Source organism: Citrobacter sp. CK194 (assembly GCF_030333395.1).
Classification (GTDB): Bacteria; Pseudomonadota; Gammaproteobacteria; order Enterobacterales; family Enterobacteriaceae; genus Citrobacter_B; species Citrobacter_B koseri.
On the sequence record NZ_JAOWGA010000018.1, the window covers coordinates 813,829 to 927,802 of the forward strand.

112 protein-coding genes, 1 tRNA gene, 1 other RNA gene and 1 other annotated feature are annotated in these 113,974 nt (G+C 51.6%); of the genes, 57 read left to right on the plus strand and 57 right to left on the minus strand.

The window, feature by feature from the left end:
- From OGX80_RS15620 to luxS, 5 genes are all read left to right on the plus strand, one after another.
- Positions 1-77, plus strand: a tRNA-Arg gene (locus tag OGX80_RS15620).
- 250 nt (positions 78-327) lie between these two features.
- Positions 328-894 (plus strand): fructose-1-phosphate/6-phosphogluconate phosphatase, encoded by a 567-nt coding sequence (gene yqaB, locus OGX80_RS15625; protein ID WP_012134803.1) that lies wholly within the window; start codon positions 328-330, stop codon positions 892-894.
- Positions 891-1,319, plus strand: a complete 429-nt coding sequence (locus OGX80_RS15630) for a YqaA family protein (protein ID WP_012134802.1) — start codon at positions 891-893, stop codon at positions 1,317-1,319. Before yqaB ends, OGX80_RS15630 begins: the two co-directional genes overlap by 4 nt.
- Positions 1,320-1,392: 73 nt before the next feature.
- On the plus strand, positions 1,393-2,949 hold the full coding sequence (gene gshA, locus OGX80_RS15635) for a glutamate--cysteine ligase (protein WP_012134801.1): 1,557 nt from the start codon (positions 1,393-1,395) through the stop codon (positions 2,947-2,949).
- Positions 2,950-3,098: 149 nt separating this feature from the next.
- On the plus strand, positions 3,099-3,614 hold the full coding sequence (luxS, locus tag OGX80_RS15640; protein ID WP_012134800.1) for an S-ribosylhomocysteine lyase: 516 nt from the start codon (positions 3,099-3,101) through the stop codon (positions 3,612-3,614).
- A gap of 446 nt (positions 3,615-4,060) precedes the next feature.
- On the opposite strand, the gene emrB is transcribed toward luxS, so the two are convergent.
- From emrB to OGX80_RS15710, 14 genes are all read right to left on the minus strand, one after another.
- Positions 4,061-5,599, minus strand: a complete 1,539-nt coding sequence (gene emrB / locus OGX80_RS15645) for a multidrug efflux MFS transporter permease subunit EmrB (protein ID WP_012134799.1) — start codon at positions 5,597-5,599, stop codon at positions 4,061-4,063.
- Between the two features lie 16 nt (positions 5,600-5,615).
- Complete coding sequence (emrA, locus tag OGX80_RS15650) at positions 5,616-6,788, minus strand: multidrug efflux MFS transporter periplasmic adaptor subunit EmrA (RefSeq protein ID WP_024130884.1); 1,173 nt, start codon at positions 6,786-6,788, stop codon at positions 5,616-5,618.
- A 128-nt stretch (positions 6,789-6,916) separates the two neighbouring features.
- Positions 6,917-7,447: a transcriptional repressor MprA gene (gene mprA / locus OGX80_RS15655; protein WP_012134797.1), complete on the minus strand. Its 531-nt coding sequence runs from the start codon at positions 7,445-7,447 to the stop codon at positions 6,917-6,919.
- 90 nt (positions 7,448-7,537) lie between these two features.
- The gene (gene ygaH, locus OGX80_RS15660; protein WP_047461737.1) at positions 7,538-7,873 is read right to left on the minus strand and encodes an L-valine transporter subunit YgaH; all 336 of its coding nucleotides are present in this window, start codon (positions 7,871-7,873) and stop codon (positions 7,538-7,540) included.
- The gene (locus OGX80_RS15665) at positions 7,863-8,600 is read right to left on the minus strand and encodes an AzlC family ABC transporter permease (protein WP_012134795.1); all 738 of its coding nucleotides are present in this window, start codon (positions 8,598-8,600) and stop codon (positions 7,863-7,865) included. Before OGX80_RS15665 ends, ygaH begins: the two co-directional genes overlap by 11 nt.
- 124 nt (positions 8,601-8,724) lie before the next feature.
- Entirely contained in the window at positions 8,725-9,909 is a 1,185-nt protein-coding gene (locus OGX80_RS15670) for an MFS transporter (RefSeq protein WP_012134794.1), read from the minus strand.
- A gap of 191 nt (positions 9,910-10,100) precedes the next feature.
- Positions 10,101-11,096, minus strand: a complete 996-nt coding sequence (proX, locus tag OGX80_RS15675; RefSeq protein ID WP_012134793.1) for a glycine betaine/L-proline ABC transporter substrate-binding protein ProX — start codon at positions 11,094-11,096, stop codon at positions 10,101-10,103.
- A 189-nt stretch (positions 11,097-11,285) separates the two neighbouring features.
- Positions 11,286-12,350 (minus strand): glycine betaine/L-proline ABC transporter permease ProW, encoded by a 1,065-nt coding sequence (proW, locus tag OGX80_RS15680; RefSeq protein WP_115181240.1) that lies wholly within the window; start codon positions 12,348-12,350, stop codon positions 11,286-11,288.
- The gene (gene proV, locus OGX80_RS15685) at positions 12,343-13,545 is read right to left on the minus strand and encodes a glycine betaine/L-proline ABC transporter ATP-binding protein ProV (RefSeq protein ID WP_012134791.1); all 1,203 of its coding nucleotides are present in this window, start codon (positions 13,543-13,545) and stop codon (positions 12,343-12,345) included. The genes proW and proV overlap by 8 nt, the downstream gene beginning before the upstream one ends.
- 354 nt (positions 13,546-13,899) lie before the next feature.
- Entirely contained in the window at positions 13,900-14,859 is a 960-nt protein-coding gene (gene nrdF / locus OGX80_RS15690) for a class 1b ribonucleoside-diphosphate reductase subunit beta (RefSeq protein WP_012134789.1), read from the minus strand.
- Positions 14,860-14,869: 10 nt separating this feature from the next.
- The gene (nrdE, locus tag OGX80_RS15695) at positions 14,870-17,014 is read right to left on the minus strand and encodes a class 1b ribonucleoside-diphosphate reductase subunit alpha (RefSeq protein ID WP_110493910.1); all 2,145 of its coding nucleotides are present in this window, start codon (positions 17,012-17,014) and stop codon (positions 14,870-14,872) included.
- The gene (gene nrdI / locus OGX80_RS15700; protein WP_012134787.1) at positions 16,987-17,397 is read right to left on the minus strand and encodes a class Ib ribonucleoside-diphosphate reductase assembly flavoprotein NrdI; all 411 of its coding nucleotides are present in this window, start codon (positions 17,395-17,397) and stop codon (positions 16,987-16,989) included. Before nrdI ends, nrdE begins: the two co-directional genes overlap by 28 nt.
- The gene (gene nrdH, locus OGX80_RS15705; RefSeq protein ID WP_024130882.1) at positions 17,394-17,639 is read right to left on the minus strand and encodes a glutaredoxin-like protein NrdH; all 246 of its coding nucleotides are present in this window, start codon (positions 17,637-17,639) and stop codon (positions 17,394-17,396) included. Before nrdH ends, nrdI begins: the two co-directional genes overlap by 4 nt.
- Before the next feature lie 262 nt (positions 17,640-17,901).
- Positions 17,902-18,333 (minus strand): carboxymuconolactone decarboxylase family protein, encoded by a 432-nt coding sequence (locus OGX80_RS15710; RefSeq protein WP_024130881.1) that lies wholly within the window; start codon positions 18,331-18,333, stop codon positions 17,902-17,904.
- A 103-nt stretch (positions 18,334-18,436) separates the two neighbouring features.
- On the opposite strand from OGX80_RS15710, the gene pdxR reads away from it, so the two are divergent.
- A complete protein-coding gene (gene pdxR / locus OGX80_RS15715; RefSeq protein ID WP_115181242.1) occupies positions 18,437-19,789 on the plus strand; it encodes a MocR-like pyridoxine biosynthesis transcription factor PdxR in 1,353 nt (450 codons plus the stop codon).
- 33 nt (positions 19,790-19,822) lie between these two features.
- Here the strand turns inward: pdxR and OGX80_RS15720 are convergent, their stop codons facing one another.
- Positions 19,823-20,149: an ElaB/YgaM/YqjD family protein gene (locus OGX80_RS15720; protein ID WP_115181243.1), complete on the minus strand. Its 327-nt coding sequence runs from the start codon at positions 20,147-20,149 to the stop codon at positions 19,823-19,825.
- A 162-nt stretch (positions 20,150-20,311) separates the two neighbouring features.
- On the opposite strand from OGX80_RS15720, the gene OGX80_RS15725 reads away from it, so the two are divergent.
- Positions 20,312-20,668 (plus strand): DUF2002 family protein, encoded by a 357-nt coding sequence (locus OGX80_RS15725; RefSeq protein ID WP_012134782.1) that lies wholly within the window; start codon positions 20,312-20,314, stop codon positions 20,666-20,668.
- Between the two features lie 39 nt (positions 20,669-20,707).
- Here OGX80_RS15725 and alaE read toward each other — a convergent pair whose 3' ends face one another.
- Entirely contained in the window at positions 20,708-21,157 is a 450-nt protein-coding gene (alaE, locus tag OGX80_RS15730) for an L-alanine exporter AlaE (RefSeq protein ID WP_024130879.1), read from the minus strand.
- Between the two features lie 509 nt (positions 21,158-21,666).
- Between alaE and stpA the strand changes: the two genes are divergently transcribed.
- On the plus strand, positions 21,667-22,068 hold the full coding sequence (gene stpA, locus OGX80_RS15735; RefSeq protein WP_114848685.1) for a DNA-binding protein StpA: 402 nt from the start codon (positions 21,667-21,669) through the stop codon (positions 22,066-22,068).
- A gap of 107 nt (positions 22,069-22,175) precedes the next feature.
- Here the strand turns inward: stpA and OGX80_RS15740 are convergent, their stop codons facing one another.
- Positions 22,176-22,703, minus strand: coding sequence for a rhodanese family protein (locus tag OGX80_RS15740; protein WP_115181245.1), 528 nt, complete (start codon positions 22,701-22,703; stop codon positions 22,176-22,178).
- A 190-nt stretch (positions 22,704-22,893) separates the two neighbouring features.
- On the opposite strand from OGX80_RS15740, the gene lysM reads away from it, so the two are divergent.
- Positions 22,894-23,343, plus strand: a complete 450-nt coding sequence (lysM, locus tag OGX80_RS15745) for a peptidoglycan-binding protein LysM (protein ID WP_012134776.1) — start codon at positions 22,894-22,896, stop codon at positions 23,341-23,343.
- Between the two features lie 6 nt (positions 23,344-23,349).
- Here lysM and csiR read toward each other — a convergent pair whose 3' ends face one another.
- The 6 genes from csiR to glaH form a co-directional block, all read right to left on the minus strand.
- A complete protein-coding gene (csiR, locus tag OGX80_RS15750) occupies positions 23,350-24,042 on the minus strand; it encodes a DNA-binding transcriptional regulator CsiR (RefSeq protein WP_047461758.1) in 693 nt (230 codons plus the stop codon).
- Positions 24,043-24,098: 56 nt separating this feature from the next.
- Positions 24,099-25,499 carry a GABA permease gene (gabP, locus tag OGX80_RS15755; RefSeq protein ID WP_286471320.1) on the minus strand — a complete coding sequence of 467 codons (1,401 nt, stop codon included), beginning with the start codon at positions 25,497-25,499 and terminating at the stop codon, positions 24,099-24,101.
- Positions 25,500-25,628: 129 nt separating this feature from the next.
- Positions 25,629-26,912, minus strand: coding sequence for a 4-aminobutyrate--2-oxoglutarate transaminase (gene gabT, locus OGX80_RS15760; RefSeq protein WP_012134773.1), 1,284 nt, complete (start codon positions 26,910-26,912; stop codon positions 25,629-25,631).
- 24 nt (positions 26,913-26,936) lie between these two features.
- Entirely contained in the window at positions 26,937-28,385 is a 1,449-nt protein-coding gene (gene gabD, locus OGX80_RS15765; protein WP_058667994.1) for an NADP-dependent succinate-semialdehyde dehydrogenase, read from the minus strand.
- A 23-nt stretch (positions 28,386-28,408) separates the two neighbouring features.
- Positions 28,409-29,677, minus strand: coding sequence for an L-2-hydroxyglutarate dehydrogenase (lhgD, locus tag OGX80_RS15770; RefSeq protein ID WP_047461764.1), 1,269 nt, complete (start codon positions 29,675-29,677; stop codon positions 28,409-28,411).
- 27 nt (positions 29,678-29,704) lie between these two features.
- The gene (glaH, locus tag OGX80_RS15775; protein ID WP_115181247.1) at positions 29,705-30,682 is read right to left on the minus strand and encodes a glutarate dioxygenase GlaH; all 978 of its coding nucleotides are present in this window, start codon (positions 30,680-30,682) and stop codon (positions 29,705-29,707) included.
- Positions 30,683-30,936: 254 nt separating this feature from the next.
- Between glaH and OGX80_RS15780 the strand changes: the two genes are divergently transcribed.
- The gene (locus OGX80_RS15780; RefSeq protein WP_233644191.1) at positions 30,937-32,412 is read left to right on the plus strand and encodes an alpha/beta hydrolase; all 1,476 of its coding nucleotides are present in this window, start codon (positions 30,937-30,939) and stop codon (positions 32,410-32,412) included.
- A gap of 36 nt (positions 32,413-32,448) precedes the next feature.
- Here OGX80_RS15780 and OGX80_RS15785 read toward each other — a convergent pair whose 3' ends face one another.
- From OGX80_RS15785 to OGX80_RS15795, 3 genes are read right to left on the minus strand one after another with little or no spacing between them, the layout of a single operon-like run.
- Positions 32,449-33,963, minus strand: a complete 1,515-nt coding sequence (locus OGX80_RS15785; RefSeq protein WP_115181249.1) for a tripartite tricarboxylate transporter permease — start codon at positions 33,961-33,963, stop codon at positions 32,449-32,451.
- 10 nt (positions 33,964-33,973) lie between these two features.
- Positions 33,974-34,408, minus strand: coding sequence for a tripartite tricarboxylate transporter TctB family protein (locus OGX80_RS15790; protein WP_160880288.1), 435 nt, complete (start codon positions 34,406-34,408; stop codon positions 33,974-33,976).
- An 11-nt stretch (positions 34,409-34,419) separates the two neighbouring features.
- On the minus strand, positions 34,420-35,397 hold the full coding sequence (locus OGX80_RS15795; RefSeq protein WP_012134765.1) for a Bug family tripartite tricarboxylate transporter substrate binding protein: 978 nt from the start codon (positions 35,395-35,397) through the stop codon (positions 34,420-34,422).
- Positions 35,398-35,549: 152 nt separating this feature from the next.
- On the opposite strand from OGX80_RS15795, the gene tctD reads away from it, so the two are divergent.
- Both tctD and OGX80_RS15805 read left to right on the plus strand, forming a co-directional pair.
- Positions 35,550-36,224, plus strand: coding sequence for a transcriptional regulator TctD (tctD, locus tag OGX80_RS15800; RefSeq protein WP_012134764.1), 675 nt, complete (start codon positions 35,550-35,552; stop codon positions 36,222-36,224).
- Positions 36,211-37,623 (plus strand): sensor histidine kinase, encoded by a 1,413-nt coding sequence (locus tag OGX80_RS15805; RefSeq protein WP_047461775.1) that lies wholly within the window; start codon positions 36,211-36,213, stop codon positions 37,621-37,623. The genes tctD and OGX80_RS15805 overlap by 14 nt, the downstream gene beginning before the upstream one ends.
- A gap of 91 nt (positions 37,624-37,714) precedes the next feature.
- On the opposite strand, the gene OGX80_RS15810 is transcribed toward OGX80_RS15805, so the two are convergent.
- Positions 37,715-38,071: a KPN_00521 family repetitive protein gene (locus OGX80_RS15810; protein ID WP_012134762.1), complete on the minus strand. Its 357-nt coding sequence runs from the start codon at positions 38,069-38,071 to the stop codon at positions 37,715-37,717.
- A gap of 273 nt (positions 38,072-38,344) precedes the next feature.
- Between OGX80_RS15810 and OGX80_RS15815 the strand changes: the two genes are divergently transcribed.
- Entirely contained in the window at positions 38,345-39,646 is a 1,302-nt protein-coding gene (locus tag OGX80_RS15815) for an AAA family ATPase (protein ID WP_012134761.1), read from the plus strand.
- A gap of 15 nt (positions 39,647-39,661) precedes the next feature.
- Positions 39,662-40,348 (plus strand): RloB family protein, encoded by a 687-nt coding sequence (locus tag OGX80_RS15820; protein WP_058667989.1) that lies wholly within the window; start codon positions 39,662-39,664, stop codon positions 40,346-40,348.
- A gap of 127 nt (positions 40,349-40,475) precedes the next feature.
- On the opposite strand, the gene OGX80_RS15825 is transcribed toward OGX80_RS15820, so the two are convergent.
- Complete coding sequence (locus tag OGX80_RS15825) at positions 40,476-41,309, minus strand: MurR/RpiR family transcriptional regulator (protein ID WP_047463948.1); 834 nt, start codon at positions 41,307-41,309, stop codon at positions 40,476-40,478.
- A gap of 213 nt (positions 41,310-41,522) precedes the next feature.
- On the opposite strand from OGX80_RS15825, the gene OGX80_RS15830 reads away from it, so the two are divergent.
- The 10 genes from OGX80_RS15830 to iolB all read left to right on the plus strand — a co-directional run bounded on the left by OGX80_RS15830 (position 41,523) and on the right by iolB (position 54,670).
- Positions 41,523-43,028: a CoA-acylating methylmalonate-semialdehyde dehydrogenase gene (locus tag OGX80_RS15830; RefSeq protein WP_115181250.1), complete on the plus strand. Its 1,506-nt coding sequence runs from the start codon at positions 41,523-41,525 to the stop codon at positions 43,026-43,028.
- 11 nt (positions 43,029-43,039) lie between these two features.
- A complete protein-coding gene (gene iolD / locus OGX80_RS15835; RefSeq protein ID WP_115181251.1) occupies positions 43,040-44,965 on the plus strand; it encodes a 3D-(3,5/4)-trihydroxycyclohexane-1,2-dione acylhydrolase (decyclizing) in 1,926 nt (641 codons plus the stop codon).
- Between the two features lie 315 nt (positions 44,966-45,280).
- Entirely contained in the window at positions 45,281-46,267 is a 987-nt protein-coding gene (gene iolG, locus OGX80_RS15840) for an inositol 2-dehydrogenase (protein WP_115181252.1), read from the plus strand.
- Positions 46,268-46,306: 39 nt separating this feature from the next.
- Positions 46,307-47,236: a substrate-binding domain-containing protein gene (locus OGX80_RS15845; RefSeq protein ID WP_012134754.1), complete on the plus strand. Its 930-nt coding sequence runs from the start codon at positions 46,307-46,309 to the stop codon at positions 47,234-47,236.
- Positions 47,237-47,290: 54 nt separating this feature from the next.
- Entirely contained in the window at positions 47,291-48,838 is a 1,548-nt protein-coding gene (locus OGX80_RS15850; protein ID WP_115181253.1) for a sugar ABC transporter ATP-binding protein, read from the plus strand.
- Between the two features lie 11 nt (positions 48,839-48,849).
- Positions 48,850-49,878, plus strand: coding sequence for an ABC transporter permease (locus OGX80_RS15855; protein ID WP_012134752.1), 1,029 nt, complete (start codon positions 48,850-48,852; stop codon positions 49,876-49,878).
- A 10-nt stretch (positions 49,879-49,888) separates the two neighbouring features.
- Positions 49,889-51,022, plus strand: a complete 1,134-nt coding sequence (locus OGX80_RS15860; protein ID WP_115181254.1) for a Gfo/Idh/MocA family protein — start codon at positions 49,889-49,891, stop codon at positions 51,020-51,022.
- Positions 51,023-51,034: 12 nt separating this feature from the next.
- Positions 51,035-52,939, plus strand: a complete 1,905-nt coding sequence (locus OGX80_RS15865; RefSeq protein WP_115181255.1) for a bifunctional 5-dehydro-2-deoxygluconokinase/5-dehydro-2-deoxyphosphogluconate aldolase — start codon at positions 51,035-51,037, stop codon at positions 52,937-52,939.
- A gap of 15 nt (positions 52,940-52,954) precedes the next feature.
- Complete coding sequence (gene iolE / locus OGX80_RS15870; protein ID WP_115181256.1) at positions 52,955-53,845, plus strand: myo-inosose-2 dehydratase; 891 nt, start codon at positions 52,955-52,957, stop codon at positions 53,843-53,845.
- 9 nt (positions 53,846-53,854) lie between these two features.
- Positions 53,855-54,670 (plus strand): 5-deoxy-glucuronate isomerase, encoded by an 816-nt coding sequence (gene iolB, locus OGX80_RS15875; RefSeq protein ID WP_047461795.1) that lies wholly within the window; start codon positions 53,855-53,857, stop codon positions 54,668-54,670.
- Between the two features lie 57 nt (positions 54,671-54,727).
- On the opposite strand, the gene OGX80_RS15880 is transcribed toward iolB, so the two are convergent.
- Positions 54,728-56,269 (minus strand): methyl-accepting chemotaxis protein, encoded by a 1,542-nt coding sequence (locus OGX80_RS15880; RefSeq protein ID WP_115181257.1) that lies wholly within the window; start codon positions 56,267-56,269, stop codon positions 54,728-54,730.
- Between the two features lie 505 nt (positions 56,270-56,774).
- Here OGX80_RS15880 and OGX80_RS15885 point away from each other — a divergent pair.
- From OGX80_RS15885 to OGX80_RS15900, 4 genes are all read left to right on the plus strand, one after another.
- Positions 56,775-58,277: a sugar ABC transporter ATP-binding protein gene (locus OGX80_RS15885; RefSeq protein ID WP_024130870.1), complete on the plus strand. Its 1,503-nt coding sequence runs from the start codon at positions 56,775-56,777 to the stop codon at positions 58,275-58,277.
- Complete coding sequence (locus tag OGX80_RS15890) at positions 58,274-59,269, plus strand: ABC transporter permease (RefSeq protein ID WP_047461798.1); 996 nt, start codon at positions 58,274-58,276, stop codon at positions 59,267-59,269. Before OGX80_RS15885 ends, OGX80_RS15890 begins: the two co-directional genes overlap by 4 nt.
- Positions 59,270-59,289: 20 nt before the next feature.
- Positions 59,290-60,354: a sugar ABC transporter substrate-binding protein gene (locus OGX80_RS15895; protein ID WP_115181259.1), complete on the plus strand. Its 1,065-nt coding sequence runs from the start codon at positions 59,290-59,292 to the stop codon at positions 60,352-60,354.
- Between the two features lie 335 nt (positions 60,355-60,689).
- Positions 60,690-61,931, plus strand: a complete 1,242-nt coding sequence (locus OGX80_RS15900; RefSeq protein WP_115181260.1) for an LVIVD repeat-containing protein — start codon at positions 60,690-60,692, stop codon at positions 61,929-61,931.
- 90 nt (positions 61,932-62,021) lie between these two features.
- Here OGX80_RS15900 and mtnK read toward each other — a convergent pair whose 3' ends face one another.
- Entirely contained in the window at positions 62,022-63,221 is a 1,200-nt protein-coding gene (gene mtnK, locus OGX80_RS15905; protein ID WP_115625831.1) for an S-methyl-5-thioribose kinase, read from the minus strand.
- Positions 63,222-63,326: 105 nt separating this feature from the next.
- Between mtnK and mtnA the strand changes: the two genes are divergently transcribed.
- Positions 63,327-64,355, plus strand: coding sequence for an S-methyl-5-thioribose-1-phosphate isomerase (gene mtnA, locus OGX80_RS15910; RefSeq protein WP_012134738.1), 1,029 nt, complete (start codon positions 63,327-63,329; stop codon positions 64,353-64,355).
- A 44-nt stretch (positions 64,356-64,399) separates the two neighbouring features.
- Here the strand turns inward: mtnA and OGX80_RS15915 are convergent, their stop codons facing one another.
- The 5 genes from OGX80_RS15915 to OGX80_RS15935 form a co-directional block, all read right to left on the minus strand.
- Positions 64,400-64,942 carry a 1,2-dihydroxy-3-keto-5-methylthiopentene dioxygenase gene (locus OGX80_RS15915; protein ID WP_115181262.1) on the minus strand — a complete coding sequence of 181 codons (543 nt, stop codon included), beginning with the start codon at positions 64,940-64,942 and terminating at the stop codon, positions 64,400-64,402.
- Complete coding sequence (gene mtnC, locus OGX80_RS15920; protein WP_012134736.1) at positions 64,939-65,628, minus strand: acireductone synthase; 690 nt, start codon at positions 65,626-65,628, stop codon at positions 64,939-64,941. Before mtnC ends, OGX80_RS15915 begins: the two co-directional genes overlap by 4 nt.
- Positions 65,625-66,239, minus strand: coding sequence for a methylthioribulose 1-phosphate dehydratase (locus OGX80_RS15925; protein WP_115181263.1), 615 nt, complete (start codon positions 66,237-66,239; stop codon positions 65,625-65,627). Before OGX80_RS15925 ends, mtnC begins: the two co-directional genes overlap by 4 nt.
- 597 nt (positions 66,240-66,836) lie before the next feature.
- On the minus strand, positions 66,837-67,451 hold the full coding sequence (locus tag OGX80_RS15930) for a YagU family protein (protein ID WP_024130867.1): 615 nt from the start codon (positions 67,449-67,451) through the stop codon (positions 66,837-66,839).
- Between the two features lie 659 nt (positions 67,452-68,110).
- Positions 68,111-69,316: a DUF4236 domain-containing protein gene (locus OGX80_RS15935; protein ID WP_115181264.1), complete on the minus strand. Its 1,206-nt coding sequence runs from the start codon at positions 69,314-69,316 to the stop codon at positions 68,111-68,113.
- A gap of 581 nt (positions 69,317-69,897) precedes the next feature.
- On the opposite strand from OGX80_RS15935, the gene OGX80_RS15940 reads away from it, so the two are divergent.
- The 8 genes from OGX80_RS15940 to OGX80_RS15975 all read left to right on the plus strand — a co-directional run bounded on the left by OGX80_RS15940 (position 69,898) and on the right by OGX80_RS15975 (position 77,141).
- Entirely contained in the window at positions 69,898-70,743 is an 846-nt protein-coding gene (locus tag OGX80_RS15940; RefSeq protein ID WP_001067212.1) for a DUF6387 family protein, read from the plus strand.
- Between the two features lie 281 nt (positions 70,744-71,024).
- A complete protein-coding gene (locus OGX80_RS15945; protein ID WP_000795663.1) occupies positions 71,025-71,231 on the plus strand; it encodes a helix-turn-helix transcriptional regulator in 207 nt (68 codons plus the stop codon).
- A gap of 20 nt (positions 71,232-71,251) precedes the next feature.
- The gene (locus OGX80_RS15950) at positions 71,252-71,551 is read left to right on the plus strand and encodes a hypothetical protein (RefSeq protein WP_001019190.1); all 300 of its coding nucleotides are present in this window, start codon (positions 71,252-71,254) and stop codon (positions 71,549-71,551) included.
- 295 nt (positions 71,552-71,846) lie between these two features.
- On the plus strand, positions 71,847-73,049 hold the full coding sequence (locus OGX80_RS15955) for a tyrosine-type recombinase/integrase (RefSeq protein ID WP_022065652.1): 1,203 nt from the start codon (positions 71,847-71,849) through the stop codon (positions 73,047-73,049).
- The gene (locus tag OGX80_RS15960; protein WP_286471328.1) at positions 73,042-74,346 is read left to right on the plus strand and encodes a site-specific integrase; all 1,305 of its coding nucleotides are present in this window, start codon (positions 73,042-73,044) and stop codon (positions 74,344-74,346) included. The genes OGX80_RS15955 and OGX80_RS15960 overlap by 8 nt, the downstream gene beginning before the upstream one ends.
- A 3-nt stretch (positions 74,347-74,349) precedes the next feature.
- Positions 74,350-76,218, plus strand: coding sequence for a DNA-binding protein (locus OGX80_RS15965; RefSeq protein ID WP_286471338.1), 1,869 nt, complete (start codon positions 74,350-74,352; stop codon positions 76,216-76,218).
- 14 nt (positions 76,219-76,232) lie between these two features.
- Positions 76,233-76,619 (plus strand): hypothetical protein, encoded by a 387-nt coding sequence (locus OGX80_RS15970; protein WP_001625709.1) that lies wholly within the window; start codon positions 76,233-76,235, stop codon positions 76,617-76,619.
- Positions 76,620-76,715: 96 nt separating this feature from the next.
- Entirely contained in the window at positions 76,716-77,141 is a 426-nt protein-coding gene (locus OGX80_RS15975; protein ID WP_022065655.1) for a hypothetical protein, read from the plus strand.
- Positions 77,142-77,193: 52 nt separating this feature from the next.
- On the opposite strand, the gene OGX80_RS15980 is transcribed toward OGX80_RS15975, so the two are convergent.
- The 5 genes from OGX80_RS15980 to OGX80_RS16000 form a co-directional block, all read right to left on the minus strand.
- On the minus strand, positions 77,194-77,508 hold the full coding sequence (locus tag OGX80_RS15980; RefSeq protein ID WP_104672880.1) for a cell wall-binding protein: 315 nt from the start codon (positions 77,506-77,508) through the stop codon (positions 77,194-77,196).
- A gap of 18 nt (positions 77,509-77,526) precedes the next feature.
- Positions 77,527-77,913 carry an SEN1984 family lipoprotein gene (locus OGX80_RS15985; RefSeq protein ID WP_286471329.1) on the minus strand — a complete coding sequence of 129 codons (387 nt, stop codon included), beginning with the start codon at positions 77,911-77,913 and terminating at the stop codon, positions 77,527-77,529.
- Between the two features lie 41 nt (positions 77,914-77,954).
- Positions 77,955-78,227 carry a hypothetical protein gene (locus OGX80_RS15990; protein WP_000787429.1) on the minus strand — a complete coding sequence of 91 codons (273 nt, stop codon included), beginning with the start codon at positions 78,225-78,227 and terminating at the stop codon, positions 77,955-77,957.
- 223 nt (positions 78,228-78,450) lie between these two features.
- Positions 78,451-79,653: a relaxase/mobilization nuclease domain-containing protein gene (locus OGX80_RS15995; RefSeq protein ID WP_286471330.1), complete on the minus strand. Its 1,203-nt coding sequence runs from the start codon at positions 79,651-79,653 to the stop codon at positions 78,451-78,453.
- Positions 79,622-80,035, minus strand: coding sequence for a hypothetical protein (locus tag OGX80_RS16000; RefSeq protein ID WP_286471332.1), 414 nt, complete (start codon positions 80,033-80,035; stop codon positions 79,622-79,624). The genes OGX80_RS15995 and OGX80_RS16000 overlap by 32 nt, the downstream gene beginning before the upstream one ends.
- Before the next feature lie 145 nt (positions 80,036-80,180).
- Here OGX80_RS16000 and OGX80_RS16005 point away from each other — a divergent pair, with 145 nt between their 5' ends.
- The 5 genes from OGX80_RS16005 (at position 80,181) to OGX80_RS16025 (ending at position 85,765) form a co-directional block, all read left to right on the plus strand.
- Positions 80,181-80,753 (plus strand): KwaA family protein, encoded by a 573-nt coding sequence (locus OGX80_RS16005; RefSeq protein ID WP_022066190.1) that lies wholly within the window; start codon positions 80,181-80,183, stop codon positions 80,751-80,753.
- A 9-nt stretch (positions 80,754-80,762) separates the two neighbouring features.
- Positions 80,763-81,656 (plus strand): Kiwa anti-phage protein KwaB-like domain-containing protein, encoded by an 894-nt coding sequence (locus tag OGX80_RS16010; RefSeq protein ID WP_022066191.1) that lies wholly within the window; start codon positions 80,763-80,765, stop codon positions 81,654-81,656.
- A gap of 226 nt (positions 81,657-81,882) precedes the next feature.
- Positions 81,883-82,446: a hypothetical protein gene (locus tag OGX80_RS16015; protein WP_022066192.1), complete on the plus strand. Its 564-nt coding sequence runs from the start codon at positions 81,883-81,885 to the stop codon at positions 82,444-82,446.
- A 3-nt stretch (positions 82,447-82,449) separates the two neighbouring features.
- On the plus strand, positions 82,450-85,074 hold the full coding sequence (locus tag OGX80_RS16020; protein WP_104672882.1) for a TIR domain-containing protein: 2,625 nt from the start codon (positions 82,450-82,452) through the stop codon (positions 85,072-85,074).
- 241 nt (positions 85,075-85,315) lie between these two features.
- Complete coding sequence (locus OGX80_RS16025) at positions 85,316-85,765, plus strand: hypothetical protein (protein ID WP_022066195.1); 450 nt, start codon at positions 85,316-85,318, stop codon at positions 85,763-85,765.
- Here the strand turns inward: OGX80_RS16025 and OGX80_RS16030 are convergent.
- The 4 genes from OGX80_RS16030 to smpB form a co-directional block, all read right to left on the minus strand.
- Positions 85,749-85,937, minus strand: coding sequence for a hypothetical protein (locus OGX80_RS16030; RefSeq protein WP_022066196.1), 189 nt, complete (start codon positions 85,935-85,937; stop codon positions 85,749-85,751). The genes OGX80_RS16025 and OGX80_RS16030 overlap by 17 nt on opposite strands.
- 128 nt (positions 85,938-86,065) lie before the next feature.
- The gene (locus tag OGX80_RS16035; protein ID WP_022066197.1) at positions 86,066-87,295 is read right to left on the minus strand and encodes an integrase domain-containing protein; all 1,230 of its coding nucleotides are present in this window, start codon (positions 87,293-87,295) and stop codon (positions 86,066-86,068) included.
- Between the two features lie 165 nt (positions 87,296-87,460).
- Positions 87,461-87,823, minus strand: a transfer-messenger RNA (tmRNA) gene (gene ssrA / locus OGX80_RS16040).
- 145 nt (positions 87,824-87,968) lie between these two features.
- Positions 87,969-88,451 carry an SsrA-binding protein SmpB gene (gene smpB, locus OGX80_RS16045; protein WP_012134708.1) on the minus strand — a complete coding sequence of 161 codons (483 nt, stop codon included), beginning with the start codon at positions 88,449-88,451 and terminating at the stop codon, positions 87,969-87,971.
- Between the two features lie 169 nt (positions 88,452-88,620).
- On the opposite strand from smpB, the gene ratA reads away from it, so the two are divergent.
- Both ratA and OGX80_RS16055 read left to right on the plus strand, forming a co-directional pair.
- Complete coding sequence (gene ratA, locus OGX80_RS16050; RefSeq protein ID WP_024130854.1) at positions 88,621-89,058, plus strand: type II toxin-antitoxin system toxin RatA; 438 nt, start codon at positions 88,621-88,623, stop codon at positions 89,056-89,058.
- Entirely contained in the window at positions 89,048-89,338 is a 291-nt protein-coding gene (locus OGX80_RS16055) for an RnfH family protein (protein WP_012134706.1), read from the plus strand. The genes ratA and OGX80_RS16055 overlap by 11 nt, the downstream gene beginning before the upstream one ends.
- A 113-nt stretch (positions 89,339-89,451) precedes the next feature.
- Here the strand turns inward: OGX80_RS16055 and bamE are convergent, their stop codons facing one another.
- The 3 genes from bamE to nadK all read right to left on the minus strand — a co-directional run bounded on the left by bamE (position 89,452) and on the right by nadK (position 92,571).
- Positions 89,452-89,796 (minus strand): outer membrane protein assembly factor BamE, encoded by a 345-nt coding sequence (gene bamE, locus OGX80_RS16060; protein ID WP_012134705.1) that lies wholly within the window; start codon positions 89,794-89,796, stop codon positions 89,452-89,454.
- Positions 89,797-89,945: 149 nt separating this feature from the next.
- Positions 89,946-91,607, minus strand: a complete 1,662-nt coding sequence (gene recN / locus OGX80_RS16065) for a DNA repair protein RecN (RefSeq protein WP_111925728.1) — start codon at positions 91,605-91,607, stop codon at positions 89,946-89,948.
- Positions 91,608-91,692: 85 nt separating this feature from the next.
- Positions 91,693-92,571 carry an NAD(+) kinase gene (gene nadK / locus OGX80_RS16070; protein ID WP_024130853.1) on the minus strand — a complete coding sequence of 293 codons (879 nt, stop codon included), beginning with the start codon at positions 92,569-92,571 and terminating at the stop codon, positions 91,693-91,695.
- Between the two features lie 124 nt (positions 92,572-92,695).
- Here nadK and grpE point away from each other — a divergent pair, with 124 nt between their 5' ends.
- Complete coding sequence (grpE, locus tag OGX80_RS16075) at positions 92,696-93,289, plus strand: nucleotide exchange factor GrpE (protein WP_024130852.1); 594 nt, start codon at positions 92,696-92,698, stop codon at positions 93,287-93,289.
- Positions 93,290-93,341: 52 nt separating this feature from the next.
- Here the strand turns inward: grpE and OGX80_RS16080 are convergent, their stop codons facing one another.
- The gene (locus tag OGX80_RS16080; protein ID WP_047461874.1) at positions 93,342-94,628 is read right to left on the minus strand and encodes an HlyC/CorC family transporter; all 1,287 of its coding nucleotides are present in this window, start codon (positions 94,626-94,628) and stop codon (positions 93,342-93,344) included.
- 18 nt (positions 94,629-94,646) lie between these two features.
- Positions 94,647-95,438 (minus strand): cytochrome C assembly family protein, encoded by a 792-nt coding sequence (locus OGX80_RS16085; RefSeq protein ID WP_012134700.1) that lies wholly within the window; start codon positions 95,436-95,438, stop codon positions 94,647-94,649.
- A gap of 163 nt (positions 95,439-95,601) precedes the next feature.
- Here OGX80_RS16085 and ffh point away from each other — a divergent pair, with 163 nt between their 5' ends.
- From ffh to OGX80_RS16120, 7 genes are all read left to right on the plus strand, one after another.
- Complete coding sequence (ffh, locus tag OGX80_RS16090; RefSeq protein WP_012134699.1) at positions 95,602-96,963, plus strand: signal recognition particle protein; 1,362 nt, start codon at positions 95,602-95,604, stop codon at positions 96,961-96,963.
- A 249-nt stretch (positions 96,964-97,212) separates the two neighbouring features.
- On the plus strand, positions 97,213-97,461 hold the full coding sequence (gene rpsP, locus OGX80_RS16095; RefSeq protein WP_012134698.1) for a 30S ribosomal protein S16: 249 nt from the start codon (positions 97,213-97,215) through the stop codon (positions 97,459-97,461).
- Positions 97,462-97,479: 18 nt separating this feature from the next.
- Positions 97,480-98,028 carry a ribosome maturation factor RimM gene (gene rimM, locus OGX80_RS16100; protein ID WP_115181269.1) on the plus strand — a complete coding sequence of 183 codons (549 nt, stop codon included), beginning with the start codon at positions 97,480-97,482 and terminating at the stop codon, positions 98,026-98,028.
- A 44-nt stretch (positions 98,029-98,072) separates the two neighbouring features.
- A complete protein-coding gene (gene trmD / locus OGX80_RS16105; RefSeq protein WP_024130850.1) occupies positions 98,073-98,840 on the plus strand; it encodes a tRNA (guanosine(37)-N1)-methyltransferase TrmD in 768 nt (255 codons plus the stop codon).
- A 41-nt stretch (positions 98,841-98,881) separates the two neighbouring features.
- Entirely contained in the window at positions 98,882-99,229 is a 348-nt protein-coding gene (rplS, locus tag OGX80_RS16110; protein WP_012134695.1) for a 50S ribosomal protein L19, read from the plus strand.
- A 190-nt stretch (positions 99,230-99,419) separates the two neighbouring features.
- Entirely contained in the window at positions 99,420-99,773 is a 354-nt protein-coding gene (locus OGX80_RS16115; protein ID WP_115182313.1) for a DUF2946 domain-containing protein, read from the plus strand.
- A 63-nt stretch (positions 99,774-99,836) separates the two neighbouring features.
- Entirely contained in the window at positions 99,837-101,195 is a 1,359-nt protein-coding gene (locus OGX80_RS16120; protein ID WP_233644145.1) for a PepSY-associated TM helix domain-containing protein, read from the plus strand.
- A 2-nt stretch (positions 101,196-101,197) separates the two neighbouring features.
- Here the strand turns inward: OGX80_RS16120 and OGX80_RS16125 are convergent, their stop codons facing one another.
- The 4 genes from OGX80_RS16125 to OGX80_RS16140 form a co-directional block, all read right to left on the minus strand.
- A complete protein-coding gene (locus OGX80_RS16125) occupies positions 101,198-101,680 on the minus strand; it encodes an OmpA family protein (protein WP_047461881.1) in 483 nt (160 codons plus the stop codon).
- 13 nt (positions 101,681-101,693) lie between these two features.
- Positions 101,694-102,917: a diguanylate cyclase DgcN/YfiN gene (gene dgcN, locus OGX80_RS16130; protein WP_047461882.1), complete on the minus strand. Its 1,224-nt coding sequence runs from the start codon at positions 102,915-102,917 to the stop codon at positions 101,694-101,696.
- Positions 102,910-103,428, minus strand: a complete 519-nt coding sequence (gene yfiR, locus OGX80_RS16135; protein ID WP_047461885.1) for a regulatory sequestration protein YfiR — start codon at positions 103,426-103,428, stop codon at positions 102,910-102,912. Before yfiR ends, dgcN begins: the two co-directional genes overlap by 8 nt.
- 157 nt (positions 103,429-103,585) lie before the next feature.
- Positions 103,586-103,960 carry a DUF2799 domain-containing protein gene (locus tag OGX80_RS16140; RefSeq protein WP_115181271.1) on the minus strand — a complete coding sequence of 125 codons (375 nt, stop codon included), beginning with the start codon at positions 103,958-103,960 and terminating at the stop codon, positions 103,586-103,588.
- Between the two features lie 215 nt (positions 103,961-104,175).
- Between OGX80_RS16140 and aroF the strand changes: the two genes are divergently transcribed.
- Together aroF and tyrA are read left to right on the plus strand one after the other, a co-directional pair.
- Positions 104,176-105,246, plus strand: a complete 1,071-nt coding sequence (gene aroF / locus OGX80_RS16145; protein ID WP_047461890.1) for a 3-deoxy-7-phosphoheptulonate synthase AroF — start codon at positions 104,176-104,178, stop codon at positions 105,244-105,246.
- Between the two features lie 10 nt (positions 105,247-105,256).
- Complete coding sequence (gene tyrA / locus OGX80_RS16150) at positions 105,257-106,378, plus strand: bifunctional chorismate mutase/prephenate dehydrogenase (RefSeq protein WP_047461893.1); 1,122 nt, start codon at positions 105,257-105,259, stop codon at positions 106,376-106,378.
- Between the two features lie 101 nt (positions 106,379-106,479).
- Here tyrA and pheA read toward each other — a convergent pair whose 3' ends face one another.
- From pheA to bamD, 4 genes are all read right to left on the minus strand, one after another.
- Positions 106,480-107,640, minus strand: a complete 1,161-nt coding sequence (pheA, locus tag OGX80_RS16155) for a bifunctional chorismate mutase/prephenate dehydratase (protein WP_047461896.1) — start codon at positions 107,638-107,640, stop codon at positions 106,480-106,482.
- A gap of 22 nt (positions 107,641-107,662) precedes the next feature.
- Positions 107,663-107,787 (minus strand) — a sequence feature (Phe leader region).
- Entirely contained in the window at positions 107,739-107,786 is a 48-nt protein-coding gene (gene pheL, locus OGX80_RS16160) for a pheA operon leader peptide PheL (protein WP_101706155.1), read from the minus strand. It overlaps the preceding feature by 48 nt.
- Before the next feature lie 102 nt (positions 107,788-107,889).
- Positions 107,890-108,228 carry a ribosome-associated translation inhibitor RaiA gene (gene raiA, locus OGX80_RS16165; protein WP_024130845.1) on the minus strand — a complete coding sequence of 113 codons (339 nt, stop codon included), beginning with the start codon at positions 108,226-108,228 and terminating at the stop codon, positions 107,890-107,892.
- 270 nt (positions 108,229-108,498) lie between these two features.
- A complete protein-coding gene (gene bamD / locus OGX80_RS16170; RefSeq protein ID WP_012134683.1) occupies positions 108,499-109,236 on the minus strand; it encodes an outer membrane protein assembly factor BamD in 738 nt (245 codons plus the stop codon).
- Between the two features lie 131 nt (positions 109,237-109,367).
- Between bamD and rluD the strand changes: the two genes are divergently transcribed.
- The 3 genes from rluD (at position 109,368) to clpB (ending at position 113,779) form a co-directional block, all read left to right on the plus strand.
- Entirely contained in the window at positions 109,368-110,348 is a 981-nt protein-coding gene (gene rluD, locus OGX80_RS16175; RefSeq protein WP_049011862.1) for a 23S rRNA pseudouridine(1911/1915/1917) synthase RluD, read from the plus strand.
- Positions 110,345-111,076 carry a purine nucleoside phosphorylase YfiH gene (yfiH, locus tag OGX80_RS16180; protein WP_115181272.1) on the plus strand — a complete coding sequence of 244 codons (732 nt, stop codon included), beginning with the start codon at positions 110,345-110,347 and terminating at the stop codon, positions 111,074-111,076. The genes rluD and yfiH overlap by 4 nt, the downstream gene beginning before the upstream one ends.
- 129 nt (positions 111,077-111,205) lie before the next feature.
- Positions 111,206-113,779: an ATP-dependent chaperone ClpB gene (gene clpB, locus OGX80_RS16185; RefSeq protein WP_024130844.1), complete on the plus strand. Its 2,574-nt coding sequence runs from the start codon at positions 111,206-111,208 to the stop codon at positions 113,777-113,779.
- Positions 113,780-113,974 lie beyond the last annotated feature (195 nt).

Below are 113,974 nucleotides of genomic sequence, written 5' to 3' on the forward strand. Positions count from 1 at the left end.
GCATCCGTAGCTCAGCTGGATAGAGTACTCGGCTACGAACCGAGCGGTCGGAGGTTCGAATCCTCCCGGATGCACCATCTTCCCCGGTATAACAGTTACGCTGTTGTTTCATGGTCTGCGAAGCTATCGCAAGCACCAGGGAGGATAACGTTGCTTCAGCAACGGCCCGTAGGGCGAGGCGCAGCCGAGTAATCCTCCCGGATGCACCATCTTCTCCTGAATACCTCCATTACCTCTCTACCCTGAACAATCCTCATTTCTCTGTCAGCGACAAAATCAGTCAATTACGATAAAGTAACATCTGGTCATTTGGTTTGTGAGAACACGATGTACGAACGTTATGCGGGTTTGATTTTTGATATGGATGGCACCATCCTGGATACCGAGCCGACGCACCGTAAGGCGTGGGACGAGGTATTAGGGCGCTATGGTCTTCGCTTTGATCTGCAAGCGATGGTGGCGCTTAACGGTTCTCCAACCTGGCGTATCGCGCAGTCGATTATCGAACTGAATCACGCGGATCTTGACCCTCATGCGCTGGCGCAAGAAAAAACTGATGCAGTGAAAAGCATGTTGCTGGATAGCGTAGAGCCTCTGCCGCTGGTTGAGGTGGTTAAAGCCTGGTACGGCCGTCGACCTCTGTCGGTGGGAACGGGCAGCGAAAGCGCAATTGCCGAAGCGCTATTGACCCATCTGGGGCTGCGTCGTTATTTTGATGCAGTTGTCGCTGCGGATCATGTTCTGCACCACAAACCCGCACCGGACACGTTCCTGCTGTGTGCGGAGCGTATGGGCGTTGTGCCGACGCAATGCGTCGTGTTTGAGGATGCGGATTTCGGCTTGCAGGCAGCACGAGCGGCGGGAATGGATGCCGTGGACGTTCGACTATTGTGAGTGACGGGCTGTCGCTCCTGTCACTGTTTGCCAGCAGTTTTCTCAGCGCCACGCTGTTGCCCGGTAATTCCGAAGTTGTTTTAGTTGCCATGTTAGTCTCCGGGGTAAGTCATCCCTGGGTCTTAGTCTTAACAGCAACAATGGGTAATAGCCTTGGAGGGTTAACTAACGTTATCCTTGGGCGTTTTTTCCCGTTGCGCAAAACATCGCGCTGGCAGGAAAAAGCCACTGGCTGGCTTAAGCGCTACGGTGCAGTCACACTATTATTAAGCTGGGCGCCGGTTATCGGTGATTTGCTGTGCCTGTTAGCGGGATGGATGCGCATCTCGTGGGGGCCAGTGCTCTTTTTTTTATGCCTTGGTAAAGCGTTGCGTTACGTTATCGTCGCAGCCGCTACGGTTCAGGGCATTATGTGGTGGCACTAATTGTGGGATAGACATTTACCGTCACCATTACAATTATGCTAATTAAAACGATTTTGACAGGCGGGAGGTCAATTTGATCCCGGACGTATCACAGGCTCTGACCTGGCTGGAAAGGCATCCTCAGGCACTAAAGGGGATTCAACGCGGGCTGGAGCGCGAAACGCTGCGTGTTAACGCTGATGGCACGCTGGCAACCACGGGTCATCCTGACGCGTTAGGCTCGGCGCTGACGCACAAATGGGTCACGACAGATTTTGCTGAAGCCCTGCTGGAGTTTATTACCCCGGTAGACGGCGATATTCAGCATATGCTCACATTGATGCGCGATCTGCATCGCTATACGGCCAGAAATTTGGGTGATGAGCGAATGTGGCCGCTGAGTATGCCTTGCTATATTGCTGAAGGGCAGGATATTGAGCTGGCGCAGTACGGTACGTCAAATATTGGTCGTTTGAAAACGCTTTATCGGGAAGGGTTGAAAAACCGTTACGGCGCGTTGATGCAAACCATCTCCGGCGTACACTACAATTTTTCGCTGCCGATGGCATTCTGGCAGGCGAAGTGTGGCGTCGTGGACGGGGAAGATGCGAAAGAGAAAATTTCCGCAGGCTATTTCCGCCTGATCCGTAACTATTACCGTTTTGGGTGGGTCATTCCGTATCTGTTTGGCGCCTCTCCGGCTATTTGTTCCTCATTCTTGCAGGGCAAACCCACCACGCTGCCGTTTGAAAAAACGGACTGCGGTATGTACTACCTGCCGTATGCAACGTCGCTGCGTTTGAGCGACCTGGGTTATACCAATAAGTCGCAAAGCAATCTTGGAATTACGTTTAACGATCTGCATGAATATGTGGCAGGATTGAAGCGCGCGATCAAAACGCCGTCCACGGAGTATGCGGAGATCGGTCTGGAGAAGGACGGTAAACGCCTGCAAATCAACAGCAACGTGCTACAGATTGAGAACGAGCTGTATGCGCCGATCCGCCCTAAACGCGTGACGCGTAGCGGAGAAACGCCGTCAGATGCGCTTCTGCGCGGCGGGATTGAATATATCGAAGTGCGTTCGCTGGATATTAACCCGTTCTCGCCCATTGGCGTGGACGAGCAGCAGGTGCGTTTCCTGGATCTGTTTATGGTCTGGTGCGTACTGGCCGATGCGCCGGAAATGAGCAGCGACGAGCTGCTGTGTACGCGCACGAACTGGAATCGGGTGATTCTGGAAGGGCGTAAACCGGGGCTGACGTTAGGGATTGGCTGTGAAACCGCGCAGTTCCCGCTGCCGAAAGTGGGTAAAGATCTGTTCCGCGACCTGAAACGTGTGGCGCAAACGCTGGACAGCATCCACGGGGGAGAGGATTATCAGAAGGTATGTGATGAACTGGTTGCCTGTTTCGACAACCCGGAACTGACGTTCTCAGCGCGTATTCTGCGCTCGATGATTGATACCGGGATTGGCGGCACCGGCAAAGCGCTGGGCGAGGCTTATCGCAATCTGCTGCGCGAAGAACCGCTGGAGATTTTGCGTGAAGAGGACTTCATTGCTGAGCGTGAGGCGTCAACGCGTCGTCAGCTTGAGGTTGAAGCGGCGGATACCGAACCGTTTGATGCGTGGCTGGAAAAGCACGCCTGACAGAAAAGAAAAAGGCCACTCGTGAGTGGCCAAAATTTCATCTCTGAAAACAGGGATGATGATAACAAATGCGCGTCTTTCACATACTCAGACTCGCCCCGGAACGAAGAGTTCAGTTTATTTTAAAAAATATTATCGGAGGTGGCTAAATGCCGTTGTTAGATAGCTTCACAGTCGATCATACCCGGATGGAAGCACCAGCAGTCCGGGTCGCGAAAACGATGAACACCCCGCATGGCGATACCATTACCGTGTTTGACCTGCGTTTCTGCATCCCGAATAAAGAAGTGATGCCTGAGAAGGGTATCCATACGCTGGAGCACCTGTTCGCTGGCTTTATGCGTAATCATCTGAACGGCAACGGCGTTGAGATTATCGATATCTCCCCGATGGGCTGCCGTACCGGTTTCTACATGAGCCTGATCGGTACGCCTGACGAACAACGTGTGGCAGACGCCTGGAAAGCCGCGATGGCTGACGTGCTGAAAGTGAAGGAGCAGAATCAGATCCCGGAGCTGAACGTTTATCAGTGCGGTACGTATCAGATGCACTCTCTGAGCGAAGCGCAGGATATTGCACGTCATATTCTGGAACACGACGTTCGCATCAACAGCAACGAAGAGCTGGCCCTGCCGAAAGATAAATTGCAGGAACTGCATATCTAGTAGAATGCAATGCCCGGTGGCGCGATGCTTACCGGGCCTACAATGTGTACGTTCTGTAGGCCGGATAAGGCGCAGCCGCCATCCGGCATTATGCCCGGTGGCGCGATGCTTACCGGGCCTACAACGTGCGTGCTCTGTAGGCCGGATAAGGCGCAGCCGCCATCCGGCATTATGCCCGGTGGCGCGATGCTTACCGGGCCTACAATGTGCGCGTTCTGTAGGCCGGATAAGACGCAGCCGCCATCCGGCATTATGCCCGGTGGCGCGATGCTTACCGGGCCTACAACGTGTGTTCTGTAGGCCGGATAAGGCGCAGCCGCCATCCGGCGTTATGCCCGGTGGCGCAATGCTTACCGGGCCTACAATGTGCGCGTTCTGTAGGCCGGATAAGGCGCAGCCGCCATCCGGCAAAAAAAAAGCCAGTTCATCATGAACTGGCTTTTTTATTAATGCGCGCCTCCACCGCCGCCGCCCGCGCCGAAAGGTGGTTTGGCGAACCAGACCAGCCCAAGCAGCACGAGGAAGATCCCGGCCGACATCCAGAAGATCTCATTGGCGGAAATAATCAGCCCCTGATTGGTAATCTGCTGGGCGATCCAGCCTGACGCCTGCTGCTGAGTCATCCCCAGCCCCTGTAGCTGATCGTACATCGCCTGGGCATTGGGGTTGTACGGATTCACCGACTCGGTCAATTGCGAATGGTGCATCGCTTCACGGTTGGTCCACATGGTGGTGGTGATTGATGTACCAATTGACCCCGCCAGCGTTCGCGTAAAGTTAGACAGACTCGACGCCGCCGCCAGACGCTCAGGCGGCAAGCCGGAGAGCGTGATGGTGGTGAGCGGCATAAAGAAGCAGGCTACGGCGAAGCCCTGAATAAACTGCGGCCAGGCCGATGCGCCGAAATCCATACCCGGTTCAAACGTCCACGCACGCCAGTAAAAGCAGACGGCATACATGATAAAGCTGAACGTGACCAGCCTGCGCATATCCAGCTTGTGGGCGAAACGTCCGATAATCGGCGACAGGATCACCGGGATTACCCCGACCGGCGCTGAGGCCAGGCCGGCCCACGTCGCGGTATAGCCGTATACCTCCTGCAACAGCTGCGGTAACAACACAATCGCGCCGAAATAGAGCATATAGGCGAGACTGATACACAAACAGCCAATCGTAAAGTTACGCGACTTGAACAAGGAGAGGTCAACGATTGGGTTATCGTCGGTCAGCTCCCAGACAATCAGGAAACTGATGGCAATGACGGCGACCACGGTCAGGATGATAATCTCTTGCGAGGCGAACCAGTCCAGCTCTTTCCCGCGGTCAAGCATGATCTGTAGACTGCCGATACCAATCACCAGCAGCGCCAGGCCGATAGCGTCGATACGCCGCTGCTCGGTGCGAGTCTCGCGACCGCGCAGGGTTTGCAGCGTCATCAGCACGACCGCAACCCCAATCGGCACGTTGATGAAGAAAATCCAGCCCCAGTGATAGTTATCGCTGATGTAGCCGCCCAGTATCGGGCCGCAGATCGGCGCGACAATCACCGTCATCGACCATAGCGCCAGCGCGATAGAACGTTTTGCGGGAGGATAGTTATTCAGCAACAGGCTCTGTGAGAGCGGGATTAACGGCCCTGCGACGACACCCTGAACCACGCGGAAGAAGATCAGCATGTTCAGACTGTTGGAGACCCCGCACGCCCATGACGCAATGGCAAAGGCGACGGTTGACCACATGAACAGCTTCACTTCCCCGACGCGTTTCGCCAGCCAGCCGGTAATCGGGATGGAGATCGCGTTCGCCACCCCGAATGAGGTGATAACCCATGTCCCCTGGCTCAACGATGAGCCAAGGTTCCCGGCGATGGTGGGGATCGCCACGTTAGCAATGGTGGAGTCCAGCACCTGCATGAATGTCGCCAGCGACAGCGCAATCGTCATAATGACCAGCTGCGCGCCTTCCAGCGGTTTTTGCTGTTGCATTACACGCACCTCAGGATTATCCCGCGTTGGCCTGCACAATCTCTTCGATCAGCTTATTGACCGGAGCGAGATTAATTTCTCGTGCGTTACTCTCAGAAACCGGGGTACTACGAACCTGGCTTGCCAGCACCTGCCCGTCGCGGTTCGACGTATCCACGGTGACGAGGGTTGATAAGCCGATACGCAGCGGATGCTGCGCCAGTTGCTGCGCATCCAGTTCAATACGTACAGGCAAGCGCTGCACGACCTTGATCCAGTTGCCGGTCGCGTTTTGCGCCGGAAGCAGGGAGAAGGCGCTGCCTGTCCCCATATCCAGGCCGACAACCTTACCGGTGTATTTCACGTCATCGCCGTAAATATCGCTGATGACCGTTGCCGGTTGGCCGATACGCATATGGGCTAGCTGCGTCTCTTTGAAGTTCGCGTCCACCCACAGGTTGGTGGCAGGCACGACCGCCATCAGCGGCGTGGTCGGGCTAATCTGCGCGCCAGGCTGTACGGCGCGGCGGGAGACGTAGCCGGTCATCGGGCTGACGATTTTGGTACGCTCCAGCGCCAGCCAGGCGTTGCGCACTTCCGTGGCCGCCTGTTGCACGGCAGGCTGATCTTCCAGCTTGCTGCCGAGGATCATCGCCTGGTTTGCGTTATATTGCTGAATTGCCACATCCAGCTGCGCCTGCGCGCTGGCGACGGCATCACGCGCGTGTTGCAGTTCTTCGCGACCAATCAGGTTCGCATTGCCCAGCGGCACGCGACGATTAAAGTCGCTTTGCGCCTGTGCCAGTGCGGTTTTCTGCACTTCAATGCTGGCCTGGAGCTGCTTGCTATTGATCATCAACTGGTGCGTCTGGCGAACGCTGGAGGCCAGCGCCGTTTTCGCTTTTTCGAATGCCTGTCTGGCATCCGTCTGGTCGAGCGTGACCAGCACGTCGCCCTGTTTTACAAAGTCAGTGTTATCAGCCCAGACTTTCGTCACGCTGCCTGATACCTGCGCCATGATTTGAACCTGGTTCCCTGCCACGTACGCATCATCCGTCTCTTCGATATGACGCAGTACTAAAAACCAATAAATCCCATATGCCACGGCAATTGCGATAAAGAGCAAGGTTAAAAGGATTAGCGCGCTTTTACGTTTGCCATTCTTCTTAACCGGTTGCTGCGGGGTTTGAGTCTCCGCATTTGCGCTCATGTTGTTCTCCACGATCTTATTTTTCATATCGGCTGGGCCGACGTTTTTGTCAGAAAGGCCAGCAGTATGACGTGCTGGCCTGTCAGTTTTTTCTTTTATAAATCTGGATGATTGAGCGTGTCGACGCGTTAGCGTAGCGCCTCAAGAACGGCGCCATCCTGATCCATCTGATCGAGACGCGTCAGGAGCTTACGAGTGATGTGCTCAAGTTGATCTTTTTCGGCGGTGCTGAGAGAGGACCATAGCTGGTGCAGGCAGTGATGCTGAGGCGGTAACACCTCGCGCAAAAACGCGTGACCTTTCTCAGTCAGTTGCAGATGCAGGCAGCGACGGTCGTTATCGCTTTCACGACGTTCGATCCAGCCGCGTTTCTCTAACTCATCTGCGATACGTGTTGCGTTGGTACGGGACGAGCCCAGCGCGCAACTCAGTTCAGATGGCTGAATACTGTGGTTTTCCTGAGACTCCAGCGTAATCAACGCCATAAACAACGTCTCGTTAATCCCTTGAGCTTTCAGCATCTTATTGCGGTTTTCCAGCAGTTTGCCTTGCATATGCATGCAAAGGCGGGTCAGAAGGATCTCCTGGTAAGGAAACTCTTCGTGGCGGCTGGCGCGAAATTTTAGCATTTGTTCAATGGGCGTAAACGAACTATCCATTTGGGCATGACCTCATTAATTTCAGCCGATATAGTAACGACAGTGACAAATAAAGTAAATGTATTATTAATTTAAAATGATTCTTTTGGGTTATAAAATGACCCCTATCTTCCAGGCGAGTCCATAGCCCAGAGCGCTCAGTAGCGTTGGGATGATGATGCTGCGCGTCTTGTAGAAACTGACGCCCAGGACGGCAAACCCGACCAGCGTCGGAATGAACCGGCTGGCGTCGTGCATCACTTCGGGAGCCGTAGACACCACCAGCAGGGCGCAGATGGACGCGATGCCAATGGTGTCGAGCAACACGCCCGTTGCCCCGCGCCTGGCGGGGCGGGTGTTTCCCATTCGCAGACGAAGCGGTAAATAACGAAAACAATAATTGGCGCAGCCGACCAGCAGCCCCAGCAGCAAAACCTCATAACTCATCGGGCGCTCCTTGCCAGAACGACTGGATCAAGGCGGTCAGACACCCGCTGGCGATACCCGCCAGGATAGCCGCAGGAATGGAAAACAGCGTGACGCCTGCCAGCGCGCCGATTAACGCCGCCGTGACGCACAGCGTTTGTTTGCGTTGAAAAGAGGCGAGCAAAAAGCTCATAAACAGGGCTGGCAGCATAAAACCTAATGCCGCCTCAACGGCGGGGAAGCCTTTCAGCAATCCGCTCCCGGAAAATGCGCCAATGACCGTGCCGAGCACCCAGGAGGCCCAGGAGCAGAACGCGATGCCGATCATCCAGTTTTCACTCCAGCGACGGTTATCCCGCACCAGTTTGGCCGTGGCGGCAGCAAACACTTCATCGGTGAGGCCAAATGCCCACAGGGCGGTTTTAGGTTTACTGAGCCGTTGACTGATGCGACTACGCAGGGAAGGGCCGTACAGCACATGGCGCACGTCCATCGCCATTACGGTCAGCGCGGCGACCCATAATGTGCTGCCCGCCGCGAGCATGGTGGTGATGACGAACTGGCTGGCGCCTGCGTAAATAATGCAGGAGAAAAAAACGCTTTCGAGGGGAGTAAAGCCCAGACGGGTGGCGTTAAGGCCAAACGCAAACGCCACCGGAATATAACTTATGACTATCGGTAAACTGTCTTTGAATCCTTCCGTTAATGTTGCCGGACGGGGCTCAGACTGGGGTGCAGGGCTTTCCATAAGATTATCTGATTCGTCACCGATGTTAAAATAACCAGCATAAATGAATCATATAACCTTAACAGAGTGGGGGACGCCTTAACACCCTGGGGAGCTCAATCAAAGGTAAACGCTTGCCATCTGCTTAATTTGCGGCTTCTTGTCGGTGAAAACCTCGCCACCAGACCAGCAGATTGAGCGCGGCGACGGTGGTACCGGCCAGACAAACGCCGGCCCAGCCGGCATGCTGCCAGGCCGATGCCGAAATCAACGAACCGGCGGCGCCGCCGATAAAGTAGCTGGTCATATACCCGGCGGTGAGCCGGTTACGCGCATCCGGGTGGACGCGGTAAATCACCGTCTGATTGGTGATGTGTACGCCCTGCACGGTGAGATCCAGCACCAGGATGCCAATAATCAGCGCCAGCACCGAGCTGTGTCCGTACCAGATAGCCAGCCAGGAGAGCAACAGCAACAGCAGGCCGAAAGTCGTGGTGAGATGGGACTTCCCTTTATCGGCAAAACCGCCCGCCGGACGTGCGCCCAGCGCGCCAGCGGCTCCCGCCAGACCAAACAGCCCAATCATCCCTTCGGAATAGTTAAACGGCGGCGCGGCCAGTAAAAAGGCCATCGATGTCCAGAGAATGCTGAAGTTGGCGAACGTCAGGCAGCCTAACAACGCGCGGGTGCGCAGGAGGCCGTCGTGGATAAACAGGCTGAACACGGAACCCAATAGCTGCGGATAGTTAAGATGCGTTTCTGATTTCACCTTTGGTAAACCGCGCCACAGCGCGACGGCCATCAGCGCCATCAGCACAGAAGCGACCCAGAAGACGGTGCGCCAGCCGCCAAGATTCGCCAGCAATCCGGCAACGGTACGCGCCAGTAAAATCCCCAGCAGCAGGCCGCTCATGATGGTGCCGACCACTTTGCCGCGCTTATCCGGCGTGGCGAGCGTCGCCGCCAGCGGCACCAGGATTTGCGCCACGACGGAGAACAGCCCGGTGAGCGCCGTGCCGAGAATCATCATGCCGAGCGACTGACTGCTGGCGGTAATCAGCATGCCGCCTGCGGCCAGCAGCGTCATGGAGACGATGAGCGTCCGGCGCTCGAACATATCGCCCAGCGGCACCAGAAAGAGCAATCCGGCGGCATAGCCCAACTGAGCGGCGGTAACGATAAAGCCCGCCGAGCTGGCAGAAAGCGAGAAATTGTTTGCGATGGTGTCGAGCAGCGGCTGGGCGTAATAGTTACTGGCGACGGCCAGACCGGTTGCCACGGACATTAAAACAATCAGCGCCGGGCTAAGCCCGTGAGTGGATTTAGTCATTATTTTGAGTCAGATATGATTTCCTGGGGTATCAATCATAGCGGATGTTTATGAATGTGAGTGGTTTGTTGAGTGATGGATTGTGCGGTTGAGGTAGGGCGTATAGGCCGGATAAGGCGCATCGCGCCACCATCCGGCATTGGTGTGGTTACTGCGCCTGATGGCGCGCAGCTTTAAGGCCGACGAGTGGGTTATTTCTGCGCGGCCAGCGCTTCTTTTACCCAGCCGTCAAACTGCTGCTGGTGGGCTTTGATCCAGCCGTCAACGTGACCCTGAACATCGGCCTCGGACGATTTGCCTTCATGCATCATCGCGTTCTGCGCGTTGATATCCGCCAGCGGTACCTTCATGATGGCGAACAGCTTCGCCGCCGCCGGGTTTTTCTCTGCCCAGGCTTTGTTGGCGACAATGTGCATGGTGTTCACCGGGAAGCCATAGTTCGCGCCGTTCGGCAGTTTAGTATCAATGTCTTTCTGCTCGCCCGGCAGGGAAGAGAACGGCACCTGTAACCAGACAACATCTTTACCCGGCTTCATCACGTCGCTCACCCAGTACGGCGTCCAGGTGTAGTACAGAATCGGCTTGCCTTCTTTGAAGCGGGTGATGGTGTCGGCCATCATCGCGGCATAGTTACCGTGGCTGACGTCGACGGTTTTTTCCAGATCGAACGCTTTGTTCTGGTGGTTAATCACCGCTTCACAACCCCAGCCTGGCGAACAACCCATCATGTCAGCTTTACCGTCGCCGTTGGTATCAAAGATTTTGGCGATTTTCGGGTCTTTCAACTGGGCGAGGTTAGTGATCTTGTACTGCTCAGCGGTTTTCTTGTCGATCAGATAACCCTGCGCGGCGCCCGTCACGAATACCCCCTCGCGATAGAACTTTTTGTCTCCGCCCGCAGCGGCGTACATATCATCATGCAGCGGCTGCCAGTTCACGGCGGTAAAAGTTGCATCGCCAGAGGCAATGGAGGTGTAACCGACGTTGTAATCAACTTCGCTTGGCTTATTGACGGTATAACCCAGTTTCTCCAGCGCGCGGCTGACCAGCAGCGTCTGGAAGGTTTCTTCGGTGATGGTGCTCTGCACCGGCTGTACGGTAACGCCTTTGCCCGGCAGGTCGGCAGCGAATGCGCTGGTAGAGACAAGGGTGGCAAACGCTGTGGCAAATAGAATGTTATGTCGCATCGTTGTTCCTTATTACACTTCATCTTTCAAGCTGCCTCTTTGTTGGCTGCACTCATGCACCCCGGTCACGTACTGCGTGTACGCTCCTGGGGATACATTCGTTTGCCGCCGCGATGCAGCTTGAACGATTTTGTGTAAGCTAATGAATTGTAGGCCCGGTAAGCAATGCGCCACCGGGCAACGGGTGAATTACTTAACGAAAGGGCGAGTGATAAGCCCAACGGGACCGGTGGTATACCAGCGGCGGTTGCCACGGCTGCGCGAGTCGCGACCAACGGCCTGGGTCAGGCGGTCCAGAATGATAGCGAGGATCACAATACCGACCCCGCCGACGGTTGCCAGCCCCATGTCGAGGCGGCCAATACCACGCAGCACCATCTGACCAAGCCCGCCGACGGCAATCATAGAGGCGATCACTACCATGGAGAGGGCAAGCATGAGCGTCTGGTTAACACCCGCCATAATGGTGGGCATGGCCAGCGGTAGCTGTACTTTGAACAGCATCTGACGCGGACTGGCGCCAAATGAGCGTGAGGCTTCGATCAAATCTGCCGGAACCTGGTTAATCCCCAGAATGGTCAGACGCACAATCGGCGGCAGGGCAAAGATAATGGTCACTACCACCCCCGGCACGTTACCGATACCGAACAGCATCACGATTGGCACCAGATAGACGAACGCAGGCGTCGTTTGCATCGCATCCAGCAGCGGGCGGACAATCTTCGCCGCACGCGGACTGCGCGCCAGCCATATCCCCAGCGGCAAACCGATGACCACGCAGAACAGCAGGGCGGTCAGCACCAGCGCCAGGGTAATCATCGCCTGTGACCAGGCGCCAATCGCGCCGATGGCAATCAGGGACACCAGCGTGGCGGCCCCCATCCCCAGGCCGGAGATCTGCCAGGCGATCAGTGCGAAAATGATAATCGCCACCGGAGCTGGCATACCCAGCAACAACTGCTGGAAGCCATTGAGAATGTAATCCACCGGTACACGGATGCCCTGGAAAACGGGGCGGAAATGCGTAACGACCCAGTCGATCCCTTCAGTGACCCAGCTGTCCAGCGGGATCAGCGTCTTATGGAACGGGTCCATAATATTAAAATGTTCTGGCGCAGGCGCGGGAGCGCTGGTCAGCCAGTCTGCGCCGCCGCCATCGGCAGGCGCGCCCGAAGGCGCTCCCCAGGCGTCGGCGGATTGCGCGGCGCTATCCGCCGCTGGCGCGGTATCCCACGGATTAGTTTGTTCAGCCATTGTTTGCCCCCTCGCGATCTAAAGCCTGTAGCAGCATGCGTTTTGAAATAATGCCGACATACTGTTGTTCCTCGTCGACAACCGGCACCGCACAAGGCGCCTGGCCAACATGAGAGAGCAACTCGCTAAGAGGTGTTTGCGCATCCACCGCCAGTGACTCGTCAATAAGCGCTGCTTCAATACCTTGTGCCTGGCTTAATGCCGCTTTTAATGAGTCGATGGAAACAATGCCGACAAACTTATTACCGCGTTCAATCACATAACCAAATTCACGGTCTTCATCCTGCAATAATTTCAGTGCGGAACGCGGACCAAAACCTGGCGTTTTACGAATTAATCCCACCGGGCTGCGGCGGGCAATATCTTTGGCGCTGAACACCTGGCTAATATCGACCCCACGGAAGAAGGTGCGGACATAATCATTCGCCGGGTTATTCAGAATTTCATCTGGCGTTCCCACCTGAACGACTTCGCCGTTTTGCATAATGGCAATACGATCGCCAATACGCATCGCTTCATCGAGATCGTGGGAAATAAAAACGACGGTACGCTGATGTTTTGCCTGTAGTTTTACCAGCTCATCCTGCATCTCGGTACGAATTAAGGGATCGAGCGCCGAGAAGGCCTCATCCATTAACAGAATGTCAGGGTTGATCGCTAATGCGCGGGCCAGACCGACACGCTGACGCATACCGCCGGAGAGTTCATCCGGGTAGCCGTGCGCATAATTCTCCAGCCCCACCTGGCGTAAGGCATCCAGCGCTTTTTCACGGCGCTCTTCAGCGGCAACGCCGGCTAATTCCATGCCGAATGCCGTATTATCCAGTACGGTCATGTGCGGCATTAATGCAAATGACTGGAAAACCATCGCAATTTTCTTTCTGCGCACCTCGCGAAGTTCGGCGTCAGATATTTTTGCAATATCAACGCCGTCGATCAGCACTTGCCCGCGGGTGGGTTCAATCAGGCGATTGAGAAGGCGTACCATTGTGGATTTACCCGAACCGGATAATCCCATGATGACAAAAATCTCGCCTTCTTCAATGGCCAGACTGGCGTCTTTAACGCCAAGCGATAGCCCTGTTTTATCCAGAATTTGCTCTTTCGAAAGTCCTTTTTCAATATATTTGAAAGCTCGCTGCGGATGCTCACCAAATATCTTATAGAGATTCTTAACTTCTAATTTAATTGCCATGCAATAGAAAGATTCCTGTTATTTATTATGTCGATACGATACCTGATAGAAATAGTCACCTTTTTCTACCCTAACATACTGAGAATCTGAGACAACCCTGAATTTCCCTCAGACACAAATATTGCCGGAGGCCATTTGCCGGGATTTCCCATGATATAAGGGCTGAGGGGGAGTGGGGGGAGAGCGATATTTTTTGTAACGACCACCGAAAATGCGCCTGAATTGCTGAAATTCAGGCGAATAATGTGGCAGATATTGAGTGTAGATCACACAGAAATAATTGTGTGATAAAAACGTGATCCCGTTAAAATATTATCGCGGAAGTGTGATCGATATTTACCGCGATAATCGCCGTCAAAAATTCCAGTCTTCGTCTTCGGTTTCGATAGCTTTTCCCATCACATAGGAGGAGCCTGAACCGGAGAAGAAATCATGGTTTTCATCCGCATTCGGTGACAGCGCAGCAAGTATGGCAGGATTGACCTCCGCCATTTCTGCGGGGAATAACGCTTCGTAGCCCAGGTTCATCAACGCTTTATTGGCGTTGTAACAGAGAAAGGCGTTAACGTCTGCCACCCAACCGGTTTCGGCATACAGTTCTTCCGTATAGCGAGACTCGTTGTCATAAAGTTCCATCAGCAAATCAAGGGCGAAATGCTTCAATTCGTCGCGTTCGGATTCCGACAGTTTCTCCAGCCCTTTTTGGTATTTATAGCCGATGTAATACCCATGTACCGCTTCGTCACGAATAATCAGACGAATCAGGTCGGCGGTGTTGGTCAGCTTGCCCCGGCTGGAAAAATACATTGGCAGCCAGAAGCCGGAATAGAACAGGAAAGATTCCAGGAATACGCTGGCGATTTTCTTTTTCAGCGGATTGTCGGCGGTGTAATGTTGCAGGATAATCTGCGCCTTGCGTTGCAGCGGCGCATTTTCCTCACTCCAGGCATAGGCCGCGTCTACGTCTTTCGTCTGGCAAAGCGTAGAGAAAATCGAGCTGTACGAGCGGGCATGTACCGCTTCCATAAAGCTGATGTTTGACAGCACCGCCTCTTCATGCGGCGTCAGCGCGTCCTGCATCAACGCGGGGGCCCCGGCGATATTCTGAATGGTGTCGAGCAGCGTTAATCCGGTAAACACGCGGATGGTAAGCTGCTGCTCGGCGGCGCTCAGCGTCTGCCAGGCGGGGATATCATTGGAAAGCGGCACCTTTTCCGGCAGCCAGAAGTTGCTGGTCAGGCGGTTCCACACTTCCAGGTCTTTATCATCCTGAATCTTGTTCCAGTTGATGGCGCTCACGCGTGATAGTTTCATCCTGCTCTCCTTATAGCGCGCATGATACGCAGCCTTCTATTTCAGTACCTTCCAGCGCCAGCTGACGCAGACGGATGTAATACAGCGTTTTGATCCCTTTTCGCCACGCGTAAATCTGGGCTTTGTTGATATCGCGGGTTGTCGCGGTATCCGGGAAGAACAGCGTCAGCGACAGTCCCTGATCAACGTGGCGTGTGGCTTCGGCATAGGTATCAATGATTTTTTCCGGGCCGATTTCATAGGCGTCCTGGTACATGTCCAGGTTCTCATTGGTCATAAACGGGGCCGGGTAGTAAACGCGTCCGGTTTTTCCTTCTTTGCGGATCTCTATCTTCGACACGATCGGGTGAATGCTTGACGTCGCGTGGTTGATATAGGAAATGGAACCGGTCGGCGGCACCGCCTGTAAATTCTGGTTATAGATGCCGTAGCGCATCACCTCATCCCGCAACCGCGCCCACATTTCGCGGCCCGGAAGCGTAATGCCGCTACGGGCAAAGAGCGCACGAACCGTGTCGGTTTTCGGCTGCCAGTCGCCCTGCAAATATTGTTCGAAATACTCGCCGCTGGCATAGCGCGATTGTTTGAATCCGGCGAAGGTTTTACCGCGTTCACGCGCCATCATCATTGAGGTATTCAGCGCGTGCCAGGTCACGGTGTAGAAATAGAGGTTGGTGAAATCCAACGCCTCCGGGCTGCCGTAGGCAATGCCTTCTCGCGCCAGATAACCGTGCAGGTTCATCTGCCCCAGGCCAATCGCGTGTGACGCGGCGTTTCCGGCTTCAATTGACGGTACGCTGCGGATATGGCTCATATCCGACACCGCCGTCAGGCCGCGAATCGCCGTTTCCACCGTGCGGCCAAAATTCGGGGAGTCCATCGTATGGGCGATGTTCAGCGAACCGAGGTTGCAGGAGATATCATGCCCGGTCTGCGCGTAATCCAGATTTTCATCATAGGTGGAGGCGCTGTTGACCTGCAAAATCTCCGAGCACAGGTTGCTCATGTTGATGCGACCGGCAATCGGATTCGCGCGGTTTACCGTATCCTCGTACATGATGTAGGGATAGCCTGACTCAAACTGGATTTCCGCGAGCCGCTGGAAAAATTCGCGCGCGTTGATGTACTGCTTGCGTACGCGTTCGTCGGCGAGCAGCTCATCGTACCGTTCGCTAATGGCGATATCTCCGAACGGTTTGCCGTAAATGCGTTCGACATCGTAAGGCGAGAACAGCGCCATCTGCGCGTTTTCTTTCGCCAGACGGAACGTTACGTCCGGGATCACCACGCCCAGCGACAGCGTTTTAATGCGGATCTTTTCATCGGCGTTTTCGCGTTTCGTGTCGAGAAAACGCAGGATATCCGGGTGGTGCGCGTGCAGATACACGGCGCCCGCCCCCTGACGCGCCCCTAACTGATTGGCGTAAGAAAAGGCGTCTTCCAGCATCTTCATTACCGGGATCACGCCTGAGGACTGGTTCTCAATACGCTTGATCGGCGCGCCCGCTTCACGAAGATTCGAGAGCAAAAACGCCACGCCGCCGCCGCGCTTGGAAAGCTGTAACGCCGAGTTAACCGCCCGACCAATGGACTCCATATTGTCTTCAATGCGTAACAGGAAGCAGGAGACCAGCTCGCCGCGCTGTTGTTTGCCGCAGTTTAAGAAGGTCGGCGTGGCCGGCTGAAAGCGCCCGGAGAGGATTTCATCGGTAAGCTGCATCGCCAGCGCTTCATTGCCCTGCGCCAGCGTCAGCGCCACCATTGTCACCCGGTCTTCAAAGTCTTCAAGGTAGCGTTTGCCGTCGAACGTTTTCAGCGTATAGCTGGTGTAATATTTCCACGCGCCAAGGAATGTCTGGAAGCGAAAACCGCTGGCGTGGGCGTGAGCAAACAGCTTCACCACGAAAGCGCGATCGTAGCGGGTTAAAACGCTTTCGTCGTAATAGCCTTCGCGAAGCAGATACTCCAGGCGCTCGTCCTGGCTGGCAAAGGAGACGGAATTGGGGCGGACATGGGTGGCAAAGAACACCTCCACCGCCTGCCGATCCTTATCGAACTGAATATGGCCTGCTTTATCGTACAGATTCAGCATGGCATTCAGCGCGTGATAATCCATCGTTTCTTGCTTCACACGTTCTGCGGTTGTCGTTGCCAAAATTCGCTCACTCCTTTTCGGACGTTGTCGATGTCGCTTTGCGTTCCCATCAGTTCAAAGCGGTACAGCCAGGGGACGCCGCATTTTTGTGAAATGACCTCGCCAGCGCGACCGTAAGCCTCGCCAAAGTTACGGTTGCCGGAGGCGATCACGCCGCGAATTAACGCCCGGTTATGTTCATCATTTAAAAAGCGGATCACCTGTCGTGGAACCGCGCCTGCCGTACCGCCGCCGCCGTAAGAGGGGACGACCAGAATGTAAGGTTCGTCTACCCTGATTCGCTCGCGTTCATTAAGCGGAATGCGAATAGCGGGCAGCCCCAGACGCTGCATAAAGCGGTGCGTATTTTCGGAGCTGCTGGAAAAGTAGACGAGTTGGCTCATGCGCTGGCCACGCGCGCATCAGGATGCAGACGGTTGATCATATCCGGGCGGAAGCCTGACCAACTGGTATCGCCCGCGATGACCACCGGCAGCTGGCGAAAACCTTTTTCCCGCAGGGTATCTGCCGCGTCGGGAACCAGATCGACGTTCACCATCTCAAAGTCAAATCCACGGCTTTCCATCGCCCGTTTGGTGGCGTGGCACTGAACACAGTCGTTACGAGTGTAAATAGTAATGCGCATGATTCGTATTTCCATTTAAAATGAGAGAACGGCGCGATGATATGCGTCGGGTTGTGTGTGTCTTGATAGAGAGAATACTAGATGTAGATGAATAAAGTTTCAACCACACAAGATATGGGAAATATCGATTAATTTGCTTCTGCTGATTAGCTCAGCGGGAATGGGGGGGTATGGTTAAACGTCGCCCGATGGCGCTTACGCTAATCGGGCCTACGGTGTAGGCCGGATAAGGCGTTTACGCCGCCATCCGGCAATAGCGGGTTTACATCCGCATCCCAACGGCCAGTCGGTTGAAGCAGTTCATCAGACTGATAGCGAAGGTCAGATCGCTGATTTCACGGGCGCTGAAACTTTCGAGTAGCGGCAGATACGCGTCATCTTCGGCATGCGTTCTTGCGATATCCGTGACGGATTCCGCCCAGGCCAGCGCCGCACGCTCCTGTTCACTGAAGTGATGGCTTACCCGCCACCCGGCCAGCGCATCCAGTTTGCTTTGCGCCACGCCGGATTTACGCAGGGCTTTGCTGTGCATCTCCAGACAAAATGCGCAACCGTTGATCTGTGAGATACGCAGATAAATCAGTTCCATCAGCGTGGTGTCCAGCGCGCTGTTTTCCAACGCTTTTTTGGCCTGGCCCAGCGCACTATAGACTTCAGGGCTAAGTTCATAATAGGGCTGACGTAATGTCGTCATCATACTTCTCCTCGTTTAGACGTCAGCAATGTAGCACTATAATGGACTGCTAAAGAGAGCCATATTTTTATGAAAAAAGCAGACCATAAAGGATCGTTCACCTGTGCCACGCTACCAGCAAATCGCCCGTCAGTTAAAAAACGCCATTGAGCATGGCGAACTCAAGGCCGGGGCGCGTTTGCCGTCCAGCCGGACATGGTCGCAAGAGTTAGGCGTTTCACGCTCGACGGTCGAAAACGCGTACGGCGAGCTGGTGGCGCAAGGCTGGCTGGAGCGGCGCGGGCAGGCCGGTACGTTTGTCAGCGGGCATGTACGTCCAGAAAAAACGGTCGCTACGCCTGCCGTTTTCGCCGGAGAAAGCCAGACGCCCGATCCATTTCAAATGGGATTACCTGCGCTGGATCTTTTCCCGCGTGAGATTTGGGCGCGGGTGATGGGGCGTCGCCTGCGTACGCAGACCCGTTTTGATCTCGCGTTGGGCGATGTCTGCGGCGAAGCGGTTTTGCGCGAAGCTATTGTCGATTATCTGCGGGTGTCGCGCAGTATTGAATGCCTGCCGGAACAGGTGGTTATCACTTCCGGCTATGCGTCCTCAATGACCCTTATCCTGCGCGCACTGGCGAAACCTGGAGAAGGCATGTGGGTTGAAGATCCCGGGTTTCCCCTTATTCGCCCGGTGATTGCCCAGGAAAATGTCGGGCTGATGCCGGTTCCGGTCGATGATCATGGACTGAATGTGGCGGCAGGTATTCACGATTACCCGCAGGCGCGTTTTGTGTTGCTAACGCCGGCCCACCAAAGCCCGCTCGGCGTGGCGCTCTCTTTAACCCGTCGCCGCCAGTTACTTGAATGGGCGGCGAGCGCGCAGGCATGGATTATCGAAGACGATTATGACAGTGAATTTCGTTACCACGGCAAGCCGCTTCCGCCGCTGAAAAGCCTCGATGCGCCGCAGCGGGTGATCTATGCCGGAACGTTTAGCAAGTCGCTGTTTCCGGCGCTGCGTACCGCATGGCTGGTGGTTCCGCTTAATCAGGTGGCGCGTTTTCGTCAGCTGGCGGGGCTGATGGCCTGTAGCGTGCCGGTACTGTGGCAGCAGACGCTGGCGGATTTTATCCGCGATGGTCATTTCTGGCGGCATTTGAAAAAGATGCGCCAGCATTACGCCAGGCGACGGCTTTGGATGGAAGAGGCGCTGCGTGAGCAGGGATTCGCCGTTGTCCCGCAGGAAGGCGGCATTCAGCTGGTGGTTGCGGTGGATGCTGATGACCGGTTGCTGACGGCGAAAGCCAATCAGGCCGGATTAGCGGTGCAGGCATTGAGCCGCTGGCGGCTTCAGTCAGAAGGAAGGGGAGGACTGCTGCTGTCGTTTACCAACATCACTTCAGCGGAAATGGCAAAACAGGTCGCACGTCAGCTTCGGGAAGCCATAACCGACACGCCGTCGGCCGGATAAGACGCTCTGCGTCGCATCCGGCAAGATTCCCCGTTAACGGCGTAAACTTAACAGCGCCCCGACAACGATGCCGACAGCGGCGGCTGTCCCCATGCTGCACCAGGGTTTTTCTCGCACAAAGGTATCCGCACATCCTACGGCATCACGCGCCGCCTGTTCTACTCGCGTGCGGCCATGCATACGGGCACGGGTTTCTTTCAGCAATGCCTGCGCTTTGCGCCGCGCGGATTCCGCTTCATCTTTGGCATCGCTTCCCCATGATTTCAGCACGTCTTCAAGGGTATCGGCTAATTGACTGACATCGTTCTGAATATCCTGAACATTTTCATCGGCGTCTTTTCGGCTCGGTCGGTTAAGCATATGATCCTCCATTGATTTCGATGTGAACTTCAGTGTAGTCCATATTTTTTATCTTCTGAGGCGCGTCACGGTATATTCGCGAGTTTATGGATTTTTCTGAAAGCGTTGCTAATGCTGGATCGGGTAAGGTAAGCCCGCAGTAAAGGATAACGAGGATAAAATATGTATTTACGACCCGATGAGGTGGCGCGCGTACTTGAAAAAGTGGGTTTTACCGTAGATGTGGTAACACAGAAAGCATACGGTTATCGACGTGGCGAAAATTATGTGTACGTTAATCGTGAAGCGCGTATGGGGCGTACCGCATTAGTGATTCATCCGACGCTAAAAGAACGCAGTTCTTCACTGGCTGAACCCGCTTCGGAAATTAAAACCTGCGATCATTATCATCAGTTCCCGCTTTATTTAGGCGGAGAAATTCACGAACATTACGGCATACCGCACGGCTTTAGTTCACGGATTGCGCTTGAGCGCTATTTGCATGGACTGTTTGGTGAAGCAAAACCAAATTCAAACTAACGAAGCGACTGGCCTTGCCAGTCGCGAAGAAAGCGGGGCTCAGGCTTTAGCCTGGTGGTAGCTGCTGACTTTGAACAGGCGTCGGCAATAATCAAGGAAGTAGCCGTAAACCGCGCCCATCAGCATGGATATCACGATATTCGAACTGACTGCCGCTGTAATCTGGTGCCAGTCTGCGCCGACCGTCAACAAAATCGCGACATAAACTGGAGACTGGAAGGTGACGTAAGCCAGTACATCCGCCAGATTCTTCACCCAACTCGCCGGGCTCGCCTTACGCGCGACGCGCATAATCGCATCACGATACATTCCATAGGGCCACGCGATCAGAATATTGACCGGAATGGCGACCAGACGGGAAGACAGCGACTGTTCAAAGGTCATTCCAGAGAGGAATATCTCGATCAACATGTTCACGACAGAACAATAAACAACCATCGCGAACGTGTCTGCGACTGCATGACGCAAGCGTGACTGCGGTGAGAACATGTTAATGCTCCTTGTAAAAGGGTAAAAATCGCCATTGAACGTGTGGTTGTAGTGATTTAGCGTAGTGCTTTCGCTAATGCATAGCGTATATCTCTACATAATAACTAGCAACTAGTGTAAAATTTTTATTTATTGTTTTTTTGTCGATAAAATACTCTGCCGGTGTCTGTTTTTTGTTCGTTTCGGGATTTTCGTTGTCCGCCGTGACTAATGTTTTCCAAATCAATGGCTTAACTTTTATTGTTTTTTTCGGCGTTTTGCGCAAGCGAGGCGGGAGCGAAAGGGCATCGACGGCTGCTGTTGTGTACGCCGGGGAGGGGCCGCTTTTTTAATTTTGCAGGCGTGCGTTATTCAGGCTGAATATATAACGGCGAAGGCGAATAAATATAAGCGGCGGTGTGCAGGCCAAGATATTGCTGTATATCCCACTCTCTGGAAATATAATCAATAATCGAATATACTTTCTGGCGTAATACTTGTTTTCCCCTGCGTTAAAAGGTTTTATTGTTATGACTTTGATGTTACAGAATTTAAATAATATCCGTACACTGCGCGCAATGGCCCGCGAATTCTCCATTGACGTTCTTGAAGAAATGCTCGAAAAATTCAGGGTTGTCACTAAAGAAAGACGCGAAGAAGAAGAAGAGCAACAGCGTCTGCGCGCTGAACAGCAAGAGAAAATTAATACCTTTCTGGAGATGATGAAAGCCGACGGCATCAAGCCAGAAGACTTATTAAATATGGGGGCGGCAACGCCGCGTTCAGGTAAAAAACGTCAGCCGCGCCCGGCGAAATATCGTTTTACCGATTTTGATGGTGAGACGAAAACATGGACCGGTCAGGGGCGCACGCCTAAGCCGATTGCCCAGGCGCTGGCGGCGGGGAAATCTCTGGATGATTTTCTGATCTAATTTCGCGGTATTTTGCCGGATGAGACGGTGCTTATCCGGCTGATATCAACCTGGTCAGTACAAACCACCCGGCCCGCCGGGGGCTGCGGCGATTCTGGCGCTACCGCTTAATGCGTTCGCCGGTTCCAGGGCATCTTTTCGAGCAGTCGCGCCATGCCGCAGAAACCCGTGAATCCCGCCAGCATTAACCCGGCGCCAACAAAGCCGCTGATCAGGAAGAAACCGCTACTGACGGTGTAACCCAGCGCAACGCCCAGTAGAACCAGCCCTCCGGCGGCAATTTGCACCTGACGCATCAGCGGCAGCGGCTGAGACTTATCTTCCGCCACGGGCAGGCCCGCAGCTTTCCAGCCTTCGATTCCCCCCTCCAGCAGCCAGACTTCTGCGGGGGCGGCGACCGCCTGGAGCGTTGCGGCATTGCCGCTGGTACGCCTGCCTGACTGACAGTGAAAGATGACGCGTTCAGCCCGTAACGCCGCCGGAAAAGCGCCGTGCTCAAGCGTGGAGAGCGGCGCCAGCTGCGCGTCGGGAATATGTTCGCGCAGGTATTCATCGGCGTCACGGATATCAATCAGCGTTGCCCCTTGTACTATCAGCGCCTGTGCTTCGCGCGGGGAAATCGTCCCGGTTGTCATGGTTTCTCCTGGTGGACAATACGGTGTATTTAGCAGCGTAAATCAGCTTCCTGGCAGCGTAAAGGGTGTAAATGAGGAATGTCTTGTTCGCCTTACAGTTTGCGCCAGCAATATGTCATGCCGTTTCCCTGTTAAGCCGCTTCCCTCTGCTACACTCTCTGGGTGTCTATTGTGTACAACCGAGGTAAATATGGGTCTCTTCAATTTTGTGAAAGATGCGGGTGAAAAGCTCTGGGATGCCGTAACCGGAAATCATGATAAAGATGATCTGGCGAAAAAGGTGCAGGAACACTTAAACAAAACCGGTATTCCTGACGCCGATAAAGTCAATGTGCAGGTGACGGACGGTAAAGCGACGGTAACAGGCGACGGTTTAAGTCAGGAAGCGAAAGAAAAAATCCTCATTGCGATCGGGAATATTTCCGGGATCGGCAGTGTGGAAGATCAGGTTAAAACGTCAGCGCCTGCGGCGGAGAGTCAATTTTATACGGTGAAATCAGGCGACACGTTGAGCGCTATTTCAAAACAGGTTTACGGTAATGCCAATCTGTACAACAAAATCTTTGAAGCGAATAAGCCGATGCTGAAAAGCCCGGATAAAATATATCCCGGGCAGGTTTTACGTATCCCGGAAGAGTAACCGGACTCAGCTCTGTTCCTGCTGAAGTTTACCGGCCATCGCCTGTTGAATAATCGGAATTGGCGTCAGTAAATGCTGGCGCATTAATTCGCTGGCGCGTGCGGCATCGCGCGCCAGAATAGCCTCCATAAGCGCCCGATGCTGAATATGTTTATCTTCGAGCATTTCAACGGACAGAACCGTTTTGCGCAGCCAGATAAAACGGTAGCGTGCCGCCAGATCGAAAAGTCGCTCGCGCATTTGCAGCAGATAATGTGAGCCGCAACCGGCAACAATAGCCGTATGAAATGCCTGATGGCGCTGATCCCACTCGTCCAGCATACGTTCGCTGGCATCGCTCGATTCCAGTTTGTTGAGCATATGCGCCCTGGCGAGAATATCGGCTTCCCACTCATCGCCGCCACGCTCAATAGCCAGTTGCACCAGCATGGCTTCCATATTGGCGCGGGCATCGAAAATATCGAGCAGTTCCTGCTCCGACATTGACGCCACGCGATAGCCTTTCTGGTTCACCACCGTGACCAGCCGTTCCGCCACCAGTTGAGAAAGCGCCTCCCGCAACGGCCCCACGCCTAACTCATAGCGTGATGTTAACAGACTCATGCGCAGCTTCTCATCGGGCTGATAAACGCCGCGAATAATATCGTTTTTGAGCCATCGGTATCCATCTATGGCCGTCGGTTGGGCAGAGGCGGTCATGGTACAACTCCTGAATAGCATTGGGCTGATATCCCGGCGCGCGCCGGGACACAGGTCTAACGCGTATTTTGCAACGGCGTTTTTTGCCACAATACCAGTTTTTTCCAGCGGGACATAATCGGCACGGTACAAATGATCCCCAGTCCTAACAGCCCGGTAGAAATCACCTCCAGCTGTTGCGCCGGTCGGAATAGCATCACCACCAGCACAAAGCAGATAAAAGCGATAACCAGCCAGGTCAGCCACGGATAGAGCCACATTTTCAGCTTAATTTCACTCCCTTCCGCCAGCAGGATTTTCCGCATTCTGAGCTGGGAAACCGCAATCACCAGGTAGACGAGCAGGGCGATCGCGCCGGAGCTGTCGATCAGGAATTTAAACACTTTCGCCGGGGCGTAATAATTTACCACCACCGTGAGGAATGCCGCCCCCGTGGATAACAGCACCGCCACATACGGCGTCCTGCTGCGGTTGAGTTTGCCCATAACGGCGGGCGCATCGCCACGACGGCTGAGGGAGTAGAGCATTCTCGACGCCGTATACAGCGCGGAATTCAGGCAACTGGTGACCGACAATAAAATCACGCAGTCCATGATCGCTTTGGCATAAGGAATATTCAGCAATTCCAGTACCGAACGGTAGGAACCAATGTCTTTGAGTCCCGGCATGTTCCACGGGATGAGCGCGACCACCACGAAAATAGAGCACAGGTAGAAGATTGAAATACGCCAGATCACCGAGTTGGTGGCGCGCACGATATGCTTATCCGGCGTGTCGGACTCGGCGGCGGCAATCGTGACAATCTCTGCGCCCATAAATGAGAACATGGTGATCAGCATCGCGCTCAGTACCGCGCCGAAGCCATTGGGCATAAAGCCGCCATGATCCCACAGGCGTGAAACGCCGCTCACGTCTGCGTAGGGATAAAAGCCGCTAATTGCCGCCGCGCCCAGCGCGATAAACGCCAGAATGGCAATCACTTTGCACAGCGCCAGCCAGAATTCGAACTCGCCGTAATTTTTGACGCTCAGCAAATTACTGCCGGTTAATGCGATGGTTATCGCCAGAGAGAACAGCCAGATGGGGACGCCCGGTATCCATGAATGCAGGATGATGGCGGCAATATTGGCCTCCAGCGGGATAACCAGCACCCAGAACCACCAGTACAGCCAGCCGATGGTGTAGCCCGCCCAGGAGCCGATGGCTTTATCCGCATAGGTTGAGAAAGAGCCGGTATCCGGCGTGGCGACGGCCATTTCGGCCAGCATTCGCATAATCATAACGACCAGCAACCCGGCAAACAGGTAAGCCAGCAGTACCGCAGGCCCGGCTTGCGCAATTGCGACGCTGGAACCGACAAACAGACTGGCGCCAATGACGCCGGCGATAGACAGCATGGTGACGTGGCGGGATTTCAGTCCGCCACCTAAAGCATGTGATTCTGACAATTGCCCCATCTTCTTACCCCGTTATTGTTATTGAAGCTGTTGGCTGCTCTTGATGCGTAGGCCCGGTAAGCGGAACGCCACCGGGCATCACAACATTGCCGGATGGCAGCGCAAGCGCCTTATCCGGCCTACAACGACCTAACCTTGCTTCGCCTCATCAAAACACTGAGCGATGATGTCCAGCCCTTGCTGAATTTGCGCTTCTTCGATAGTCAGCGGCACCAGAATGCGCAGCACGTTGTAGTACGGCCCGCAGGAGAGCAGGATCAGCCCTTTATCACGGGCGCGGGCGACGATGTCGGCGGTCAGCTTCGCGTCCGGTTTGCTGCGATCGCCATTTTCAAACAGCTCAATGGCGATCATCGCTCCCGGGCCGCGCACGTCGCCAATCTCGCGGTGCGTTTCAGCAATATTCAGCAGCCCTTTACGCAGGGTTTGCCCCAGGTCTTTGGCTTTTTGCAGCAGGTTTTCCTGCTCGAAAATGTTCAGTACCGCCAGCGCGGCGGCGCAGGCGAGAGGATTACCGGCGTAGGTGCCGCCCAGACCGCCCGGCGGGATGGCGTCCATCACATCGGCGCGACCGGTCACTCCCGCCAGCGGAAAGCCGCCGGCAATCGATTTGGCGAAGGTGGTGAGGTCCGGGGCGACGCCCGTCTGTTCCATCGCAAAAAGCGTACCGGTACGCCCCGCGCCGCTTTGCACTTCATCGGCAATGAGCATGATCCCGTGTTCGTCGCAGAGTGCGCGCAGACGCTGCATAAAAGCGGGCGAGGCCGCATAAAAACCGCCTTCTCCCTGTACCGGTTCAATGATGATGGCGGCAATATCTTCCGGCGCGGCATCGTTTTTAAAGATGCGCTGGATGCTGGCAATCGCGTCATCATCACTGATGCCGTGCAGGGCGCAAGGGTAGAGCGCGCGATAAACGTGGCCTGGCATCAGCCCCATTCCGGCAGAGTAGGGATTGACTTTTCCGGTCAGCGACAGGGTGTAGTGGGTACGGCCATGATAAGCGCCGCTAAAAGCGATGGCGCCGCTACGCTTTGTCGCCGCTCGGGCGATTTTCACCGCGTTTTCCACCGCTTCGGAACCGGTAGTCACCAGCAAGGTTTTCTTCGCGAAATCGCCTGGCACCTTCTGGTTCATGAGTTCGCACAGCTCCAGATACGGCTCGTAGGCGAGCACCTGAAAACAGGTATGCGACAGCTTTTTCAGTTGTGCTTCGACCGCCGAGACGATCTCCGGGTGCAGGTGCCCGGTATTCAACACCGCAATACCGCCTGCAAAATCGAGATACTCGCGGCCTTCCACATCCCAGACTCGGCAGTTTTCCGCGCGATCGGCAAAAATAGGGTGGATCTGTCCTACGCCGCGAGGAACGGCGTTACTGCGGCGATGCATTAATTCTTTATTGCTGCTCATCAGGTGTTCTCCAGTATTGTTTTTTTAAAGACCGATACACATGTATTTGATTTCTAAATAATCTTCGATGCCGTACTTAGAACCTTCGCGGCCAAGACCGGAGGCTTTAATCCCGCCGAATGGCGCGACTTCGTTGGAGATAATGCCGGTGTTGATGCCGACAATGCCGTACTCCAGCGCTTCGCCGACGCGAAACACGCGGCTTAAATCGCGGGCGTAGAAATAGGCCGCCAGACCGAACTCGGTATCGTTCGCCTGCGCGATCGCGTCCGCTTCATCTTTAAAGCGGAATAGCGGGGCGAGGGGGCCGAACGTCTCTTCTTTAGCCACTTTCGCGTTATTGGGGACGTCCACCAGGATGGTGGGCTGGAAGAAGTTGCCGCCGAGCGCATGCGCCTTACCGCCGCAGAGCACTTTTGCGCCTTTCTCCAGCGCGTCGGCGATGTGCTCCTGCACTTTGGCTACCGCTTTTTCGTCAATCAGTGGCCCGGTGGTGACGTCCGCTTGCAGGCCATCGCCGAGATGCAGCTTGCTCACCGCCTGCTGGAGTTTTTCCGCAAAGCGGTCATACACGCCGTCCTGTACATACAGGCGGTTAGCGCAGACGCAGGTCTGCCCGGCATTGCGAAACTTAGAGGCCAGCGCGCCTTCTACGGCGTTATCCAGATCGGCGTCATCAAAGACGATGAACGGCGCGTTGCCGCCCAGCTCCAGCGACACCTTTTTGATGTCTTTCGCACACTGTTCCATCAGTTGACGGCCAATTTCGGTTGAGCCGGTAAACGACAGTTTGCGCACCAGCGGGTTGCTGGTCAGTTCATTGCCGACCGCTCCCGCAGAACCGGTGATGACGTTAAAGACGCCTGCGGGAACCCCGGCGCGGTTCGCCAGTTCAGCCAGCGCCAGGGCGGAAAACGGCGTCTGGCTGGCGGGTTTCAGAACCATCGTACAACCGGCCGCCAGCGCCGGGCCGGCTTTGCGGGTAATCATCGCCGAGGGGAAATTCCACGGCGTGATGGCGGCGGTGACGCCAATCGGCTGCTTGATAACGATCAGGCGCTTATCGGCCTGGTGGCCTGGAATCGTGTCGCCATAGATACGCTTACCCTCTTCGGCAAACCATTCAATAAAGGAGGCGGCATAGCTGATTTCTCCTTTTGCCTCCGCCAGCGGTTTCCCCTGTTCCAGCGTCATCAGGCGGGCGAGATCGTCCTGGTGCTCCATCATCAAATTGAACCAGCGACGCAGAATATTCGCCCGCGCTTTGGCGGTGAGCGCGCGCCAGGCGGGCAGCGCGCGGTTAGCGGCGTCAATGGCTTCGCGGGTCTCTTCTGCCCCCATTTTCGGTACGCTGCCTAACGGCTGACCGTTCGCTGGGTTGGTTACGGCGATCGTGTCGCCGCTTCTGGCGTCGCGCCATTGCCCCTCAATAAACGCCTGCTGGCGGAACAAGGTGGGATCGTTAAGTTGCATGATTGCTTCCTGTCTTAAAAGGGTTAACGGGTGAATGCGGCGTTTAATGAGTCCACGCGACGCGCCGCACGTAGCGTGCGTCCGGGATGACTCTGGCTTGCCAGCAGCGTCTGCACTTTGCTGACGATATGCGCCCCGATGGGAATGGCTGATGTGGCCGCCGGAGAGGGCGCATTGCAGGTGTGAATGGATCGTGGCGTGGTAACAAACAGGAAATCGTCGATCAGCTTGCCATCCGGGGACACCGCCTGCGCCCGCACGCCCGCAGGCCACGGCTGCAAATCTTTTAAGGTCAGGCTGGGGCAATATTTTTGCACCAGCCGCAGATAGCCGCTTTTGCACAGTGAGTTCTTCATCTCGCCAAGCCCTGAGCGCAAATTGTTTTGCAGCACGCGGCGGATGCCGGACGAACCGAAAATTTCCAGCGTATCGGATAATGAAAAATCGCCTTTCCGGTAGCCTTCTCGTTTAAAAGCCAGCACGGCGTTAGGCCCGACGGTAACGCTGCCGTCGATCATCCGGGTGAGGTGGACGCCCAAAAACGGCATCGCCGGATCGGGAATGGGATAGATCAAATGGTTAACGATTTGATTATGCTGCGACGCCAGACGGAAGTATTCGCCACGGAACGGGCAGATGATAAAACCGGGATCGACCCCCAGCATTTTAACCAGCCGGTCGGCCATCAGCCCGGAACAGCTAATCAGGGTTGAGGCTTCGTATATCTGCCCGCCCCGGGTTGTGATCACCACGCCCGCCGCATGTTCCTTCAGCGCGCTGACCTCCGCGTTGTAGACAATCTCACCGCCTTTGGCCTGGAAGATTTTCGCCATCGCCGCCGTCACGTCCCGGTAGCTGACAATCCCGCTGGAGGGGACAAAAATCCCGCCCAGACCGGTAATGTTCGGCTCCCGCTCCCGCAGTTCCGCCGCGCTTAACCACTCGCGTTCCAGGCCGTTTGCCGCCGTGCGATCCCACAGCGCCCGCATCCGCGTCATTTCCAGTTCGGATGTCGCCACCAGCATTTTTCCGCAGGTGTCGTAGCGAATGCCGTTTTGATCGCAAAAGGCTTTGGTGGCGCGATTTCCGGCGAGGCAAAACTGCGCTTTGAGGCTACCGGGAGTGTAGTAGACCCCGGCATGGATCACGCCGCTGTTGTGACCCGTCTGATGACAGGCCGGTTCGGACTCTTTTTCCAGCAGGGCGATGCTGGCGTCTGGATACACATCAATAAGCTGCATGGCGGTCGACATGCCGATAATGCCGCCGCCAATAATTACAAAATCATACATCCGCTCAATTCCTTCGTCTGACCGCGCTTATTGATGAGTCTGGTAGCAATGGGTGGAATAAGCGAAATAACCGCGCTGGCGCATCAGTTCACGGCGCAGATCCGGGTGTGGCGTAAAACGGTCGCGCCCGTGCAGCCAGAACAGGTTGTTAATCAACAGGAATTTACCGACCGGCACCGGAACAGAGAGGATGTTTTTGCTGGTTTCCAGCGCATCGGAGAGATCGCTGAGCCAGACGCCCTCTTCAAAATCTTTTGGCTGGACGAACTGGTCGATATAGCGCATGACCGGGCGCCCCTGCTGGTCAACGTCAAATACCGGATGATAAACATCGTGGCTGACGTTTTTGCTCGGCGGCGCGGCAAAACGCATGGAGCGACGTGCCAGCGGGTGGCTGAAAAAGCGATCCAGATGCTCCCAGTCATCAAGGTGTAGCAACAGTGAATTTCCGCCCGCCATATTTTGTTCGTCGATTTTCATCATCAGCACGTAGTCGGTAACTTCCTCAACGTAGGTGCCGTCGTTATGCAGCTCCATCACGCGGTGCGGTTGTCGCAGGTAGCTGTCTGAATTATCGACGTTCTTCACCACAAAGCGCGCGTAGTACTGGCTGCTCATCGCATCGTAATTAGAACGCCCGATAAGGTGCGCCACCGCCGTCGCCAGCTTGACCATCTCGTCAGCCTGTTCTACGTTGTCGATCCCTTCGGCGTTGATCAGCAGTGCGCCTTCGGCGCGGTTCAGCAGCGTTTTAATAAGCAGCGGCTGTAGCTGGTTGCCACATAAGGCGTCGAGGATCTGACCGACCTTAAAACGTAAAAAGGATTTGTATTCCAGCGCCTGTACCGGCCACTGTTCCACCTGCTGCAAAAATTGCGCCGTCGTTTTTGCGCTAAAGGTCAGTTCCAGCAGACGCGGCGACTGTACGGAAGGGGCGAAGGTAAATCCGGCGTCGCTGCGGGTGACACTATCAGCATTTGTTTTTACGGCGGTCAGTGCATTCATCAGAATCGATCCTCTCAGTAAATGGTCAGGGAGACATGGCGATGCTCATTTCGTAGCCATAAACTAAAAATATCTACATTTTTGATAAACGCATACAAAACTGACGATTTGTTTAATTTTTGTGATCAAAAACAACAAATATTTAACATTATAAATATCAGGGATTAAGAAATGAGACAGGATTTACATCCGCAGCCTAAACTGATTCTGTTTGTGAAATAGCAGATGAGCGGGAGACAGGGATTAAGCCATTGATAAAAAATCTATTCCGACGCCTTAAATGGATGAGTGCCGGACTGGCATCGCTCATCAGGCATGTGGCGTTGACGCTGCTTGTGGTTCTGATCGTTTTTCTTGGCGTGCGGGTTTACCAGACAGAAAGCGGGCCCGATCTTCATCTCTGGCATACCTGGACCGGTAGCGAAATGTCTGCCAACGCGCTGGATAAGGCCACTTTTTCGCAGTACCTGGCGCGGGAAGAAGCGCTGTTTAGCCATCTGAAAACCGGGGTGACGGATAAGCTGAAGCCGGATGAGCAGACGCCCATCAACCGTTTTTACCATAACAGCCGGGTCTGGCCGCCGCAGTTTTCGCCCAACGGCAACCGCTCGTACGTACTCATGCCGCAGGGTAAACCGCGTGGTGTCGCCGTGTTACTGCATGGCTTAACGGATTCGCCCTACAGCATGAAATACGTTGCTAAGGATTATCAGCAGCGTGGCTTTATCGCCGTTGTGCCGCGTCTGCCTGGGCACGGCACCGCGCCCGGCGCGTTAACGGCGGTGGAGTGGGAACAGTGGCTTGCCGCCTCGCGGCTGGCGGTTCGGGAAGCGACGCGGCTTGCGGGGCGAGATGTGCCGTTGCATCTGGTGGGCTACTCAAACGGTGGGGCGCTGGCGCTCAAGTACACGCTGGACGCGCTGGAAGACAACACGTTGCGGCGTCCTCAGCAGCTTATCCTGTTGTCGCCGATGATCGGCGTGACGGCATTCGCCCGTTTTGCCGGACTGGCGGGTTTGCCTGCGCTCTTTCCGCCGTTTGCCAAAGCGGCGTGGTTGAACGTCACGCCAGAATATAATCCGTTCAAATATAACTCGTTTCCGGTTAACGCCGCGCGTCAGTCTTATCTGTTGACAAAAGCATTACAACAGCAGATTTCGCGGGATGCGCGAAGCTCCCGCCTTAACGAACTGCCGCCGGTGTTGACCTTCCAGTCAATTATGGATTCCACGGTGAGTACCCGTGCGGTGGTGGATTCGTTTTATCGTTATCTTGGCAATAACGGCAGTGAGCTGGTGCTGTTCGATATCAATCAGGCCGCCAGCTTGCGTCCGCTGTTGCGCACCTCATCGTATACCGCCATTACTCAGTTGTTACCGCCTGCGCCGCGCAACTATCGCACAACCATCATCACGAATGCGACGCCGGAAACGCTGAACGTCGTGGCGCGCGATACCCCGGCCGGGGAGCATGTGGAGCAGGTTCAGCCGTTACCGTTGGCCTGGCCGCAGGAGATGTATTCGCTGTCGCATGTGGCGGTGCCGTTTCCGCTCAGTGATTCGCTGTATGGTCTGCAACCGGACGAACTGAACCGCTATGGAATCAGTATCGGGACTATCGCGCTGCGCGGGGAAACGTCCACGCTGGCGGTGGGGCTGGATACGCTGATGCGCGTGACGTCGAATCCTTTCTTCCCGTATATGCTACAGCGGATTGAGGCGCGACAGTGATGATTGCCGGATGGCGCAACACCATCCGGCAATCCGTTAGCCGATATCCACCTGTGGCTTGCTGTTGCGCTTGCGGAGCAGGCGCAGCAGCGGCGGGATGATAATCACCGCTATCGCCATTGTCAGCAGCGCTTTCGTCACACCGCTCTCCCACAAAATCGCCATATTGCCGTTGCTGATAGAGAGCGCGCGGCGCAGGTTCTGCTCCAGCATTTCGCCCAGCACAAAGCCGAGGATCAGCGGCGACATGGGGAAGTGCATTTTGCGCAGAATGTAGCCCAGTATGCCGAGCGCTACCATCAGCACCAGATCGAACGTGGTGCTGTGTACCGCGTACACGCCGACCGCAGACACGGCGGCAATCGCCGGGACAAGGAACCACAGCGGGATGGTCAGCATACGGGTGAACATGCCAATTAGCGGGATGTTCATGACCAGCAGCATCACGTTGGCGATCAGCAGCGCGGCGATCAGCCCCCAGACGATATCCGGCTGTTCGGTGAACATCGCAGGCCCTGGCGTGATGTTATACAGCGTCAGCGCTCCCATCATTACCGCCGTGGTGCCGGAACCCGGAACGCCGAGCGTCAGCATGGGGATGAATGAACCGCAGGCCGACGCGTTGTTAGCGGCTTCCGGTGCCGCCACGCCACGGATATCGCCTTTACCGAAGCTGTCGCTGTTGCCGCTGATCTTCTTCTCGGTCATGTAGGTGATGGCGCTGGCGATGGTGGCGCCTGCGCCCGGCAGCACGCCGACGAAGAAGCCAATCACCGATGAGCGTAACGTTGCGCCCACGCACTGCGCCCCTTCTTTGGCGTTAAACAACATGCGCCCGGTTTTGCGTACCAGTTTCTGGCCGCTGCTGGTATGTTCCAGCATTAATAGAATTTCTGAGACAGAGAACAAACCGATCACCACCACGATGAACTGCACACCGTCGGAGAGATGTACGCTGTCAAAAGTAAAGCGATAAACCCCGGTGTTGGCGTCTACGCCGACGGTCGCCAGACCCAGACCGATCAGCGCTGCCAGAAATGATTTCAGTGGATTTTGCGCCATCATGCTGCCGAGGCAGGCGATGGCAAAGACCATCAGCGCAAAGTATTCCGCCGGGCCAAACGCCAGCGACCATTGCGCCAGTAACGGCGCGAACAGGATGATCCCGCCGATGGCGATAAGCGATCCAAAAAATGAACTGACCGCCGAGATGGAAAGCGCGACGCCGCCGCGCCCCTGTTGCGCCATCGGATAACCGTCGAGCGCGGTCATGATCGCCGCCGCATCGCCAGGCACGTTGAGCAGAATCGACGAAATACGTCCGCCGTATTCACAGCCGATATAAACCGTAGCCAGCAGGATCAGCGCGGACTCCGCAGGCAGATGCAGGGCGAAAGCCAGCGGCAGTAAAATCGCCACGCCGTTAATCGGGCCAAGACCCGGCAGCAGGCCGACAATGGTGCCGACGAAGCAGCCGATCAGCGCGATCACCAGGTTTTCCGGCGTCATTGCCACCGCAAAACCCTGAGAAAGATATATCCAGGTATCCATCGTTTCTCCGTTAACTCAGCCAGGCGCCGAGAGGTAAGGTGACGTCAAGCAGACGGTCGAAGGCATACCACAGCAGGATGCCGAGAACCGCGCCGGAAATGCCCGCAGCCGGGATTGTTGCGCCGAACAGAATGCCGATGACCAGGGTGAGAATGGCGGTGGCAACCGGGAAGCCCAGCCACTCAAATCCCCAGGCGTACATCAGCAGGACAATCACCATCGTGAGCAGCTTTTGCAGCACATGGTGGTGAGGCCAGCTAACGGTATCGGGATGACGCAATAACAGCGCCAGCGCGCAGAGCGCCATCAGACCGATAATGCCCAGCGGAAACGGGCGAGGGCCGACCGGTTCGTAGCTGTATTCACTCTGAATCTGCCAGGCGATGAACAGCCCGGCAACGCAGAGCAACAGCCAGATACCTGCAAAAATACGATCGCTCATGATTGCCTCCAGGTTTATTTCGCGAGGCCGAAGGCTTTCGCCTGCTCGCGGTAATCGGCGACCTGCTTTTTGACGTAGTCGTCAAGCTGCTTGCCGGTCATGTCGAATGCAAACAGGCCGCGCAGCTCACGCTGCTTTTTAAACTCGTCGGTCTGCTGGAGCTTTTGGAAGGTCTCTACCCACCACTGGTAGTCGGCATCGCTGACTTTTGGCCCCACGTAGAAGCCGCGAATGATCGGCCAGACCAGGTCGTATCCTTGCTCTTTGGCGGTCGGGACGTTGGCTAACTGACCCGGCAGGCGTTCTTCAGAAAATACCGCCAGCACGCGAATTTTATCGCCGCTCAGGTAAGGCACCATTTCACTGAGATCGCCGGAAACCACCTGCACATGGTTGCCCATCAGCGCAGTGACCGGCTCGCCGCCGCCTTCAAACGCCACGTAGCGCATCTTGTGCGGATCGACATTGGCCTTTTGCGCCAGCAGCGCCGACTTCATCCAGTCCTGGCTGCCAATCGATGCGCCAGCGCCAATCACCACGCTGTCAGGATTTTTCTCCATCGCGGCGAGTAGATCTTTTAGCGACTTCCACGGGGAGTCGGCGCGCACGGCGATCATGCCGTAATCAGTACCGGCGCTCGCCAGCCAGCGCACGTCATCCACGCCGTAACGACCAAATTTCCCCTGCGACAGATTAAGCAGCGAGCCGCCGGAGAAGGCGACGACCGTCCCCGGTTCGCCAGGACGCTGGGCGACGATAGCGTTATAGGCGACCGCGCCGACGCCGCCCGGCATGTAGGTGACGCGCATCGGTTTTTCGATAGCGCCAGTTTCCATCATGCTCACCTGAATTAGCTTACAGGTGAGGTCAAACCCGCCGCCGGGTTTGGCCGGGGCGATACATTCAGTACGCGACGGCGCGTCCTGCGCCAGTACAGCGGTGCTCATCAGTAAAACGCTGGCAGTAAGGGCACGAAGTAATTGTTTTTTCATTGTTTATCCTCACGCGGACGTCCGAGTTTTCAGATACGGAAGAAGATTTTTGTGATTATGTGAGCCGACATGTAGCAGTTCGGTTGCGTGATTGTTAAAACAATAACCTTTCAATTCCCTTTCAATGCGGCAGAAACTTTACAGGATGTGATATGCGTCTCTTATTAGCGGAAGATAACCGTGAACTGGCTCACTGGCTGGAAAAAGCGCTGGTGCAGAACGGTTTTGCCGTGGACTGCGTATTCGATGGCCAGGCGGCCGATCATCTTCTGCACACTGAGACCTATGCGCTGGCGGTGCTCGACATCAACATGCCGGGGCTGGACGGACTGGAAGTGGTGCAGCGCCTGCGCAAGCGTGGACAAACGCTGCCGGTGCTGCTGCTGACGGCGCGCAGCGCGGTGGCGGATCGGGTGAAAGGGCTGAACGTCGGAGCGGATGACTATCTGCCAAAACCGTTTGAGATTGAAGAACTTGATGCGCGGCTGCGGGCATTACTGCGGCGCAGCGCGGGTCAGGTGCAGGAGTTGCAGCAGCTTGGCGATCTGGCGTTTCACGATGAAGGTTACTTTTTGCTTCAGGCGCAGCCGCTGGCGCTGACCCCGCGTGAGCAGGCGTTGCTGACGGTATTGATGTACCGCAGAACGCGACCGGTGTCGCGCCAGCAGCTGTTTGAACAGGTCTTCAGCCTGAGCGATGAGGTCAGCCCGGAGAGCATCGAACTCTATATCCATCGTCTGCGGAAAAAATTGCAGGGCAGTAACGTGCGGATCACCACCCTGCGTGGGCTGGGTTACGTGCTGGAGTGCGGCGATGAGGTGGGCTAAACCCCAGTCGCTGTACCTGCAACTGTTGCTGTTCCTCGGATTGCCGCTGGTGCTGCTGTGGGGGTTGTCGGCATTTAACAGCTACGTTAGCGCGCTACAGGCCGCGACGCAGGCCTACGACAGGACGCTGCTCTCTTCTGCGAGAACGGTGGCGGAACGGCTGGTGGTGCGCCACGACAAACTGGAGGTGAATGTCCCCTGGGTGGTGCTCGACAGCTTTGAACTCAACATGAACGATCGTCTCTATTACAAAGTCGTGGACCCGGGCGGCAAGGTGATCTCCGGTTATGACGATCTGCCCGCGATGCCGCCTTCCACCTCGCGAACCCGGCTCTACCCGGCGCTGGCGTGGTTTTATCACACCCAGTATCGCGGACAGGCGATCCGCGTGGCGCGTCTGCTCCAGCCGGTAAATGAAGGGGCGATATTCGGGATGGCGGAGATCTACGTTGCCGAGACGCTACAGTCCCGGCGCTATCTGGCCGGGCAACTGCTGTTCTCCTCATGGGTGTCGCAAGGGCTGCTGGTGCTGCTGACATTGATTCTCGTTGGCTGGCTGCTGCGACGCATTCTGAAGCCGATGCGCCAGCTCTCCTCGCTGATGGTGCGTCGTGAACCGGGCCTGCTGACGCCCTTGCCGGAACTGCTGCCCTGGTCAGAGACCCGGCTGCTGATCGTCGCCTTTAACCGCTACATTGATCGCCTGCGCGCGCTGATCTCCCGTCAGGAACGCTTTAGCGCCGATGCGTCCCATCAGTTAAAAACGCCGCTGGCCGTATTGAAAACGCAGGCAGCGGTGGCGTTAGCCAGTCAACAGCCGCAGCAGTGGCACGAAAGTTTACGGGCGATGAGCGCGACGCTGGATAGCACGATTTTGCTGACGGAGCGGCTGTTGCAACTGTCGGCGGTGAAACGTAAAGAGCAGGGGGAGCGACAGTTCTTGCCGGTTAATCTGTATGAGGTGGTGCAGATGAGCTGTTTTAGCCGTCTGGCGCAGGCGCGCAGCAAAGCTATCGATCTGGGGTATGAAGGTGAGCAAGAGGCGGTGTGGATTGAAGGGGATGACGTTTTGCTCGGCGAGCTGTGCGCGAATTTGCTGGATAATGCGCTGAAATATACGCCGTCGCAGGGAACGGTAACGGCACGGCTATTGCGGGATGGCGAGGCTGTTGTACTGGTGGTGGAAGACAATGGGCCAGGGATTGACGCTGAGCAGATCCCGCAGGCGCTGATGCCGTTTCATCGGCTTGCTAACGTGGGGAATGAGAGCGGGGCGGGGATCGGTCTGGCGCTGGTCAACGACATTGCCCGCCTGCACCGTACCCATCCGCAGCTGTCGCGCAGTGAAACGCTGGGCGGCCTGCGTGTGCGGGTGCGGTTTTTAACGACGGCGCAGTAAATAAAAACGTCATCACCGCAGGCCGGATAAAGGGTGGTTCGTGGGAATAAAAAAAGCCGCATTAGCGGCTTTTTTCTCATGTCAGGCAAAATTATTCGCTGACTTTTTTCTCAAGTTCTGCTGCGCCTTCTTTGGTTTTGTTCCAGCCTTTCTCAGCACCTTCTTTCGTGGCATTCCAGCCTTTTTCGGTGCCTTCTTTGGTCTTATTCCAGGCCTTCTGCGAGCCTTCACTCACTTTACTGCTCAGGTTGTCGCTTTTACCTTCAGCGGCATGTTCAGATTTCAGTTTCAGCTCTTCACCCTGATTCTGCGCCTGGTGCAGTTTCTCTTTGGCGGTATTTGCGCTTTCATGAGCGGCTGCAACGTCGTTATCGGTCGCGTGTGTGGTCGCAGCAAAAACAGGGGAAGCCAGCAGAAGTGCAGATAAGGCGATCATTGTTTTTTTCATAAGAACCTCGCTTAACGTTATCAGTTATATGCGTGGTTAAGCATGACACGGCAGAAAGGCGGTGGCTTTAGGAATAAACTGTAATTGAATCAATGAGGTCTGGATGTGGGAGCGACGGGGGCTCCGTAGGGGGTCGTGAATATTGTAGAAACTGCCGTGATAAGCGGTCATATGGGTTGACAATCAGACAACGTTGATCTGGCAATCGGGAAGGTTGCGTGATAGGCTTTAACCGGAAAATTTGTGATTTTTTCACAAAAAAAGGAGTTATAAATGCTTATTGAATTTTCAGTGCAGAATTTTAAAGTTTTTAGCCAAAAACAAACTTTATCGATGGCTGCTAAAAAATCTTATAAAGAGCATCCAGAGACGACGGCAACAGCTGAGCATTTTGATGATCTGCTGATTAATAAGGTCGCAGTAATTTATGGTGCTAACGGCGCGGGCAAAAGTAGTTTTGTTGAAGCTTTAGATTTTCTGCAATCCTATATCCTTAGAGGGTTTGCTGATAGTTCACAGAATGATTCAATAAGAACGCGGTTTATCGACAGAGAAATACCTAAATTTATTTTTGATGAGGAACAGTTAACCGCGCCTACTGATTTTGAGATCAGTTTTATCGGCACGACCGGTGAACGGTATCAGTATACGTTATCTATCGGTACAGACGCGATAGAAGCTGAAGGTTTATGGGTTTACTCAAAAAAAGGGGTAAGACCAAAGACGATTATCTCCAGAGTATATAATGCTGAAACCAATGAATTCGAATACTACTGCCCATCGTTGCAGATAGATAAAAAAACGTATGAAGTGGCGATAGAAAAAGCCAATAACAGCAAACGCTCGCCATTCGTATCCATTCTGCATGCTTATGATGTCTCACAACTGGATGAGTTTATTAACTGGTTCAGAGGCGATTTAATTGTATCCAGTAATCGCAATGATGATGTTTTCCGAATGGCATCCAGATACTCTTTTTTAGACGATCTGGCTGATGGCGATGAACAGAAAAAAAATAAAATACTTGAGTTTTTAAACAAGTTTGATCTTTCTATTTCTGATATTTCGGTAACGAAAAAGAACGTGACGTTACCTGATGAGATGCCAGAAGAAATGAAAAAAATGATATTGAGCGATGTCGGTTTTCAAATTGTTTTAGAACATACGACGTCCAGCGGTATCAAGAAAAACATCCCTTATGAAAGATTATCTTCGGGAACGAAGAAGTTATTCGATCTATCAGGCATTCTTTTACTGTGCTGTGAGGCCGGTGAAAAAAGCGTACTGGTTCTTGATGAGTTTGAATCATCGCTCCACCCTTATATCGTCAGAGCGATTTTTGAGTTAATGGTCAAACACTCTGAACGTCTTTTGCAGCTGATTCTCACAACGCATTCAAACGTTCTATTAGATACGGAAAAACTCGTCAGACGGGATCAAATATGGTTCCTGGAGAAAAATAGCGAGCTTGAAACCGTGCTTTATCCACTGAGCGATTTTGCCCCCAGGTTTGAGGACTCTATTATAAAAGGCTGGGATTTGGGTAAATTTGGTGGCGTTCCTTTTTTGGGGTGAATGATGGCCAGGAAAATGAAAGAGTTAATTTCTCCTTCTGCATTGAAAAAACGAGGCAGCGGTAAAGTTAAATCTGAGCGTAAGAAAACCCTGATCGTTTGCGAAGGTACGGAGACCGAACCAACCTATTTTAAGGATATGGTTAAAGACCTTAAAATAGCGAATACAGACGTTTATATTGAACCTGGGCGCCATTCAAACCCAAGTAGCGTTGTACGCACCGCCATTGATCTTTATGAGCAGGATCTTGAATTTGAGCTGATTTATTGCCTAATTGATACGGATGAGTTTGGGAAAGATATTGACCTGGCAGCCAGTATGTTAAAAGAACATACTTTTTCACGGCGTAAAAAGTCCCTTGGTGGCGACCGGTATCCTCAGGCGAAGATCCTGCGTTCTGATCCCTGCATCGAGGTCTGGTTTTTACTCCATTATGAAGTGTTAAGACGGCCATTTGTTAAAGCAAATAAAAGCGCGGCACAGAACTGCAAGGAATACCTTAAAAATACGCATTTGAAAGATTATAGCGAAAAGTATAGTGGACTCTATAGCCTAATAAAGAAAAATGGTCTTAAGGCGTGTGAGGAAAGCGCCAGGCTCAGAGCATGGCTTGAGAAGAACGATTGTATCAATCCGTTTACGCAGATTGATGAGTTATATCTGGATTTACATGAAAAAGTTTTCGCGCCAGCGAAAAGATAAATAAAGAGTAACACTACACACGAAAAAACGTTGCGTTTGTGCCCCTGTAAAGGGGCATTTTGAATTAACGCATGATCAAAAAATAACGCTATTTTAAGCAATATTATCTTCGTCCACGCCTTAACGATTATTTATGGCTGTTTCCCTGCCTGTAAGCCAGAGCGACAACCAATGACTGCACCAGACAAAGCGTCGCGGATTGTGAGCGAAAAGCGTCTACCTGCGCCTCTTTGACTACAAAGCAGAGATCGCTGAAGGTCGCCAGTGGGCTTATCTGACTGTCGGTAATGACAATTTGCTTTGCGCCGACGCTGGCTGCGGTTTCGCTGACCATGACCGTCTCTTCTGCGTAAGGGGAAAAGCTGATGGAGATAACGATATCGCGACTCTTGATTCGGCTGATTTGCTCTCGCAGCATCCCCCCCATGCCATCAAGCAGTATTGGGCGGCATTCAAGGTGGCTGAGCGCGTAAGTCAGATAGGCGGCCACGCTAAAGGAGCGCCGCAGGCCAGCGATATAAATCGTGTCGGCCTCCGCCAGTAATTGAACGGCGCGTTGCAGCATGTCGGGATCGGTACGCGACGCCAGCTGTTGCAGCGCCTGAGCATTCGAACGGGCAAATTCTTGCAGGATGTCTAACGGCGTTTCCGGTACGGATTCGCTCTCCATCTCTCTGAACAGCCGCGCGCGATCGCTGTAGCTGGCCGTTTCTTCCACCAGGTTCATACGAAACAGTTGTTTCATTTCGTTGAAACCGGTGAAGTCAAACGCGTTGGCGAAACGGATAAGCGTCGATGGCGGTACGTCCGCCCGCTCGGCTATGACGGCGACGGTATCGAACGCTACGCTGTTAGTGTTATCCAGCACATAGCGGGACACCTGCTGCAATCGTTTACTGAGACTATCGTAACGGTCGCGAATTTGCTGCTGTAGCTCGCTCAGACTGGATGCTGTCGTCATGTTATCCCCCATACTTAGTTTTCTGATTCTAAACGCAAAACCGTACATTTTAAATGTTAGCGATACATCCGGCCCGGCGATGCAGCCTGTTAACATAAAAATCCATTCCTGATCACAATAATCAATATTTATTTTATTTCAACTTAAAATAGAACGTTTGTTTCATATACAGTGTTCGGGTAACAGTCACGTATTAACAGCGAGAGGTTCAGGATGGAGACGGTAGCGAATTTTATTCACGGCGAATGTGTTACAGGCTCAGGCCAGCGCATTCAGGCGATCTTCAACCCCGCCACGGGCGAGCAAATTCGTCAGGTGGTGATGAGCACGGCGCAGGAAACGGAGCGAGCCATTGCCGCTGCGCAGCAGGCGTTTGCCGCCTGGTCAAGGCAGTCGCCGCTGAAACGCGCGCGAGTGCTGTTTCGTTTTAAAGCGCTGCTGGAGCAGAACATGGATTCGCTCGCCCGGCTGGTCAGTGAAGAACATGGCAAAGTGTATTCTGATGCGGTGGGCGAACTGACGCGCGGTCTGGAAGTGGTCGAGTTTGCCTGCGGCATTCCACACCTGCAAAAAGGCGAACATTCGGCGAATGTCGGCACCGGTGTTGACAGCCATTCACTGATGCAGCCTCTGGGCGTGTGCGCCGGGATCACCCCGTTCAACTTCCCGGCGATGGTGCCGATGTGGATGTTCCCCATCGCGCTGGCTACCGGCAATACCTTTGTGCTTAAGCCGTCGGAAAAAGATCCCTCGCTGCCGCTTGCGCTGGCAAAACTGCTGAAAGAGGCCGGTCTGCCGGATGGCGTTTTTAACGTTGTGCAGGGCGATAAAGAAGCGGTGGATGTTCTGCTGACCGATCCGCGCATTCAGGCCGTCAGTTTTGTCGGCTCGACGCCGATTGCAGAATATATTTATCAGACGGCGTCGGCGCACGGCAAACGCTGTCAGGCGTTGGGCGGGGCGAAAAACCACTGCATTCTGATGCCGGACGCCGACATGAATATGGCAACCAATGCGATTATGGGCGCGGCGTATGGTGCGGCGGGCGAGCGCTGTATGGCGCTCTCCGTGGTGCTGGCGGTGGGGGATAACACGGCGGACGAACTTTGCGCGCGGCTGGAAACGCAGATCGCCGCGTTACGCGTTGGGCCGGGGCTTGATCAAACGCCGGAAAATGAGATGGGGCCGCTGATCTCCGCCGCACATCGCAGTAAAGTGCTGGGCTATATCGACAGCGGCGAGGCGCAGGGCGCGCGGCTGCGGGTGGATGGTCGCGGCTTTAGCGTGAAGCGCCACGAGCAGGGCTTTTTCGTCGGGCCGACCTTGTTTGATAACGTCACGCCTGAGATGACGATTTACAAAGAAGAGATCTTTGGCCCGGTACTCTCCGTGGTGCGGGTGAAGGATTACGCCAGCGCGGTGGATCTGATTAATCGCCACGAATATGGCAACGGGACGGCGATCTTTACCCGCGATGGCGGCTGCGCGCGTCGTTTCTGTGAAGAGGTGCAGGCCGGGATGGTCGGCGTTAATGTGCCGATTCCGGTGCCGATGGCGTTCCACAGCTTCGGCGGCTGGAAACGGTCTATTTTTGGTCCGCTTAACGTTCATGGTAATGACGGCGTGCGTTTTTATACCCGCATGAAAACCGTTACCGCCCGCTGGCCGGAGATGCAGCAGGATAGCGGCGCCGCGTTCTCCATGCCAACGCTGGGCTGACGGAGGGACTTATGACAACCGTACGTATGACCATGGCGCAGGCGCTGGTCAAGTTTCTCAACCAACAGTACGTCGATGTAGACGGGCAGGAGATGCCGTTCATCGAAGGCGTGGCGACCATCTTCGGCCACGGCAACGTACTCGGCATCGGGCAGGCGCTGGAGCAGGACGCCGGGCACTTGCGGGTGCATCAGGGCTGTAATGAACAGGGAATGGCGCACATGGCGACAGGGTTCGCGAAACAGCACCGTCGCCAGCGCATTTACGCCGTCACCTCTTCGGTAGGACCCGGCGCGGCCAATATGGTGACGGCGGCGGCCACGGCGACGGCGAACCGTATTCCGCTGCTGCTGTTGCCGGGCGATATCTACGCCAGCCGCCAGCCGGACCCGGTATTACAGCAAATCGAGCAGTACCACGATCTCAGTATCAGCACCAACGACTGCTTTCGCCCGGTTTCGCGCTACTGGGATCGTATCAACCGCCCGGAACAGTTGATGAGCGCGATGCTTAACGCCATGCGCACCCTGACCGATCCGGCTGATACCGGCGCGGTGACGATCTGTTTACCGCAGGATGTGCAGGGCGAAGCCTGGGATTACCCGCAGAGTTTCTTTGCCCGTCGCGTTCACCATATTGAAAGACGACCGCCGGACCCACACCGGCTGGCGCAGGCGCGGGCGCTGATTGCCCGTAAACGCCGCCCGCTGGTGGTTTGCGGCGGCGGGGTGCGTTATTCCGGCGCGCACGACGCGTTTCGTCAGTTTGTGGAAAACCTGCACCTGCCGTTTGCGGAAACGCAGGCCGGGAAAGGCGCGCTGGTCAGCGACCATCCGCTGAATCTGGGCGGTATTGGCGTTACCGGCGGGCTGGCGGCAAACCAGCTGGCGCCACAGGCCGATCTGGTTATCGGCGTCGGCACGCGTCTGACCGATTTCACCACCGGTTCGAAAGCGCTGTTTGCACACCCGGACGTAGAATTTCTCCTGCTGAATGTCGCCGAGTTCGACGCCCTCAAACTGGACGCCACGGCGCTGGTGGCCGATGCCCGCGCCGGTCTGACGGCGCTGACGGAAGGGCTTCAGGATTATCGCAGCGGCTGGGGAGACGAGGTGGCGCAGGTGAAATCGGCCTGGGACGAGGAGTGCCGCCGGCTGTGGTCTCGCCAGTGGCGCCCGGATGACGCGCCGGAAATTGCCGGGCACCTTGATGCGCAACTGGCGGAATACAGTGAAGCGCTGAACACGCGGCTGACTCAGACTCGCGTTCTGGGGATTATCAACCAGCACATTGAGGATGACGCCATTGTGGTCGGCGCGGCGGGATCGTTGCCGGGTGATTTGCAGCGTCTCTGGCAGGTGAAAACGCCCGACAGCTACCACCTGGAGTACGGCTATTCCTGTATGGGGTATGAAATTGCGGCCGCGCTTGGGGCGAAACTCGCGAAGCCGCAGCTGCCGGTCTATGCGATGGTGGGCGACGGTTCGTACATGATGCTGCATTCCGAGCTGCAAACGGCGGTGCAGGAGGGGATAAAAATCACCATCCTGCTGTTTGATAACGGCGGGTTTGGCTGCATCAATAACCTGCAAATGGGGCATGGGATGGGCAGTTTTGGCACCGAGAATCGCGCCCGTCAACCACAATCCGGCCAGCTGGACGGCCCGCTGGTGGCGGTTGATTTCGCCCAAAATGCGCAAAGCTACGGCTGCCGGGCGTGGCGGGTACATGATGAGCAGAGCCTGCTGACGGCGCTGGAGGCGGCGCGCGCGCATCCGGGGCCGACGCTGCTGGATATTAAAGTGCTGCCAAAAACGATGACTCACGATTACGCTTCATGGTGGCGCACCGGCGATGCGCAGGTGGCCGATTCACCGTCGGTGCGAAAAGCCGCCGAGCAGACGTTCGATCAGGTGAAAAAGGCGCGTCAGTATTGAGTGAGTAATGCCGGATGGCGCTAACCCGTAGGCCGGATAAGGCGTTCGCGCCGCCATCCGGCAACCTGCGACAACGAAATTTTCATTTCATTTTTCCTGTTTTTTCATTCCTCGCCCTCTTTCTGAATGAAAGGGGGCCAATTTCTGCATCTTCTCCATCGTTGTGTTGTGAGATTGATAACAAAATTTACCTCAATCATCACAAGAATGTTAACTTGCGCGCAAAAACATAATTTTCACTATTTATAAAAATGAAATAAATGTTTTATTTAAGGGGTCGTTAGTTCACCGCATTCACCAACACCGGGAGCCGTTATGTTTAACATTGCTTTACTGGGAGCTGGCCGAATTGGTCAGGTACATGCCGCTAACATCGCAACCCACAAAGAGACTACCCTGTGGTCTGTCGTTGATCCGAACGAGACCTTTGCCTCCCGCCTGGCTACGCAATATCAGGCCCGTCAGCAAAGTCTTGATGAGGCGATGACCGATCCTGATGTTCATGCCGTGCTGATTGCCTCCGCCACGGATACCCACGCCGATTTGATTGAACTGGCTGCCCGCCACGGCAAAGCCATTTTCTGTGAAAAGCCCGTACATCTTGATCTTGCCTGCGTGCGCGACTGCCTGAAAGTGGTCAAAGAGTTCGACGTGCCGCTGTTTATCGGTTTTAACCGTCGTTTCGACCCACAGTTCCGCCGCGTTAAAACCGAGGCGCAGAGCGGGCGCATCGGCAAGCCGGAATCATTGCTGATTATCTCCCGCGATCCTTCTCCGCCGCCTGCGGAATATGTGCGCGTCTCCGGCGGGATGTTCCGCGATATGACCATCCACGATTTCGATATGGCGCGTTTCATCATGGGGGAAGAGCCTGTTTCGGTCTACGCCCAGGGAAGCAATCTGGTCGATCCGGCAATTGGCGCGGCAGGCGATATCGACACCGCGTTTATCGTGCTCAAGTATGCCTCCGGCGCGCTGGCGACCATCGTTAACAGCCGTCGCTCGTCTTATGGCTATGACCAGCGTCTGGAACTGCACGGTTCCGAAGGTCTGCTTACGGCGGGCAATATTCTCGAAAACCAGGTGCAGCACTTTGGCCAGAACGGCTGCACCAGCGCGCTGCCTGAGCATTTCTTCCTGCAACGTTATCAGGCTGCCTATGCCGCCGAGTGGGAGCACTTTGTCGCCATCTTGCGCGGCGAGGCAGTGCCGGAGTGCAGCGGTGATGACGGCGAGCGTGCGCTGTATCTGGCTGATAAAGCGCTGGAGTCATTGCACAGCCAGCGTGAAGTTCTCCTCTGATTTTCCATAACAACACACCCTACACAGAGAGACATAACAATGAAAAAGCTGATTTTAGCCGCCTTCATCGCCATGACAGCCGGGGCGGCAATGGCCGAGAACGAACAAATTGTTTTCAGCACGCCGAATCTGGCAATGCCGTTTGAAGTTCACATGCAGCGCACGGCGGTGAAAGCCGCGAAAGAGATGGGCGTCAGCCTACAGGTTCTGGACGGGCAGGGAAGTTCGCCGAAGCAGGTTGCCGATCTGGAAAACGCTATCACCCGTGGCGCCCAGGGATTCATCGTCTCCCCGAATGATGTCAACGCAGTTTCCAGCGCGGTGGATGAGATTCAGGACGCTAAGCTGCCGGTGGTGACGCTCGATCGCTCCGTCGATAGCCAGAAGCAGGTTCCGCATTTTGGCGCGAACAACTACAAGGGCGGCCAGGCCATTGGCGACTTTGTCAAAAGCAAATTTCCTGACGGCGCAGACATTGTGCTGCTGACCGGCCAGCCGGGTTCTTCTTCCAATATTGAACGCACCAAAGGCATTCGCGACAGCCTGAAGGCGGGGGGCGATACGTACCGCATTGTTGCTGACCAGACCGGTAACTGGATGCGTTCGGAAGGAATGCGCATTGTTGAAAGCGTGCTGCCGTCGTTGAAAAAACGTCCGCAGGTCATCCTCTCCGCCAACGATGATATGGCGCTGGGCGCGATTGAAGCGTTGCAGGGGCAGGGGGTGAAACCGGGCGAAATTCTGGTGACAGGATTTGACGCGGTGCCGGAAGCGCTGGCGCGGGTGCGCGACGGCTGGATGGCGGCGACGGCGGATCAGCGTCCGGGGTTCGCGGTACAGACGGCGATGAGCCAGCTGGTTGCGAACGTGCGTGAGAAGAAAGCCATCACCGGTGCGGATTATCCGCCGACGTTAATCACTAAAGAGAACCTGCAACAGGCCGAGCGTATCGGCGAAGCCGGTAACTGATTTGCCCGGAGCCGCCGTCGCTGCGGCGGCTCGCATTAAAGGAGGAGCAGACCGATGTTGCAACCCTTACTGAACGTTACCGATCTGGCAAAGAGCTTTTCCGGCGTCTGGGCGTTGAGCAACGTACAACTGACCGTCGGGACGGGGGAGATTCATGCGCTGCTTGGCGAGAACGGCGCGGGGAAGTCCACGCTGCTGAAAGCGCTGGCAGGGGCGCAGCCGCAGACCCGTGGGGACATCTGGTTCAATGGCGAAACGCTGCCGGTGGAGGATTCGCCGGTTGAGCGGCAAAACAAAGGCATCATTACCATCTATCAGGAATTTAATCTGCTGCCCAACATGACCGTTGCGGAAAATATGTTTCTCGGACGCGAGCCGCGTAAACGTAATGTGATTGTCGATGCGAAGGCCGTGAACCAGGAGGCGCAGGTGGTGCTGGACTATCTGCAACTGAATGTCGCGCCGACCACGCCGGTTGCCCGCCTGAGCGTGGCGCAGCAGCAAATGGTGGAGATCGCCCGCGCGCTGACCCTGAACGCGAAGCTCATCATTATGGATGAACCTTCCGCCGCGCTGAGCGACAGCGAAGTGGAAAGCCTGCACCGCGTCGTGCGGGAACTTAAAGGTCGGGGCGTGAGCATTATTTATGTCACCCATCGCCTGCATGAAGTTTTCCAGCTCTGCGATCGTTTTACCGTGTTTCAGGATGGCCGCTTTACCGGCAGCGGCGCGGTCGCGGAAACCAACGTGGAACAGCTGATCCGCCTGATGGTGGGACGAGACGTGGCCTTTAATCGTCGCCCCCCCAGCGAAACCCATCATGAAGACAAACCGATTCGCCTTGCGGTGAAAGGGCTGTGTCGCGAAAAGCCGCCGCTGGACCCGCACGGCATTGCGCTGCACGACATCAGCTTTCACGTTCACGCCGGGGAGGTGCTGGGGATTGCGGGGCTGGTCGGCGCCGGGCGTACCGAAGTGGCGCGCTGTCTTTTTGGCGCTGACGGTTTTACTTCCGGGACGTTCGCGCTGGACGGCGCGGCGTATCACCCCCGTGACCCGATGTACGCGCTGGATCAGGGCGTGGCGCTGGTGCCGGAAGATCGCAAAAAAGAGGGGGCGGTGCTGGGACTGTCTATTCGCGACAACCTGTCGCTCTCCAGTCTCTCTTCACTGCTGCGCTGGCGCTTTTTCGTCAACACCCGCAAAGAAGATGACCTGATCGAATCTTACCGCCAGGCGCTGCAAATCAAGATGGTCAATAGCGAGCAGGAGGTGCGCAAGCTCTCCGGCGGCAATCAGCAGAAAGTGATCCTCGCGCGCTGCATGGCGCTCAATCCACGGGTGCTGATTGTTGATGAACCGACGCGCGGCATCGATGTGGGCACCAAATCCGAGGTGCACCAGGTGCTGTTTGATATGGCGAAACAGGGCGTGGCGGTGATTGTGATCTCTTCCGATCTGCCCGAAGTGATGGCGGTTTCCGACCGGATCATCACCTTAAGCGAAGGCCGGGTAACCGGTGAAATCCACGGCGATGACGCCACCGAAGAGCGGCTCATGATGATGATGGCCATCAACCATAACGCCCTGAACGCGGCATAACGGAGTTTCACATGACGCAGATAGTGACCAAAACGCAACCCCCTGCCAAACGTAGCGGACGTATCGATCCGATCGCTTTTTTCGAGCGCTTTGGGGTACTGATTTTTATGTTCCTGCTGCTGATTTTTTTCCAGACGCAGAACAGTAACTTCCTGTCAGAACGCAATATTTTCAACATCCTGACCGAGGTGTCGATCTACGGGATCATGGCCGTGGGAATGACGTTCGTCATTCTGACTGCCGGAATCGATCTGTCTGTCGGCTCCATTCTGGCGGTATGCGCCATGACGGCAGCATACGTGATTAAAGGCGACAACTTCACCACGGTAGACCCGAGCGCCTGGGGCGGGATGAGCTGGCTGATTGGCCTCGGCATCTGCCTGGCGATGGGGACGGCGATTGGCTTCCTGCATGGCCTGGGCGTGACCCGCCTGCGCCTGCCGCCGTTCATTGTCACCCTTGGCGGGATGACCATCTGGCGCGGCCTGACGCTGGTGATTAACGACGGCGCGCCCATTGCCGGTTTTGACCAGGGCTACCGCTGGTGGGGACGTGGCGAACTGCTCGGTATCTCCATCCCGATCTGGATTTTTGCGCTGGTGGCGATCGGCGGTTATCTGGCGTTGCACAAAACGCGCTGGGGCCGTTTCGTCTACGCCATTGGCGGCAACCCGGAGGCGGCGCGTCTTGCCGGGGTCAACGTCAAACGTGTGCTGGTCAGCGTGTATGTCGTGATTGGCTGTCTGGCCGGGCTGGCGGGGTTTGTACTGAGCGCTCGTCTGGGCAGCGCGGAGGCGGTGGCCGGGATCTCCTTTGAACTGCGCGTTATCGCCTCGGTGGTCATTGGCGGGACATCGCTGATGGGCGGCTATGGTCGCATCGGCGGCACCGTTATCGGCTCGATCATTATGGGCATTCTGATAAACGGTCTGGTGCTGATGAACGTCTCCGCCTACTACCAACAAATTATTACCGGGCTGATTATTGTGCTGGCGGTGGCGTTTGATACCTATGCCAAGAGCCGCCGTGGCGCGCTGTGAGGGATAAATAATGAAACAAGTGCGAATTGGATTGATTGGGACGGGATACATCGGCAAGGCGCACGCCATTGCCTATGCCCAGGCGCCGACGGTGTTCAACCTGCAAGGCCAACTGGTGCGCGAAATGGTGGCGGAGGTGACGCCGGAGCTGGCGGCGGAACGGGCGCAGGCATTCGGGTTTCGCCGTTCGACCGGCGACTGGCGTGAACTGGTGGCAGACCCGAATATCGATGTGGTGGATATCTGTTCGCCCAACCATCTGCATAAAGAGATGGCGCTGGCGGCCATTCGCCACGGTAAGCACGTCTATTCGGAAAAGCCGCTGGCGCTGAACGCTCACGATGCCCGCGAAATGGTTGAGGCCGCAAAACAGGCCGGGGTGAAAACGCTGGTGGGTTTTAACTATATGAAGAACCCGACGGCGGCGCTGGCGAAAGAGATCATCGCGCGAGGAGAGATAGGCGACGTGATCCACTTCTACGGCACCCACAACGAGGACTATATGGCCGACCCGCTCTCCCCCATTCACTGGCACTGCTTTAAGGAGACGGCGGGGTTAGGGGCGCTGGGCGATCTGGCGGCGCATATCGTCAATATGGCGCACTACCTGGTCGGCGATATTCGCGAGGTCTGCGGCGACCTGAAAATTGTGGTGCCGGAGCGCCCGGCCAGCGCGGGATCGGCGCAGAAGGTGGTCGTGGAAAACGAAGATCAGGCGCATGCGATGGTGCGATTCGCCAGCGGCGCGCAGGGGGTGATCGAAACCTCCCGCGTGGCCTGCGGGCGCAAAATGGGGCTGTCATACGTGATTACCGGCACCAAAGGCGCCATCAGTTTTACCCAGGAGCGAATGGCCGAGCTGAAGCTCTATCTGCATGACGATCCGGTTAACCGCCAGGGATTTCGCACCCTGCTGGTGGGACCCGCGCACCCGGACTATGCCGCGTTTTGCATGGGGGCGGGGCACGGCATCGGCTTTAACGATCAGAAAACGGTGGAAATCCGCGACCTGGTGAACGGCGTTGCCGCCGATGCGCCGATGTGGCCGGATTTTGAAGAGGGCTGGAAAGTGTCGCGCGTGCTGGACGCCATCGCGCTCTCGCATCAGGAAGGCCGCTGGCTGAATGTGAACGATATTGTCTGACGAGGTATCAACGTGGAAAAGCAGTTTGATGTGATATGCATGGGCCGCGTGGCGGTTGACCTCTACAGCCAGCAGATTGGCGCACGGCTGGAGGATGTCTCAAGTTTTGCCAAATACCTCGGCGGTTCCTCCGGGAATGTCGCCTACGGCGCCGCGCGCCAGGGGCTGCGTTCGTCGATGCTGGCAAGAGTGGGCGACGAACATATGGGGCGCTTTTTGCGCGAAGAACTTAACCATGTTGGCTGCGATACCAGCCATCTGATAACGGATAAAGAACGCCTGACGGCGCTGGTGCTACTCGGCATTAAAGACCGGGACACCTTTCCACTGATTTTTTATCGCGATAACTGCGCGGATATGGCGATTACCGCCAGCGATGTTGACGAGCAGTACATCGCTTCATCCCGCTGCCTCGCCATCACCGGGACCCATCTTTCTCATCCGCAAACCCGCGACGCGGTGCTGACCGCGCTGACCTGTGCCCGCCGTCACGGCGTGCGCACGGTACTGGATATCGACTATCGTCCGGTGCTGTGGGGGCTGACCTCGCTGGGCGACGGCGAAACGCGCTTTATTGCCGCAGAGCAGGTCACTCATCAGTTGCAGGCGGTGTTGCACCTGTTTGATGTGATCGTCGGCACCGAGGAGGAGTTTCATATTGCGGGCGGCGCTACCGATACCGTGCAGGCGCTGGCGCAGGTGCGTGAGGTAAGCGCGGCGACGCTGGTTTGTAAACGCGGCGCGCTGGGCTGCTCGGTGTATACCGACGCGATTCCGCCATTGCTGGATGACGGGCTGACGGTGACCGGCGTGCGCGTCGAGGTGCTCAATGTGCTCGGCGCGGGCGATGCGTTTATGTCGGGGCTGCTGCGCGGTTATCTCAATGATGAAGGCTGGGAGCAGGCCTGCCGTTACGCCAACGCCTGCGGCGCGCTGGTGGTCTCGCGCCACGGTTGCGCGCCCGCGATGCCGAGTAAGGTGGAACTGGATGACTACCTCTCTCGCGAGCATCAGGTGCCGCGCCCGGATCTTGATCCACGGCTTAATCATCTGCATCGCGTCACGACGCGTCGGCGGAACTGGCCGGAACTGTGCGTGATGGCGTTTGATCACCGCAGTCAGCTTGAAGAGATGGCGCTACAGTGCGGCGCCTCCCTGAAGCGCATTCCGGCGCTGAAAACGCTGATCTTACAGGCCAGCCGCGATGCGGCGAACAGCGCGGGGCTGGAAGGAAAAGCCGGTCTGCTGTGCGACGGAACGTTTGGCCAGGATGCGCTGAATGCGATAACCGGCGAAGGGTGGTGGATTGGCCGCCCGATTGAGCTTCCCGGCTCACGGCCGCTGGAGATGGAGCACGGCAACATTGGCACTCAGCTTATCAGTTGGCCGCAGGAACATGTGGTGAAGTGCCTGGTCTTTTTCCACCCGGAAGATGCCCACGGCCTGCGCCTGGAGCAGGAGCAGAAAATCGCCGAGGTGTATCACGCCTGCTGTCAGTCGGGGCATGAGCTGCTGCTGGAAGTGATTTTACCTGTGGGTATGCCGCGCAGCGATGAGCTTTACCTGCGGGCTATCTCCCGCTTCTACAACCTGGGCATTTATCCCGACTGGTGGAAACTGCCGCCGCTCTCCTCTGACGGCTGGACGGCGCTGAGTGACATTATCGAACGCCGCGACCCGCACTGCCGTGGCGTGGTGATTCTTGGGCTGGATGCGCCAGCCGAACAGTTACGCGCAGGGTTCAGAGCCGCTGCCGGACATGAGCTGGTGAAGGGGTTTGCGGTGGGGCGCACGCTGTTTGGCGAGGCTTCCCGCGCATGGCTGAAACATGACATTGACGATGCGCAACTGGTGACGCGCATTCGAGATAACTATCTGCAACTGATCGCCTGGTGGCGCGAGCGCGGGCAGGCATAACTTTAGGAGAACATTATGGCTGTGCAATTAGGCATTAATCCGCTGACATGGACCAATGATGATTTGCCCTCTCTTGGCGCGGAAACGCCGCTGGATACCTGTCTGAGCGAAGGTAAAGAGGCCGGTTTTGCGGGCTTTGAACTCGGTAATAAATTCCCACGCGAGGCGCGTCTGCTGGGGCCAATCCTGCAACGCCACGATCTGAAGCTGGTGTCCGGGTGGTATTCCGGTCGCCTGCTGGAGAGGAGTGTAGAAGAAGAGATTGCGGCGGCGCAGGCGCATTTGACGTTATTGCGCGAGCTGGGGGCGAAAGTGATGGTTTTCGCTGAGGTGAGCCATTGCATTCACGGCGAGCAGCAGACGCCGGTTCACCTGCGTCCGCGATTCCCGCAGGCGCGCTGGGCGGCGTATGGCGAGAAGCTCACCGCGTTCGCCCGCTATACACAGCAGCAGGGGGTGCAGATTGCTTATCATCACCATATGGGGACGGTGATTGAGTCCGCTGAGGATGTGGACAATCTGATGACCCATACCGGTGATGAGGTGGGGCTGCTGCTGGATACCGGACATTTGACCTTCGCAGGTGCCGATCCGCTGGCGGTGGCGCAACGCTGGGCGAGCCGTATTAATCATGTGCACTGTAAAGACGTGCGCGCCGACGTGCTGGCGGATGTGAAAAACCGTAAAACCAGCTTTCTGGATGCGGTGCTCAGCGGCGTCTTTACCGTACCGGGCGACGGCTGCGTGGATTACCCGCCGATTATGCGACTGCTGAAAGATCACGATTATCAGGGCTGGCTGGTGGTAGAGGCGGAGCAGGACCCGGCGATTGCCCATCCGCTGACTTACGCGCGGCTGGGATATAACAACCTGAGCCGCCTGGCGCGGGATGCCGGTCTTATCTGAGGAGGCGCTATGTCACGTTTACTGTCACGCTGGCAACAGCCTGACGCGCAGGGACGTACCCAGTCCGTCACCCCGGAGCGGGCAGGCTGGGGCTACGTCGGTTTTGACGCGTTTGAGCTTGAAGAAGGGCAGCAGTTGCATCTTCCCGCCGTTGCTGAAGAGCGCTGTCTGGTGCTGGTGGCGGGGAGGGCGTCTGTCACCACGCCAACCGCGCAGTTTTCAGAGATTGGCGAGCGGATGAGCCCGTTCGAGCGTATTAAGCCGTGGGCGGTATACGTTACGCCCGGAGAAACGGTACAGGTACAGGCGTTAACGAAGCTGGAGCTGGCGGTATGCGCCGCGCCGGGCAAGGGAACGTATCCCACCCGCCTGATTGCGCCGCAGGATATCGACGGCGAGGCAAGGGGCAAGGGGCATAACCAGCGCTATGTACACAACATTCTGCCGGAAGATAAACCCGCCGATAGTCTGCTGGTGGTGGAAGTGTGGACTCACGAAGGCTGTACCAGTTCGTACCCGAGCCACAAGCACGACACTGATAATCCGCCTTACGAGACCCTTCTTGAGGAGACGTATTACCATCGCCTCAACCCGGAACAGGGATTTTGTATGCAGCGGGTATACACTGACGATCGCTCGCTCGATGAGTGTATGGCGGTCTACAATCGCGACGTCGTGATGGTGCCGAAAGGCTATCACCCGGTGGCGACAATGGCCGGGTATGACAGTTATTACCTGAATGTGATGGCAGGCCCGGTGCGCAAATGGATTTTCACCTGGGAAGACGATCACGCATGGATTAACCGCGATTACCCTGCGCGTTGAGAACGCGGTAAATAAAAAAGCCCCTGGCGTATGCTGAGGGCTTTTTACTTTTCGCTGCTATCGTGAGGCGCCAAAAACCTGTACGGCCTGTTGCAGCCGTGACGCGCGTCCCGTTAAATCCCCTGCGGCATCCGTCACCTGCTCCACCATTTCCGCATTGTTGTCCGTCATGGAACCAATTCGTGAAATTGAATTGTTGATCTGTTCGAGCGCTAAAGTTTGTTCCCGCGTCGCCAGGCTTATCTCTTTGATCATGGTAGACATCTGCAACACGTCATCGATCATTCCGGTAAGGTGTGTTTCCGTCTGCTCGACCATTTGCACTCCCGTATTGACGTTGGTGACGTTTTTCTCGATAAGCTGTTTGATCTCTTTTGCCGCAGACGCAGAATGCTGGGCGAGGTTACGCACCTCTGCGGCAACGACTGCAAATCCGCGCCCGGATTCACCGGCGCGGGCCGCTTCGACCGCTGCATTCAGCGCCAGGATGTTGGTCTGAAAAGCAATACTGTCAATGACGCCGATAATGTCCACGATTTGACTGTTATCGCGCGAGATAGCCTGCATCATGGTGATGGTTTGCTTCATGATATGGCCGCCTTCAGTCGCATTGGCGCTGGTACTGTCGGCCATCGTCATTGTCTGGGCTGCGGTATCCGCGGTTTGTTGTACAGCGCTACCGATCTCTTCAATGGCTGCGGCGGTTTGTTGCAGGTCGGCAGATGTCTCTTCTGAGCGGCTCTGTAGGGCTGTGCCTTCCTGAGACACGCGCTGGCTGATAGCCTGAATACCGGATATTTGCGTGCTGACATCATCAACCAGGGAGCGTAGATTAAGCCCCGATTGATTCACCAGTCGCATGAGCATCCCTATTTCGTCCACTCGCTGCAAATGGCAATTATCAGGTTTACGGCCCGAAACCACTTTTTCCATCTGCACCAGCAGCGTATTAACCGGCTGACAAATTTGAACCTTAAGGTAAATAGCCAGGAGCAAAAATAACACGACGATGCTGCCCCCCTGAATAGCAGGAGGAACAGGTAAGAAAATAAATAACAGGGCTGCCAGACTGGTGATGGCTAAAGCATAATTGACGCGTTGGCTAACCGACAGCCATTTAAACATCGAAAGCCAGGACAGCGCTCCGCGACGGATAATTATGCCTTTAAAAAGTCGAAACCCTTTAATTCCATTATTGTTTATTTTCTGATAAAGCTGTTCGCTGTGCGAAACTTCATCCCGGGAAGGCACGGTGCGTACTGAAATATACCCCATTAATTTTTCATTTTGCCAGACAGGGGTAACATTTGCGCGTACCCAGTAATGATCGCCGTTTTGTCGCCGGTTTTTGACCAGCCCGGTCCAGCTATCGCCTTGCAGTATCGTGTGCCACATGTCAGCGAAAGCGGCAGAGGGCATGTCCGGGTGGCGAATAATATTATGTGGTTTACCCATTAACTGCGTTTCATTAAATCCGCTGGCGTCGATAAATGCAGAGTTAGCATAGGTAATATGACTGTCTTTATCTGTGGTTGATAATAACGTTGTTTTATTGTTAAGCAAATATTCTTTTTGCGTGACAGCTATGTTGTTTTTCATGAAAACTCCATGACGCTATTTATATGAAATGCAAATTTCACCCATTGTGCATCAGGTAAATAATAGTAAATGGCGGTTTTATCTGAGGTGTTACATTCTCTACTAATCATCATTTATATGAAAGCACTTCAAATGAATTTTTATTTTTAATAAACCTGGTGTGTCATAAATATGAAACACATAAATGCAGGTTGATAAACTGGAATTGATATATATCGACTTAAACTAAATCTAAAAGATAAAAAAGAGCTGATTTATTGGGGCTGATAAATGCCCGCTTTCCTTGATGGGTTTTAGTCCACCCGCGAAGCCCGTTGCCGCGTTGTGGTCAGTATTCTTACTCATGATGCGATCCCTCTGTGATGGGCTAACCCGATGTCATTTATAGACATCTGGATGGCTAATAATATTTTGCTTTATCTTATGCTTTTTATGTCGTTGTCAGTCAGGGAGAGCTGTGAAAAATTTCGTAAATCAAATGATTATCAGAAAGGATTTACAGCGGATGCTCTCCAGTCGCCTCGACATGCGCGGTATCAGCCTGGCCTTTTCCGGCTTTCAGGCGCTCTCCCGCGTTGATTTCACCCTGACGGGCGGTTCCGTGCACGCGCTGACGGGGGCGAACGGTGCGGGGAAATCCACGCTGATGGCGGTGCTCTGCGGCACGCACGACCATTACGAAGGGGAAATTGCAATTAATAACCAGCCGGTGCCGATACGCGAACCGCTGGACGCCAAACGGCTGGGCATTCATCTGGTGCAGCAGGAGGTGGATGTTGCGCTGATCCCGGGGTTGAGTATTGCGGAAAATATTATGCTCGATCAGCTGGCGCAGCCGGGACACCGCTACCGCTGGCGCGCTATTCGCCAGCAGGCGCGTGACGCGCTGGCCCAGCTTGATGTTCATCTGGATGTGCGCCGGGTCATCGATGGTTGCACGCTCGCCGAAAAGCAGCAGATCCTGCTGGCCCGCGCGCTCTCGCACCACTGTCGTTTTCTGATCCTCGATGAACCCACCGCGCCGCTCGATCAGCATGAAAGCGAACGGCTGTTTGCCGTGGTGAAACGCCTGCAACAACAGGGGATCGGCGTGGTGTTTATCTCCCATCGCATTCATGAGCTAAAGGCCATTTGCGACACCTTAACCGTACTGCGCGATGGCAAGTTGATTGAGTCCGGGCCGATGGCGGAACTGAGCGCTGACGCCATCGTCGAGAAGATGCTGGGTCATGAGTTAAACGATATCTATCCGCCAAAACGCCCGCCGCATGCTGATGAAACGCTGCTGCGCGTGGAAGGGCTGCACGATGAACGGCTGCTGAAAAATATCAGTTTGCACCTGCGTAAAGGTGAAATTCTCGGCATCGCCGGGCTGGCGGGAGCCGGGAAAACCGAGCTGTGCAAGGCGCTGTTCGGCGCGTCGAAAAGCCGCGTTGAACGCGGCGAACTCAATCATCAGCCGTGGACGCCGCGCGACCCGGTTGATTCGGTGACGCGCGGGCTGGCGCTGGTGCCGGAGGAGCGGCGCAAAGAGGGCATTTTTATTGATGAGTCCGTCGCCATGAACCTGGCGGTCGCCGCCGATAACCGTTTCTCGCGCTGGAGCTTGTTTGGTCATCGTCAGGCATGGCGCTGGGCGGAAGCGGTGATTGCCCGCGTTGGCGTGCGCGCTCGCGGGCCGGGGCAAGTGTTGCGTCGGCTTTCCGGCGGCAACCAGCAGAAAGTGGCGATCGGCAAATGGCTGCGCGGCGACGCCCGCGTGCTGATTTTCGACGAGCCGACCAAAGGCGTGGACGTGAAAGCCAAAACCGATCTGTTTGCGCTGATCGACGGCCTGGCGCGGGAAGGCAAAGGGGTGATTTACGCCTCCGGTGAGTTCGCCGAACTGGTGGGGCTGTGCGACCGCATCTGCGTGTTGTGGGACGGGCGCATCGTGGCGGAAGTGGAGGGCGCGCAGGCCCGCGAAGAGACACTACTTTATTATTCAACCGGAGGAACGGCGTTGTGAGTAAGGCCCTTTCAGTCAATGCAGCGGCGTCTGGCCGCCAGCAGATTTTCGATTTTCTCTATAAGTGGGGCATGCTGCTGACGGTTGTCGCGCTGATCGCCATTTTTGGCGTCGCGTCGGATAACTTCCTCGATCCCTTCAATATCATCAACATCCTGCGCTCTATTGCGATCGTCACGGTGATTGCGATTGGCGTCTCCATCTCGCTTACCGTCGGCGGCTTTGATCTTTCCGTTGGCTCAACCGCGTCGCTGGCGAACGCACTGGTGATTTCGCTGTTCGTCTGGCACGGCTTTGGCACCACCGGGGCGATTGTCATTACCCTGGCGCTCTGTACGCTGGTGGGGCTGTTCAACGCTTTTCTGATTGTGGTGCTGCGTATTCCCGACATGCTCGCCACGCTTGCCAGCCTGTTTGTGATTCAGGGGGTGGCGATGACCTACAGCTACGGCGGCTCTATTACTGAAAACATGGTGCTGCCGAGCGGTGAAATGGCTGAGGGGCTTATTCCGGCGGCATTCGGCGCGCTGGGGCAGGTGCCGACTATTGTTGTCGTGATGCTGGTCGTAACGCTGGCGGCGCAGCTCGCGCTGTCGCTGACCACCCACGGGCGACGGATGTACGCCATTGGCGGCAACCCAGAAGCGGCGCGTCTCTCCGGTATTCGCACCACCCGCTATAAAGTGGCGGCCTACGTTATTGCCTCACTGCTGGCGGGGTTAGGGGGCATCCTGCTGGCTTCGCGTATTGGCTCTTCACAGGTTAACGCCGGGGGAGGCTATTTGATGGATGCCGTCGCGGCGGCGTGGATCGGCTTTTCGCTGGCCGGTTCCGGCAAACCGAACGCGCTTGGCACGCTGGTGGGGGCGGTGATCCTTGGCGTGCTCTCCAACGGGCTGGTGATGCTCTCGGTGCCCTATTACGCAATGGACATTATAAAAGGGCTGGTGCTGGCGGCGGCGCTGGCGATCACCTACATACAAAAACGTTAACAACACAACGGGAAACGATAATGAAAAAAACTGTACTTTCTTTGTTGGCGCTGGGATTACTGAGTTCGCTGCCGGGCTATGCGGCAACGCCTGCGCCGGTGCCAGCGGCCATTGCCGGGCATAATGGCCCGGTTCGCATTGCGGTGATCCGCAACCTTGGCTCTGATGACAACACGACCCAGTTCGTTGCGGGCGCGATTCAGGAGGGGAAAAAGCTCGGCTTTAAGGTCAGCACCTTTTTAAGCAACGGCGACGACGCGAAATTCCAGGATTTCGTTAACCAGGCGATCAGCCAGAAGTATGACGGCATTATTCTCTCTCAGGGGCGCGATCCGTACTCCACCGCGCTGGTGAAGAAAGCGGTAGATGCCGGGATCAAAGTGGCGGTGTTTGATACCGCCGTCAACGGTGAGATCCCGGGCGTGACGGTAACTCAGCAGGATGACGCCTCGCTGACCCATCTCTCCTTCGGGCAACTGGTAAAAGATTTCAACGGTAAAGCCAATATTATCAAGCTATGGGTCGCCGGTTTCCCGCCGATGGAGCGCCGCCAGGCGGCTTATCAGCAAATGCTGAAGGACAATCCGGGGATTAAAGAGCTGGAGTCTATCGGCGCGGTCTCTTCCGACGTGCAGGGCGATACCGCCAACAAAGTGGGCGCGGTGCTGACGAAATACCCGAAAGGGAAAATCGACGCTATCTGGGGGACCTGGGACGCCTTTAGCCAGGGGGCGTACAAAGCGCTGAAAGAGAATGGCCGCACTGAGATTAAGCTCTACAGCATCGACATCTCCAACCAGGATTTGCAACTGATGCGCGAGGCGGGCAGCCCGTGGAAGGTGAGCGTGGCCGTTGACCCGAAACTGATTGGCGCCACTAACGTGCGGCTGATTGCCAATAAGATTGCCGGTGAACCTACGCCTGCCACTTACGATTTTAAAGCCGCAGCCATTCCGCAGGCGCTGCTGGCAGCGCAGCCGGGGGCGGTTAACGTCGCCTCATTAGGCAAAATCATTCCGGGCTGGGGCCAGACGGAAGACTTTATCGCGCCGTGGTTTGCGACGCTTGAAGCGAAGAATAAATAATGCCCGCTGGCGCTGCGCTTACCGGGCCTACAATGCGCTCCCTGTAGGCCGGATAAGGCGGTTACGCCGCCATCCGGTGTAATGCCCGGTGGCACTGCGCTTACCGGGCCTACAAAATGCTCTCTGTAGGCCGGATAAGGCGGTTACGCCGCCATCCGGCGTAATGCCCGCTGGCGCTGCGCTTACCGGGCCTACAATGTGCTCTCTGTAGGCCGGATAAGGCGGTTACGCCGCCATCCGGCGTAATGCCCGGTGGCACTGCGCTTACCGGGCCTACAATGCGCTCCCTGTAGGCCGGATAAGGCGGTTACGCCGTTTGGCAAAAGGAGATTAAGGTGACTGAATTACCGCGCCCCGACTATAGCCGCAATATGCGGCTGATTGGCCATAGCGACCAGGGCGGTCGCCCGGACGGCGTACAACTGATGGTACATCGCGGTTTTGCCTATATTGGCCATATGGTGTCGCAGGGGTTTTCGATTGTTGACGTGCGTGACCCGAAAAACCCACGGGCGGCGGGCTATGTGCCTGCACCGCCAGGCACCTGGAACGTGCATTTGCAGGCGCATGACGATCTGCTGCTGGTGATTAACGCCCGCGATTTGTTCGCCGATGCCCGCTTTGCTGATGAAAAGGTCTACTACACGCGGCAGGTCGGTGAGACGGTCAGCGATGTGCAGGACCGGGGCTGGAGCGCAGGGCTGCGCGTGTTTGATATTTCCACGCCGGATAAACCGCGTGAAATCGGTTTTCTCTCCCTGAATGGGATTGGCATTCACCGCATCTGGTACGTCGGCGGACGCTGGGCCTACGTCTCGGCGCTGATCGACGGTTTCACTGACTACATCTTCCTGACCATCGATCTGGCCGATCCGCGTAAGCCAGAGGTGGCCGGGCGCTGGTGGTTGCCAGGGATGAATCAGGCGGCGGGAGAGACGCCAGACTGGCCGGAGGGCAAACGCTATGCGCTGCATCACGCGATTATCGCTGGCGATACCGCCTACGGTAGCTGGCGTGACGGTGGTCTGACGCTGCTGGACGTGAAAGATCGCACGCAGCCGAAACTGATTAGCCATCGCAACTGGAGCCCGCCGTTTGGCGGCGGCACACACACTGCGCTGCCGCTGCCGGACCGCGATCTGCTGGTGGTGCTGGACGAAGCGGTGCTCGACAATCAGGAAGACGGCGAAAAGCTGATCTGGCTGTTTGATATCCGCGAGCCGTCGAATCCGGTGAGCATCGCCACCTTCCCGCAGCCGGATGAGGCTGATTACGTGGCGAAAGGGGCGCACTTCGGGCCGCATAACCTGCACGAAAACCGCCCTGGCAGCTTTATTAGCTCGACGCTGATTTTCGCCACTTACCAGAACGCAGGGGTGCGCGCTTATGATATTTCCAATCCTTATCGTCCGGTAGAGACCGGCGCGCTGGTGCCTGCGGCACCTGAGACGATGATGGATACGCGGCCAAATCGCCCGCAGGTGATCCAGTCCTGCGATGTGTTTGTCGATGCGCGGGGGATTATCTACAGCACGGATTACAACGGCGGGTTATCAGTGATTGAGTATCTGGGGTAAGTATTTGCCGGGTGGCGGCTTCGCCTTACCCGGCCTGCATTCGGATCGTAGGCCCGGTAAGCGTAGCGCCACCGGGCAAACGGCCCGCACTTAGCTGTACTGCCGCACCCGCGCGATCAGTGCTTCCACGCTCTCAATCCGGTCGGCAATCACAATCAGCGCTTTTCCGAGGGTAATGGCATGGCGCAGGCATTCATGGCGCATTTCCGCATCCTGAATGGTATCGATATCCGCTACGTGCGACAGCCCGACGCTGCGGCGAATCAGCTCGGTGCCGCAAAAGCCGATGGCGTCCGCCCAGACTTTTTTCAGAAATTCCGACGCGTAGCCCGGCGCGCGTAGCGCCGCGTCGCGGGTTTTCTCCGTCGCCAGCACCTGAAAACGTTCAGCAAAGGTGTTCCACAGCTCCTGAATATCCGTCAGGCGCTGCTCGCGCGCGGCGGCGGCGTCGCGAATGCCCAGATGGCCCGGCAGGCCGCAGAAGTTCAGTAGCAGATTGCCGATGGCGGTGCCCACATCAAAGCCTATCGGCCCAAAGTAGCCGAACTCGGCGTCGATGGCTTTCAGGCGACCGTCGGCGACAAAGATCGAGCCGCTGTGGATATCACCGTGCAGCAGCGCTTCGGCATGGGAGAAGAAACGATGTTTGAGCGCCGCCACCGCCAGCTTAAGCTGAGCATCACTGCGCAACGCGGCGACGTCGCCTTCGATCTCCGCAGGATAGCTGTTGCGTTCGTGGATCTGGTAGGGATCGTTGAAGAACAGATCTTCGGTGATCTCACACATCTCCGGGTTAATAAATGTCGCCACCTGCGCTTTTTTGTCATGCGGGTGGAGATAAAAATCGCTGGTATGAAACAGCGTTTGCGCCAGATATTCGCCGAGCTGGCGTGCCGCCTGCGGATACCAGGCGCCTTTAATCAGTTCGCCGCGCCAGATGTTATGGTCGGAGAGATCTTCCATCACCATCACCGCCAGTTCAGGGTCAAAATGGTGGATTTTCACCGTATGCTGCGGGCAGTGCTGGTAATGCGCCACCAGCGTTTGCGCTTCAAGACGAGCGCGATCCAGCGTCAGCGGCCAGGATTCGCCGACGCAGCGCACGTAAGGCAGCGCCTGTTTGACGACGATGCGGCTTACGCCTGTGGTATCGAAAATCTTAAACACCAGATTAAGGTTGCCGTCGCCCACCTCCTGCGCCTCTACCAGTGTGGATGGATCATCGATGCCGCCAAACGTTCGGGCGTATTCCACGGCATCCAGGGCGGTAAAGGTACGGTATTGCGACATTGCCTGTTCCTCACTCATTTCACTAATAAAGACATGTAGACGTCTATACATCTGTAATTCATCCTGACACAATGTGATACAACAACGCAACAGAGAATTAACGACATGCAGACATTACAGACGACCAGCCTGCGAGTGGCGGATAATCAATTATTTATTCTCGATCAGCAGGCGCTTCCGCAGGAGAAACGCTGGCTGGATGCCTCAACGGTAGAAGCGCTGGTGGGGCATATTCACGCGCTGCGCGTGCGCGGTGCGCCACTGATTGGTCTTTCCGCCAGTCTGCTACTGGCGCTGCTGGCGGAGTCAGGCCATCGCCGGGATGAACTGGCGATAGCGCTGGAAACGCTGCGCGCTGCGCGCCCGACGGCGGTCAATCTGATGAACAATCTCGATCGCATGAAGCAGGCGCTGAGGCAAGAAGACTTTGTTCCGGCGCTGGCGGCGGAAGCACTGCGTCTGATCGATGAAGACAAACAACTCTGTGACGATATCGCGCGTGCGGGAAGTGCACTGGTGAAGCCGGGCAGCCGTCTGCTGACCCACTGCAACACCGGCGGGCTGGCGACAGCGGGCACGGGGACGGCGCTGGGGGTGATTGCCCGCGCGTATGCACAGGGCAACGTGCAAAACGTCTGGGTGGATGAAACGCGCCCGTTATTGCAGGGCGGCAGACTCACCGCCTGGGAACTGGGCGAACTGGGGGTCCCCTATCAACTGATTACCGACTCAATGGCTGCCAGCCTGATGGCGAAAGGGCTGGTGGACGCGGTGTGGGTAGGGGCCGACCGTATCGCCGCAAATGGCGATGTGGCGAATAAAATCGGCACCTATTCGCTGGCGGTGCTGGCGAAATTCCACGGTATTCCGTTTTACGTTGCCGCGCCGCAAACCACGCTGGACCCCCACTGTCCGAATGGCGACGCAATCCCGATTGAGCAGCGCGCGGCAGGAGAAGTCACCGGCGTGGCGGGCAGTTTTGGCGCGGTACAGTGGGCGCCGGAAAATGCGCAGGTCTATAACCCGGCGTTTGACGTGACGCCAGCAGCGCTGATTAGCGGCTGGGTGCTGGATAGCGGTGTGGTGACGCCAGAAGACGTGGCGAAGGGAGTTTTCAGGACGGAGGCGGCCTGATGCAGAGCAGGCCTGGCGTACGATAGCGTCGCCCGGCCAGATCGTTAAAGCAGGCGCGGATAGGCATCCGCAATGGCATCGCCGGTAAACTGCGCCACCCAGCCTTCCGGGTTATCGAAAATACGGATCGCGGTAAAGTTTGGCTCGGAGCCCATATCAAACCAGTGCGGCGTACCGGTGGGCACTGAAATCAGGTCGTTTTTCTCACACAGCACCTGGTAAACCTGGTCGCCAATGTGCAGGCAAAATAGTCCTGCGCCTTCAACGAAGAAGCGCACTTCATCTTCGCCGTGGGTGTGTTCATTGAGAAACTTTGCACGCAGCGCCTCTTTTTGTGGATTGTCGGCGCGCAGGCTGATCACATCCCAGCTCTGATAGCCTTTCTCGGCAACCAGCTTATCAATCGCATGTTGATAGGCGGTGATCACCGTTTCTGGCGAGGGGGCCTGGCCTAAGTCGCGGTCTGCAACCCAGCGTTCGAAGCGGACGCCTTTCGCGTTGAGCTGTTGGGCGATCTCTGCGGCGTCGGTACTGTGCCACTGGGGCTGGCTGGCGTCTTTATCGGAATAAATAGTCAATGCGCTCATGAAAGGATCTGCTCCGGGTTAATGTCGTCGAATTGATGTACCTGGTGGTGGCGGCTGGCGCCATCACCCTCGCCACGAATCAGTTGCAGGGTACGAAGACCCGCCTCTTCAGCGGCGTCCAGCTCCTGATATACATCGGAGAGGAACAGGATTTGCGACGGCGCGACGCCGATATACGACGCGATATTGCGGTATGACTGCGTTTCTCGCTTTGCGCCGATATGGGTATCAAAATAGCCGCTGAACAGATGAGTAATATCACCTTCGTCGCTATAGCCAAATAACAGTTTCTGCGCCGCGACAGAGCCGGAGGAATAAACATAGAGATCAATGCCTTGTGCTTTCCATTTCTCCAGCGCTGGCAGAACGTCCGGGTAGAGGTGACCAGTAAAGTCGCCATTGACGTAACCATCGTGCCAGATAATGCCTTGCAGGGCTTTTAGCGCCGTCGATTTGCGATCTTCATCCATAAAGGTGAAAAGCGTTTCGATAAGTTCTGCGGTACTGGCGTCCGGCCGGGCAATCTCGTTGCGCAGATTATCAAGAATTGATTTTACCGGTTCGGCATACTGCCGGGCGGTGACAAACGCCGCCAGCCGCTCGCGCGCATAGGGGAACAGAACATTGTGAACAAAACGGATATCGCTGGTGGTGCCTTCAATATCCGTCACAATCGCGCGAATCATAATCTCTCCAGTTGTCGCAAACGCATTTCGCATTCAAATAAAAATTCCAGCCCCTCCAGATGACGGCGGGCCTCCTCCACTGAGCGTCCCCAGCAGGTTAAGCCATGACCGCGCAGAAGAAAACCGTAATTCAGAGAATGCGCTTGCGCGTAATGCGCAATACGTGACGCCAGTGCGTCGATATCCTGGTCGTTGTCGAACACCGGCACGCAGACGGTATCAAGATGGGTGGTCTGCCCGCTAAGCGACTTTTGCATTTCAAAACCGCTGATATATAGCTCCGGTGTTTTAACGATGCGCGAGAGCACCGTGGCGTTGACGGTGTGGACGTGCAACACCGCGTTTGCCTGGGGAAAGAGGCGATAAATCAGGGTATGCAGCCCGGTCTCCGCCGATGGTTTGCGACCGGACGGTGCGTGACTGGTGGCGATTTCCACCTGCAAAAAATCGTCGGTAGTCAGGTTGCCTTTATCTTTTCCCGACTCGCTGAGCCAGCAAAAAGCGTCGTCCTGGCGGACAGACATATTGCCGCCAGTGGCGGGAGCCCAGCCTTTTGCCCCTATCCAGCGGCAGGTCTCGACCAGTTGTGTGAGTTGCAGGTTATCTGTCATCTTCCTTTTAGCCTCTCCCGGGGTCAGGAATGGAGTTTTTAGACATCTAAGCGTCTTGATTGCCAAATGCTAACATCGTGTTACGGCAGCAGCAACACAACTCTTCCGGGCAGGAGCAACAACATTGTCCTGGTGGCAGTGTGACTTGGTGGGGGAGGTGGTTGAGTTTGTCAGGAGCGGGAGTTTTGCGTATTGATTGATGCTTTCAATGGAAGCTGTAGGGGGGGGGCGCCCATAGCAGACCTGATAGCCCTTCGTTCAGGCCGCTTTGTGCCATGAGGGGACATCCACTACAGGTATTAATCGGCAAGGTGCCGGTGATCCGCTTAAATGTTCAGGGAAAGCAATGCAGGAAGTGCGCGGTTTTTTATCATGTTATTTAACAGACCCAGATACCAGACATAAATCTCCTCCTTGATATTAAGAACATTCGGGTGCACGGATGGAAAGTGGTTTATTCTCTTTTTCACAGAACAGGAATGTCAGGGCCGGGAAGAGGGGATTAGCGAGAGATTAAAACAGGCAACTCAGGAGTTCAGTAAATGGATACTAAAAAATGGCGCTGTGTTTGCGCCATTTTACCACATTAAGAATTTGTCACCGGCTTGTTCCCAAAGGGATCTCCGGGTCTGGTTGATGAGTAATCCTGTTACGCAGATCCCGACGGATAATTTCGATAGACCAGAACCAGATTAAATGTCCAAAAATTTCGGATACATTCTCATACCATGGAAGGTCAACCAAAGGTGGAGTCAGCCCCATGAGAGGGAAGGAAATCATATGTACGAAAAGCTGTGCCAGCGCACCAGCCAGCAAACCCTGCCAGAGCTTAATTTTGGGGAAAACTTCAGCAACAACACAGTAACCCACTGCGAAGACAATCGAAAAGATGATGTGTGTTACACCAACCCAGTTAAACACATGCCCGGCAAAGGTGTAGACGGCAGCGTTAGGATCAGCAAGCCCCATCCAGTCACGAAGAAAAATATAAGGGGGATTCAGGAAATTGCGGGAACAGTCAATTTGCCCGGCAGCCCTGATTAATGATTCCGGCCCGCATGCAGCAGTGAACATATCAGTCGGACTGCGGGGTGGCAAAGGTACTTCAGCGCCCCATTTAACAAATGCTGATACGATACCAGCGATTAACCCAATAAATGCAGCCAGGCCATAACGCCTGCGGTTTGGTGGAGTTTGTTCAAATATATTCATATTTCATCCGTTGAATTTCATCGTGTTAACATAATCATTTAGTAGTATTCATGAAAACCACCAAATGTAAAGATGTGTATGTGATTGTATGTTCCGTATTTGCGTCAGTAACTGGAAATTCCCAATCGAGTTGCTTTATATGGCGTAACAGGAAGGCTGTGAAAGTGGTGAGAGCGGCAAGGTCGTATGCGATCTACTGCAAGATTCTCATCAGTAGAATTAATAGAGTAGCAACCACGCCGCATGAAAGAGCATGGTACGGACAGCTGGCGTGCGAATATAGAATGTTGCCAGCCGCCGCAGATTGTATCTGCCCGGCATGACGGATCAATGTGTTTTAAGTATTAATGCCACGTCTTTTTGCTCAGGCTGGTTATAGCTGAAATAGCATGTGCTGAATCATCAAAAAGCCGGGTCAGTACAGGAACCCACTGCCTGTTTTTGTACTCAAGCACCAGATGTCCAGTCTGGTCTTTGCTGACGATGGCAAATGTCCTGAGTTCAGGCGTTGGAACAGGGAGAGCGGTTTTACCCCGAAGCTTCCCGTGCAAAAAACAGGCATAAAAAACCAACCGTAAGAGGTTGGTTTTTCTAAGGGATTTTGGTCGGCACGAGAGGATTTGAACCTCCTCCCCCCGACACCCCATATCTGCGATAAGTTAGGCTTGTACCAACGCATCAGATTCAGTGAGTGAGGTCTGATAGCGTTTTACTGCCTCAGCAAAGGCTTGCGCGGCATCTGCATTTGATACCATATATTCTTCAGTTACCCCTGTTTGAGAATGGAAAGTAATATTTCCATAAATGCAAATAGGGATTTGGTAGTTGTCTTTAAATCGACGGTCTGGCGAGCCATTCTTATTCGTTTTCGCCCATGTATGCCCATCTATGCGTGAATCACTGGGAACACCTTCTTCCTCATGGAATCTTCGATATTCTGAACTGACTTGTAATTCGCGTAAATCAATCAGAGCGAACGCCCCATCAGCTCGTGGTATGACTGCAACTCCCGGATAAAGCAAAATATCGTCGCCATTCACATTTTCAAACCGCATTGCACGACCTGTAAATTGAATGAGATCCGTTGAACTGAAATCAAAGGTAACTGGGTGACGATTAACAGACCGGGTTGCTAATGTTCTTTCAGCAAACTGGTCTGTAGCTTTATCTGCAGTAATATCCCATTTTTTGACACTCGATTTTAATATATCGAATGCACGGACCATTGCTGCATATGCGCGCTGTGAAGTATCACTGCTCTCGAAGGTTATGGCTATTTTTGTGTTGCCTTCCCAGGATATCAGGCGAGATATCTCAGCTTGCGTTAGGGGGAGTTCTGTCTCAAGTTCTGTGATGCGTCGTTTGTAAAACCAACGGAATAGACTTGATTTGCGTCGAACCAGCTCGTTCTTTTGTTTTGATTCTTCAGTAAGAGCCTCTTGTAGATCTGCTTTTATCTCTGCCCTTTGTTCTCGCGCTTTAGCAATCAAATCTCGTAAAGGTAAAAGGGAGGAACTTGTCAGGACTTCTACCGAAGCGCTGGAAATTTCATTCATGCCAGCCATGGGCATATATATTTTAGCGTTCGATGGGATGTTACTTGGGGATGCCTCCGGCATTCCAAAATGAGGTTCTGTGGAGGACGGAGTTAATGGATTGGTAACAGAGTGCCCATCACCATAGGGCAGGGTAGGTGTAGTATAAGATAAGCCTGTACCCGGTAGTCCGACGGTCGCTCTGAGTCCTTTTTTCCCAACATTGACAGTTGCACCAGGTACACCGATGCTTGCGCTTATTCCACGCTTACCAATGTTGAGCCTAACGCCAGGAAACAGAGTAAAGGTTTGTCTGAAACGAAGAGACATGAAGTTATCCCTATGTAGTTTTGTGCACCAAAGTTCGAAATGTTTTTATATGAACATTGAGCTGATACAAAAGCCTATCCTTAGCTCATCTTCATACTGCCATGATGCGGCGGTTTGCTTGCTGGTGAAGTAAAACAAAAAAGCCCGCATTAGCGGGCTTTTTTGTCACTCGGGAGCCGCGGCTCCTTTGCGTATCCTTTTTTGTCCCCTCACCGTCTGGTCGGTGTCTTGCCGAGACCGCTAACTTCCTGTTTTTATTAGTGCTGTCCTGGTACTGTCCAATCATGATTGGCTGGCGTCCCTGTAATTAGCTATTCATTCCATTGATTTTTAATATTATTTAAAATTTGAATTTTATGTGTGGTTCTAAAAAGGAACCATAAATCGTAATGGTATGGGTTCTCACGATTAGCGGATTGGAGAATTGTATCAAAAGGAAACAAATTCTTCAGTTCAACTCCCTGCTGGTAGCTGAACTGCGTAAGCAGGATCTGCTTTTCACCGATTAGTGAATGCGGTAGTTTTTCAGCAAAACTGAATTCTATCCGTAGGGCAGTACCAGCATAGGTGGAGAATGGATTTTGAACAACTGGTCACCAGAGCACACAAAAGACATCAAGAGTTGGTTTAAGATTGATACATATCGCAAATTTGAAGACCTCTCATTGCTCCAGTTTTACCATGAGATATGGGCTCGTAACTTGTTCTTTAAGGAATATCGGGAAGAGTTTGAGAGCAGAACTCTTATGGGTTACTTCTCAAAAATTTTCAGTGGCAATCCTTTTTTAATTGAAGAAGGGCAACTGGGATACATGACTCCTGCCAACAAACTTTTTCAGCCTCCCCATTTTTTTCTAACAACTCTTGATCGCCTTGCTGAAACGAGCATCATTGCTATGCAACGCGGAGGTTTTGTTTGGGATGGTGATGACAATTATTCAATAAACAGAGATCTTCGGGAAGAATCACTTTCAGATATTATGCCAGATCAGTTTTCACGAACAGTCATGTTCGAGATTGATTTGGCAAGTGGCACAGACGAAGAGATTGCAGAGTCGCTTAAAGCTGCATTACCGCAGTGGCGTAAAATCAAAGGTATCGAACCAGATCCTTTAGAATCAGTTCGCTTTGGGTATGGAACTATCAAGAAACTCATCAGTTATCGTGTGATACCTATGCTGGATATCCTGGTGTGGGCAGCCGTTAAAAAAATCCGTGTCTCTGACGACAGGTTATCCAGACTGCTATATACAGACGATGACGAAGAAAGCGAAATGAGGCAGTCTAGCCAAATCAAAGATACCGACAGGCCTTTGGCTCTTAAATCCTGCACAACTGACTTTATCCGACAATTCCATTACTTCATGAACAAAAATAGCCATTTGAAGCAAATGAAAGTCTCTGATGTAATGAAACTATCGGATTAGAATTACATTTATAACTATTTGTTTTAATTGTGAAAATTAACTAAAGGCATCATTGTGAATGGTGCTTTTTTTTTGCGATTTTTACTTTAAACCGGGCATTTTGACACTTGCTATAAAACGGGGGAATTTCAGCTACTCTCAAGTTCCCCTTTTCTGTACGGCACCAACTTCGAGAAAACCATCCTGCATAGCTACGAAGAACCTCCGCTTCAGGAGCTTCGCTCTTTTCTTTTCCCAACTGCTCGTATAGTGACTTCACCGCAACGACAAGGGATAACGAAATGAAAAATCAAGCAACCCGCCTCATACGCTTACCAGAAGTTCTCGAACGAACTGGCTACGGAAAAGCCTGGATATATCGTCTGATCAACGATGGTAAGTTTCCTGCTCCTGTCAAAATTGGAAGTCGTGCAGTAGCTTTCGTTGAAAGTGAGATTGATACCTGGATTCAGTCTGTTATCGAAACAAGTCGAAATAATGTTGCTTAATTGAACATAGGAGCGATTTTATGAATATCGAAGAATTTGTAAGCGAAGAAAACCATATGTGCAATTTATGCGGAGATCTTTTTTACAAGATCTTTGACCAAGAAGTGATTTATGACTTACCTAATAACGAGTTTAATAAAGAAATCATTTACTGGCTCAGTCAGTACCTTGTAGGAAATCTGAGAGAACCTTTAGACTCGATCTCTGAGCTTAATGCTTGCAAACAGATATATGTTTACGAGACCTGGTTATCTCTAATTAAATGTCCTGATGAATTGAAACTCCTAGCGAAGCGGATAATTTTATATCTAATGGATTAAGAGCTTTTTATGAAAGTGTAAAGTTTGGCTGCATAATTTACCTTAAAACTTTACAGAATAAATTACATTATTTTGGTTGTCGTTTATTAGCAAGGCAGTGAGATAGTTTTCGAAGTATTAGGTGTACATAACATCAACTAGATCTACCAGATGATAATTTGACAAGAATAATCGTCTATCTCACTGTTTTAATTTAAATAAATATCTTAATCGAACCAAATAAATTTGTAAATCTACGAAATGCTTATTATTAATATATTGGAATTATACTTTTTGTAAAGTTTAGGAGGAAAATATGTGCAGTATTTGTGTGGATTCTTTTATGTTCGAAAATGGTGAGAGATATTGTCATGTTGTAAATAAAGATACTGGTGAGCCATTGTATTATCCAAACTTGTATATAACAACACAAGTCAGGAATCGGTCAGAGTCTATATCAACAATGAAGGTTATCGCTGGGAGCATTTCATTGTTATATCGATTTTTTATGAGGAAAGAGATCAATATTGATGAAAGAATTCAGAAAAAGATATTTCTGGCTCCTCATGAAATTGAAGATTTGATTGAATTCACTTCATTCAATTTCCGAGATGGCGAGGATGATAATTTTAGGAGTTCAAATGTCAAAAAACCAACTAAGTACTTTCGGATTACAACCATAGCTAACTATCTGGAATGGCTGTGCAAAATACATCTTTCTCATACAGGACAGAAGGATACTCTCAAATATATTTTAGATTTCATTAACAACATAAAACGAAAGAAACCGAGAAACAATGACAAATATAATATGGATATAGAAAAAAGCTTAGATAAAGAACAATTGGATTCTTTGTTTAGCATTCTTGCACCGGGTAGTAAATTAAATCCTTTTTCAGAAAAAGTGCAAAAAAGAAACAATCTAATATTTCTGCTATTACACTGCTTCGGCCTGAGAGTAGGTGAACTTTTGAATCTGCGAATTGGTGATATAGATTTTGCAGAATCGACAATTGCAATAAGAAGAAGAGCAAATGATAAAACAGATCCGCGAGTGTATCAGCCATTAGTTAAAACTTGTGAGAGGAAATTAATTGCTGATACAAAGCTCATGTTTGAAATTTCAGATTATATTCTGAATGATCGAAGAAAGATAAAAAATTCTAACAAACATGATTTCCTATTTATTACTTATAAAGCAGGAAAAACTCAAGGGCAACCTATTTCATTTTCTTCATATCACAAAGTGGTGAGTGTTGTTCGTCAATCCTCCTCACTTCTAGGGGGATTGACAGGTCACAAACTCAGACATACGTGGAATTATGAGTTTTCTAAAGCAATAGACAAGAATCAGGACATATCCGATGAAAAAGAGCAACAAATTCGTTCTTATCTCATGGGATGGCGACCGGGTTCAGAAACTTCAATGATTTATAATCGCAGGCATATTTTTGAGCTATCGAAAAAAACTGCACTTGAACAACAAGAGCAACTATTCAAAGGAGAATTTGATGAATAATTTAATTAAAAATAAATCTGATAAAATATCTTTGCATGAACATAAAATCGTCAGTTCGATTGAAAATAACGGAATCAATCTTACAAACTTAATATATGCTATGAACGAAAATTTGGTTTGTGGATTTGTATATACAGTACAATGTTATTTTAATAGCAACAGCTATTTGTATGTGAAAAATATTGTTAGAAATATGGAGAGTCTTATCCGTAAACTATCTCCTACTCATATTGATGATAAGGTTCTAATTGAATATCAAAATAAGAAATTATCAAAAGCCCCGGCATCATTTCGCGTTTTACGACCATTTTTGATTAAATGGTTCGAGTTAGGATATCCAGGAATAGATGAAAGTGCGGTAGAGCTGTTAAAGCATTTGGACCTAAAGATAAAAAAATCTGGTCAGTCTGTGCTTCAAGATGATCCAACAGAGGGACCACTAACTAAAGAAGAACATACTTCTTTGATTAAGGCTATGAATCATGCATATAGAAAAGGTGAACTGTCACTGCCACATTATGCAATATCACTATTGATCAGCCTTACAGGTAGAAGACCTCAGCAGTTAGTTATGTTGAAATATAAAGACCTTCTTCAAAAAAACTTAGATAATGGCAAAGTAGAATATGTAATTTCAGTGCCACGAGTTAAACAACGGGGTAAAGAACTACGATATCGAGAACTTGCAATAATATCAGAGGTTGCATCAATTGTTCAATTGCAAGCTAATCAATCAGTGAAACTTGTTGAGCAAGCTCTTGGAAAAACTCTTGATGATTATTCTAAACGAGAAGTTCCTATTTTCTTAAATGAGGAAAAACTCTCAGATTTATCCATAACAGGTTCAATTCTTCTGGAATATAATAAATTATATGCGAAGCCTACAATTGCTAATGTAGTATTGAAAAGTATTGTTAATAATGAGGGTGTAATATCCAACCGTACCGATTCGATACTAAATGTTACTCCTCGTAGGCTTCGTTATACAATAGCAACTATGCTGGCTAAGGATGGGCATAATGTTAATACTATAGCTGAATTATTGGATCATTCCTCTACTTCAAGTGCGGGGATTTATATTAAAAATCATGCTGACAGTGTTGAAAGGATTGATTCCGCTGTTTCAGAGCAATTGTCATTTGTCGCTGATATTTTTATGAACGGAATCAAATCGAAAAAGAGTTGTCATTTCAAATTTTTTTCTTCAAGTAGATGCCAGAGTCAGAATTCAGGATTCCCTTGCAATCAATGTATATTTTTTATTCCGATTGATCGCAGTGAGGTGAATCAACTATGAAAAATATTATTTTTTTTCAAATCAAAAAAACATATTCTTGTAGAAGAAAATTATAATGAGTTTATAAAATTTTGTCGCTATCAACTGCCCGGACTAACCCAAACTCAGGATTGGGAGCAGTATGCCTGGAAAGGATATGTAACATTTAGAAAAATAGGGGTTGGAAATAAAGTCTTTGATTCCATTGATGCAATGCACGAAGATTATATCAATTTTGCGAAAGCATATATCAGATATCAACACTCATTGAAACCATTGAAAAATTATGGGGTTATTATGATGGCCTTGCGATGTCTCGAACAGGCCCTTTTGCAGGTTCAGAACACTGGTCTCATTTATAATGTTACAGCCGTTGTTTTCGATGAGGCAATGCAGATCGGGAGTAAATATTTTGAAGGTAACGTTTTAGCTAAATGTGGAATACAGCTTGAAAAAATATCAAAGTTTCTATGTGAACATAATCTTGTGAAGTCAGGATATATCTCATGGAAAAATCATGTAAAACAGAAAGTCAAAAACAATTATCTTCCTGAGATTGAGGATTATCACCGAAGCGATAAGTTACCAGATGAAGAGGCATTACTCGCTATTGCTGATATTTTTTCACAAAATGATGAGTTACTGAGTCCAAGGGATAAGTTCACCAGTTCAGTATTTGCACTTCTACTTTGTTGTCCGAGCAGAATCTCTGAAATTTTAGCCTTACCTGCTGATTGTGGAATTACACAAATAGATGGCAAGGGTATCGAAAGATATGGGTTGAGATTTTATTCGGTAAAAGGGTATGGTCCTAATATCAAATGGATTCCACGGGTTATGATACCAGTTGCAAAGAAAGCGATTAGAAGATTACTTTCCTTATCACAACATGCAAGAGCACTTGCTCACTGGTGCGAAAAGTACCCGGATAAATTTTACCGACATGAGCTTTGCCCAACAGTTGATGAAAAAGCTAAATTGACCGTTGTACAAGTTTGCCATGCACTGGGATATCATTTATTTGATCATAAATCATGTGTTTTAAAAATTAAAAGAACGAGTTTGGATGGTGGGAAAAGCTTCTTAAACCACAATGATTACAACTATTCATTGAGTGATTTGTGGGAAATTATTAGTTCTAATTTTAGCAGAGACTTTCCATGGTATGATAAAGAAAAATCCATAAAATTTAGTAATGCTTTATGCTTGCTCAATACTGATCAATTTTCTTTATCAAGAATGACTTCAATTTTCACATTTTATAAGCCTACTAAAAGTTTCTTTTTCAGTGATATACAAAGTAAAAAAAGCTATGAGATGAATTATAAAAATATATTTTCCCGATATGGGTATTATGATGATGAAGGTAAACCACTACTTATTCGCTCACACCAGCCACGGCACCTTTTAAACACAATAGCCCATTATGGTGAAATGTCTGAACTGGATATAGCTAAATGGTCTGGTCGTATCAATGCGAATCAGAACAGAGTTTATAACCATGTGTCAGAAGAAGATATGTTAGATAAAATCAAAGCTATTAAATTGAATAGGAGTAATTACTGTCAAAGGGAGTCAACACCCACAAATGAATTGACAATTGATTTTGATAACCTTAATCAAGGTGCAATACACTTAACTGAATTTGGTTACTGTGTACATAACTATTTAATCAAGCCTTGTGTAAAAATTAATCAGGTTATTGAGTGTGATAATGAAACACTGGGCATTAATTCAGTAGATAGAATTAGACTGCAATCTGTCCGAGAGAAAGTAATGCAATTAAAGAGAATAACTCAGATCGCTTATGAAAATGGTGATTATGGTGCAGACAAATGGTTGCAACACCATGAAAAAAATTTGGAAAGAATTAATAAGCTTTTGAATAATTAAAACAGGAGATACTTATGGCAAAACATTTGAACAGGAGTGAGATAAAGGCAATTAAACACATTATACTGACTTGGGACGGTAAAATCACATGGAGTGATTTATGTGAATCAGTTTATAAGAATCTAAACAGAACTATCACAAGGCAATCTTTAAGTGCTCATGATGAAGTTGTTGAAGCATATAGAACAAAGAAAAGTTTGTCCAATTTGAAAAAATCTGGTCTAAAGAAACCAGCTAACTTAACTATTGCGGCACAACAAATAATAAACCTTAAAGCCGAAAACGAAATGTTGAAAAAACAGAACAATAGATACAAAGAGCAATTTAGCTATTGGCAGTATAATGCTTATAGACACGGTCTTACTATGGAACAGTTGAATAGGCCATTTAATAAAAAATAATACTTGATAGGTTACACCTATTGACAAGTTGAATAAATGCGATAAATATAAATATATGGTCAGGAAGACTATTTAACTAATGCAAGGATGCATTTTATGGACAAGAACATTATCTATCCAGAGTTTACTCTGGAAGAGCAACTTATCATTATCGTCGATAAATATATCTCAAAACGATACCAGCCAGGTGATAAAAATTTCTCATACCAGCTTTACTTAATTTTTGTGGGATACCATTTGAAGTATTTCTACCCTAAAAGGATTTATTCCAAATCCAATCGTAATATTGATAACATAATGACTATGTTTAGCTCGGTATACAAAAGTCTGACAAGCAATCTTCTACAACGATTAAATAACAAAGAAGGAGTTATTAGGGAACTAAACTCGCTTGTTAATTACATAGATAACAATCAAGAAAAAGCAGAGGAAATCTATGCTACTGTCAGAGCACAATATGAAATGAAAGTAATTGAGAAAGAGTTAACCCATGAAGTTCGCGTAAGAACCGTCAGGTTATAGGCAATAAATAGCCCCTATGCAGGGGCTAAAAGAGACTTCTTGATATAGGCTACTACTGAACTTCTTTCCAGATACCATCAGCTTTCACAAGCTTAACAGGCTTTGTCTGTTTCATATTGCTAATTGAGGCATCGACAATGCAGTTATAAACATTATTTACTTCTTCTGTGCAACTAACTTTTTTTACATAATCAATTTTCAAAAGGTCTTTTTCGGGAATACTTGAGTTCAGAGATTTCATACTTGCATTTGATCTATCTACGACACTTTTGAAAGCATTATATATATCGTCTTGGGATGGTTCACTGTTACATGCGGTTAAAAGAAGTGTGGTAAGGAAAACTGTGAGGATTGAGTATATTTTCATTTTCTTATCCAGAAATAATTAATTAAGAATACCAGTCTTGGTGTTGTTGTTATCAGAGGAGAAAGTCCATTTACTTACGGTCTCTCCCTTGAAGTCGATCTCAAGAGTTTTAGACTGAGTCTGAGAACCGCCAGTAAACAGCCCCACAACTGGAATGAAAGTCGTTGCACTGAACTGATTGTTAGAGATGAAATATTTCCACTGCTCATTTCCGTCATCGAGTGTGGTTCTTGTATCAGGCTCACCTAACTTAGAGAGTAATTCCGTCTTAGTTGTTTTGTTTTTAATGATCTTTGACTGGAGGCTTTGTGGTGTTTCGTTTTTAAGGTTCTGGTTCCCTGATGTTGAACAGCCAGAAAGCAGGAAGACAATAATAAAAAAAGAGGACGTTATAAATCGGTTCATTTACTTTCTCATTTTATGTTTGCGATTGTGTGAAATTAATTTCACCGTATAAAAACAACTCTGTCTGCATACGTCTTTTTAATTTTATAGATAAGAATAATGATGCTTACGAAAAACGTAATGACTGATACAAGAGTGCTGCCGGTCCACGAAAATGCTAACCACGCGAGACCAAATGCCACGAATTGAAACAGGAATGCCACACTGAGCGGGCTTTCACCGTAAGCGATCTTTGCATGGCAGCCTTTACAAATCCGCACACCGTGAGGACTTTGTGTAAAGCAGAACGGGCACTTTATTGTTTCGTTTTTCATAGCAACCCCAGGGCGGAAGATTTACTGCGTGTTTGTAAGGATTCTCGATGGCTGGCTGGCTAAAGTAAAATCACTTGTACCGATCGATGTTTGAATCACGATAGGTAAAAACTATCATAACTAGTTTATCGATCTGTAATAACGATCAATGTATTGTTGACTTATCCTAAATTAACCACTACCCAAACGATATTGCTGTCAGGGATAAGCGGTAAGATTATGTTTATAAATGAATTTTCCTTTCTTTATGTAAAGGTCGGGTTACATAGAGATTTGAGAATCCAGGGAGGGGCTTGTGAAGAATGCTCTTACCATAGCTTCGGAGAAGCTCTGCAAGCCTTCTAAGAAATGGAAGCCAGCCGATAAGCCTTAGATGCTTTTGCTGGTTAACCGCATTCTTTTGGAGAATCTTCTCAACGATCTCGTTTCGTCTGTCTTTTCTGAGTCGCAGTTCGAGTTCAGCAATTTTTTCACTGATACTTTCCTTTTGCTCCCTGGTTTCCAAAATTGTTGCAGGAGCAGGAGCAGGAGCAGGAGCAGGAGCAGGAGCAGGAGCAGGAGCAGGAGCAGGAGCAGGAGCAGGAGCAGGAGCAGGAAGAGCTTCCTTCGTCTGTATACCCTTTCGCAGAACTTCTAAGTGGTCGGGGTTGTAGTTGAGTCGGTTACTAAGATTTGCCCAACTGTAGCTATTACCCAATTGCGAAGCTTTGAAAGCTATTCCTGTGTATTCGAAAGAAAAGCCGTTCATTTTACCAGTAGAGGCAATATTGGCCTTCCAGGATACTTCAGCTTCTTCCAGCCTCTTGATAAAAGTTAAAAGGTCCGGTGTATCTGCCAAACTTTTATCAAGTATCTGCTGGAGAGCTTCTTTAGGGGAGGGAAGGCCAGTCCGTTCTGAAAGCATCTGTTCATTACGGGAAACTTTTCTTCGCTTCTGTTGCTTTGGTGTAATGGAAGGTGTTGTCTTGGTCACTGTCAAACCGTGAGCGATTTCGAGTTCACTAATGATCCGTGTGCTTATAAGGTTTTCGTTCTTACCCAAGTAGAGCTTCCCACCGGCTATGTCAATCCTGCTGGCAATGATGTGTATATGCTGGCCATCGTCGTCATGAAGCACATAGCAACGGAGATGAGTATCACTGAACCCCATCCTCTTCATGTAGTCGTCAGCTATGGTTACCCATTGGTCATTCGATATTGATTCAGTATCAGGTAAGCGAAGCGAGTTGTGCCAAACGGCCTTCTGAACATCTGGGCGAAGTTGTTTTGTGCCATTGAATTCGGAAATCAATTCAAGAGCAGAGCCACCTAACATGTTCCCGCCAATTACAATTGGATCACTTTTATGATGTGAACCTGGCTTCAATGCATACCGGACCACACCAGCGAAGCTCTTACCCCTTTTGATCTTCTGCATACCCTTCATCGGGTTTGTTCCATATGTCAGCATTTAGCAGGTGATGGCGAAGCTCTTCCAGTTGTCGTTTCACAGCGAACAATTCAGTATGAGTTAGCTTGCTGTCTTTGCTCTTACCATCGATATGGATCGCAATTCGATTTAGCTTTTGCGATATGTCTGACAACATTTTCCAAGCTTCAACATTTACTAATGGGATGTTGGTTGGAGTGTGATTTAAAAAGGCTAATCTTAACCACTCCCCTTTTTTATGCTTGCCCCTTCTATTGTTTAAAAGCTCAAGCTCTGCCTGATTCAAACGCACACTGATACAAAAATGGCGTAACAACCTTAGATTTTTATCTTTCCTAAAACGATCATGATGCTGATCGTCATGATTAGATTTTTCCATAGCATTTCCTTATGCAAAAATGGTTGGTCGAGTTAAATCATTGATTATGATGATAAAATACATCTACCAAATGAATTGTGTTTGTCAACCTGAACTTTATAATATGTATTGAGTTCGATGAACTTTAGCACTAAGGCTGATCGCTATGACCACGGACTTCATGTATACTGGTTTTTTATACAGTTATGGTGGGTGGTGTATGCTTAATGGATTTGCTCGTTATGCTTTGACTGCTAGTTCGGTTGCCCCAGTTTGCCTGACATTGGCATTCTTAGCTTATATTAATGATAATTATAAGATTCTTGTTTCCTCAATTCTTTTGGCTGTCGTAAGTGTAGTTTTTTGTGTCTTTATAATCAAACAAGCACAAAAATATAATCCGGTCACATTGAAAAACTTAGAATCGGCATCTCCGGCAGATAAGGAAATAACTAACTATTTCTTGACTTACTTATTTCCACTTATATCTGGGCCGACCACTTTTATGGATTGGCGATTAGCCCTGTTTTTTTATCTAAGTCTTTTCTTCTACATAAAGCACTCGTCTTCGTATAGTTTCAATCCAATTTTGTCTATTATATTTGGATTCAAGTTTTATGAAGCCGAAGATGATACTGGGGTGAGCTTTGTTCTTTTGTCAACAAAACCTCTTACCAATGCGAAGATCAAAGGTTTGAAGGTAAAAAAGCTTACTGAACATACCTATATGATTGTATAAGGATATTATATGGAACTTTTTGCGATCACAGACAGCGAAATACCGACTAGAATAATTAAGATTGACATAGATGCTCCCGCACAAACGGTAGTGGAAAATCTATTTAGAACTCAGAGAAGTGAGTTTATAAATGAAGATATCGAAGAGATAGAGTTTTGTGCATCTTATAATGTTCAGGATGGTGAAATATTTTCCATCAATCCATTTGATGACGAAATAGGCATTATTAATGCAATCGAACGGCCTGATGCTGTTCCGGTTTGGGACCCCGATGATGTGTCAGTTCATTATTTCAAAGCGTTATTTACGGGTGAACCAGCTTCGAATGGTAATCCTACTCAGGTTTGGCTTCAATGTTTCGACAGACGACAAATAATTAATAATGAAAAATCCTTTTTCCAAGTAGTAACTCAGCCTGGAAATAGATTCTCAGTGTCCACTCGTCCTGGTTTTTCGCTTAGTGATCGATTAACTGCTATTCTTGTGGGTGATAAATTATTGTTCAAGAGTTTCTTTATGCTCCGGCGATTTTTTAACATGGAAGAGTATTTTAATGAAGCTACTAGAGAGGATTTAGACAACTTTATCGGTAATGATATATTTCATGTGGAAAATGCTGAAGATTTTATGACATTTGCAGATTCTGCAATTAAAAAGAAAGTATCTTTGATAATAAGTTCTGGAATACTGAACGATCAGCCTATTGAAAATCTAATTGAGTGTGCCCAGAAGATTGGGTATCAATTAGGTATAACTAATGTGAATGGTGACAATAAAATCACTATGCCAAACTCTAAAAGAGAAGTGAAGCAACTATTATATTTCCTCGATCAGGGCTACTTTAATTCAATAATCACAAATGAGTTAATGTTGACGAATTCGAAGCGACCAATAAGAATTTGAGATTTTGCTTTCCTTTACTAATCGAAGAGCAAGTAAAGCAAGACTACTCAGCTTCGCTGAGTTAGCTCTTGCTGCTAGTATGTCTTAATGTTAGTGTATGGTGTTGTATGTGATTGAATTTATTATGCTAAAATAGTCTATAGGATTTGACTCATAAACGTGTTGAATTTTTGTTTCATTTGATGTATTTTCTTGCAATTCATTGACTATACTAAGAAATTTTAAAATGCTTGATTCACTGCATGAACATTACAAGCTTAACATTGATAGGCTCAAGTCTGCTAACAATCAAAGAGATTTGATGTTTTTATTCTTGATTCTTTCTGTAATGTTAATCGTTGTTCAAAGTGTAAATATTGATTTTCTCAATTCTATAATTATTAATTATGTAAAGGTTGATAAGAACTCATTGCCGGGTAATGCTTTGTTACTTTCAACATTTTGGCTAACCTCATTAGTTCTGTTTATTAGATATTCACAGTGTTGCATATTTATTGATATGCAATATAAGTATATTGCTATGCTTGAAGCTGAAATTAACAAAAATTATCCAAATACGAAAATATTCCTTTTCGAAAGTGAATTCTATAAATCTCATAACAATCGTTTCAGAAAGATGATTGGTTTTTTTTATAAAAGAGCATTTCCAGTATCATTAATTTTGATAATCTCATTTAAAATAGTGACTGATTTTAGATTGCATAATCTTCCCGATGCTTACTTATATCTCAATATTGCTTTTGCCGCAATATATGTTATTTACCTTATAGCTTACATCTTGAGAAAATAGAATATGGAAATTGATGATAAAATTAAAGTTTTTATTAGCTACTCTCATGCAAATAAAGCTGAGAAGGATCGCATACTAAAATATCTTGAACCTAACACGGATATGTTAGTTTGGTATGACAAAGAATTACTGGCCGGAGATCAATTTGATGAGGTCATCTCAGCGAAAATAGATGAAAGCGATATTTTTATTTTTCTGATAACTCAGGATTTCTTGACATCTAAATATTGTAATGAAATAGAAGTTAGCAAGGCTCTAGCAAGAAAGGGAGAGGATGATGAGCTTAGAATCATTCCTGTAATTTTAGACTATTGTACTTTTAAAAAGTCAAAGTTATCCAAGTACAATGCTGTTCCAGATGATGCACACCCGGTATTTTCTTATGATAATCATAATAAAGCTTATCTAGAAATTGCCAATGCAATTGAAGAAGTGGTTGCATATATTAAAGATAAGAAGAAAAAATTACAACAAATTGTCTCCATTCAAAGTGAAAACAAAAATTCATTAAACCAAGCTTTCGCTTTATATCTTTCTGATTTAGGTTTCACCATACAGCATCGAAAAAAAGAAGTACTATATTTAGATGATCTGTTTATATATCCGGATCTAAAAAGAAACAAGCATGATTTCGATGATTATGATGTTTTTGTAAATGCTAAAAATGCTCTTAATATAAATAAAGTTTTGAATAATAAAAATTTAATTATTGGTAGTGAGCAATCAGGTAAATCTACTTTAGCGAAAACATTATTCAAAGATTATCATAGCTTAGGTTACTTTCCGATTTTGGTGAAGGGGGAGTTGTTTAAGAAAGTTGCAGACTTTGAAACGGTAATCAGCAATGCTTTTCTGGAACAATATTCCAGCGGAAAACTCCCTCAGGCCGATAAAATTATCATAATTATTGATGATATTACTGAGTCACCTATGAATGAGAAATTCCAGCGAAATTTGATAAGTAACATTACTCAAACTTATGGAAGTATAGTTGCAATTTCCGACTCAAAACTTAGATTTAGAGAGCAACTCCTAAAAGATTTCGATCAATTTATAACGTATGAAATAACTGAGTTTAGTCATTTACAGAAAGCTGAGTTAGTTGAGAAATGGAATACAATAGGCATTGATGAAACATCTTTTATAGAAGATTTTCAGAGTAATGTTGATAATATGATTCGTAATATTGATTCGATATTAATGAAAAATATCGTGCCAAGCAAGCCTATATTTATCCTTATGATTTTGCAAATCCTTGAGTCTAATACTCAAAGCAATTTTGCATTAACATCATATGGCCACTGTTATCATTCTTTAATTATTCAGGCATTTAATAAAGTAAATGTTAAAGCCGATGCACTTAATGATTATTTCAACTACCTGAGCGAGTTGGCATATTTTATTTTTAGAAAAGGCAATCATTCTATAATAAAAGAAGAGTTTGAAGAGTTTAAGGTTTATTACTCAAATAACTATTATTTAGCCTCACATGAGGAAGTTTCAGATAAACTAACTAAATCTAAAATTATCCAAATATGGAATGAGCGAGTTAGATTCCAATATAAGTATATATACTATTTCTTTGTTGCAAAAAAAATAACAGAGTTAACAATAGAGCAATCATTACTCGTGATTGACGAATTATGTAGTAAAATCCATACTGAAAAATGCGCCAACATCCTTATTTTTATAACGCATCACACTCGTGATAGCGTCATTATTGATAGAATAAGCGACACTTTAAGCAATATATTCAAAGATCATAAAGAAGCCACTTTAGGGAAAAAAGATGTAGATTTTCTGAACGAAATGGCTTTTGAAATTCCTAAAATTGTCATGGATAAAAGCAAAGATGTTGAGGAAGAGCGAAAGAACTATTTGATCGAGAAAGATAAAATAGATAGAGCGAGTACTTCAAATAATGGTGATTATAATTTTAATGATGATGAAGACGATAATGAAGATATCGAAGCCGTAAATAAAGATTTATTAGATGTTAATCGCTCCTATAAAGCATTAGAAGTTTTGGGACAAATTATAAGGAATCGCAAAGGTTCAATTCCTATACCACAGCTTGAAAAACTTGGTGCGCAAACCTATTCTATTGGGTTTAGATACTTAGATTTCTATTACTCTATAACGAGAGAATTGAAAGATGAGATCATAGCTGAAGTTCACAGATTAATTTCAGAAAAAAAGAGTTGGACAACTGAGAAGATTGCTAAAGAAGCAAGTCTGTTTTATTGGACATATAGCTATATTATGTCTTTGAATGTTATAAAAAAGATTGCACACTCAGTCGGACACAAAGAGTTGACAGCTTATTATTCAAGCCTTTCTAAAAAGTTTGGTTCTGAAATAAGCAAGTTAGTGGAAATAACCATCCAACTCGAATTTACAAAACAAATTAATAGAGAAGATATTGAGAGTGTGTGGTTAAAAGTTAAAGATAACTTAATGACCAGAAGATTATTGCAAGAGATTTTGATTACTCACTTGCATATGCATTATACCAAGCATGAAGATAAAGCTTGGATAGCGGAGAAATTGTCAATTCCGGTTAAGGATCAAGTTACACTTCAAAAAAGAAATGCAATGAAAATCCCTCAAATTAAGTTAGATAAATAGCTGAACAATAAAAAGTTTAGGCTTGCTTGTTATGGAGCCTAACATAACTAAACATAAAAATGTTCATGATTTTAGAGTCACTTAAGGAATAAGACATAATTATAGTATTCTTTTTATCTCCTTTTAAATAATTCATTAAGTTAATCCATGTATTTGCTATAAACCTATTTCTCCTCTTTAATTCAACAAGATTGACATTTGTTTTTTATGTGATATTTGTGAAATAAAAATGAGGATATATATGAAATATAAAATTGAAGTATTATACAAGTGGCCAAATGATCTGAAGAAAATTACGAGTACTCAACACGCTATGGATATTAATGATTTCATAACACCAATGCAAAGAAGATTATTCGTTTTTGAAAGGAATGAAATATATGAGCATACTATTCTTTGCCCATTTCTTTCAGATTTAAAAAATAACACTTTGATTACAGTGAAGGCCACAGACCAAAGTAATTTTATCATTGAAACATTAGACAAGTGGCCTGAGGGGAAAAGTCCATTAAAAGGATTTATTCCACAACAGAAATATAATCGTCTAGAATTCGGGTATTTCTGTATGTTTGGTAAATCCTCTTTGATTCCGTCGCATTTGGAGTTCAATGTTCTGATTGAACATTATCATGTTCATAAGAATAACAATAAAACCAGACCATTAATTAAAATTGTTAAATTAACGGATTAGTTGATAGGGCATTACAGGCTTCTAAAGCTTCATCGTAATGCTCAAAACTTTTTTCAGGTTGTATCTTTGTTTGGGTTCCTTTTATGCAGATATAATATAAAGTTGTTCCATTTTCCTTAAATTCAACAACTTCATAGTATTGCTTTGGATGTCTGTTACCAAAATTGCCCATTATCTTTCCTCAATTATAACAAGTAAAAACCGTTATAAGTTATCTTTCTATCTTAGTCTTGTCTACAAAAAAAAGCAGTAAACATCGTTTCTATATTTTATAGATATCCGTTGTCAAACACTTTTTGATTATGCAGCAATGGATTTGTATTTTTGAGACGAAACATAGTCACTCCACCATTGCATGAGAACCACCCGTTCAGTGAGATACTCTGCACGATTGTAGGCTGCAATTATTTCATCTTTCTTCGAGTGGGCAAGAGCAGCTTCGAGGACATCTGTTCTGAACTTACCAGACTCCTCTGCGGCCGTTCGTGCAATAGATCTCATTCCATGAGCTACAAGCTCACCTCCGAATCCCATTCGAATAATCGCGGCATTAGCTGTTTGTTCATGCATATGGCTAAGAGGAGCCTTTATGCTTGGAAACACCCATTCACGATGCCCACTTATCGCTTTCATTGACTCCAGGACTCTCAAAGCTTCTTTGCTTAGTGGAACTTTGTGAGGCTTCTTCATTTTCATAAACTCCTCCGGGATGTTCCACATTGAGTTGTCAGTATCTATATCGGCCCATCTTGTGCGAACAGCCTCACCAGGACGAACCCAAGTTAGCAATTGCCATTCAATCAGCAATCGTGTCTCCATACGGACTGATGCGTTGTTTAACACTGTAAGGAAGCGGGGGAGTTCGGTTGGGGGCAGGGCTGGCATGTTCTGTTTCTTCGGCTTACTAAATCTCTGGGCAAGATTGTCAGCCGGATTGAATTCTATGAGTTCTTCTGTTGCTGCATAGCGGAAAATTTCATTCAGGCGGGATATGATGCGGCGAAGTGTTTCAAGGACACCTCGTTTTTCTATGGGGTCTAAATGCTGTTTAAGCATTTTAGGGCGAATGTCCTTAATGGGGGTATCACCCAACGTTGGAAAGATATTTCTCTCTAGGCTTCGCCAGATGTCGTTAGCATGATCCTGGGAGATGCCTGACGTTTTGACTTTCTCATCAAGCCACTTCTTGGCTACTGCTTGAAATGTATGTTCCGTTGCATCTTTTAGGGCATTGGCTTTCTGGGTGTTATGAACTTGTGGGTCTATACCATTTGCAAGCAACGACAAGTATTCATCACGTAAAGCTCGTGCCTTCGCAAGTGTAAGGTGAGGATAGGTTCCTAAGCTCACCTTAGTTCGCTTTTTGGTCACAGGCACTGCATATCTGAAATACCAATTCTTCTTTCCTCCTTTCGAGAGGGGAGCGATTCGTAGTATCAAACCATCTCCGTCAAACAAGTTGATTTCTTTGTCGGCTGGCTTGGTGCTTTTGATTTCAGTGTCAGTGAGCTTCTTAGCGATTTTTGCCATTTTGGGACCCTCGGTTTTTGGACCCTTCTTAGTGGGTCCCATTCAGGGTGCCATAAGTGATAGTTCTCAGCAATTCTCACTGGACGACAATAGACGTAAAAAAGCCCGCAGAGCTTGTGCTGTGCGGGCTTAGTAGACTTCATTGTACTTCAAACAACTAAAAAGTGGTGGAGCTGGCGGGAGTTGAACCCGCGTCCGAAATTCCTACATCCTCGGTACTACATGCTTAGTCAGTCTTTACATTCGCCTGGCACCTGCGGACGGACACGCCACTACCAAACTAGCCTGATTAGTTTTAACGCTTCAACCCCAGGCAGGGCATCCACGCGATCTCTTTTGGGTTTGACCTCTCTTTGATCCCCGTCTTAAGAGCGGAAGCTAGGGAGAGAGGGCTCAGAGCAGGTTATTAAGCTGCTAAAGCGTAGTTTTCGTCGTTTGCGACTATTTTTTGCGGCTTTTTACGAGGCCAACCGCCCCTCGGCATGCACCTTGGGTTTCGCAAATCCCGTCGAATCCAGAATCAGCCCCAATGTGTTACGTTAAGTATAACAGAGTTGTGACACGCGTGACCAGCCCCCGATTTTCCTTATCTTCAAGGATTTACCGCTCATTTCGCGTGATGGAACGATTTGCTTAAATAGCCAGCAACGAAAGCGGTGTTATCAGGGAACGTTTAGCGGCCTGCATTCTTCATGATACGGGCTTTATCCAGTTGCCACTCACGCTCTTTCAGGTCTGAGCGTTTATCATGCTGTTTCTTACCTTTTGCGACGCCGATTTTCACTTTGCACCAGGCGTTCTTCCAGTACAGTGAAAGCGCGACGACGGTATAACCTTCACGATTGACGCGTCCGTACAGGGAGTCGAGTTCGCGCTGGTTCAGTAGCAGTTTACGGGTGCGAGTGGGGTCGCACACGACGTGCGTTGAGGCGACGGCCATTGGCGTAAAGTTTGCGCCGAACAGGTACGCTTCGCCATCCCTGAGAAGGACATAGCTATCGCTAATATTCGCTTTGCCCGCGCGCAGGGATTTAACTTCCCAACCTTGCAGGGCGAGTCCAGCTTCGAACTCTTCTTCAATAAAGTATTCGTGTCGGGCGCGCTTATTCAACGCAATAGTGGCTGAGCCAGGTTTGTGTGCTTTTTTCTTCGTCATAATGCCGCTCAGTATAGGTAATCTGAAATCGAAAAACACCCCATTTCATCCTGCGGGGGATAAGGCGTTATCTTAGCATGAACCTGCGTAGGCCCTGTTGAGGTATAGCGTTTTTTTTACCTGGGGATAAATGGTATTATTTGTTCGATTTATGTTGATGGAAATTGCTATGCCTCAGATTAGCCGGACCGCTTTAGTCCCTTATAGCGCGGAACAGATGTATAAGTTAGTGAATGATGTTCAGTCCTACCCTCAGTTTTTGCCGGGATGCGTCGGCAGCCGTGTGCTGGAATCGACGCCGGGTCAGATGACGGCGGCCGTGGATGTGTCTAAGGCAGGGATCAGCAAAACATTCACGACACGTAACCAGTTGACGAATAACCAGAGCATCCTGATGCATCTGGTCGATGGCCCTTTCAAAAAGTTGATTGGCGGGTGGAAATTTACGCCGCTCAGCCAGGAAGCGTGCCGCATCGAGTTCCACCTCGATTTTGAGTTCACCAACAAGTTAATTGAACTGGCGTTTGGCCGCGTCTTTAAAGAGCTGGCTTCTAATATGGTGCAGGCGTTCACCGTTCGGGCCAAAGAGGTTTACAGTGTCGGCTAAAATTGTCGTCGAAGTGGCGTATGCGCTGCCCGAGAAACAGTATTTACAGCGTGTGACGTTGCAGGAAGGCGCGACGGTTGAAGAGGCGATTCGTGCTTCCGGTTTGCTGGAACTGCGCACCGATATCGATCTCGCTAAAAACAAAGTCGGTATATATAGCCGCCCGACAAAACTTGCCGACGTGGTTCATGACGGCGATCGGGTAGAGATCTATCGACCGCTGATTGCCGATCCAAAAGAGTTGCGCAGACAGCGAGCGGAGAAATCGGCAAATAAATAATCATGGATGCCTGAACGCTTATCAGGCCTGCATTCTTTCGGCAAAGCGGGTTCAGGTTCGTCAATAATTAAAAAAGGTGCCAATGGCACCTTTTTTAACACCAGAAAACAATCTTACTTGTTGTCGGTCAACGCTGGCTTATTGTCGATGTTGGTCAACACGCCGTTGCTGTTAAAGGTCAGCGTTAAGGTTTGTTGCGTTACGCCTTCATGACCCGGTTGCTGACGGAACACATAGAACCATGTGTTAGTGCCAAAAGGATCGGACATCATCGGTGTACCCAAAGCATAAGCAACCTGCTGTTGCGTCATACCGACGCGCACTTTGGCGACATCGTTAGCGGTCAGATAGTTCCCCTGGTTGATGTCAGGGCGGTAAACCACTCGCTCCAGAGTGGAACAGCCTGCGGTCAACATCAGTAGTACTGCTGCGGCAGCAGTCAGCGTTTTACAGCGCATAGTGATTTGATTCCTTTTCGGGCCCGAGCAGTACGCGGCTCATATGTAATATGCCGATGATAATAGACCTTTCACCACTTTAAAACCTTTTGGTGTCGGGTCTTACGGCGATTTTGTTTTGTACTCAGACCTTAAAGGGTCAAAAAAGTTTACGCAGCCAACAGTTCTTTCGCATTTGCGAGGGTATTACGCGTCACTTCGCTGCCGCCAAGTAAACGAGCCAGCTCCTGTAATCGCGAGCGTTTATCCAGCGACTGCATATGCGTTTCGGTCATGGCGCCGTCCGTTTCTTTGCTGACAAAGAAGTGCTGATGACCACAACCGGCAACTTGCGGAAGGTGGGTAACGCACATTACCTGAGTTGACTCACCTAACTGGCGCAGCAGTTTACCGACAACGGCCGCAGTAGGGCCGCTGATACCGACATCGACTTCATCGAAAATGAGCGCCGGGGTTTCCATTTTACGGGCAGTAATGACCTGAATTGCCAGCGCGATACGGGACAGTTCGCCCCCGGAAGCGACCTTTGCGATTGGCTGCAATGGCTGACCCGGGTTTGTGGTGACTTTAAACTCTACGCGGTCGGCACCGTCGCTGCTCAGATGATGCTCATCAAATTTCACATCAATAGTGAACTGGCCATGCGGCATCGACAGCGCATGCATGCTTTCGGTGATCAACTGCCCCAGTTCCTGCGCGTCATGCTGACGCTGAGTATGCAGCGCTTTTGCCGTCTCCAGCGCCTGCTGGCGATGTTTGTTCACCGCCAGCGTCAGGGTTTCCAGTGAGTCGGCCTGATCGTCAAGCTGCTGCTGTTCTTCGAGCAGTGACTGATAAAACTGCGGCAGCGCTTCCGGGCTGACGTGATGTTTACGCGCCAGTGAAATCTGCTTAGAAATGCGCTGCTCAAGTTCGAACAGGCGATTGGGGTCTAAATCCAGACGGTCGCAATAGTGACGCAGTTCGTCGCTGGCCTCAGTTATCTGGATTGTGGCCTCCTCCAGCATATCCAGAATGCCAGACAGTTTGCTGTCCATGCCCGTCAGTTCGGTGACTAACTGTTTTGCCGTGTACAGCTGGCTTTGCAGATTGACGTCTTCGCCATCAGCAAGCAACGTCAGCGCATTCTGGCTGGTCGTCAGCAACTGGCCGCTGTTTGCCAGTCGTTTATATTCTTCATCAATTTGCTCAAACTCACCGGGCTGCGGGTTAAATTCGTTCAGTTCTTTCAACTGATATTGCAGCAGCTCCATACGTGCGGCGCGTTCCTGGCTTTGCTGTTGATGATGCGCCAGATCGCGGCAGCTTTGATGCCACAGTTGATAGCGTGAGGACATTTCCTGAATCAGAAGTGCTTCGTTGGCGTAGCCGTCGAGCAGGGATTTTTGATGTTCAGACTTGGTCAGTAGCTGATGCGCATGCTGGCCGTGAATTTGAATGAGCAACTGGCCCAGTTCCCGTAACTGGGAGAGAGGCACGGCGGTGCCGTTGATGAAGCCGCGGGAGCGACCGTCGCTGCTAATGACGCGGCGAAGTAAGCACTCACGCCCTTCTTCCAGTTGGTTTTCTTCCAGCCAGCGCAGCGCTGCTGGCGTATCTTTCAGTGAGAAGCGGGCGCACAGGTCTGCGCGGGTTGCTCCCACCCGCACCATGTCGGCGTCTGCACGGCCACCCAGACACAAGCCGAGCGCATCAATCGCAATAGACTTACCCGCGCCGGTTTCACCGGTAATGACGGTCATTCCGCTCTGGAAATCGATCTCAAGTTCACGAACGATAGCAAAATTGCTGATGGTCAGTTGTGCCAACATAGCTGTTTTCCTGTATGAAAAACCATAACTGTGATTACATACAGTATAAACTGGTTTTTTATACAGTAAAGAGGGCGGCGTTAAATTAGAATAATTTTTTTGACCAGCCTAGTTTTGTGCTTAATGTGTTGAAATAACTGTAATCTTTAGGGTGTATCAGGTTCAGATGGTAGTCACAGCGGCGGATCAATACATCTTCACCTTCCTGTATGGGCAGGGCAATCTGACTGTCGCAACTGATTTCGAGGTCGCTACGGCGGTGTGAGAAACGCAAACGAATCGTGCTGCTGCCGTTAATGACCAACGGGCGTGCGGATAGGGTGTGTGGGAACATCGGCACCAGCGTGATGGCGTCCAGCGACGGCGTCAGAATGGGGCCGCCCGCCGAGAGTGAATAGGCGGTGGAACCGGTCGGCGTGGAGATGATCAGACCATCGGAACGCTGAGAAAAGGCGAAGGTTTCGTCGATATACACTTCAAATTCAATCATGTGCGCCACTTTTCCCGGGTGCAGCACGACTTCATTGATGGCGGTACTGATGCGTTTCTGGCAGTTTTGCTGGCAGACCTGAGCTTCCAGTAAAAAGCGTTTCTCGGCGATATAATGGCCTTCCAGTACGTCCGCGAGTTGTTGCAGGGCGTTGTCCGGGTCAAGGTCGGTCAGGAAGCCGAGATTGCCACGGTTAATGCCGATCACTTTGATGTCATAGCGCGCCAGCGTGCGCGCCGCGCCGAGCATATTGCCATCCCCGCCGACAACGACGGCGAGATCCGCCAGTTGACCAATTTCCGCCAGCGTGCCGGTTTTTACATTTTTCAGCTGTAATTCGTGGGCGATCTGCTGCTCCACGATGACCTCGTAACCTTTTGTGCATAGCCAGCGGTAAAGCATTTCATGTGTCGTCAGTGCAGTGGGGTGACGTGGATGTCCCACAATGCCAATACACTTGAAATGATTGTTCATTTTCTCGAGGTCCTTGTAGCGAAGATTGATGACAATGTGAGTGCTTCCCTTGAAACCCTGAATCTGATCCCCATAATAAGCGAAGTTAGCGAGATGAATGCGAAAAAAAAACGCGGAGAAATTCATGAGTAGTAAAGAACAGAAAACGCCTGAGGGGCAAGCCCCGGAAGAAATTATCATGGATCAGCACGAAGAAGTTGAGGCGGTTGAATCAGACGCTTCTGCTGAGCAGGTGGATCCGCGCGATGAAAAAATTGCGAATCTGGAAGCGCAGCTTGCTGAAGCCCAGAATCGCGAACGTGACAGCGTGTTACGTATCAAAGCGGAAATGGAAAACCTGCGCCGTCGTACCGAGCTGGACGTAGAAAAGGCGCATAAGTTCGCGCTGGAAAAATTCGTCAATGAGCTGTTGCCGGTTATCGATAGCCTGGATCGTGCGCTGGAAGTGGCGGATAAAGCGAATCCAGATATGGCGTCAATGGTCGAAGGCATTGAGCTGACGCTGAAATCCATGCTGGATGTCGTGCGTAAGTTCGGCGTAGAGGTGATTGCTGACACCAACGTACCGCTGGATCCGAACGTGCATCAGGCGATTGCGATGGTGGAGTCTGAGGATGTTACCCCGGGTAACGTGCTGGGCATTATGCAGAAAGGCTATACGCTGAACGGTCGTACTATTCGCGCGGCGATGGTAACGGTGGCGAAGGCGAAAGCGTAATTTGCCATCCGTAGTGCCGGGTGGCGGCATTCGCCGTACCCGGCCTACAGCATTACTCTGAGATACTCTCCCGCAACGGTTTCACCGGCAAGACTTTAACCTGCTTAATCATATTGTCCTGGACGTCGAGAATATCGATATCGTACTGGCCAATGCGCACGCGCGTTCCGGCGATGGGGATCTCTTCCAGCGCTTCCAGAATCACGCCGTTTACCGTTCGCGCATCGTCTTCCGGCAGGTGCCAGTTAAAGGCTTTGTTGATTTCCCGCACGTTGGCGCTGCCGTCGATAATCACTGAACCGTCATTCTGCGGCGTGACCTCTTCCGCCAGCGTTGGCGACATCGAGGTAGTGAAGTCGCCGACAATCTCTTCCAGAATATCTTCGACCGTCACCAGCCCCTGAATATCCCCGTATTCGTTGACCACCAGCCCGACTTTCTTTTTATTACGCTGAAATTTTACCAGCTGCGTGCTGAGCGGCGTGCCTTCCGGGATGAAGTAGATCTCATCGGCGGCGCGCAGCATGGTCTCTTTAGTGAACTCTTTTTTCTCGGACATTAACCGCCAGGCTTCGCGCACGCGCAGCATGCTGATGGCGTCATCCAGCGAGTCGCGGTAAAGCACAATGCGCCCGTGCGGCGAGTGAGAAAGCTGGCGGACGATCGATTTCCAGTCGTCATTGATATCAATGCCGATAATTTCGTTGCGCGGCACCATGATGTCATCCACGCTGACCTTTTCCAGATCCAGCACTGAGAGCAGCATGTCCTGGTTGCGGCGGGAGATTTGCGAGCGGGATTCATTCACGAGCGTGCGCAGTTCGTCTTTACTCAGAGAGCCGCTGATGACGATATCCGTTTTAATGCCCATCATACGCATCAGCAGCCGGGTAATGGTGTTAAGCAACCAGACCAGCGGCATCATCAGCACCTGCAAAGGCGCCAGCAGAAAACTGCTGGGGTAGGCCACTTTTTCCGGGTACAGCGCGGCGATGGTTTTCGGCAGCACTTCCGCAAATACGAGGACGACAAACGTCAGTACGCCGGTGGCAATCGCCACGCCCGCATCGCCGTACAGACGCATACCGACGATGGTGCCGATGGCTGAGGCGAGAATATTGACCAGGTTATTACCGATCAGAACCAGGCTTATCAGTCGATCCGGCTTACGCAGTAGTTTTTCCACGCGCTTTGCCGGACGGTTGCCCTGTTTTGCCAGGTGGCGAAGACGATAGCGGTTCAGCGTCATCATGCCGGTTTCGGAACCGGAAAAATAGGCTGAAATAACCACCATGATGATCAGTGTGACGATCAGCGTGGTAGTGGAGATATGTTCCAGGGGGTGCTCCTTTAAGACTTAGCTTACAAACTGCTGCAATACGCGGCTGCCGAAATAGGCCAGCGTCAGAATGCCTGCGCCCGCGACGTTAAACCATACGACCCGACGTCCGCGCCAGCCTTCGTGGTAATGTCCCCACAACAGAACAATATAGACAAACCATGCCACGATAGAGAGAACGGCTTTGTCGATATTTTCCATGCTGAACAGGTTATGCATGTAAAACAGGCCAGTACACAGCGTGAGCGTCAGCAGCACCACGCCAATCTGCGTGATGTGAAACATTTTGCGCTCAATGCTCATCAGCGGGGGCATTTCATTATTGAACGCCAGCTTTTTGTTTTTGAGCTGATAGTCGATCCATGCCAGCTGCAACGCATACAGCGCGGCAATGATCAATGTGGCGTAAGCGAACAGCGACAGGCCGATGTGTATCATCATACCTGGCGTGGCTTCGAGGTGGGTGATGTACTCGTTCGGCATGAACGTGGCGAAGGCCAGGTTAATCAACGCAAAGGCGTAGACAACAGGCAGCAGCAGCCAGCCGCGATTGCGTGAAGCGACAATTGTCATGACGGTACAAATCATCAGGCTGACCAGCGAACCGACGTTCAGCAGGCTCAGGTTTTGACCGCTTTCGCCGCCGGGCAGGATTCGGGCTTCCAGCGCAAAAGCATGGCACACCAGCGCGATGACCGCAGAAAGGATAGCCATACGCCGCCAGCCGCTGTTTTTTTGCAGCAAAGCAGGAACGATCAGCGCGAGGCTGATGGAATAGGCGACAAGAGCGAGTAAAGCAAAAACGGGCATAGGAGTGTCGACAGTTGGCCAGTGAGAGAGAAGCAGTATAGCGTTACGTGACCGCTGCTCCAACCGTTGCATAACAACAAAGGCGGCTTCATGTTATACTGCGACAAAATTCTGTATATGTGTCGCGCTAGCGACCAACCGTTTCCACCCCAGGCGAGAGACAATGTTTGATAATTTAACCGATCGTTTGTCGCGCACGCTGCGCAATATCAGTGGCCGTGGACGCCTTACTGAAGACAACGTTAAAGAGACGCTGCGCGAAGTGCGCATGGCGCTGCTGGAGGCTGACGTTGCGCTTCCTGTAGTGCGAGAGTTTATCAATCGCGTAAAAGAGAAAGCGGTTGGTCATGAAGTTAACAAGAGCCTGACGCCGGGGCAGGAGTTCGTCAAGATTGTGCGCAACGAACTGGTTGCGGCGATGGGCGAAGAGAACCAGACCCTGAATCTGGCCGCGCAGCCGCCAGCCGTCGTGCTGATGGCGGGCTTGCAGGGCGCCGGTAAAACCACCAGCGTCGGTAAGCTGGGTAAATTCCTGCGCGAGAAGCACAAGAAGAAAGTGCTGGTCGTCTCTGCCGACGTTTATCGCCCGGCGGCGATCAAACAGCTGGAAACCCTGGCGCAGCAGGTTGACGTCGATTTCTTCCCGTCTGACGTCGGTCAGAAGCCGGTTGATATCGTCAACGCCGCGCTGAAAGAAGCGAAACTCAAATTCTACGACGTGCTGCTGGTGGATACCGCCGGTCGCCTGCACGTCGATGAAGCGATGATGGACGAAATCAAACAGGTCCACGCTTCTATTAATCCGGTAGAGACCCTGTTTGTCGTCGATGCGATGACCGGTCAGGATGCCGCGAATACCGCGAAAGCGTTTAACGAAGCGCTGCCGTTGACCGGCGTGGTGCTGACGAAAGTCGACGGTGACGCCCGTGGCGGTGCCGCGCTCTCTATTCGTCATATCACCGGCAAGCCGATTAAATTCCTCGGCGTTGGCGAAAAAACCGAAGCGCTGGAGCCGTTCCACCCGGATCGTATCGCGTCCCGTATTCTCGGCATGGGCGACGTGCTGTCGCTGATCGAAGATATTGAAAGCAAAGTTGACCGCGCGCAGGCTGAGAAATTAGCCAGCAAACTGAAAAAAGGCGACGGCTTTGATCTGAACGATTTCCTCGAACAGCTCAACCAGATGAAAAACATGGGCGGTATGGCGAGCCTGATGGGCAAGCTGCCGGGCATGGGCCAGATTCCTGATAACGTGAAATCGCAGATGGATGACAAGGTGCTGGTGCGGATGGAGGCGATCATCAACTCGATGACGCTGAAAGAGCGCGCGAAGCCAGAAATCATCAAAGGTTCCCGTAAACGCCGTATCGCAGCCGGTTGTGGCATGCAGGTACAGGACGTTAACCGTCTTCTGAAACAGTTCGACGACATGCAGCGCATGATGAAGAAAATGAAGAAAGGCGGGATGGCGAAGATGATGCGTGGCATGAAGGGGATGATGCCGCCTGGCTTCCCGGGTCGTTAATCAGCCTGGCTTGTTTGCCATTTCGGCACCGGGGTGTGCTCGCCATCCTTACGTACTGCGTGTACGCTCCGGTGGCTGCGCGCACACCGGTGCCGAACTGCCTGCACCGCCGACGGCCTTTTATAGCAGAGTTATCAACTGCTGATTGCATTTTCCCCAGAAATCAGTAAAATTTTCGGGCTTTTAATATGACACCCGGGCTCCGTTCCTCGATGGGGCCTGGGTGTTTTATTCACACAAGAGGATGTTATGGTTACTATTCGTTTAGCTCGTCACGGCGCTAAAAAGCGTCCGTTCTACCAGGTTGTTGTTACCGACAGCCGTAATGCACGCAACGGTCGCTTCATTGAGCGCGTTGGCTTCTTCAACCCGATCGCCAGCGAAAAAGAAGAAGGCACCCGCCTGGATCTGGATCGCATCGCTCACTGGGTTGGCCAGGGCGCGACTATTTCTGATCGCGTTGCAGCGCTGATCAAAGCAGCAAACAAAGCAGCTTAATCTGTCACGGTGGTCATGATGAGCAAGCAACTCACTGCGCAAGCGCCCGTTGACCCCATCGTTTTGGGGAAAATGGGGTCGTCTTACGGTATTCGTGGGTGGCTCAGAGTGTTTTCTTCCACCGAAGACGCCGAAAGCATTTTTGACTATCAGCCCTGGTTTATCCAGAAGGCGGGTCAGTGGCAGCAAGTACAGCTGGAAAGCTGGAAGCACCACAATCAGGATCTGATCATCAAGCTGAAAGGCGTTGACGATCGTGATTCGGCGAATCTACTGACTAATTGCGAAATTGTCGTGGATTCCTCGCAGTTGCCTGCGCTGGAAGATGGTTCCTACTACTGGAAAGACCTTATGGGCTGCCAGGTAGTGACCACTGAAGGCTACGATCTCGGTAAAGTCGTCGATATGATGGAAACCGGTTCGAATGACGTCATCGTCATCAAGGCAAACCTGAAAGATGCGTTTGGTATCAAGGAACGTCTTGTGCCGTTCCTCGATGGGCAGGTTATCAAGAAAGTCGATCTCGCTACTCGTACTATCGAAGTAGATTGGGATCCTGGTTTTTAAACCACCGGATAAACGGTAAAAGTCGGCGTTATGGGGATTGGCTTGTGTTTATAGGTATCGTTAGCCTGTTTCCTGAAATGTTCCGCGCAATTACCGATTACGGGGTAACTGGCCGGGCAGTAAAAAATGGCCTGCTGAGCATCCAGAGCTGGAGTCCTCGTGATTTCACGCATGACCGGCACCGTACCGTGGACGATCGTCCTTACGGCGGCGGACCGGGGATGTTAATGATGGTGCAACCCTTGCGGGACGCCATTCATGCAGCAAAAAGCGCGGCGGGTGAAGGCGCTAAGGTGATCTATCTGTCACCTCAGGGACGCAAGCTTGATCAAGCGGGCGTCAGCGAACTGGCAACGAATCAGAAACTGATTCTGGTGTGCGGTCGCTACGAAGGAATAGATGAGCGCGTGATTCAAACCGAAATTGACGAAGAATGGTCAATCGGCGATTACGTACTCAGTGGTGGTGAGTTACCAGCAATGACGCTGATTGACTCCGTTTCCCGGTTCATTCCGGGGGTTCTGGGTCATGAGGCATCGGCAATCGAAGATTCCTTTGCCGACGGATTACTGGACTGTCCACACTATACTCGACCTGAAGTGTTGGAAGGGATGGAAGTACCGGCAGTATTGCTGTCAGGAAACCATGCTGAGATACGTCGCTGGCGTTTGAAACAGTCGCTGGGCCGAACCTGGCTTAGAAGACCTGAACTTCTGGAAAACCTGGCTCTGACTGAAGAGCAAGCAAGGTTGCTGGCGGAGTTCAAAACGGAACACGCACAACAGCAACATAAACATGATGGGCTGGTCTGAGACCCCCAAATATCAGTTTACCCAGGATAAGAGATTAAATTATGAGCAACATTATTAAGCAACTTGAACAAGAGCAGATGAAGCAGGACGTACCTTCCTTCCGTCCGGGTGATACCGTGGAAGTGAAAGTATGGGTTGTTGAAGGTTCCAAAAAACGTCTGCAGGCATTCGAGGGCGTGGTTATCGCTATTCGTAACCGCGGTCTGCACTCTGCATTCACTGTTCGTAAAATTTCCAACGGCGAAGGCGTTGAGCGTGTCTTCCAGACTCACTCTCCGGTAGTTGACAGCATTGCTGTTAAACGTCGTGGTGCCGTTCGTAAAGCTAAACTGTACTACCTGCGTGAGCGTACTGGTAAGGCTGCTCGTATTAAAGAGCGTCTTAACTAAGATATCGCTCAGGCGACATCCTGTAAGAAAGGGCTGGCCAGTTGGCTGGCCCTTTTTTTATCTTCGTGAAGCTCACAACGTTAACCATTAGTTCATAAATCATTTACAATGCCCGTTCGTTACGGGAGGGGCAGTGGTTATCGGTACATTTCGTCAGCCTGCGTATCAACGCAACGCGACATGGCTCGCGATGTTTGCGATCCTGCTGATCGTGGTGGCGCCGCTTATCTCCGTCTCGTTGCAAAAAGATCCCATGAGCGCCATGCCTGGTATGCATCATGACATGAGCATGATGGCTGAACATGCCGGACATCATGGGCAGTCTTCATCAATGCCGATGCCTGTCGATCACGGTGAAGCGTGCGGGTATTGCGTCCTCCTGACCCATGTTCCTGGCCTGGTACTGGCGCTGGTCATCCTGTTGTCCGGGATGCTGCTCAGACAAAAGCTGACGCCGCCACGCCCGGTTGTTAAACACTGGCATTTCTTCCCCTGGCTTTATCCCGATACGCGCGCGCCGCCGCGCAGGTCTGCTTTTTCCTGAATCTAACAATACGTTTGTGCGCATAAGCGTCACGACACATGTGTGCTTTCTCTGAGGAAAAGTATGACAACCTGCACTCCGCGCGCGGCATGGATAACCCTGCTGCGACGTTTTCATTTCTACACAGGTCTGTTTGTCGGGCCATTTATCTTTGTGGCGGCCTTAACCGGTACGCTCTACGTTGCGACGCCGCAACTGGAAGAGGCGCTCTATGCACCGGCGCTACAGGGCACAGGGCAAGGAGAGCGGCAACCGCTGGCGGCGCAAATCGCCGTTGCCCAACAGGTGACGGGAGGGCATTTACGACTGCATGCCGTTCGTCCCGCTCTTGAAGAGGGCGCAACGACGCGGGTGATGTTTGCCGACCCCGGACTTGCCGCTTCCGAGAACCGGGCGATTTTCATCGATCCAGTGACGCTGACGGTGAAAGGCGATATGACGGTCTATGGCACCAGTGGCATTTTGCCCCTGCGTCAGTGGATTGATTATGCTCACCGCTCTTTGTTATTGGGGGATATCGGGCGAATTTACAGCGAGCTGGCGGCCTCCTGGATGTGGGTTGCGGCGACTGGCGGCATCATGCTCTGGTATTTCACCCGACCAAAACGTCGGCTGAATAATCGGGTGCAAAATAACCGGCGTTTACACGTAATGCTGGGGTGGTTACTGCTGGCGGGGATGCTGCTGTTCTCGGCAACCGGTTTAACCTGGTCCCAGTGGGCCGGAGGCAACGTGGATAAAATGCGTGCGGCTTTTGGTTGGCTGACGCCGCAGGTGAATACGCAGCTTTATGGCGACGAACACCCTGCTGATGAACATGCCGATCATCATGCCGGGCAGGAAATGCCGGTTATGCATATGGATGTCAGCCAGTTTGATGCGGTTCTGCATACGGCGCAGGCGGCGGGAATTGATGCTAAAAAGCTGGAGATTCGTCCGGCCAAAGATGCGCAACATGGCTGGACGGTAACTGAAATTGATCGTCGCTGGCCGACACAGGTTGATGCGGTATCAGTAGACGCCGCAACCCTGCATGTTATCGACCGGACGCATTTTGCTGACTTTCCGCTTATGGCAAAGCTGACGCGCTGGGGCGTCGATTTCCATATGGGCATACTGTTTGGTCTGCCAAATCAGTTACTGCTGATCGCCTTCGGCATCGGGCTTTGCCTGATGATTATTATCGGCTACCGTCTGTGGTGGATTCGCCGACCGGCCAGGTCAGGCGTTAACCCGGCGCAAACGCTGATGCAGTGTTGGCTTACGTTAGGTTGGCCGGGAAGGTGCGGGGTTCTGGTGCTGGCTGCCGCCCTGGGGATGGCGATGCCGGTGCTGGGAGGCAGTCTGCTGGTATTTATCGTTATCGACTGGCTGCGCTGGTTCAGCACGTCTCGCGCCGCCCTTGCGCAGCCAGTTGACTAACATTACGGCGTGCTGATGACGACGGCAACGCGGCGGTTTTCAGCACGACCTTTCGCGCTCTGATTGCTGGCGACCGGGTGTTTTTTACCTAAACCCTGTGTCGTCAGATTGCCGCGTGGGATGTTGGCACCTTCGGCCCAGGCGTCAGCAACCACATTGGCGCGCTTGAGCGACAATGCCTCGTTATAACTGTCTTCGCCGTAGTTGTCAGTATGGCCATCCATACGGGCATGTTTCAGCCCGGTGGCTGCCAGCCTGGAGGCCATCTCACGGATTTGCTGCTGGCTTTCCGGGCGTAACTTATAGTCGTTTTTATCAAATAAAATGTTGTCAGACAGCCCCAGAGACCAGTCGCCTGCTGATTCAGTAAATCCATAGGATTTCATTGCCGCAACTTGTTCGGGCGTAAATTTCCCCTGCGGCGTCTGGCAACCCGCCAGAATCAACGCTATCAGAATGATCGGGGAGAAAAGTCGCTTTAGCATATATCTATTCCTGTTATTTAATTGAACGTTCAGAACGCTGATGTTTGGCCTGATACATATTACGATCGGCCAACTCTTGTAATTTTTCTGCGGAAGCATGTTCCCACGTCAGCGCGAAACCAATACTCAGCGTCATACTCGCCAGATGCCCGTTATGCAGATCAAAGGGGCGATTAAATTCTTGCGATAATGCCGAACAAATGCGTTTAACTTCGTACTCCGAATGCACGTTGTAAAGCACCATGGCGAATTCATCTCCGCCAAGTCGATATGGCTGGTGGTGATTGCCGCCAAACTCCGCCAGTCGCCGGGCGACCTCGATCAAAACGCGATCTCCTGCGGCATGCCCCCATGTATCGTTAATGAATTTGAAGTTATCGCCGTCCAGAAATAGCAGCGCCGAACAGCTACGGGCGGAGCTGTCGTTCATCAACTCGGTTATGCTGTTACGAAAGGCGGCACGATTAGCAAGACCAGTAAGGGGGTCGTGCAGCGCGGTACGCAAAAGCTGGGCGTTTTTAGCCTGTAGCCGCAGTTGCCACTCTTCCATCTCATCCAGCAGGCTGTTGAAATCCTGAGCAAAAAGATGGAACTCTTCAATGCGTTCCTCAGAAACGCGACGTGAAAAGTTACGGTTCGTGCGTACATCATGTACCACATCGGTGATGTTTTGCAGCGCGTCCACCACGCCATTATGCAAATAACGCGTGAGCATTAACGCAATGCCGGATGCGAGCAAAATACACCCGGTAAGAACCGCCAGCGAGAGCCAGATAAAATGACCAATCAAGCTGTCGCGCGCGGTCAGGCAGACCTCGCCGATAATTTTGCCATTGTGCCAGACGGGCTGAGTCACCGGCAGCGGGAAAAGCCACTGGCTGATCAGGCCATTGAGCTTATCGTCCGACGCTTGTACGTCATAGTACCAGGAGGCGATCACCTTCTGGTTTTTATCGCGAACCTCTGCGGCCGAGAACTGCCCCTGGCGCCCCAGCGCGGCCAGCGTTTCTGTCGCGGCGACGCCATCGGAAAACACCAATGCGGCCTCAAGACTATGGGTCATTGTCGCGGCAGTCAGATCCAGATTTTTTTGCGCATATTGTTTCAGCGTCAGGACAGAGGCGACGCAAAGCAGCAGCCAGATCAGCAGCATGGTGACCAGTACGCTGATCATGTTGATCCGGCGTAATGTACGCTTAAAGGTCGGGCGCGTTGTAGGGAAAAAATCCTTATCCATGCTTTTGATTCCGTGCAAGCATCAATACGTCGGGGTTCACTCTTACGCCACTGCGTGACAGGGAATCCAGATTTACGGAAAATCTGACTTCATCATTGTTTATGATCAGACAAAATGCGCTGCCAATAATGCATTCAGTATTTTGTTCGGCAATTAATAACAATGCCTTAGACGGATATTTATTCGTTAATTCTACCTGATACGCCGGAGATTCACTGCCGAAATAAAAGCCATCGCAACGGGCTGTCAGAGCTTCCTGCTCCGTGCGGATGATGACGGGCAGATAAGGTAATGACCTGGCGCTGTTGTCGTTCAGCACATCGGCAAAACGAGACGAGGCGAAAATACATAGCCGTGGAGGGCCAGATAATGCAGGCCAGCGTGTATAGCTGACGATACCGGAAACGATTGAGCGTACAGATTTCGCTTCTTCTGTGATGCCCTGAGCATACAGTGGTAATCCTGCCAGTAATAGCGTTAGCAGGAGTATGAGTCGGTGAGAAAAGCTCATAAACAGGTGCCCACCAGCGTCAGTCAAAAAGCATCAAAATACATCCGTGATTGTTTGCAGCAAAATAACATTATTTTGCCTGTCAGTCATTACACCATGCCGATTAATGGTATTTCCTTAAGTTAAATCCCATACTTATTTATTGGTAAGGTCTTAATTAATTTAGCCGCATTGAGCGAACACCTTCGTCTGCGCCTTTTTGCCAGGTATCATGCAATTGACGGGCGTTTTCAACCGTGTCGCAACTGGCGGGAAATGTTTTCCCGGCCAGTCCTCGGGCGTGGACAAAGTTTAACTGGCAGGTTTTTCGCTGGCCTTCGGCGTAGCCCTTAAGATATTGCGTTCGCTCCACGTCAGGATCGTTCCAGGCGTCAGCTAGTGTTTCGTTATCTTTGACGGCAACGCCTGAAATCGCATCTTCGATACCGGCGCTATACCAGTCGGTCGCGGTCCAGGTGGGAGCATGCGTGTAAGGATCGATCTGACATCCGCTGATGAATAAAACAAATAAGGCGCCTGCGAAACGCTTCATTGCCTGTTCTCCTGTGTTTTTCAAAGCATAGTGGATGCGCAAATATAATGATGTAAATTTTTATGTACGATTTGAATGGCGTTAATTGCGAGATAAATGGTTTGTGTAAAGTAAAATTTACGGAATGTGGATTGAAATCTTTACCGATTATGTTATCGTTACGCCATCCTCTGTGAGGATCATTTATCGCAAACGAGCTAAACAGGATCGCCATCATGCAAAAAGACGCGCTGAACAACGTACACATTACCGACGAACAGGTTCTGATGACCCCGGAACAACTCAAAGCGGCGTTCCCGCTGAGTTTGTCGCAAGAGGCGCAAATCGCCCAGTCACGTAAAACAATTTCTGACATCATCGCCGGTCGCGATCCGCGTCTGCTGGTGGTGTGCGGCCCTTGTTCTATCCACGATCCTGAAACCGCTCTGGAATACGCACGTCGATTTAAAACTCTTGCCGCAGAGGTCAGCGATAGCCTCTACCTGGTAATGCGCGTCTATTTTGAAAAACCCCGCACCACTGTCGGCTGGAAAGGGTTGATTAACGATCCTCATATGGATGGCTCGTTTGATGTGGAAACCGGCCTGAAGATTGCGCGTCAACTTCTGGTGGAACTGGTGAACATGGGCTTGCCGCTGGCGACGGAAGCGTTAGATCCAAACAGCCCGCAATACCTGGGCGATCTGTTTAGCTGGTCGGCAATCGGCGCGCGTACGACCGAATCCCAAACCCACCGTGAAATGGCCTCTGGCCTTTCCATGCCCGTTGGCTTTAAAAACGGGACGGATGGCAGCCTGGCGACGGCGATTAACGCCATGCGTGCCGCTGCTCAGTCACACCGTTTTGTCGGTATCAACCAGGCGGGGCAGGTCGCTCTGCTGCAAACGCAGGGCAACCCGGATGGCCATGTCATTCTGCGCGGTGGGAAAGCGCCAAACTACAGCCCGGCAGATGTCGCGCAGTGTGAAAAAGAGATGGAACAGGCAGGACTCCGCCCGTCTCTGATGGTAGATTGCAGCCATGGTAACTCGAATAAAGATTACCGTCGCCAGCCTGCCGTGGCAGAGTCTGTGGTCGCGCAGATCAAAGACGGCAACCGTTCCATTATTGGCTTGATGATTGAAAGTAATATTCACGAAGGCAACCAGTCCTCCGAGCAACCGCGCAGTGAAATGAAATACGGCGTGTCTGTTACGGATGCGTGTATCAGTTGGGAAGCCACGGATGCACTGCTGCGTGAAATTCATCAGGACCTGAACGGCCAACTGGTGGCGCGTGTAGCATAAGAGGTTGGTTATGGTTGCTGAGTTGACCGCGTTACGCGATCAAATAGATGAAGTGGATAAGGCGCTGCTGGATTTACTGGCTAAGCGCCTGGAGCTGGTGGCCGAAGTCGGTGAAGTGAAAAGCCGCTTTGGGCTGCCGATTTACGTGCCTGAGCGTGAAGCGTCTATGCTGGCTTCGCGCCGTGCGGAGGCGGAAGCGCTTGGCGTTCCTCCTGATCTGATTGAAGACGTCTTGCGTCGGGTGATGCGTGAGTCTTACTCCAGTGAGAATGACAAAGGGTTTAAGACGCTTTGTCCTTCTCTGCGCCCGGTGGTTATCGTCGGCGGCGGCGGTCAGATGGGCCGTTTGTTTGAAAAAATGCTCACGCTGTCGGGATACCAGGTACGCATACTTGAGCAACAGGACTGGGGACGGGCGCAGGAGATCGTGGCCGATGCCGGGATGGTGATCGTAAGTGTGCCGATTCATATCACGGAGCAGGTGATCGCGAAATTACCGCGTTTGCCTGCGGACTGTATTCTGGTCGATCTTGCATCGGTTAAAAACGGACCGCTACAGGCGATGATGGCGGCGCACGATGGCCCGGTACTGGGCTTACACCCGATGTTTGGCCCGGACAGCGGCAGTCTGGCAAAGCAGGTGGTTGTCTGGTGCGATGGCCGTCAGCCGGAGGCGTATCAGTGGTTCCTTGAGCAAATTCAGGTGTGGGGCGCGCGGCTGCATCGGATTAGCGCCGTTGAGCACGATCAGAATATGGCGTTTATTCAGGCGCTGCGTCACTTTGCGACGTTCGCTTACGGTTTGCACCTGGCGGAAGAGAATGTCCAGCTGGAACAACTGCTGGCGCTGTCGTCACCGATTTACCGTCTCGAACTGGCGATGGTTGGGCGACTGTTTGCGCAGGACCCGCAGCTGTATGCCGATATTATTATGTCGTCGGAAAATAACCTGGCGCTGATCAAACGCTACTATAAACGTTTTGGCGACGCGATTGGTTTGCTGGAGCAGGGCGACAAGCAGGCCTTTATCGACAGTTTCCGCAAGGTTGAGCATTGGTTTGGTGATTACGCCAAACGCTTCCAGAACGAAAGTCGCACGCTGTTACGCCAGGCGAACGATAGCCGACAATAAGTGAGATGCCTGATGGCGACGCTGGTGCGTCTTATCCGGCCTACAAAATTGCATGAATCGTAGGCCGGATAAGCGTAGCGCCATCCGGCATTATCAAACAGTTAGTTCGGATCGACAGGCACAACGTTCTCGCTGGGGTAGCAGCCCAGTACCTTCATTGAGCGGGTAATTTCCCCCAACTCTTTCAGCGCTTTTTTCATCTCCGGTGATTCCAGGTTGGCCTGGATATCGAGATAAAACATCTCTTCCCACGGGTTGCCGTGAATCGGACGGGACTCCAGTTTGGTCATGATCAGGTTGTGATTGCGCAGCACCAGCAGCGCCTCAACCAGCGCACCTGCCTGTTGACCCGTGGCGATCAGCAGCGTGGTTTTCGCCGGGACCTGGTCGGAAACATTGACGGCTTTGCGCGCCAGCACCACGAAACGGGTAATATTCTGCGTCTGGTTGGCTTCGATTCGTTCCAGCACCTGTAGCCCATGCAGCACGCCACCGGCTTCGCTACCCAGTGCCGCCACGCGTGGAGAGTTCGCCTGCGCCACTTTTTCCATCGCCGCAGAGGTGCTTTCAGTGTACTCAATCTTCCAGTGCGGATAGCGGTTAAGGAATTTACTGCACTGCTGGAACGGCTGCGGGTGGCTGTAGACCGTCTCAATGGTGTTTAAATCGGTCGTCCCTGAAACCAGCACGCAATGGTCGATGGTAATGGTCATCTCGCCCACGATAGAGAGGCTGGTGTGCTGCAACAGATCGTAGACGTCGTTGATCGCGCCTGAACTGGTGTTCTCAATCGGCACGACGGCGTAGTCCGCTTGCCCGGTTTCGACCTGATTAAAGATATCAGCGAATTTTGCGCAGCCGCTTTCAATAAACTGTTCAAAGTGGCGGGCGGCATACTGACGCGCAGCGAGGTGCGAGTACGACCCTTTTGGTCCAAGAAAGGCAATACGCGCTGAATGCGGGTTAATTTTGTTCAGATGTTGCTGCAACAGCGCCTGCTGGGTAAGGACGGAATCTTCAATGATGAGCTGGAACAGGCGAGTAATATAGTGCGCGTCCAGATGATGGGTTTTGCCAAGCGCGATCAGCCTGTCCAGCAGGTCGCGCTCGCGGTCGATATCACGCACCGGGCGATGAGAAAGCAGCTTCGCTTTCCCGACTTCAACGGCCAGTTCACGACGCTCCGCCAGTAAGGCCAGTAATTTTACATCCAGAGCGCTTATTTTCTCTCGCAGCGCCAGTAACGGGTTTTCCGATGTCATAGTGTTGCCTTTCTTGTTATCAATAAAAAAGGCCTCCCGTGTGGGAGGCCTTATTGTTCGTCTTCGCATTCTTTTTCACACGACGAAACGCCTCCCATTCAGGGGAAGGTAAAAAAGAATGCGAAGAAGAACGGGATAAGTTTCATGTCAGTTTCCTTGAGCGACTTCAGTAAAGTACCCGTACTGTTTTAATCCTGTCAACAAAAAACGCGCCCGAAGGCGCGTTGGCGATACACTCAATGTAAGGGACTACTCTTCTTCTGCTTCGACGAAGTTGGCGTCTTTTACTGAAGTTGTGGCACGACGGGCTTCGCCTTTGTGCTGCACTTTATTGAGCTGCCGTTCCAGCTTGTTGATCAAATCGTTAATGGCGGCGTACATATCTTCGTGTTTTGCGCTGGCGACCAGATGTCCGTTCGGGGTATTGATGGTGGCATCAGCGATGAAACCCTGTGGCTCCTTAGACAGAATGATATGTGGATTAATCAGGTGAGTTTGCCATTTTTCTAGTTTGGCGAGACGGTCTGCGACATGCTGGCGTATTGCCGGAGTAATTTCCATTTGTTTACTGGTAATGTTCATTGTCATAAATTTTACCTCTTGTCTTTCCCGTCTTGGTGATTCCAGCATACCGTTCCCAATGTCAAAAAGCGTGATTTAAATCACATTATTTTGTCACTTTTTGTCAAGGAAGCCTTTTTGTGAGTTATCGCAGGAACAACGGATTTTTTACTTGAGGAATAGCTGAAAGGGGGCCATATTTGACGGGATGCGTTGTACTGAAACCGCTTCAGCAACAGCGTAAAATGGATAAAAAAACGGCAGCCTTCGGGCTGCCGTTTTGCGTTCAGTACGCAATCAGGTGTTGCGACCATTGGCGGCGATAATTTTCGCCACTTTGTCAGCCTGAGTCGTCATCTGCATCTGACGATAAGCGTTTTCCATCAGCGGCAGAGCGTCGCGCGTCGCCTGCGTATCCGGGAAGTCGCGCAGCATACCTTCCACACGGTTTACCACGGCAACCCATGCGCCGCGAGCGGTGTAGTAGTCGGCAACGGAGTATTCATACTTCGCCAGACGATCTTTCAGGAAGACCAGACGTTTGGTGGCGTCGGTCGTGTACTGGCTGTTCGGATAGCTACGCACCAGCTTTGAGAAATCATTGAATGCAGCTCGGGCGTGCTGCGGATCGCGATCGCTACGATCGACGCCGAAGAAACCTTGCAGCGCGCTGTCATCCAGCGCCATATTGGTCAGACCGCGCATATACATGACATAATCAATATTCGGGTGCGTCGGATTGAGGCGAATAAAACGATCGATGGCGGCCTGAGCTAACGGCAGATCGGCGTTTTTGTAGTAGGCGTAGATCAGATCCAACTGCACCTGCTGAGAATACGGTCCAAATGGATAACGGTTATCCAACGCTTCCAATTGCGTTATTGCCTGTTTCCAGTTACCGTCCTGCAGCTTTTGCTGGGCAGTCGCGTAGATTTCGTTAGGCGGATTATCGGGCACCTCTTCCTTTGAACCAGAGCAACCCGCCAAAAACAGGCTCAACGTGGCTGCTGCCACCAGATATTTCATGCGCGTCATGACGTTTTGACTTTCCTCAAAATGTTTTACGGGAGATTCTCTGTTCCTGCTCCCGGTTAAGACCAGCTACAATAGCACACTATATTAAACGGCAAAGCCGTAAAACCCAACGTTAAACGAAGAAGCTGTATATGGCACAACGAGTACAACTCACCGCAACGGTATCCGAAAACCAACTCGGTCAACGCTTAGATCAGGCTTTGGCCGAAATGTTCCCGGATTATTCACGTTCGCGCATAAAAGAATGGATTCTCGATCGGCGCGTGCTGGTCAACGGTAAACTTTGCGATAAACCGAAAGAAAAAGTATTGGGCGGCGAACAGGTTTCCATTAACGCGGAAATCGACGAAGAGCTCCGCTTTGAGCCGCAGGATATCCCGCTGGATATCGTCTACGAAGATGACGATATCCTTGTCATCAACAAACCGCGCGATTTAGTGGTTCACCCTGGCGCCGGTAATCCCGATGGTACGGTACTGAACGCGCTGTTGCATTACTACCCGCCGATTGCTGACGTACCGCGCGCGGGTATTGTGCATCGTCTGGATAAAGACACCACAGGTCTGATGGTGGTGGCGAAAACGGTTCCGGCGCAAACGCGACTGGTGGAGTCTTTGCAACTGCGTGAAATCACCCGTGAGTATGAAGCGGTCGCGATCGGACATATGACGGCGGGCGGTACGGTAGATGAACCGATCAGCCGTCACCCGACCAAACGAACCCATATGTCAGTGCATCCAATGGGGAAACCGGCGGTGACTCACTACCGCATCATGGAACATTTCCGTGTGCATACGCGTCTGCGGTTGCGTCTGGAAACCGGACGTACGCACCAGATCCGCGTGCACATGGCGCATATCACGCATCCGCTGGTGGGCGATCAGGTGTATGGCGGTCGTCCGCGTCCACCGAAGGGGGCATCGGAAGCGTTTATCTCCACGTTGCGTCAGTTTGATCGCCAGGCGCTGCACGCGACGATGCTGCGTCTTTACCATCCGATTTCCGGTATTGAAATGGAGTGGCATGCGCCGATTCCGCAGGATATGGTGGAGCTGATTGACGTGATGCGCGCTGACTTTGAAGAACATAAGGATGATGTAGACTGGCTATGAGTAAGCTAATTGTTCCGCAGTGGCCAATCCCGGAGGGGGTTGCAGCCTGTAGTTCTGTACGTACAGGCGGTGTCAGCTTATCGCCTTACGATTCTCTGAACCTGGGCGCCCATTGCGGCGATAACCCGGAACATGTGGAAGAGAATCGCAAGAGACTCTTTGCTGCGGGCAATTTGCCGTCAAAACCCGTCTGGCTTGAACAGGTGCATGGCAAGGACGTGCTGAAACTCACCGGCGAGCCTTATGCATCCAAACGTGCGGATGCGTCGTACAGCAATACCCCCGGCACCGTTTGCGCGGTGATGACGGCGGACTGTTTGCCCGTGTTGTTTTGTAATCGCGCGGGAACGGAAGTGGCGGCGGCTCATGCGGGCTGGCGCGGATTATGTGAAGGTGTGCTGGAAGAGACGGTCGCCTGCTTTGCCGATAAACCTGAAAACATTATCGCCTGGCTGGGTCCGGCTATTGGCCCTGCTGCTTTTGAAGTGGGGGCTGAAGTGCGTGACGCGTTTATCGCAAAAGATGCGAAGGCGAGCAGCGCATTTCAGGTGCGCGGCGAAAAATATCTGGCGGATATTTATCAGCTTGCGCGTCAACGTCTGGCGAATGTGGGAGTTGAAAGCGTCTATGGCGGCGATCGCTGTACTTACAGCGAAAGTGAGACTTTCTTCTCTTATCGTCGCGACAAGATCACAGGTCGTATGGCAAGTTTTATTTGGCTGATATAACCTAAAGAATCAAGACGATCCGGTACGTGTAATTTTCTTTTCACATAATTCAGGTCATTCACCTTGAATAATTGAGGGATGACCTCATTTAATCTCCAGTAGCAATTTTGACCTGTTATGGGAGGAGTTATGCGTCTGGATCGTCTTACTAATAAATTCCAGCTTGCTCTTGCCGATGCCCAGTCGCTTGCACTGGGGCACGACAACCAATTCATCGAACCTCTTCATTTAATGAGCGCCTTACTGAATCAGGAAGGGGGATCGGTACGTCCTTTATTAACGTCCGCTGGCATTAATGCTGGCCAGTTACGCACGAGTATTGATCAGGCGCTGAGCCGTTTGCCGCAGGTGGAAGGCACCGGCGGCGACGTACAGCCGTCTCAGGATCTGGTGCGTGTACTGAATCTTTGCGACAAGCTGGCGCAAAAACGTGGGGACAACTTTATTTCGTCGGAACTGTTCGTTCTGGCTGCGCTTGAGTCTCGCGGCACGCTGACCGACCTACTGAAATCGGCCGGGGCGACCACCGCCAATATCACTCAGGCAGTTGAACAAATGCGCGGAGGTGAAAGCGTGAACGATCAAGGGGCTGAAGACCAACGTCAGGCCTTGCAAAAATATACCGTCGACCTGACCGAGCGCGCGGAGCAGGGCAAGCTCGATCCGGTGATTGGTCGTGATGAAGAAATTCGCCGTACCATTCAGGTACTGCAACGCCGTACTAAAAACAACCCGGTATTAATTGGTGAACCGGGGGTCGGTAAAACGGCGATTGTCGAAGGGCTGGCGCAGCGAATCATTAATGGCGAAGTGCCGGAAGGGCTGAAAGGCCGTCGCGTACTGGCGCTGGATATGGGCGCGCTGGTGGCCGGGGCGAAGTATCGCGGTGAGTTTGAAGAGCGTCTGAAAGGCGTGCTGAACGATCTCGCCAAACAGGAAGGCAACGTCATCCTGTTTATCGATGAATTACACACGATGGTCGGCGCGGGTAAAGCCGATGGCGCAATGGATGCCGGAAACATGCTGAAACCGGCGCTGGCGCGTGGGGAACTGCACTGTGTGGGCGCCACAACGCTGGACGAATATCGCCAGTACATCGAAAAAGATGCGGCGCTGGAACGTCGTTTCCAGAAAGTGTTCGTCGCGGAACCGTCTGTGGAAGATACCATCGCTATTCTGCGTGGTCTTAAAGAACGTTATGAGCTGCACCACCATGTGCAGATTACTGACCCGGCGATTGTGGCGGCGGCAACCTTATCTCACCGCTACATTTCCGATCGCCAGTTGCCGGATAAAGCCATCGACCTGATCGATGAAGCGGCATCCAGCATCCGTATGCAGATTGACTCCAAGCCGGAAGAACTGGACAGGCTCGACCGCCGTATTATTCAGCTCAAGCTGGAACAGCAGGCGTTAATGAAAGAGTCTGATGAGGCGAGCAAAAAACGCCTCGATATGCTCAACGAGGAACTGGATGACAAAGAACGCCAGTACTCTGAATTAGAAGAAGAGTGGAAAGCAGAGAAAGCCTCTCTGTCCGGTACGCAGACCATTAAGGCCGAACTGGAGCAGGCGAAGATCGCCATCGAACAGGCGCGTCGTGTGGGCGATCTGGCGCGGATGTCTGAACTTCAGTACGGCAAGATCCCTGAGCTGGAAAAACAGCTGGAAGCAGCGACTCAATCTGAAGGTAAAACCATGCGTCTGTTACGCAATAAAGTGACGGATGCGGAAATTGCTGAAGTGCTGGCGCGGTGGACGGGGATTCCGGTTGCCAGAATGCTTGAAGGCGAACGTGAAAAACTGCTGCGTATGGAGCAGGAATTACACAGCCGCGTGATTGGGCAGAACGAGGCCGTTGAAGCGGTATCGAATGCCATTCGCCGTAGCCGTGCGGGACTGGCCGACCCGAATCGTCCAATTGGTTCGTTCCTGTTCCTTGGGCCGACCGGGGTGGGTAAAACCGAACTGTGCAAGGCGCTGGCAAACTTTATGTTTGATAGCGATGACGCGATGGTGCGTATCGACATGTCTGAGTTCATGGAAAAACACTCCGTGTCTCGTCTGGTTGGCGCGCCTCCGGGATATGTGGGTTATGAAGAGGGCGGTTATCTGACGGAAGCGGTACGTCGTCGTCCTTATTCCGTCATACTGCTGGACGAAGTTGAGAAAGCGCATCCTGATGTATTCAACATTCTGTTGCAGGTGTTGGATGATGGCCGTCTGACGGACGGGCAAGGGAGAACGGTCGACTTCCGCAACACGGTTGTCATTATGACCTCAAACCTCGGTTCCGATCTGATCCAGGAGCGTTTCGGTGAGCTGGATTACGGCCATATGAAAGAACTGGTGCTTGGTGTGGTCAGCCACAACTTCCGCCCGGAATTCATTAACCGTATAGATGAGGTCGTGGTATTCCATCCGTTGGGTGAAAAACATATCGCTTCTATTGCACAGATCCAGTTGCAGCGTCTGTACAAACGTCTGGAAGAGCGCGGGTATGAAATCCATATCTCTGATGATGCGCTGAAATTGCTGAGCGCGAATGGTTACGATCCGGTTTACGGGGCGCGTCCATTGAAACGTGCAATTCAGCAGCAGATTGAAAACCCGCTGGCGCAGCAAATCTTGTCTGGTGAGCTGATTCCGGGTAAAGCGATTCGTCTGGAGGCGAATGACGATCGCATTGTGGCAGTGCAGTAAGTCACAAATAATAAAAAACGGGCCCATTCGGGCTCGTTTTTGTTTAAAAACCAGGCAAAAATAAAAGGGTGATATGCAAAACGTCCAAAAAACGAACGGTTGATAAGTTTTTTCTAATTTCCCCTTGTCAGGCCGGAATAACTCCCTATAATGCGCCTCCACTGACACGGAACAACGGCACACAGGCCGCCGGGT

Bases quoted from the DNA above. Each gene is read 5' to 3' on its own strand.
- OGX80_RS15955 (WP_022065652.1), top strand. From the start codon at position 71,847: ATGTGCAGTATTTGTGTGGATTCTTTTATGTTCGAAAATGGTGAGAGA.
- OGX80_RS16010 (WP_022066191.1), top strand. From the start codon at position 80,763: ATGGAACTTTTTGCGATCACAGACAGCGAAATACCGACTAGAATAATT.
- ratA (WP_024130854.1), top strand. From the start codon at position 88,621: ATGCCTCAGATTAGCCGGACCGCTTTAGTCCCTTATAGCGCGGAACAG.
- ffh (WP_012134699.1), top strand. From the start codon at position 95,602: ATGTTTGATAATTTAACCGATCGTTTGTCGCGCACGCTGCGCAATATC.
- rpsP (WP_012134698.1), top strand. From the start codon at position 97,213: ATGGTTACTATTCGTTTAGCTCGTCACGGCGCTAAAAAGCGTCCGTTC.
- bamE (WP_012134705.1), bottom strand. From the start codon at position 89,796: ATGCGCTGTAAAACGCTGACTGCTGCCGCAGCAGTACTACTGATGTTG.
- grpE (WP_024130852.1), top strand. From the start codon at position 92,696: ATGAGTAGTAAAGAACAGAAAACGCCTGAGGGGCAAGCCCCGGAAGAA.
- OGX80_RS16025 (WP_022066195.1), top strand. From the start codon at position 85,316: ATGAAATATAAAATTGAAGTATTATACAAGTGGCCAAATGATCTGAAG.
- glaH (WP_115181247.1), bottom strand. From the start codon at position 30,682: ATGAATGCACTGACCGCCGTAAAAACAAATGCTGATAGTGTCACCCGC.
- emrB (WP_012134799.1), bottom strand. From the start codon at position 5,599: ATGCAACAGCAAAAACCGCTGGAAGGCGCGCAGCTGGTCATTATGACG.
- OGX80_RS15740 (WP_115181245.1), bottom strand. From the start codon at position 22,703: ATGACAACCGGGACGATTTCCCCGCGCGAAGCACAGGCGCTGATAGTA.
- OGX80_RS15980 (WP_104672880.1), bottom strand. From the start codon at position 77,508: ATGAAAATATACTCAATCCTCACAGTTTTCCTTACCACACTTCTTTTA.
- OGX80_RS16115 (WP_115182313.1), top strand. From the start codon at position 99,420: ATGTTTGCGATCCTGCTGATCGTGGTGGCGCCGCTTATCTCCGTCTCG.
- proW (WP_115181240.1), bottom strand. From the start codon at position 12,350: ATGGCTGAACAAACTAATCCGTGGGATACCGCGCCAGCGGCGGATAGC.
- lysM (WP_012134776.1), top strand. From the start codon at position 22,894: ATGGGTCTCTTCAATTTTGTGAAAGATGCGGGTGAAAAGCTCTGGGAT.
- nrdH (WP_024130882.1), bottom strand. From the start codon at position 17,639: ATGCGCATTACTATTTACACTCGTAACGACTGTGTTCAGTGCCACGCC.
- OGX80_RS15855 (WP_012134752.1), top strand. From the start codon at position 48,850: ATGACGCAGATAGTGACCAAAACGCAACCCCCTGCCAAACGTAGCGGA.
- OGX80_RS15725 (WP_012134782.1), top strand. From the start codon at position 20,312: ATGTATTTACGACCCGATGAGGTGGCGCGCGTACTTGAAAAAGTGGGT.
- OGX80_RS15815 (WP_012134761.1), top strand. From the start codon at position 38,345: ATGCTTATTGAATTTTCAGTGCAGAATTTTAAAGTTTTTAGCCAAAAA.
- mtnC (WP_012134736.1), bottom strand. From the start codon at position 65,628: ATGATTCGCGCGATTGTGACGGATATTGAAGGCACCACCAGCGATATC.
- OGX80_RS15985 (WP_286471329.1), bottom strand. From the start codon at position 77,913: ATGAACCGATTTATAACGTCCTCTTTTTTTATTATTGTCTTCCTGCTT.
- nadK (WP_024130853.1), bottom strand. From the start codon at position 92,571: ATGAACAATCATTTCAAGTGTATTGGCATTGTGGGACATCCACGTCAC.
- raiA (WP_024130845.1), bottom strand. From the start codon at position 108,228: ATGACAATGAACATTACCAGTAAACAAATGGAAATTACTCCGGCAATA.
- iolD (WP_115181251.1), top strand. From the start codon at position 43,040: ATGACAACCGTACGTATGACCATGGCGCAGGCGCTGGTCAAGTTTCTC.
- OGX80_RS16120 (WP_233644145.1), top strand. From the start codon at position 99,837: ATGACAACCTGCACTCCGCGCGCGGCATGGATAACCCTGCTGCGACGT.
- ygaH (WP_047461737.1), bottom strand. From the start codon at position 7,873: ATGAGTTATGAGGTTTTGCTGCTGGGGCTGCTGGTCGGCTGCGCCAAT.
- stpA (WP_114848685.1), top strand. From the start codon at position 21,667: ATGACTTTGATGTTACAGAATTTAAATAATATCCGTACACTGCGCGCA.
- OGX80_RS15665 (WP_012134795.1), bottom strand. From the start codon at position 8,600: ATGGAAAGCCCTGCACCCCAGTCTGAGCCCCGTCCGGCAACATTAACG.
- gabP (WP_286471320.1), bottom strand. From the start codon at position 25,499: ATGGGGCAATTGTCAGAATCACATGCTTTAGGTGGCGGACTGAAATCC.
- OGX80_RS15810 (WP_012134762.1), bottom strand. From the start codon at position 38,071: ATGAAAAAAACAATGATCGCCTTATCTGCACTTCTGCTGGCTTCCCCT.
- tctD (WP_012134764.1), top strand. From the start codon at position 35,550: ATGCGTCTCTTATTAGCGGAAGATAACCGTGAACTGGCTCACTGGCTG.
- OGX80_RS15995 (WP_286471330.1), bottom strand. From the start codon at position 79,653: ATGAAGGGTATGCAGAAGATCAAAAGGGGTAAGAGCTTCGCTGGTGTG.
- OGX80_RS15925 (WP_115181263.1), bottom strand. From the start codon at position 66,239: ATGACAGATAACCTGCAACTCACACAACTGGTCGAGACCTGCCGCTGG.
- OGX80_RS15880 (WP_115181257.1), bottom strand. From the start codon at position 56,269: ATGAAAAACAACATAGCTGTCACGCAAAAAGAATATTTGCTTAACAAT.
- csiR (WP_047461758.1), bottom strand. From the start codon at position 24,042: ATGACCGCCTCTGCCCAACCGACGGCCATAGATGGATACCGATGGCTC.
- recN (WP_111925728.1), bottom strand. From the start codon at position 91,607: ATGTTGGCACAACTGACCATCAGCAATTTTGCTATCGTTCGTGAACTT.
- lhgD (WP_047461764.1), bottom strand. From the start codon at position 29,677: ATGTATGATTTTGTAATTATTGGCGGCGGCATTATCGGCATGTCGACC.
- OGX80_RS15795 (WP_012134765.1), bottom strand. From the start codon at position 35,397: ATGAAAAAACAATTACTTCGTGCCCTTACTGCCAGCGTTTTACTGATG.
- mprA (WP_012134797.1), bottom strand. From the start codon at position 7,447: ATGGATAGTTCGTTTACGCCCATTGAACAAATGCTAAAATTTCGCGCC.
- OGX80_RS15975 (WP_022065655.1), top strand. From the start codon at position 76,716: ATGGACAAGAACATTATCTATCCAGAGTTTACTCTGGAAGAGCAACTT.
- OGX80_RS16030 (WP_022066196.1), bottom strand. From the start codon at position 85,937: ATGGGCAATTTTGGTAACAGACATCCAAAGCAATACTATGAAGTTGTT.
- gabD (WP_058667994.1), bottom strand. From the start codon at position 28,385: ATGCAACTTAACGATCCCACCTTGTTCCGCCAGCAGGCGTTTATTGAG.
- OGX80_RS16085 (WP_012134700.1), bottom strand. From the start codon at position 95,438: ATGCCCGTTTTTGCTTTACTCGCTCTTGTCGCCTATTCCATCAGCCTC.
- OGX80_RS15710 (WP_024130881.1), bottom strand. From the start codon at position 18,333: ATGACGACATTACGTCAGCCCTATTATGAACTTAGCCCTGAAGTCTAT.
- OGX80_RS15885 (WP_024130870.1), top strand. From the start codon at position 56,775: ATGCTCTCCAGTCGCCTCGACATGCGCGGTATCAGCCTGGCCTTTTCC.
- iolE (WP_115181256.1), top strand. From the start codon at position 52,955: ATGGCTGTGCAATTAGGCATTAATCCGCTGACATGGACCAATGATGAT.
- OGX80_RS15825 (WP_047463948.1), bottom strand. From the start codon at position 41,309: ATGACGACAGCATCCAGTCTGAGCGAGCTACAGCAGCAAATTCGCGAC.
- nrdI (WP_012134787.1), bottom strand. From the start codon at position 17,397: ATGAGCCAACTCGTCTACTTTTCCAGCAGCTCCGAAAATACGCACCGC.
- rplS (WP_012134695.1), top strand. From the start codon at position 98,882: ATGAGCAACATTATTAAGCAACTTGAACAAGAGCAGATGAAGCAGGAC.
- mtnK (WP_115625831.1), bottom strand. From the start codon at position 63,221: ATGTCGCAATACCGTACCTTTACCGCCCTGGATGCCGTGGAATACGCC.
- OGX80_RS15915 (WP_115181262.1), bottom strand. From the start codon at position 64,942: ATGAGCGCATTGACTATTTATTCCGATAAAGACGCCAGCCAGCCCCAG.
- OGX80_RS15845 (WP_012134754.1), top strand. From the start codon at position 46,307: ATGAAAAAGCTGATTTTAGCCGCCTTCATCGCCATGACAGCCGGGGCG.
- OGX80_RS16020 (WP_104672882.1), top strand. From the start codon at position 82,450: ATGGAAATTGATGATAAAATTAAAGTTTTTATTAGCTACTCTCATGCA.
- OGX80_RS16015 (WP_022066192.1), top strand. From the start codon at position 81,883: ATGCTTGATTCACTGCATGAACATTACAAGCTTAACATTGATAGGCTC.
- OGX80_RS15990 (WP_000787429.1), bottom strand. From the start codon at position 78,227: ATGAAAAACGAAACAATAAAGTGCCCGTTCTGCTTTACACAAAGTCCT.
- rimM (WP_115181269.1), top strand. From the start codon at position 97,480: ATGAGCAAGCAACTCACTGCGCAAGCGCCCGTTGACCCCATCGTTTTG.
- OGX80_RS15830 (WP_115181250.1), top strand. From the start codon at position 41,523: ATGGAGACGGTAGCGAATTTTATTCACGGCGAATGTGTTACAGGCTCA.
- smpB (WP_012134708.1), bottom strand. From the start codon at position 88,451: ATGACGAAGAAAAAAGCACACAAACCTGGCTCAGCCACTATTGCGTTG.
- alaE (WP_024130879.1), bottom strand. From the start codon at position 21,157: ATGTTCTCACCGCAGTCACGCTTGCGTCATGCAGTCGCAGACACGTTC.
- proV (WP_012134791.1), bottom strand. From the start codon at position 13,545: ATGGCAATTAAATTAGAAGTTAAGAATCTCTATAAGATATTTGGTGAG.
- OGX80_RS15950 (WP_001019190.1), top strand. From the start codon at position 71,252: ATGAATATCGAAGAATTTGTAAGCGAAGAAAACCATATGTGCAATTTA.
- OGX80_RS15670 (WP_012134794.1), bottom strand. From the start codon at position 9,909: ATGACTAAATCCACTCACGGGCTTAGCCCGGCGCTGATTGTTTTAATG.
- OGX80_RS15960 (WP_286471328.1), top strand. From the start codon at position 73,042: ATGAATAATTTAATTAAAAATAAATCTGATAAAATATCTTTGCATGAA.
- OGX80_RS16035 (WP_022066197.1), bottom strand. From the start codon at position 87,295: ATGGCAAAAATCGCTAAGAAGCTCACTGACACTGAAATCAAAAGCACC.
- OGX80_RS16005 (WP_022066190.1), top strand. From the start codon at position 80,181: ATGACCACGGACTTCATGTATACTGGTTTTTTATACAGTTATGGTGGG.
- pheA (WP_047461896.1), bottom strand. From the start codon at position 107,640: ATGACATCGGAAAACCCGTTACTGGCGCTGCGAGAGAAAATAAGCGCT.
- OGX80_RS15895 (WP_115181259.1), top strand. From the start codon at position 59,290: ATGAAAAAAACTGTACTTTCTTTGTTGGCGCTGGGATTACTGAGTTCG.
- luxS (WP_012134800.1), top strand. From the start codon at position 3,099: ATGCCGTTGTTAGATAGCTTCACAGTCGATCATACCCGGATGGAAGCA.
- yfiR (WP_047461885.1), bottom strand. From the start codon at position 103,428: ATGAGCTTTTCTCACCGACTCATACTCCTGCTAACGCTATTACTGGCA.
- clpB (WP_024130844.1), top strand. From the start codon at position 111,206: ATGCGTCTGGATCGTCTTACTAATAAATTCCAGCTTGCTCTTGCCGAT.
- OGX80_RS15785 (WP_115181249.1), bottom strand. From the start codon at position 33,963: ATGGATACCTGGATATATCTTTCTCAGGGTTTTGCGGTGGCAATGACG.
- OGX80_RS15945 (WP_000795663.1), top strand. From the start codon at position 71,025: ATGAAAAATCAAGCAACCCGCCTCATACGCTTACCAGAAGTTCTCGAA.
- yqaB (WP_012134803.1), top strand. From the start codon at position 328: ATGTACGAACGTTATGCGGGTTTGATTTTTGATATGGATGGCACCATC.
- mtnA (WP_012134738.1), top strand. From the start codon at position 63,327: ATGCAGACATTACAGACGACCAGCCTGCGAGTGGCGGATAATCAATTA.
- OGX80_RS15820 (WP_058667989.1), top strand. From the start codon at position 39,662: ATGAAAGAGTTAATTTCTCCTTCTGCATTGAAAAAACGAGGCAGCGGT.
- OGX80_RS15930 (WP_024130867.1), bottom strand. From the start codon at position 67,451: ATGAATATATTTGAACAAACTCCACCAAACCGCAGGCGTTATGGCCTG.
- aroF (WP_047461890.1), top strand. From the start codon at position 104,176: ATGCAAAAAGACGCGCTGAACAACGTACACATTACCGACGAACAGGTT.
- gabT (WP_012134773.1), bottom strand. From the start codon at position 26,912: ATGAGCAGCAATAAAGAATTAATGCATCGCCGCAGTAACGCCGTTCCT.
- yfiH (WP_115181272.1), top strand. From the start codon at position 110,345: ATGAGTAAGCTAATTGTTCCGCAGTGGCCAATCCCGGAGGGGGTTGCA.
- tyrA (WP_047461893.1), top strand. From the start codon at position 105,257: ATGGTTGCTGAGTTGACCGCGTTACGCGATCAAATAGATGAAGTGGAT.
- rluD (WP_049011862.1), top strand. From the start codon at position 109,368: ATGGCACAACGAGTACAACTCACCGCAACGGTATCCGAAAACCAACTC.
- nrdF (WP_012134789.1), bottom strand. From the start codon at position 14,859: ATGAAACTATCACGCGTGAGCGCCATCAACTGGAACAAGATTCAGGAT.
- OGX80_RS15935 (WP_115181264.1), bottom strand. From the start codon at position 69,316: ATGTCTCTTCGTTTCAGACAAACCTTTACTCTGTTTCCTGGCGTTAGG.
- OGX80_RS16125 (WP_047461881.1), bottom strand. From the start codon at position 101,680: ATGCTAAAGCGACTTTTCTCCCCGATCATTCTGATAGCGTTGATTCTG.
- OGX80_RS15970 (WP_001625709.1), top strand. From the start codon at position 76,233: ATGGCAAAACATTTGAACAGGAGTGAGATAAAGGCAATTAAACACATT.
- dgcN (WP_047461882.1), bottom strand. From the start codon at position 102,917: ATGGATAAGGATTTTTTCCCTACAACGCGCCCGACCTTTAAGCGTACA.
- OGX80_RS16000 (WP_286471332.1), bottom strand. From the start codon at position 80,035: ATGGAAAAATCTAATCATGACGATCAGCATCATGATCGTTTTAGGAAA.
- OGX80_RS16140 (WP_115181271.1), bottom strand. From the start codon at position 103,960: ATGAAGCGTTTCGCAGGCGCCTTATTTGTTTTATTCATCAGCGGATGT.
- bamD (WP_012134683.1), bottom strand. From the start codon at position 109,236: ATGACGCGCATGAAATATCTGGTGGCAGCAGCCACGTTGAGCCTGTTT.
- iolB (WP_047461795.1), top strand. From the start codon at position 53,855: ATGTCACGTTTACTGTCACGCTGGCAACAGCCTGACGCGCAGGGACGT.
- iolG (WP_115181252.1), top strand. From the start codon at position 45,281: ATGTTTAACATTGCTTTACTGGGAGCTGGCCGAATTGGTCAGGTACAT.
- OGX80_RS15805 (WP_047461775.1), top strand. From the start codon at position 36,211: ATGAGGTGGGCTAAACCCCAGTCGCTGTACCTGCAACTGTTGCTGTTC.
- OGX80_RS15850 (WP_115181253.1), top strand. From the start codon at position 47,291: ATGTTGCAACCCTTACTGAACGTTACCGATCTGGCAAAGAGCTTTTCC.
- emrA (WP_024130884.1), bottom strand. From the start codon at position 6,788: ATGAGCGCAAATGCGGAGACTCAAACCCCGCAGCAACCGGTTAAGAAG.
- OGX80_RS15720 (WP_115181243.1), bottom strand. From the start codon at position 20,149: ATGCTTAACCGACCGAGCCGAAAAGACGCCGATGAAAATGTTCAGGAT.
- proX (WP_012134793.1), bottom strand. From the start codon at position 11,096: ATGCGACATAACATTCTATTTGCCACAGCGTTTGCCACCCTTGTCTCT.
- OGX80_RS15860 (WP_115181254.1), top strand. From the start codon at position 49,889: ATGAAACAAGTGCGAATTGGATTGATTGGGACGGGATACATCGGCAAG.